We start from the raw sequence: 113,115 nt of genomic DNA on the forward strand, positions 1-113,115 counted from the left end.
CTCGGCGGCGAGGGTGACCTCTTCGCCGTGGCCGATGCCGAGCGAGAGCACACCGAGGATGCTCGCCGCGTTCACGCTCTTGCCCTTCGACGAGGTGAGCGTGACCGGCACGCCGGCCTTCGCGGCGGCCTGGGCGAACAGCGATGCGGGGCGGGCGTGCAGGCCGACGCTCGAGGCGACGGTGACGGTGCGTTCGGGCATGGGGGTTCCTCCTACGGTTCGATGGTGACTTTGATGGCCTCGCCGCGCGCGACGATGTCGAGGGCGTCGTGCAGCCGGTTCAGCGGGAGCGTGTGGGTGATGAGGTCGGCGACGGGTACCGCGCCGGTCGCGATGAGGTCGAGTGCTCGGCGGTTCTGCTCCGGTGAGGAGCCGTTGACGCCGACGATCGTCAGCTCGCGGTAGTGCACGAGGTTCGCGTCGATCGTGATCATCGGTGCGTCCTTCGCGAGGCCGCCGAACAGGCTGAGGCGTCCGCCGCGGGCGAGCATGCGCACGCCGTCCTGCTGCGCCTGCGGTGAGGCGGCCGCCGTGATGACGACGTCGGCACCGCGGCCGTCGGTTGCGTCGAGCACGGCCTGCACCGGATCGGCGGAGTCCGCGGCGACGGCGAGGTCGGGGGCGACGAGGTCGGCGGCGCGGCGCAGTCGCTCGGCGTTGACGTCGATGAGGATGATGCGCGCGGCGCCTCGGGCGCGGGCGAGCCGCACGTGCAGGCAGCCGATCGGCCCCGAACCGACGACGACGACCGTGTCGCCCACGCCGACCCGCGCGAGCTCCTGCCCGTTCAGCACGCACGCGAGCGGCTCGGTCACCGACGCCTCCGCGAACGACACGTGCTCGGGGATGCGGGTCACCCCGTCGACGCGCAGCACCTCGCGCGGCACGATGAGGTACTCCGCGAAGCCGCCGGGGAACTGGTACCCCATCGACAGCTGGTTGGGGCACACGGTCGGCCGTCCGGCGCGGCAGTCGGGGCAGGTGCCGTCGGGGATCGCGGCGATGACCTGCACGCGATCCCCGGGCGCCCATCCGTCGACACCCGCGCCGACCTCGACGACCTCGCCGGCGATCTCGTGCCCCATCACCTGGGGCGGCGACATGTTCGGGTGTCCGGATCGCGAGATCTTCACGTCGGTGCCGCAGGTGGAGCAGTTGCGCACGCGCAGCTTCAGCTCCCCCGCACCCGCACGCGGCTCGGCGACATCCTCCAGTCGGATGTCGCCGGGCGCATAGAATCTCGCGACCTTCACCGTGGGTCTACTCGTCGTCCTCGTCGGAGGCGAGCAGCTCGTACACCTGGGACGCCTCGGTGGCGGCCCGCAGCGTCTCGGCCTTCTCCGGGTCGAGCAGGATCGTCGCGAGCTGCGACAGCAGAGCGATGTGCCCGTTGCCCCGCGCGGCGATGCCGACCGTGACGGCGACGTCGTTGCCGTCCCAGTCGACGCCGTCGGGGAAGCGCAGCACGACGATCGCGTCCTTCTTCACCAGGTCCTTGCCGGAGAGGGTGCCGTGCGGAATCGCGACACCCTCCCCGACGAAGGTGGAGACGGAGTTCTCGCGCTCGAGCATCGCGTCGATGTATCCGGGCTCGATCGCGCCGGCGTCGAGCAGCGCCTGCCCGGTCTGCCGGATGGCGTCGTCGCGGTCGGTCGCGACCCGATCGAGCCGGATCGACGACTCGGCGAGCAGCTCGGTGAGCGGGATGGTCTCGTCGGTCATGCGATCAGACCTCGACCGTCTCGCCGTTCTGGATGGCCTTGACCAGCTTCGCGATCTTCGGGTCACCCAGGAACAGCTGGAACGGGATCACCGGCACGTCGGGCACGGTGCCACGGGCACGGTCGGCGAGGCCGGCCTGCGTCACGACGACGTCGGCATCGGCGGGGATGTTCGCGACGGGCGAGTGCTCGACGGTCACCCCGTTCTTGGCCAGCTGCTTCTTGAGGGTGCCGGCGAGCATGACGCTGCTGCCCATACCCGCGTCGCACGCCACGATCAGCTTCTTGACGCTCGATCCGTCGATGGTTGCCATCATCGTCTCCTTCTGGGTGGGGCTCAGGCGGTCGCCTGGGCCGGCTTGTTCTTGTTCCGCGCGCTGCGGGCCTGAGCCTCGGCGAGGTCCTCCTCCGTGGTCTCGCTCGCCTCCTTGCGGCCGAAGCCGAGGAGCGCAGATCCCACGATGGCAGCCACGGCGGCCGAGAGCACGATGCCGAGGAGGATGAACAGGATGTCCTCCGGCGGCGACACCGCGAGGTAGGCGAAGATGCTGCCGGGCGACGCCGGTGCACGCAGGCCGACGCCGGTGAGGGTGAAGACGAGGATGCCCGTGGCGCCGCCGGCGATCGCGGCGATGAGCAGCAGCGGCTTCATGAGCACGTACGGGAAGTAGATCTCGTGGATGCCGCCGAGGAACTGCACGACCATCGCGGCCGGGACGGTCGGGCGGATGGCGCGCGGGCCGAAGAGCAGCATCGCGGTGAGGATGCCGAGACCGGGACCGGGGTTCGACTCGAGCATGAACATGACCGACTTGCCGATCTCGGCGGACTGCTCCGCGCCGAGCGGCGTCAGCACGCCGTGGTTGAGCGCGTTGTTGAGGAACAGCACCTTCGCCGGCTCGATGATGATCGAGGCGAGCGGCAGCAGGCCGTTGTCGACGAGGAAGCCGACCGCACCGCCGAAGAGGTCGCTGATCCAGCGCACGACCGGGCCGAGCAGGAACACGCCCACGAGCGCCATGAAGGCGCCGATGATGCCGGAGGAGAAGTTGTCGACGAGCATCTCGAACCCCGCCTTGAGCTTGCCCTCGATGGCGCGGTCCCAGAGCTTCAGCAGCAGACCCGTGACCGGGCCGATGATGAGCGCGCCGAGGAACTGCGGCGGCAGCTCCGACCAGCTCTCCACGAAGCCGTAGGCGAGCGGCGAGAGGATGACGCCGACGGTCGCGACGGCACCGACGACCGCACCGCGCTGACCGTGGACCATCCGGCCGCCGGTGTAGCCGATGAGGATCGGCAGCAGGAAGGTGATGATCGGCCCGACGATCGACGAGGCGGCCGTGGCGAACGGCAGGCTCTCGTCTTCGGCGAGACCGCCGCCGAGCCGCGCGATCTCGTTGACCCAGCCGTCGGGGATGAAGAGGGCCGTGATGAGGCCCCAGGCGATGAAGGCGCCCAGGTTGGGCATGATCATGCCCGCCAGGAAGGCGCCGAACCTCTGGACGGAGGCACGGAAACCGGTACCGGTCACCGTGGGCGTGTAGTCAGACATTGCGGGAGTACTCCTTTGTACGTTTCGTACGGTCGGATGTGTCGGGATGCATGGCGCTGTTCGGTGCTAGGTGGCCACGATGGGCCGGTCCAGGTCTGGTTGCCACACCAGGCGGACGTTCTCGTGATCGATGTCGTCGGGTGACGGCACCGCCGTTCCGGGAAGGGACGCCGCGGCGGCGCCCCAGGCGAGGGCCTCGACGAGCGCCGCCCCCGCATCCGCCTCGTCGACCGCGAAGCGGGACAGGAAGCCGGCGAGGAAGCAGTCCCCCGCGCCGACCGCACTGCGCTGCCGGTCGATGCGCGACTCGCCGACGAGCGTGCCGCTCGGGCCGACGAGCACGGCGCCGTCGGCGCCGAGGCTCACGAGCACGAGTTCGACGCCGCGTTCGCGGACCGCCTCGGCGGCGGAGACGACGTCGGCGATCGACGCGAGCTCGCGCCCGGTGAGCTCGCTGAGTTCGGCGCGGTTCGGCTTGATCAAACGGGGTCGAGCGGCGAGCGAGGCAACGAGCGCATCGCCGCTCGAGTCGATGGCGAGGTGGGCACCTCGCGAAGTGGCGGCCGCGAGCAGCCCGTGCAGTCGCGGAGAGGTGAGGCCGGGCGGCATGCTGCCGCTCACGACGACCCAGTCGCCCGAGGCGGTGGCGGCGGCGAGCACCTCGCCGAGCACGGCGAGGTCGGCGTCGGCGAGGGACTGCCCGGGCTCGTTGAGCTTGGTGACGGACCCGTCGGCCTCGGTGACCGTGATGTTCGACCGGGTGCGGCCGGAGACGGGCACGAATCGGGCCGTCACGCCCTCGAGGTCGAGCAGCCGGCTCATCTCCGCGCCTTCGCCGCCGGCGACGGGCAGCACCGCGACGCTCGGGATGCCGTTCGCGACGAGGGCGCGGCTCACGTTGACGCCCTTGCCGCCCGGCTCCATGAGCGGTTCGCCGGTGCGCAGCACCGCGCCGCGTTCGAGTCGTCCGACGTGCAGGGTGCGGTCGAGGCTCGGGTTGACGGTGAGCGTGACGATCATGCGATCACCACCGTGGGGCCGGCGTTCTCGACCTCGGCAGCGAGCTCGTCGTCGAGCCCGTCGTCGGTGATGACGGTGTCGACGTCGGAGAGCGGGCCGACGCGGGCGAAGTTCTCGCGCCCGAACTTGTGGTGGTCCGCCAGCAGCACGACGCGGCGGGCCGCCTGGATGAGCGCGCGCTTCACGCCCGCCTCCGCGAGGTCGGGGGTGGTCATGCCTCGCTCGACGGTGACGCCGTTGGTGCCCATGAAGGCCACGTCGGCGAACACCTCGGCGATCTGGGTGCGCGTCCACTCGCCGACGGCGGCGAGGGTGCGTCCGCGCACCATGCCGCCCAGCAGGTGCAGCGTGATGTTGGGGCGTTCGATCAGCGCACCGGCCACGGGGATCGAGTGGGTGACGACCGTCAGCTCGCGGTCGTCGGGAAGCAGTTGGGCGAGACGCATGGTCGTGGTGCCGGCGTCGAGGATGAGGGATCCGCCGTCGGGCAGTTCGTCGAGGGCGGCTCGGGCGATCCGCTCCTTCTCCCCCGCCGCGACGGTCTCGCGGTCGGCGACGGCCGGCTCGATGCCGAGACGCTCGACCGGGATCGCGCCGCCGTGCACGCGTCGCACGACACCGCGGCGCTCGAGGGCGGTGAGGTCGCGGCGCACGGTCTCGGGCGTGACGGACAGTTCGCGCGCGAGGCCCGCCACATCCACCCGGCCGTGGGCACGTGCGGTCGCCAGGATGCGCTGGTGGCGTTCCGGGGCGTACATGTGACCTCGTTGTCGGGGCGAAACGGATGTGGTTCTGCGCTTATATAAGTCCGTTTGTGTGGGACTGTCAATCCGACATGCCCACAGGCCCGCGCGGAAGCGCCCGTCCCTGCCCGAACGAGCGCGAACGCGCCCGGATCGGTCCGATCAGTGAGCCGCGTCGTCCCAGTTCGCGCCGGTACCGACCTGCACGTCGAGCGGCACCCGCAGGTCCGCCGCGCCGCGCATCCGTCGGGTGACGATCTCCGTCAGCGGGTCGAGTTCGCCCCGCGCGACCTCGAACACGAGCTCGTCGTGCACCTGCAGGAGCAGACGCGACTTGAGGCCGCCGGTCACGATGTCGTCGGCGATGCCGAGCATGGCGATCTTGAGGATGTCGGCCGCGGAGCCCTGGATGGGTGCGTTGAGCGCCGCGCGCTCGGCGTTCTCACGCAACACGCGGTTGTTCGAGGTGAGATCGCCGAACGGCCGCCGGCGACCGAAGATCGTCTCCGTGTAGCCGTCGACCCGCGCCTGCTCGACGACATTGCGCAGGTAGTCGCGCACCGCGCCGAAACGCAGGAAGTAGTCCGCCATGAGCTGCTTCGCCTCGGCGGTCTCGATGCGCAGCTGCTTGGAGAGGCCGAACGCGCTCAACCCGTAGGCGAGGCCGTACGACATCGCCTTGACCTTCGTGCGCATGAGCGGCGTGACCTGCGCGGGCTCGACGCCGAACACGCGGGAGCCGACGAAGCGGTGCAGGTCCTCCCCCTCGTTGAACGCGGTGATGAGGCCCTCGTCACCGGAGAGATGCGCCATGATCCGCATCTCGATCTGCGAGTAGTCGGCCGTCAGCAGCGTCTCGAAATCGGCGGTCGGTTCGAACGCCGACCGGATCTCGCGTCCCTCAGCGGTGCGGATCGGGATGTTCTGCAGGTTCGGGTCGTTCGACGAGACCCGTCCAGTCGCCGTCCCCGTCTGGTCGTACGTCGTGTGGATCCGGCCGTCGGGGCCGATCCCGCGCTCGAGGGTCTCCACGATCTGCCGCAGCTTCGTCGCGTCCCGGTGCTGCAGCAGCAGGGTGAGGAACGGATGTGGTTCCGGCAGCTGGTCCTGCAGGTCGGCGAGCGAGGCCGCGTCGGTGGAGTAGCCGGTCTTCGTGGACCGGGTCTTCGGCATCCCGAGCTCCTCGAACAGCACCTGCTGCAACTGCTTCGGGGAACCGAGGTTCACCTCGTGGCCGATCTGCGCGTACGCCTGTTGCGCGAGGTCGTCCGCGGTCGTGCCGAGGCTCGAGTTGAGCCGGGCGAGCACGACCGGGTTCACCGAGACGCCGTCGAGTTCCATGCGCGCGAGCACCGGCACGAGCGGGAGCTCGATGTCGTCGAGCACCCGCCGCGACGTCGCGTCGAGCCGCGAGGCGAGGTACTCCGCGACGCGCCGCACGAACCACGCCTCGGTGGCGGGGCTGACCTCGTCGTCGACGGGGACGAGCTGGTTCGGGTCGCTCTGCGGCAGCGACTCCCCGAGGGTCTCGTACACCTGGGCGGAGAGATCGCCCGGCTTCGAGCCCGGGCGCAGCAGCCACGTGGCGATGTCGGTGTCGAACACGACCCCGTGCAGCTCGAGCCCCGTCCCGGTGAGCAGCTTGAGCTGCCGCTTGTAGCCCTGGAGGTACTTCGGGGCGTCGCTCGCGAGCCAGTCCTCGAGGGCCCGGTAGTCCGGCCGACCCGGCGCCCACGGCACGTACACGGAGTCGCTCTCGGCCGCGAGTCCGAAACCGGACACCGCGCCGCCGACGAACTCGACGACGACGCCGAGCGCCGTGTCGCCGCCGGAGGTCGCCGTCTCGAGCCACTTGGCGAGCTCCTCGTCGACCAGCCGGTGCACGGGCGGCAGCGCCGCCTCGACCGTGGCGTTCGACTCCTGGACGGACCCGCCGGTCTCTTCGGCGTGGATCTTCATGACCCGCTCGAGCAGGGTGCGGAACTGCAGACGGTCGAAGATCTCGCGCACCGCGGCCGGGTCGATTGGACGGCGCTCGAGGTCGCCCGGGCCGAGCGGCAACTCGACGTCCGTCACCAGCCGGTTGAGCTTGCGGTTGCGGATCGCGTTGTCCTTCTGCTCGCGCAGCTTCTCGCCGACGACGCCCTTGATCTCGTCGGCGTGGTCGAGGATGCCCTGCAGGTCACCGAACTGCTTGACCCACTTGACCGCCGTCTTCTCGCCGACCTTGTCGATGCCGATGAGGTTGTCGGAGCTCTCGCCGACGAGGGCCGCGACGTCGGGGTACTGGTAGGGCTCGATGCCGTACCGTTCGAGCACCGCGTCGCGGTCGTAGCGCTTGAGCTCGGAGACCCCGCGGGCATTCGGGTAGAGCAGAGTGATGTCGTCGTCGACGAGCTGGATCGTGTCGCGGTCGCCGGAGACGACCGACACCCGGAAGCCCTCGGCCGAGCCGCGCTTCGCAAGCGTCGCGAGCACGTCGTCGGCCTCGTAGTCCTCTTTCGTGACCGTGGGGATGTTCATCGCCTTGAGCGCTTCCTGCAGGAGCGGCACCTGGCCGACGAACTCCGGCGGGGTCTCGCCGCGGGTGCCCTTGTACTCCGCGTACTCGCGCGTCCGGAACGAGTAGCGCGAGATGTCGAAGGCGACCGCGAGGTGCGTGGGCTTCTCGTTCTGCAGCAGCAGGATGAGCATCGACAGGAAGCCGTGGATCGCATTGGTGTGCTGACCCTCGCGGTTCACGAAGCTGTCGACCGGCAGCGCGTAGAACGCGCGGAACGCGAGCGAATGGCCGTCGACGAGCAGAAGGGTAGGCTTTGCGGAGTCCGACACGGCTGCCAGCCTAGCCGCGGCCTCCGACACCGCTCGGCGCTGCCGGCCCCCGCATCCGTCGCCCTCCGCGTGCGTTCCGGCGGGGATCGGACTCCCACCGAGTACCCCGGAGGACACCGATGCCGACCCTGCCCGAGAACCTCGATCCGGAGCTCTACGAGCGCATCGTCGAGAGCGGCGGCGGCGCGCTCGCCCGCAAGATGGGCATCGAGTTCCTCGAACTCTCGGCGGAGCACTCCGTCGCCCGGATGCCCGTCGAAGGCAACACCCAGGTCGTCGGGCTGCTGCACGGCGGCGCGCACGTCGTGCTCGGCGAGTCGCTCGGCTCGGTCTCGTCGGCGATCCACGCCGGCCCCGGCCGCTACGCGGTCGGCATCGAGATCAACGCCACCCACAGCCGGTCGATCACCGAGGGCTGGGTGACGGGCGAGTGCACCGCGCTCGTGCTCGGACGCACCCTCGCCACGCACGAGATCGTGATGCGCGACGAGCAGGGCCGCCGGCTGTCGACCGTGCGCATGACGAACATGCTGCGCGACCGCTGACCCGCGGTCACACCTGCGGGACGCGCTCCTCGGGATCCTCGCCGCGCGCGGCGCGCCCGCCGTCGACGGGCACGACCGCGCCGGTCACGAAGCGGGCGGCGTCCGAGAGCAGGAACGCGACGACATCCGCGACCTCGGCACCCACGCCGACGCGCCCGAGCGGGTGGACCGCCTCGAGCGCGGGACGCAGGGACTCGTCGAAACGCTCGGTCTCGATGGATCCGAGCGCCACGGCGTTGACCCGGATGCCGTGCCGACCGTAATCCACCGCTGCCGCGCGCGTCAGCCCCTCGATGGCGGCCTTCGCGGTCGCGTAGGGCGCGGCGCCCGCGACGGCGCGCTGAGCCTGGTGGGACGACACGTTCACGATGGACCCGGGCACGCCCGTCGAGAGGAACCGTCGCACGGCCAGCGCCGATCCGACCACCGTCGGCGCGAGGTTGGCCTGCACGAGGGCGAGCACGGCCGCCGGATCGCGGTGCAGGTCCGCATCGCGGAAGACCGCTGCGTTGTTGACCCAGCCGTGCAGCGGCGCGAGCTCGGCTGCCGCGTCGATCGCGCGCTGCACGTCGACCGCCGCCGAGGCGTCACCGTCGATCACGACGCCGTGCGGGCCGAGCGGGCGCACGTCGTCCGGCCGCGCCTCGAGCACGACGACGGCGTCACCGCGGGCGATCAGCAACTCGGCGATGGCCCGGCCCACACCACGACCGCCTCCGGTCACGACGTGAGAGCGCATCCTTCGCCTCGAGATGAGCGCTACTTCTTCGGCGCGAGCTGCTCGATGATCGCCTGGGCGACATCGTGCATGGTGAGGCGCCGATCCATCGACGCCTTCTGGATCCAGCGGAACGCCTCCGGCTCGGACAGCCCCATCTTCTCGTTGAGGAGGCCCTTCGCCCGGTCCACGAGCTTGCGGGTCTCGAAGCGCTCGACCATGTCGGCGACCTCGGCCTCGAGGGTCACGATCTGCTGGTAGCGGCTGAGCGCGATCTCGATCGCGGGCAGCAGGTCGTTCGGGGTGAACGGCTTGACGACGTAGGCGAGGGCACCGGCCTCGCTCGCCCGCTCGACGAGCTCCTTCTGGCTGAAGGCGGTGAGCAGCACGACGGGGGCGATGTGCTCCTTGGAGAGCCGCTCCGCAGCGGAGATGCCGTCGAGCTGGGGCATCTTGACGTCCATGATCACGAGGTCCGGGCGGAGCTCGGTCGCGAGCTGCACGGCGGTCTCTCCGTCGCCGGCCTCACCGACCACGTCGAACCCGTTGTCGCGGAGCGTCTCCACGATGTCGAGACGGATGAGGGACTCGTCCTCCGCGACGACGACGCGACGGGGAGGGGTGCTGCTGACGTCGGAATCACTCACGGCAGAAGCCTACGGTATGGTTTCGATCGATCGTGCTGGCCGGATTGGCGGAATGGCAGACGCGGAGCACTCAAAATGCTTTGTCCGAGAGGGCGTGTGGGTTCGAGTCCCACATCCGGCACCGTGACTCTTCCCGTCACCCGCCCGCGGGTCGCCCAGGATCGCGCTCTCACGGACGCGTGATACGGTACGACCCGGATCGCGTGCCCGACCCGACCCCGATGGGCCGCGATGCTGATGGCCGCGCGGAAATGCGTGGTCGCGACACGATGGAAGGGAACAGTGTGGGCCCGAGTCCCACATCCGGCACCGCTCTGCGCGTCGCCGGTGAGGACCCGGAACCGGCCGTTTCGCACGGCCTCCACCACGTGACTCGATAGGCGAGGCCGGTGCCACCGGCCGGTCGCTCGACGTCCGGCGCCCTTCTCCCCGATGCACCCCGCCCTCCGCGTCACGCCCCGCGGTGGATTCGAGTAGCGCCCCTGACGCCCCGGGGCGACGGCGTTTCATAACAGTTCGGTGGAGTCTTTTCAATTTCCCTGGACAAATTCGTTGTCGTATGATCGCCGCTTCCCTCGTCCGGAGCCACCGCGATCCCCGCACCGGCTCAACGAATCTGGAGAGTACCTTTGACCCGCACTATCGGGAACTTACGCCCGACGCTCGTCGTCGCGGCCCTCATCACGGCTGTCGCAGCTCCGGCGGTCCCCGCCGCAGCGAGCGCGGCGACCGTTCCGACCACGAGAGCACAAGCCACCGCAGCGCCCGCCGCGGCGTCCGCGACCCTCGTCCCGTTCGGCTCGAGCTGGCGCTACTCGCGAGAGACGACCGCCCCGCGGTCGACCGCGTGGAAGCGCAACACGACCGACTGGGCGACCGGACGGGCGCCGTTCGGAGCCGGTTCGGCGACCGGCACGCTCGCGACCAAGCTGCCGGACTCGATGACGCCGAAGCCGCTGGCGACCTACTTCCAGCGTTCCTTCCGTCTCGACACGATCCCCGCCGGGGGCGTGCAGCTCACCACGTGGGCTGACGACGGCGTCGTGGTCTACGTCAACGGCACGGAGGTGCTGCGCAGCAACGTCAGCGGCGCCCCGAAGCACGAGGGCTGGTGGGCCCAGTCCGCGCCGACCTCGTCGAAGGCGCGCGCCAAGCTCGTGACCGCCACCATCCCGGCGTCGGCGCTCAACGAGGGCCACAACATCGTCGCCGCGCAGGTGCAGTCGAACTACCGCAGCACGCCGAACCTCACCTTCGATGCGCAGCTCGTCTCCACCGGAGCCGCAGCGGCCCCGCCGTCGCAGCCGGCTCCGCCGCAGCCTGCACCGCCGCGGCCCGCACCGCCGCAGCCCGCTCCGCCCGCCCCCACTCCCCCGGTCGGCGGTCCCGAGATCCTTCCGTCGCCCGGTAACGCCGCCAAGTGGGGCGAGCCCACGTGGCGCGACGAGTTCACCTACATCGACCCGAAGACCGGCAAGCCGGCCGTCGACCCGACCAAGTGGAACGTGCGCGACAGCTCCGAGATGGGTCTGTTCATGGACGCGGCCAAGGTCGACTCCGGCCAGGTGTCGGTCGACGACAAGGGCATCGCCCACCTGCGCGCCGACTGGCTCGGCTCGCCCATCTCGCGTCCGCATCCGACCTGGCCCGACGTGGTGACCCACAAGACCGGGTACATGGATCAGCGCACGCTGAACGCCGGCGACGTCTCACGCACGCAGCGCTGGGGCCGCTGGGAGATGCGCGCCCAGGTTCCGGTCGGTCCGAAGACCTACGGTGCCCTCGCGGCGTTCTGGCTGCGCAACTCCAAGAGCGGTGAGATCGACATCATGGAGGCCTGGGGCTACAACGAGAAGGCCGCTCCCGGCGGCCAGCGCATCGGAAGCTCCACCACCACCGTGCACAACGACACGATGAACATCGAGCCCGACCGGCTCATCCGTCACCACGTCGACGGCGGCGGTCCGAGCGAGGTGCACAAGGAGTTCCACGTCTGGGCCTTCGAGCTCATGCCCACGTACGCCGCGGTCTACGTCGACGACGTGCGCGTGATGTACGAGACGCCGCAGAGCTACCCCGACCTGTGGAACGAGGCCTACTTCGGCTCGCCGTTCCACATGCGCCTCAACCTGCACGTCGGACCGTCGGCTCAGTACTGGGGCCTTCCTGACCCGGCTCACAAGGACTGGACGCAGAACCTCGACTACAAGGTCGACTACGTGCGCACCTGGTCCGTCGCGGGCTGAACCACCTCGAGATGACCGTCGCCCGACGGTGCGCTCACGGCGCATCGTCGAGCAGCGGATGGCCGGCGGCCGCGCGGATTCGCGCGGCCGCCGGTCTCGTCATGGTGACCAGTCCGGTTCCGCTCGTCGAGCACGCTGCGCGCGGCGGAGAACCTGGTCGCTGAGCCTGTCGAAGCGACGCACCGAACCACCTGCACCACTCCTCCACAAGCGGGTCATGTCGCATTTTTCGACAGCGAAACGCGCCGTTGACCGGGGGAAACGTAATGTCGGTGGTTGCGTTCACACTCTTCATATGGACGAAGCAGCGGCGCTGATCGAGCAGGCGGAACACCTCCTGCGCCGTGCCGCCGCCCTCCCCATCGAGCAGCTCACCGACACGGCCCTGTGCGACCTGACCGGCCGTGTTGAACAGGCGGGACGTCTGATCGACGCGCTCCGAGTCAGCGCCGCGGGTGAAATCGCGGAACGCTCCCGCCCCGAACTTCGCACCGAGGCGCTCGCGTACCGGCACGGGTGCGCCCGCCCCGCCCACCTGATCGAACGCATCACGCGCATCTCCCAGGCCGAGGCCGCGCGGCGGATCCGCCTCGCGAGCGCGCTTCGGGCGCGGGTGGCGCTGTCCGGGGAGGTGCTGTCCGCGACCCGTCCGGTGGTGGCGGATGCCGTGCGGAGTGGGCGGATCGGTGTGGAGTCGGCCGGGCACATCGTCCGCATCCTCGACAGCGCCGACACCGCCACGCCCACTCAACTCGAGAAGGCCGAGCGGATGCTCGTGGAGGCGGCCGAGGTCGACTCCGCCGATCTGGTGAAGACCCAAGCCGTGGTGTGGAGGGAGTACTTAGACCCGGACGGTGCCCGCCCCCGCGACGAGGTCCTCCGGGCGCAACGGCGGTTCTCGATCGGACGGGAAGTGAACGGGATGACCCCGTTCACCGGCATCGCCGACCCGCTCTCCGCCGGACTCCTCCGCGCCGCGATGGCCGAAGGAACCGCCCCCGACCGGCAACCACGGTTCCTGAGCGACGAGGACCTCGACCCGAGCGACCCGAGCCTCGATCCGCGGACGCGGGATCAACGTCAGTTCGACATCCTCATCGGACTGGTGACGGCGGGCGTTCGGGCTCCGGGCGGGTCGTTGCGGCCGGCCGCGATGGTGAACATCATCGTCCGCGCCAAAGACCTTGACACCGGTCGCGGGGCGGCGTGGATCGACGACGTGTCAGAACCGATCAGCGCCTTCACCGCCCGCACCCTCATGTGCGACGCCGACACGAGCACCATCGTGCTCGGCTCGAACGGCGAAGTGCTGCACCTCGGCCGACGGGAACGGCTGTTCACCCCCGCGCAACGCCGCGCCCTGGCCGTCCGGGACGGTGGATGCGTGTGGCCGGGCTGCACCGCACCACCATCGTGGTGCCACGCCCACCACCTCCTCGAATGGGAACACGGCGGCCCCACCGACCTCGACAACGGGGTGCTGCTGTGCGCGGCGCACCACCACATGCTCCACAACACCGGCTACCGGATGGAGACGATCCGCGGGAAACCCCACCTCCTCACACCACCCCACATCGACCCCCACAACAATGGCGACCACTCGGCCGACAACGCGCCACCCAAACACCCGCCACCGCCGCACGCTCCGGCTGAGCGCGAGCCGCACCGCTCGGCCCGCCTGGGTGCGTCGGGTGCCCCGGGTGCCGGCTTCCTGCCTACCCCTGGGCGCTCTGCCCCGGCACCCCCGCTGCCGCCGGCGCTGCGGATGCTGCGGGTGCCGACGACGGGCCGCCGACTTCCCCGGTCGCAACGGCCGCCGCTTGCGCAGGCTCGCGGAATCCGATGATGGCGAGCACCACCCCGAGCACCACCACGGGGGCGGTGAAGAGGATCGCGATCGGCCGCGCCGTCAGCGTGACGGCGGCAACGGCGTAGAACAGCGCGGACGCGGCCAAGACCACCCCGATGGCGATGCAGACGCGCGCGCCGAGTGTTCGCCTGGCCGCACCGGATGAGGGAGTTCGCATGAGCGGAACTCTACTCAGACGGCGTCCCCACGCGCAGGACGTCGACGAACCGCCCGGTCGCCGCGGACCGGTACATCGCCTCGACTCCCGCGACCGCCGCGGCCGCGGGTCGGCCGGGCGCGAGGTTCGGCCCCTCACCCCGGATGAGGTCCACGAACGCGCGTGCCGGAGCCTCGGCGGGATATCCCGGTTCGTCGTTCCGCGGACCCACGTGCCGAGTCACGCCGTCCTCGCGCCAGAGCCACGCGCGACCGAACGCGAGGTCCACCTCCACCGTCCCTCGCTCCCCGAGCAGACGCACGCGGTGCCGCACCGGCGTCTCACCGGGGACGGTCCCCGTCGACGAAGCGACGCCGAGCACTCCCCCACGCAACCGGAACGTCATCGCATCCACGACATCCACGTCGAGTCCGCGGTCGTCGGTGAAGGCCGCCACCCGCTCGAACTCCGAGTCGGTGAGCCAGGTGAGCATGCCGAGCGCGTGCGTGAGCTGCACGTTGCCCTGCCCTCCCCCGTTCTCCGGCGAGTAACCGGACGGATGCTGCTCGTCCGGCGCATCCGCGTCGTCCTCACCCGCGAAGAGCCGCTCCGTGCCCGACGAGAACTCGATCACCACCTGCACGAGGTCACCGATGTCGCGCCCGACCCATTCCTTCGCCGCCTGCGCGGCACGGGTGTACTGGGCGGTGTACCCCATCGTCAGTTCGACACCGCGCTCCTCGGCGAGGCTCACGAGTCCATACGCGTCCTCCGCACGCACGGTCAGCGGTTTCTCGACGAGCACCGGCACATCCCGCTCGAGCAGGGCCCGCACGGTGTCGGCGTGGGCCGACGCCGGGGAGGCCACCACGGCACCGTCCGGTACCACGCGCTCGAGCAGCTCGCCGACATCAGCGACCGCGATCTCGATGCCGTGTCCTCGCCGCACCTTGTCGCGCCGATCCGCATCGGGCTCGACGATCGCGGTCACCACCACCCGGGGATCGGACGTCAGGCTCGGCAGGTGATAGCTCGTCGCCCACCAGCCGGCACCGATGAGGGCGATGGATGTGGTCCGTTCCATGCCCGCAGGCTAGGGGGCTCCGCACCACCTCGGCGTCGCCGCGCAGCCGTTTCGGAGGGAGCCCGTCACGCCCGCGAGGCGGCCCACTGCTGGGCGTGCGCCGCCTGCTCGCGACTCAGCGGTGTCACGCCGCCGCAGTTCGAGCATTCCACAAAGTACTTCGTGGAGACACGGAACAGGGGCACGAAGAACAGCGTGAAGCGGTTGACCCGCCGGTAGACCTGCTGAGAGGCGTGCACGCCGCAGAAGTTGCAGATGAACGACACGAGCAGCATCGCCTCGAGCCTCGCGGTGGTTCCGAAGAGCAGGATCATTCCGGCACGCTAACCGCCGCACGCCCGTCCGCCGTGGTCGGATGCCCGATGCCCCGCGGATCCTCAGCTGTGAACCGGCGCGATGGAGGGGTGATGGGGTACCGGCCCGGGGGTCCTGACCCCACCCCCGGGCCGGGAGGCCGGGCGCCGTAGACAGCGACTCCCATGCGGTCGAACCTCCCCCAAGGTCGCCCGCGTCCTCGGAATGCATTCAACCGGTTGATCCCGCGAAACACAATGGTGCTGTACCCCGCTGGGTGGAATCCGGTGGTCGAGGGTGCAGTCAGCCGCCGTAGCGCGAGGACTCGTGCCCGGCATAGAGCTCCAGCAGCTCGAGGGCGTGAACGGCCGCATCGCCTTCCCGGCGGAGAGCGTCGCGCATGCCGGCGAGTTTCGCCGCTCCGCCGGGGAACGGCGGCAACAGCGGCACTGCCGGATCCGTGTGCACGTGCAGCACGGTGGGGCGGTCGGCGTCGAGCGCCTCCCGCCACGCCTCCGCCAGTCGCACCGGATCGTCGACCTCGATGCCGTGCATCCCGAGCAGTTCGGCGTACCGGGCGTACGGGACGCTCGGCAGCGCCTGGGACTCCTCGAAGCGCGGCTCCTGCTCCATCTCCCGCTGCTCCCAGCTGACCTCGGCGAGATCGCCGTTGTCGAAGACGCACAGCACGAAGCGGGGGTCGGTCCACCGTGTCCACAGTCGGGACAGGGTGACCAGTTCGGCGAGACCGAGCATCTGGGTAGCACCGTCGCCGGCCAGCGCCACGACGGGGCGGTCGGGGGCCGCGAGCTTCGCCGCGATGCCGTAGGGCACCGCGCAGCCCATGCTCGCGAGGGTGCCCGAGATGTGGGCGGATGCGCCGGCCGGCAGGTCGAGCTGACGCGCGTACCAGTACGCGCAGCTCCCCACATCGACGGCGACCATCGCGTCGCCGGGGAGGAGCGGTCGCAGCTCCGCTGTGACGCGCTCCGGGTTGATCGGAGCCGCCGGTGTCGCGGCGCGCTCGTCGCGGATCTGCCGCCACTCGCGCACGCGCAGCTCCACCGTGTCACGCCACTCGCCGACGCGGGCGGGCGCCTCATCGAGCAGCCGCTCGAGCGCCTGCAGGGTGAGGGCGGCGTCGCCGACGAGTCCGACCTCGATCGGGTATCTGTCGCCCATGCGCCGGCCGTCGATGTCGATCTGCACCGCCCGTGCTGCGCCGGGTGGCGGGTAGAACTCCGTCCACGGGCTGTCGCACCCGACGATGAGCAGCGTGTCGCACTCGGAGAGCAGTTGTCCGCTCGCGGTCGTGCCGAGGTGCCCCATCGTGCCGGCGGCGAACGGGAGCGTCTCGTCCACGTGCGGTTTGCCGAGCAGGCTCGTGACGATCCCGGCACCCAACCGCTCCGCGATCCGCACGACCTCGTCGCGCGCCCCCGCAGCGCCCTGACCGACGAGGAGCATCGGACGGGAGCCGGCGGTGAGCACGTCGACCGCCTGGCGCACGTCGTCGTCGTGCGGCAGCACGCGCGGGGGTCGCCAGTCGACCGCCGTCGCGATGACGCCGTGTTCGTGAGGCAGATCGGCCTCGGGCTCCTGCTGGATGTCGTGCGGGATGATGACGACGGCCGGCGATCGGGTCGCGAACGCGGCGCGCACCGCGCGGTCGACCACCATCGGGACCTGCTCCGCCGAGGCGACCGTCTGCACGAACTGGGCGGCGACGTCCGCGAAGACGTGCTGCAGGTCGATCTCCTGCATGTACCCGGACCCGAGCACCGACGTCTTCTGCTGCCCGACGATCGCAACAACGGGCACGTGGTCGAGCTTCGCGTCGTACAGCCCGGTGAGCAGGTGGACGGCTCCCGGGCCCTGCGTGCTCGTGACGACGCCGAGCCGGCCGGTGAACTTCGCGTGACCCACGGCCATGAAGGCCGCGCTCTCCTCATGGCGCGCCTGCACGAACTCGACGTCGGAGGAGCGGCGGAGCGCCCCCATCACGCCGTTGATGCCGTCGCCGCTGTACCCGAAGACGCGATCGACGCCCCACTCGTGCAGGCGGGCGATGAGGGCGTCGGAGACGGTTCGCTCCCCCGCCATCGACTCAGGCGGTGGTGTCGTCGTCGTCGCCCTCTGCCTGCGAGGGCTTGCCGCCCTCCGGCTGCACGGCGTGCTCCCGGTCCTGGTCGTCGATGTCGAGGTCGGGCTGGGGCTTGTCGTTGGAATCCATGGCGTTCTCCTTCTCGGTGGTGCGGATCGTCCCCGGCGCTCGGATGCCCGGGGTCGCGGGTCAGGCCTCGCGCCAGTCGTCGCTCGTGATGTGCGATCCGCCCTGCGGACCCATCTGGAGCATGCCGCCGTCGACGGCCCACGACGCTCCGGTCACGTAGCTGGCGGCGGGTGAGGCGAGGAAGGCGATGACGGAGGCGATCTCGCGAGCGTCGCCGGGGCGGCCGAGCGGCACGCCGGGGCGGTGGGTGCCATGCGGATCCTCGTCCTCCTGGCCGGTCATCGGAGTCGCGATCTCGCCCGGCGCGACCGAGTTCGCGGTGATCCCGTGCTGTCCGAGTTCGAGCGCGATCGTCTTGATCAGTCCGCCGAGACCGTGCTTCGCGGCGTCGTACGCGCTCGATCCGACACGCGGCTGGTGCTCGTGCACGCTCGTCACCGCGATGATCCGGCCACCGCGACCTGCCGCGACCATGCGTCGCGCGGCAGCCTGGATGGCGACGAAGGCACCATCGAGGTCGGTGGCCATCGTGTGCCGCCACTGCTCGAGGGTCATCTCGAGCAGTGGCGCGTTGTCGCCGGTCCCGGCGTTGTTGACGAACACGTCCACCCCGCCGAGCTCCTCCGCGAGCCGATCGACCGCCTGGCCGACCGTCTCGAGTTGCGTCGTGTCGAGGCGGGCGACCACGGCGTTGCGGCCGTGGGAGCGCACCTCCTCGGCGGTCGCCTGCGCTCCCGCCTCGTCGTCGAGCCAGGTCACCCCCACATCCATGCCCGCAGCCGCGAGCGCGACGGCCGTGGCCTTGCCGATGCCCGAGTCGGATCCGGTGACGATGGCGGTGCGGGGTGCGAAGTCCATGTTCCGATCCTCATCGTGCCGGTCGTGCGGCGCAGCCGGTGCGGGCTACTCACAGGGAGCCCTGAGCCGATGTCCACCGTGCACGGAAGCACGGTTATGGTGGCGGCCGACGGAAGGGCACGGATGGCGCGGCGAACAGCCTCACGGGGGGACCGGATCGACGAGGCCGCTCGCGTGCGGTGGGGATGGGATCGGCTGAGGCCACCGCAGCGGGAGGCGATCGAAGCCGCCCTGGAGGGCCGGGACGTTCTCGCGGTCATGCCCACGGGGTCGGGCAAGTCCGCCATCTACCAGGTCGCCGCGACACTCGTTCCCGGCATCACCGTCGTCGTCTCCCCGCTCATCGCCCTGCAGCAGGATCAGCTCGCCGGCATCGAAGACGCCCCGGACGCTCCCCGCGCCACGGTCATCAACTCCCACGTGCCGGCCGGACGGCTCGAGGAGTCGTGGCGCGACATCGAGGCGGGCGAGATCGAGTACGTGCTGCTCGCCCCCGAGCAGCTCGTCAAAGAGGACGTGCTCGCACGCCTCAAGCGGGCAGAGGTGTCCCTGCTCGCCATCGACGAGGCGCATTGCGTGTCGGTGTGGGGGCACGACTTCCGTCCGGACTACCTCGAACTCGGCACCGCCCGGCGGGCCCTCGGCAACCCTCCGGTGATCGCGCTCACCGCGACCGGCTCGGCCCCCGTCCGCGACGACATCATCGCTCGGCTCGGCATGAACGACCCGCTCGTCATCGCGACCGGGTTCGACCGCCGCAACATCCGCCTCTCCGTCGAGCGCCACACCACCGCATCCGAGTCGCGGCAGGCCGTGCTGGACGACATCGTCGCGCTGCCGAAACCGGGACTGCTCTACGTCGCGACGCGGGCCGACACGACGCGCTACGCCGAGGCGCTCGAGGAGCTCGGCATCACGGCGCTCGGCTACCACGGCGGAATGAGCGCGCGAGACCGGAAGAGGGCGCACGAGCGCTTCCGCGACGACGAGGTGGAGGTCGTCGTCGCGACCGCCGCGTTCGGCATGGGCATCGACAAGCCGAACGTGCGCTTCGTCGTGCATGCCGCGGTGCCGGACTCCCTCGACGCGTACTACCAGGAGGTCGGCCGGTCGGGCCGCGACGGCCAGGATGCGCAGGCTCGCCTGCACTACCGGCCGGAGGACCTCGGGCTGCGCCGCTTCTTCGCCGCGAAGAACCCGTCGGCCGGCCAGCTGCGCCGGGTGATCGGCACGCTGCAGTACGCCGACGCGGTCGTGTCGGTCGCCGACCTCGCCGAACGGCTCGAGCTGACCCGGCGTCGCGTGGGCGGGCTCCTCGACCTCGTCGAACAGGCCGGCCGGTTGCGACGCAGTGCCCGCGGGGTGCGGTTGCGGGCGGGCGCCGATGTCGAAGAAGTCGTGGCCGAGGCGATCGCCGCGGCGGAGCAACGGGAGCGGATCGACGGCAGCCGCATCGAGATGATGCGCGGCTACGCCGAGACGGACCGCTGCCGCCGCGAGGTGCTGCTGGCCTACTTCGGTGAGGAGTTCACGCCGCCGTGCGACCGCTGCGACGTCTGCGAGCGGGGATCGGGACCGGAACACCACGAGGCCGACGGTCCGTTCGCCGTGCAGTCGGCGGTACGCCACGCCCTGTGGGGCGACGGCACGGTCATGAGCACCGAGGACGACCGCATCACCGTGTACTTCGAGGCCGAGGGCTACAAGGTGCTCTCCCTCGACGCGATCGAGGAGCACGACCTGCTCGAGCAGGTGTGAGACGACGAGACCCGGCCCGCGGTGCGGCGGACCGGGTCTCGATCGGCGGAGCGGATCAGTGGCTCGACTCCCACGCCGGCGCTGCGGCGTTGATCGCATCGCCGATGCGGTGCACGCGCAGGTCGTTGGTCGACCCGGCGATGCCGGGAGGGGAACCGGAGATCACGACGACCTTGTCGCCGACCTCGGCGAGCCCGGCGTTCATGAGGTGCTCGTCGACCTGGCGGTACATCGCGTCGGTGTGGGTCACCCGGTCGACGAGGAACGACTCGATGCCCCAGGTGAGGGCCATGCGGCGCTGGGTCGCGGCGTCCGGGGTGAACGCCTTCATCGGGATGCGGTAGCGCAGGCGCGACATCCGTCGTGCGGAGTCGCCGGACTCGGTGAAGACGCACACGTACTTGGCGTCGACGAAGTCGGCGACCTCCGCCGCGGCGAGCGTGATGGCACCGCCCTGGGTGCGCGGCTTCGTGCCGAGCGGCTGAATGCGCTCGAGCCCGTGCTCCTCGGTGGACTCGATGATGCGGGCCATCGTCTGCACGGTGATGACGGGGAACTCGCCGACGCTCGTCTCGCCCGAGAGCATGACCGCGTCCGCGCCGTCGAGCACCGCGTTGGCGCAGTCGGACGCCTCGGCGCGCGTCGGGCGCGGGCTCGAGATCATCGACTCCAGCACCTGGGTGGCGACGATGACGGGCTTCGCCATCCGACGGCACAGCTCGACCGCGCGCTTCTGCACGATCGGCACGGCTTCGAGCGGGAGCTCGACGCCGAGGTCGCCGCGGGCGACCATGACGCCGTCGAAGGCGTCGATGATCTGCTCGAGGTTGTCCACGGCCTGCGGCTTCTCGATCTTCGCGATGACGGGGACCTTGCGTCCCTCCTCGGCCATGATCTCGTGCACCCGGTCGACGTCGGAGGCGTCGCGCACGAACGACAGCGCGATGTAGTCGGCTCCGAGCTTGAGGCCCCAGCGCAGGTCCGCCTCGTCCTTCTCGGAGAGTGCGGGCACGTTCACGGCCACGCCGGGCAGGTTGATGCCCTTGTTGTTCGACACGGGGCCGGGCACGACGACCTCGGTCGTCACGACGGTTCCGTCGGTCTCGAGCACGCGCAGCGTGACCTTGCCGTCGTCGATGAGCAGGGGGTCGCCCGGCTTCACATCGTTCGGGAGGCCCTTGAACGTGGTGCCCGAGAGCTCCTTCGTGCCCACGACGTCCTCGATCGTGATCTTGAAGATGTCGCCCTGGGCGAGGTCGTACGGTCCGCCCTCGAACTTGCCGAGGCGGATCTTCGGACCCTGCAGGTCGACGAGCACCGCGACCGGCTTGCCGGCATCCTCGGCCGCCTTGCGCACGTTGGCGTAGACGCCCTCGTGCACGTCGTAGCTGCCGTGGCTGAGGTTCATGCGGGCGACGTTGACGCCCGAGTCGATGATGGCCCGGATGTCCTCATAGGTCGAGGTCGCGGGGCCGAGCGTGGCCACGATCTTGGCGCGTCTCATGGTGTCCTTCGTGGTGGTGGTGTGTTCGGAGGGAGGTGGAGCGGCGCTCAGACGGAGATCGCACGGTCGGTGGGACGCACCGGCGCGGGCAGTTCCGTCTCGCCTTCAAGGTAGCGGTCCACCGCGGCGGCGGCGGCGCGCCCCTCGGCGATGGCCCAGACGATGAGCGACTGGCCGCGACCGGCGTCGCCCGCGACGAACACGCCGGCCTCACTCGTCTGGTAGTCGTCGTCGCGCCCCACGTTGCCGCGACCGTCGAACGGCACCCGCAGCTGCTGCTCGATCGTGTCGCGCTCCGGGCCGGTGAAGCCGAGCGCGAGCAGCACGAGGTCGGCCGGGATCTCACGCTCGGTGCCCGCCTTCGGCACGCGGCGCCCGTCGAGGTACTCGGTCTCGGCGACACGGATCGCGCGGACTTCGCCCGCCTCGTTGCTCAGGAACTCGACCGTCGAGGCGAGGTAGACCCGCTCGCCGCCCTCCTCGTGTGCACTCTGCACCTCGAAGAGGGTGGGGTTCATCGGCCACGGCTGGTTCTCGGGACGCTCACTCGGCGGCTGCTGGCCGATGGCGAGGTTGGTCACCGACAGTGCGTGCTGACGGTGCGCGGTGCCGATGCAGTCCGCACCGGTGTCACCGCCGCCCAACACGACCACGTGCTTGCCCTCGGCCGAGATCTGCTCGGGCACGTCGTCGCCCGCGCCGGCCTTGTTCTGCTGCACGAGGTAGTCCATGGCGAAGTGCACGCCCATGAGGTCGCGACCCGGGATCGGCAGGTCGCGCGGCACCGTCGCGCCGGTCGCGACCACGACGGCGTCATAGCGCGCCTTGAGGTCGTCCCAGCTGATGTCGACGCCGATCTCGACGCCGGCCCGGAAGCGCGTGCCCTCGGCCTGCATCTGCGCGAGACGGGCCTCGAGGTGCTTCTTCTCCATCTTGAAGTCCGGGATGCCGTAGCGCAGCAGACCGCCGATGCGGTCCTCACGCTCGTACACCGCGACCGTGTGGCCGGCGCGCGTGAGCTGCTGCGCGGCGGCGAGGCCGGCGGGACCGGACCCGACGACCGCGACGGTCTTGCCGGTGAGGCGCTCCGGCGGGTGCGGCGTGACCCATCCGTTCTGGAACGCCTGGTCGATGATCGAGACCTCGACCTGCTTGATCGTCACGGGAGGCTGGTTGATGCCGAGCACGCACGCGGATTCGCACGGTGCCGGGCAGAGCCGCCCGGTGAACTCCGGGAAGTTGTTCGTCGCGTGGAGGCGCTCGATCGCGGTGCGCCCCTCGCCGCGCCACGTGAGGTCGTTCCACTCCGGGATCAGGTTGCCGAGCGGGCAGCCCTGATGACAGAACGGGATGCCGCAGTCCATGCACCGGCCGGCCTGACGGCGCAGCTCGGCGGAGTCCTGCTGTTCGTAGACCTCTTTCCAGTCCATGAGTCGCAGCGCGACGGGACGGCGACGCGGCAGCTCTCGCTGCGGCGTCTTGAGGAAGCCCTTGGGGTCAGCCACCGGTCACCTCCAGGATCCGGTTCCACACGATGTCGCCGTCGGGGTCGAGCCCTTCATCGACGGCGGTCTGACGGGTTGCGAGCACGGCCGCGTAGTCACGCGGCAGCACCTTGACGAACCGTGCGACGGTCGCCTCGAAGTCGTCCAGCATCCGCGCGGCGAGGGCGGAGTCGGTCTCCGCGACGTGCTGACGGAGCACATCGCGCAGGATCTCGACGTCGCCGCTGCCGAGCGGCGAGAGCAGCAGCTCTCCGCTCGCGAGGGCGTCGCGGTTCACGCTCTCCTCGCGCAGGTCGTACACGTACGCGGTCCCGCCCGACATGCCCGCGCCGAGGTTGCGGCCGGTGCTGCCGAGGATCACGGCGAGCCCGCCGGTCATGTACTCGAGCGCGTGGTCGCCCACGCCCTCCACGACCGCGGTGGCGCCGGAGTTGCGCACGAGGAACCGCTCCCCCACGATTCCGCGCAGGAACATGCTGCCTCGCGTCGCGCCGTAGCCGATCACGTTGCCGGCGATGACGTTGCGCTCGGCCGGGTAGACGCTGTCGCGGTGCGGACGCACCACCACGCGGCCGCCGGAGAGTCCCTTGCCGACGTAGTCGTTCGAGTCGCCCTCGAGGCGCAGCGTGATGCCGCTCGGGAGGAACGCGCCGAGCGACTGGCCCGCGGTGCCGTGCAGGGTGATGTCGATCGTGCCCTCGGGCAGACCGTTCTCACCGTGACGCACGGTCACCTCGTGACCGAGCATGGTGCCGACCGCGCGCTCCGTGTTGCGGATGCCGCGCTCGAGCTTCACCGGCGTGCCGTGCTCGATGGCGTCGGCCGCGGCCCGGATGAGGTCGCGGTCGAAGTGCTCGTCGAGCTCGTGGTCCTGCTGCACGCGGTTGGTGCGCGGCTCGTCGTCGGCGAAGTCCGGTCCGATGAGGATCGGGGTCAGATCGAGGCCGTCGGTCTTCCAGTGGTCGATCGCCCGACGGGTGTCGAGCAGTTCGTGGTGGCCGATGAGCTCGTCGAGGCTGCGGAAACCGAGCTCGGCGAGGTACTCGCGCACCTCCTGGGCGAGGAACTCGAAGAAGTTGACCACGAACTCGGGCTTGCCCGAGAAACGGGCACGCAGCTCCGGGTTCTGCGTCGCGATGCCGACGGGGCACGTGTCGAGGTGGCAGACCCGCATGAGGATGCAGCCCTCCACGACGAGCGGTGCGGTCGCGAAGCCGTACTCCTCGGCGCCGAGCAGCGCCGCCACGATCACGTCGCGACCGGTCTTCATCTGGCCGTCGACCTGCACGACGACGCGGTCCCGCATGCCGTTGAGCATGAGGGTCTGCTGCGTCTCGGCGAGACCGAGCTCCCACGGGGTGCCGGCGTGCTTGAGCGAGTTGAGCGGGCTCGCGCCGGTGCCACCGTCGTGGCCCGAGACGAGCACGACGTCGGCCTTCGCCTTCGTCACACCCGCCGCGACCGCGCCGATGCCCGACTGGCTCACGAGCTTCACGTGCACGCGAGCCTGCGGGTTCGCGCGCTTCACGTCGAAGATCAGCTGCTTGAGATCTTCGATCGAGTAGATGTCGTGGTGGGGCGGCGGCGAGATGAGCCCGACGCCCGCGGTGCCGTGGCGGGTGCGCGCGATCCAGGGGTAGACCTTGCTCGCGGGCAGCTGCCCGCCCTCGCCGGGCTTCGCCCCCTGCGCCATCTTGATCTGGATGTCCGTCGCATGCGTGAGGTACATGCTCGTGACGCCGAAGCGACCCGAGGCGACCTGCTTGATGGCGCTGCGCCGCTCCGGGTCGAGCAGACGCTCGACCTCTTCGCCGCCCTCGCCGGTGTTGCTGCGGCCGCCGAGGCGGTTCATCGCGATCGCGAGCGTCTCGTGCGCCTCCTTGCTGATCGATCCGTAGCTCATCGCGCCGGTGTTGAACCGCTTGACGATCGACTCGATCGGCTCCACCTCGTCGAGCGGGATGGGCGGACGCACGCCGGTGCGCAGCTCGAAGAGCCCGCGCAGGGTCATGAGCTCGGCCGCCTGCTCGTCGACGAGGCGCGTGTAGTCGCGGAAGATGTCGTACCGGCGCGCGCGGGTGGAGTGCTGGAGCCGGAACACCGTGTCGGGGTTGAACAGGTGCGGCGGGCCGCCGCGGCGCCACTGGTACTCGCCGCCGGTCTGCAGCCGCTCGTGGGCGACGACCGCGCCGTCCTCCGGGTACGCGGCCGAGTGACGCGCCGCGTTCTCGGCGGCGATGACCTCGATGCCGACTCCGCCGAGCAGCGTGGAGGTGCCGGTGAAGTACTGGTCGACGAACTCGCGGCTGAGTCCGACAGCCTCGAACGCCTGGGCGCCGGCGTAGGAGCTCACGACCGAGATGCCCATCTTGGACATGATCTTGAGCACGCCCTTGCCGAGCGCCTTGATGAGGTTGCGCACCGCCTTCTCGGGCGTGACGCCCTGCAGCGTGCCGTTACGCACGAGCTCTTCGGCCGTCTCCATCGCGAGGTACGGGTTGATCGCCGAGGCGCCGTAGCCGACGAGCAGCGCGACGTGGTGCACCTCGCGCACGTCTCCGGCCTCGACGATGATGCCGACCTTCATGCGCGTCTCGCGACGGATGAGGTGGTGGTGCACCGCTGCGAGCATGAGCAGCGACGGCACCGGCGCGAGGTCGGCGTTCGAGTCGCGGTCGGAGAGCACGAGGAACTGCGCGCCCCGCTCGATCGCCTCGTCGGCCTCGCGGCACATCTGGGCGATGCGCTTCTCCATCGCCTGCGGGCCGTCGTCCACGCGGTACAGGCCGCGGATGGTCGTGGTCAGGTGGCTGCCGGGCCGCGGGTCGATGTGCTGGATCTTCGCGAGCTCGTCGTTGTCGATGACCGGGAAGTCGACCGTCACCTGGCGCGCGTGCTCGGGCGTCGCGTCGAGCAGGTTGCGCTCGGGACCGATGCCGAGCCGCATCGAGGTGACGACCTCTTCGCGGATCGAGTCGAGCGGCGGGTTCGTCACCTGCGCGAACTGCTGGGTGAAGTAGTCGAAGAGCAGCCGGGGCCGCTTCGAGAGCACCGCGATCGGCGTGTCGGAGCCCATCGCGCCGAGGGGTTCGGCGGCGTTCTTGGCCATCGGCCCGATGAGGATGCGCACCTCCTCCTCGGTGTAGCCGAACGTGCGCTGACGACGGGTGACCGACGCGGGGGTGTGCACGATGTGCTCCCGCTCGGGCAGGTCCTTGAGGTCGATCTGGCCCTGCTCGAGCCACTCGCCCCATGGGCGCGCTGCGGCGAGCTCGGACTTGATCTCGTCGTCCTCGATGAGCCGGCCCTCGACCGTGTCGACGAGGAACATCTTGCCGGGACGCAGGCGGCCCTTGCGCACGACGCGGCTCGGATCGACGTCGAGCACGCCGATCTCGCTCGCGAGCACGACCAGGCCGTCGTCGGTGACGAGGAACCGTCCGGGACGCAGACCGTTGCGGTCGAGCGTCGCGCCGACGAGCGAGCCGTCGGTGAAGACGAGGGCGGCGGGGCCGTCCCACGGCTCCATGAGCATCGAGTGGTACTCGTAGAACGCGCGGCGGGCCGGGTCGAGATCGGTCTGGTTCTCGTACGCCTCGGGGACCGTCATCATCATCGCGTGCGGCAGCGAGCGACCGCCGAGGTTGAGCAGTTCGATGACCTCGTCGAGCGAGGCGGAGTCGCTCGCGCCCGGGGTGACGATGGGCAGCACCGGCGAGAGGTCGCCGAGCAGCTCCGACTCGAGCTGGCTCTGCCGCGCGCGCATCCAGTTGCGGTTGCCCTGCACGGTGTTGATTTCGCCGTTGTGGGCGATCATGCGGAACGGCTGGGCGAGCGGCCACGACGGGAAGGTGTTCGTGGAGTACCGGGAGTGCACGAGCGCGAGCTTCGAGGCGAACCGCTCGTCGCTCAGGTCCGGATAGAACGGCTCGAGCTGCAGGGTCGTGACCATGCCCTTGTAGACGAGCGTGCGGCTCGACAGGGAGGGGAAGAACACCTCGACCTCGCGCTCGGCGCGCTTGCGCAGCCGGAACGTCTGACGGTCGAGCACGATGCCCGCGTGCGGGGCCCCGGTCGCGTCGCGGCGCTCCGAGGCGAGGAAGAGCTGCTCGAACGCCGGCATGGCCCCGCGGGCGAGGTTGCCGAGGTGTTCGGGCGCGACGGGCACCTCACGCCAGGTGAGCACCCGCAGGCCCTCCTCGACGGCGAGTTCGCCGATGCGCGCCTTGACGGCCGCGCGGGCGTCCTCGTCGACCGGCAGGAACGCCATGCCGACGGCGTACTGGCCGACCGGCGGCAGTTCGACGCCGGCGACGGCGCGCAGGAACGCGTCGGGGATCTGCGTGATGATGCCCGCACCGTCACCGGTGCCGGCATCGGAGCCGACCGCGCCGCGGTGCTCGAGGTGGCGCAGCGCGTCGAGCGCGGCGTCGATGATGTCGTGCCCCGCCGTGCCGCGCAGGGTCGCGACCATGGCGAGCCCGCATGCGTCGCGCTCGTTGCGCGGGTCGAACATGCCGGTCGCCTGCGGAACCAGGCCGAAGCGCTGGAAAGTGGGCGTGAGAGCCATGACTACCGTCCTCACGTAGGTACTGCCGGGGGGACGACGCTGGCCCGCGGGTGGGACGCCATCCGGGACGGATGGCAGGGGGTGACGGCGCTCGGGTGGAACGTGCCTAGGACTTGGTGCCTGCGCCGCTTGTGGCGGGCGTCTCGGTGGACTCCTCGGCGACGTCGCCGATCTCGTCTTCTTCCGAGTAGGTGTCGTCCGAGTCTACCTCAGCCGAACGCTCCGGCTCGCGACCGGGCATGTACGGCCCCGGTTCGCGTCCCGGGTGGCGTCGCGACTGCACGAACAGGATGACCACGCCGATGAAGATGGCGAGGAATGCGCCCCAGACGTTCGACCGGATGCCGAGGAACAGCTCGCTCGGATCCACCCGGATCGACTCGAACCACGAGCGACCCAGCCCGTACCAGATGAGGTAGAGGCCGAAGACCTTGCCCCACTGCAAGCGGTACTCGCGTTCGATGAGCAGGATGAGGACCACGCCGAACAGGTTCCAGAGCATCTCGTACAGGAACGTCGGGTGGAACAGGGTTCCGTCCTCGAGCCCGGCCGGGAAGGCCGGGTTGCTCGACTCGATCTCGAGACCCCACGGCAGGTCGGTCGGCGTGCCGAAGAGCTCGTGGTTGAAGTAGTTGCCGAGGCGACCGAGCGCCTGCGCGACGAGCAGCCCGGGCGCGAGGGCGTCCGCGAAGGTCCAGAAGCGCAGGCCCGAGAGGCGGCAGCCGATCCAGGCGCCGACCGCTCCGCCGACGAGCGATCCGAAGATCGCGATGCCGCCGTTCTGGATGGCGAGGATCTCGAGCGGGTTCTTGTCCGCGCCGAAGTAGTCGTCGGGGTGCGTGAGCACGTGCCACGCCCGCGCGCCGATGATGCCGAAGATGATGGCCCACAGCGCCACGTCGAGCACGGCGCCACGATCGGTGCCGCGCCGGTGCAGTCGGGCATCCGTGATGAGGGCCGCGGCGACCATGCCCAGCAGCAGGCAGATCGCGTAGGTGTGGATGCGGATGTCGAACGGCAGATCCCAGCCGAAGGCGTCACGGAGCCACTCGGACACGTTGAACAGCACCTGCCACTGCGGGTCGGGGCTCGGAATGCTCGAGTGGAGGAGCGAAAGCGGCGAGAACACCTACGCGGTCACCTTTCTGGGAACGACGGCCATCAGCCTAGTGTGCGTGCGGAGCGCGGGCGCCCGCGGCGAGGGCGGCGGCGACGCGCGCCACCTCGGGCACCCCACCGTCGGCGAGGGCGGAGACGAGCGCGGAACCGACTATCGCTCCGTCACCGTACTCGAGCACCTCGGTCACCTGCGCGGCCGTGGAGATGCCGATGCCGACGCACGCGTTCTCGGCTCCCGCCTCGCGCAGTCGCGCGACGAGCCGCCGGGCGGCCGCGTCGACGTCCTGCCGGGCGCCCGTGATGCCCATGGTGGAGACGGCGTAGACGAAGCCGCGGCTCGCGGCGACGGTGGCGCGCAGGCGTTCGTCGCTCGAGCTCGGTGCGGCGAGGAACACCCGCTCGAGCCCGGTGGTGTCGCTCGTCGCGATCCACTCGTCGGCGGAGTCCGGGGTGATGTCGGGGGTGATGAGACCGGCGCCGCCCGCGTCGCGGAGGGTCACGGCGAAACGCTCGACCCCGTACTGCACGACGGGGTTCCAGTAGGTCATCACGAGCACCGGCGCGTCGACCCGCGCGCGGATGCGCTCGACCGCGGTGAAGACGTCGCGCAGGCGGAAGCCGGCGCTCAGCGCCGCCTGGGTGGCGCGCTGGATCGCGAGGCCGTCCATGACCGGGTCGGAGTAGGGCACGCCGAGCTCGAGGGCGTCGACGCCGTTCTCGACGAGGGCGACGGCGGCTTCGACGCTCGTGTCGAGGTCGGGGAATCCGACCGGGAGGTAACCGATGAGCGCTCCCCCGCCCGCCTCGCGGCGGGCGGCGATGGTGTCGGCGACGTGGATCACTCCTGCACCGCCCCGTCGTCGAAGAGCCCGAAGTAGCGCCCGGCGGTCGCGACGTCCTTGTCGCCGCGTCCGCTGAGGTTCACGAGGATCACGGCGTCGGGGCCGAGTTCGCGTCCGAGCCGCAGCGCCCCGGCGAGGGCGTGGGCGGATTCGATCGCGGGGATGATGCCCTCGGTGCGGCTGAGCAGACGCAGCGCCTCCATGGCCTCGGCGTCGGTCGCGGGCAGGTACTGCGCGCGGCCGATGTCGGCGAGGTGCGCGTGCTCCGGGCCCACGCCCGGGTAGTCGAGCCCGGCCGAGATCGAGTGCGACTCGAGGGTCTGCCCGTCGTCGTCCTGCAGCAGGTAGCTCCGGGCGCCGTGCAGCACGCCGGGACGCCCGCGCTCGATCGACGCGGCGTGGCGTTCGGTGTCGACCCCGTCGCCGGCGGCCTCGAAGCCGTACAGGGCGACGTCGGCGTCATCGAGGAAGGCGTGGAAGATGCCGATCGCGTTCGATCCGCCGCCCACGCACGCGACGACCGCATCCGGAAGCCCGCCGGTCAGCTCGAGCACCTGCGCGCGGGCCTCCTCGCCGATGATCTTCTGGAAGTCGCGCACCATGGCCGGGAAGGGGTGGGGGCCCGCGGCGGTGCCGAAGACGTAGTTGGTGGTCTCGACGCTCGTGACCCACTCGCGGTAGGCCTCGTTGATCGCGTCCTTCAGGGTGCGCGAGCCGGTCGTGACCGGCACGACCTCGGCGCCGAGAAGCCGCATGCGGGCCACGTTGAGCGCCTGGCGCTTCGTGTCGACCTCGCCCATGTATATGCGGCACTCGAGCCCGAACAGGGCCGCGGCCGTCGCGGTGGCGACCCCGTGCTGTCCGGCGCCGGTCTCGGCGATCACCCGTGTCTTGCCGATGCGGCGGGTGAGCAGCGCCTGGCCGAGCACGTTGTTGATCTTGTGGGAGCCGGTGTGGTTGAGGTCTTCGCGCTTGAGGATGACGCGCGCTCCCCCGGCGTGCTGCGCGAAGCGCGGCACCTCGGTGATGATCGAGGGCCGGCCGCTGTAGCTGCGGTGCAGCTCGGCGAGCTCCGCCTGGAACTCCGGGTCGTTCCGCGCCGCCTCGTACGCGGCGGCGAGTTCATCGATCGCGGCGATGAGCGACTCGGGCATGAAGCGCCCGCCGTACTCGCCGAAGAACGGACCGGACTGATCGCGCAGGCTCATGATGCCGCCAGGAAGGATTCGAGGGTGGAGACGGGGTCGCCCGTCACGAGGGCTTCGCCGACGAGCACGACGTCCGCTCCCGCCGCGCGGTAGTGCGCGACGTCGGCCGGTGAGGTGACGGCCGACTCGGCGATCTTGACGACTCCGGCGGGGATGGCCGGGGCGAGCTCGCCGAACAGGTCGCGGTCGAGGTCGAAGGTGCGCAGGTCGCGCGCATTGACGCCGATGACCTCGGCTCCGAGGTCGATGGCCCGGCTCACCTCGTCGGCGCTGTGCGTCTCGACGAGCGCGGTCATGCCGAGCTGACGGATGAGGTCGTGCAGTTCGGCGAGCAGCGGCTGCTCGAGCGCCGCCACGATGAGCAGCACGAGGTCGGCGCCCGCGGCGCGCGCCTCGAACACCTGGTACGGGTCGGCGATGAAGTCCTTGCGCAGCACCGGGAGCGACACCGCGGCACGCACGCGTTCGAGGTCGTCGAGCGATCCGCGGAAGCGCCGCTGCTCGGTCAGCACGCTGATCGCGCTCGCGCCGCCGCGCTCGTAGCGCGCCGCCAGGTCGGCGGGGTCGGGGATCTCCGCGAGGTCGCCGCGGGACGGGCTCGCGCGCTTGACCTCGGCGATGATCTTCACCCGCTCGGAACGGGCGAGGGCGGCGCGCGCGTCGAGGGCGGCGGGGCGCGCGAGGGCGGCCGCCTCCACGCGGTCGAGCGGCGTCAGCTCGCGCCGCGCCGCCGCGTCTTCGAGCGAACCCTCGACGAGTGAGTCCAGCACCTAGGAGTGCGCCTTCGCGGAACGCTCGCCGCCGACGCCGTAACCGAGCTTCTTGAGCACGGCGCCGACGATGAGGCCGACGAGCACGAGCCCGGCCGACGCCCACACGAGCCAATAGACCTCGAAGAAGAAGGCGCTCGTGCCGATCGCGAACGCGACGAGCATGATGATGACAGCCGTCCAGGCGGCGGGCGAGTTGCCGTGGCCGCCTTCGTCTTCTACCGACACGGGGCTCCTTCGGGAGTCGAGGGGGTGGGGTCGATCGAGTCTACCGGGCGGGGCGGGGGTCCTCGGGCGGCGTGGCGTCGCCCGTGGGGTCATCTCCCCCGGTCAGGGCGTCCCAGTCGTCCACCGCGCCGCGGGGGGCGTCGGCCGACTCCATGCGGCTGAAGCGCCGGGTCTGACCCGGCCAGCGCCGCGCCGTCGCCGCGACGGCGAGTCCCGCGAGCACGCCGAGGATGCCGACCGCGATCGTCACGGCGGGCCAGGCGGTCGGCTGCACGGAGGCGATGAGCGAGAGGACCGCATCCGTCCCGGCGACGCCGGTCTGCTCGGTGACGGCGCCGGCGACCGTGCGCACCGGGGCGCCCAGCGCGAGACCCGCCGAGAGGAGCACGCACCCGGCGAGCACCGCCTGCAGCGCTCCGAGCACGAAGCGGAAGAACGGTCCGGCGAGGGCGAGCGCGGCGACGAGGGCGAGCCCGGCGAGGCCGAACGCCGCGAGGGCCGGCGCCGCCTGGTCGCCCGCCACCGTGACCGCGCCGTCGTCGAGCGCGACCTCGAACCACGTCTGCGTCCACGAGAGCAGGGCGAGCCCGTCGACCACGGCGATCGCGGCGAGCAGCGAACCCTTGAGCCGGGCGGGGGTCACCGCACCCGCCGCAGCGCGTTGGCGATCGCCACGGCCCGCAGCGGAGCGGCGGCCTTGTTCTGCGCCTCCTGGTGCTCGGTGAGCGGGTCGGAGTCCGCCACGAGCCCCGCTCCGGCCTGCACGCGGGCCACGTCGCCCTGCAGCAGCGCCGTGCGGATGGCGATCGCGAGATCGGCGTCGCCCGCGAAGTCGAAGTAGCCGACGACCCCGCCGTAGACGCCCCGCTGCGCGGGTTCGAGGTCGTCGATGATCTCGAGGGCGCGCGGCTTCGGCGCGCCGGAGAGCGTCCCGGCCGGGAACGTCGCCCGGAAGGCGTCGACGGCGTCCGCGTCGTCGCGCAGTTCCCCCTCGACCGACGAGACGATGTGCATGATGTGGCTGAACCGCTCCACCTGCATGAACTCGGTCACCTCGACGGTGCCGGGACGGCAGACGCGCTGCAGGTCGTTGCGGGCGAGGTCGACGAGCATGAGGTGCTCCGCGCGCTCCTTCGGGTCGCGCAACAGCTCGTCGGCGAGTTCGGTGTCGCGCTCCGGCGTCTCGCCGCGCGGGCGGGAGCCGGCGATCGGGTGGGAGAACACCCGTCCCCGCTGCACCTTGACGAGGGCCTCCGGCGAGGAGCCGACGATCGCGTACCGCTCGCCTGTGGGATCGACGAGGCTCAGCAGGTACATGTACGGGCTCGGGTTGAGCGTGCGCAGCACCCGGTACACGTCGATCGGCTCGGCGGTCAGCTCGTGGTCGAACCGCTGCGAGATGACGACCTGGAACACGTCGCCGTCACGGATGTGCTGCTTCGAGCGTTCGACCGCGGCCTGATAGTCGGCCGGCTCTACGCGGGGCCGCGGGGTCGGGACGGTGCCGGGGTCCACCTCGTGCAGCCACGCCTCCGTCGGCTGAGCGAGGGCGCTCTGCATCGCGTCCAACCGTTCCTGCGCGGCGGCCCACAGCGTGTCGGCCTCGTCGGTGCCGTCGTTGAGCGCCGTCGCCACGAGCGAGAGCGTCGCCGTGCGGTGGTCGACCACGACGAGTTCCGACGCGAAGGCGAGCGCCTGGGCGGGAACGGCGAAGTCGGCGACGGGCGGATGCGGCAGGCGCTCGAGCTGACGCACCGCCTCCCAGCCGATGAAACCGACGAGACCGCCGGTGAGCGGCGGGAGCCCGTCGCGGCGCGGGGTGTTCCAGCGTTCGTGGAGGGCCGCGAGGGCCTCGAGCGGCGCCGACGGTGCGTCCGCACCGAGCGCGCGGTCGGCGTCGATCCCGGTGGCCAGCCACTCGGCGAGACCGTCGCGTTCGGTCAGCACGCCGAACGACGAGACGCCGACGAACGAGTACCGCGACCAGATGCCGCCCTGCTCCGCCGACTCGAGCAGGAAGCTGCCCGGTCGTCCGTCGGCGAGCTTGCGGTAGATGCCTACCGGGGTCTCCCCGTCGGCGAACAGGTCGCGCAGCACGGGCACGACCCGGTCGCCGGCGGCGATCCGCTCGTCGAACTCCGCTCGTGTGGTGCTCATGCGACCTCCCCGATGACCGGCTGCAGCGGGTGGGTGTCGAAGCACGCGTGCGCCCCGGTGTGGCAGGCTGCGCCGACCTGGTGCACGGTGACGAGCAGTGTGTCGGTGTCGCAGTCGAAGGCGGCCGCCCGCACGTACTGCGCGTGGCCGGAGGTGTCGCCCTTGCGCCAGTACTCCTGACGCGAGCGGCTCCAGAACGTGACGCGGCCCTCCGTGAGGGTGCGGCGCAACGCCTCCGGATCCATGTACCCGAGCATGAGCACCTCGCGGGTGCCCTCCTCCTGGATGATCGCGGGCAGCAGCCCGTCGGAGCCGAAGGTGGCCACGGCGAGGGCCTCCTCCGCGGTCATCGGGGTCGTCGCATCCGTCATCGCACCAGTACTCCCGCCTCGGCGAGGCCGCGCTTGACCTCGCCGATCGTCATCTCGCCATTGTGGAACACACTCGCGGCGAGCACCGCGTCGGCTCCCGCCGCCACGGCGGGCGGGAAGTGCTCGACCGCTCCGGCACCGCCGGAGGCGATGACGGGCACCGAGCTGACGGCGCGCATCGCCGTGACGAGTTCGAGGTCGAAGCCGTTCTTGGTGCCGTCGGCGTCGATCGAGTTGACGAGCAGTTCGCCAGCGCCCCGCTCGATCGCCTCCCGCGCCCAGGCGAGGGCGTCGAGGTCGGTGAGGGTGCGTCCGCCGTGCGTGGTGACGACGAAGCCGGAGGGCGCCGCCTCCGATCGGGTGATGTCGAGCGAGAGCACGAGCACTTGCGCGCCGAAGCGGTCGGCGATCTCGTCGACGAGTCGCGGGCGGGCGATCGCGGCGCTGTTCACGCCGACCTTGTCTGCGCCGCTCGCGAGCAGCCGGGCGACGTCGTCGGTCGTGCGGACCCCGCCGCCGACGGTGAGCGGGATGAACACCTGCTCGGCCGTCGCCTGCACGGTCTCGTACATCGTGGCGCGGTCGTCGACCGTCGCGGTGACGTCGAGGAAGGTGATCTCGTCGGCGCCCTGCTCGAAGTACCGGCGCGCGAGTTCGACCGGATCGCCCGCATCACGCAGGTTCTGGAAGTTCACGCCCTTGACGACCCGGCCGGCCGCCACGTCGAGGCAGGGGATGACCCGGACGGCGATGGACATCAGATCCTCGCCGCGTGGATCTGACTGACGAGGATGGCCCGGGCGCCGAGCTCGTAGAGCTCGTCCATCACCTGGTTGGTGTTCTCGCGCGGCACCATCACGCGGACGGCGACCCATTCGCGGTCGCGCAACGGCGACACGGTGGGCGATTCGAGGCCCGGGGTGATCGCGACGGCCTGTTCGATGAGCGTCGCCGGGAGGTCGTAGTCCATGAGCACGTACCGGCGGGCCACGAGCACGCCTTGCAGGCGGCGTTCGAGCGTCGAGAGTCCGGGCACCTCGCGCGGGGCGCCGATGAGCACCGCCGTCGACTCGAGGATGACCGGGCCGAAGATCTCGAGGCCCTGCTTGCGCAGGGTGGACCCGGTCGAGACGACGTCGGCCACGGCGTCCGCGACGCCGAGGGCGACGGCGGACTCGACCGCCCCGTCGAGCTTGACGAGCTGCGCGGAGACGCCCTCCCGCTCGAGGAACGCCCCGACGAGGCCGGTGTAGCTCGTCGCGACGCGCACGCCCTCCAGGTCGGCGAGACCCGAGAAGCGACCGGCGGGGCCGGCGAAGCGGAACGTCGAGCCGCCGAAGTCGAGGGCCGCGATCTCGGTCGCGGCGGAACCGGAGTCGAGCAGCAGGTCGCGGCCGGTGATGCCGACGTCGAGGGCGCCCGACCCGACGTAGGTGGCGATGTCGCGGGGACGCAGGTAGAAGAACTCGACCCCGTTGCGGTGGTCGGGCACGATCAGTTCGCGGGTGTCACGCCGGGTGGCGTATCCGGCCTCGTCGAGCATCTCGACGGCGGTCTCGGAGAGGGAGCCCTTGTTGGGCACAGCGATGCGCAGCATGGTGGAGTCGTTTCTCGGGGGGACGGACGGGACGGGAGCGGACATCACAGATGTCGGTACACGTCCGCGGGCGTCAGGCCCTTGGCGACCATGAGCACCTGCAGGTGGTAGATCAGCTGACTGATCTCCTCGGCGGTCTCGTCGTCGCTCTGGTACTCGGCCGCCATCCACACCTCGGCGGCCTCTTCCACGATCTTCTTGCCGATCGCGTGCACGCCCGCGTCGAGCTCCGCGACGGTGCCGCTGCCCGCGGGGCGGGAGACGGCCTTCTCGCTGAGCTCGCCGAAGAGGGCGTCGAAGGTCTTCACGGTTCCAGGCTATCGGTCGGCGGACATGCCGCGGGCCGCCCTTCCGGGCGGCCCGCGGTCGATCCGGGTGTTACTTGACGTCGAGCAGGTCGATCACGAACACGAGGGTCCGTCCCGAGAGGCGGTGTCCGCCGCCGGCGGGCCCGTAGGCGAGGTGCGGCGGGCAGACGAGCTGGCGGCGGCCGCCGACCTTCATGCCGGGGATGCCCTCCTGCCAGCCCTTGATGAGGCCGGCGAGCGGGAAGGTGATCGACTCGCCGCGGTTCCAGCTCGAGTCGAACTCCTCACCGGTCTCGAAGTCGACGCCGAGGTAGTGCACCTCGACGTTGGCGCCCGGCTGCGCCTCGGCGCCGTCGCCGACGGTGATGTCGGTGATGACGAGTTCGGTCGGGGCCGGGCCCTCGATGAAGTCGATCTCGGGCTTGGTGGCTTCAGTCATGAGCCCATCCAACCAGACCTGCGGGCCGTCGCGGCGCCCTCGCACCCCATCTTCAGTGCGCGTGGGTGTGCGCCTGCGCGGCCGCGCGCAGCGTCGCGATCGCCGCCACCGGGTCGTCGGTGCCGAAGACGCTCGATCCGGCCACGAACGTGTCGGCTCCCGCCTCCGCCGCGATGCCGATCGTCTTCTCCGAGATCCCCCCGTCGACCTGCAGCCACACGTCGAGGCCGGCCGCCTCGCGGGCGGCGCGCAGTCGTTCGAGCTTCGGCATCACGGAGTCCATGAACGACTGGCCGCCGAATCCGGGCTCGACGGTCATCACGAGCACCTGGTCGAACTCGGGCAGCAGGTCGAGGTAGGGGTCGACGGCGGTGCCCGGCTTGAGCGCGATGCCCGCGCGCGCGCCGATCTCGCGCAGTCGACGGGCCACGGCGACGGGGTCGGCGGCGGCCTCGGCGTGGAAGGTGACCGAGTACGCCCCGGTCTCGGCGTACCCGGGCGCCCAGCGGTCGGCATCCTCGAGCATGAGGTGCACGTCGAGCGGCAGCTCCGACACCTGCTGCAGGCGTTCCACCATCGGCAGCCCGAAGGTCAGGTTGGGCACGAAGTGGTTGTCCATCACGTCGACGTGCACGAGGTCCGCAGTGGGGATGCGCGTCAGCTCGTTCGCGAAGTCGACGAAATCGGCGGCCAGGATGCTCGGATTGATGCGCACGGTCACCGGTTCACCCTAGCGAGCAGCTGGATGAACATCCCGTCGGTGCCGTGGCGGTGCGGCCACAACTGCAGGTGGGCGCCGTCGACCGTCGGCAGCGGTTCCCGGGTGACGCCGCGGAGGGCGGAGGCGGTGTCGACGGCGACGAGCCCGTGCCGCTCGACCGCCTCCTGTACCGCGGGCCGGGTCTCGGCGAGGTGCGGTGAGCAGGTCACGTAGGCGAGCAGTCCGCCCGGCTTGAGCGCCTTCGCCGCCGAGGCGACGAGTTCGAGCTGGAGCGCCGTGAGGGCCGCCACGTCCGCGGGGCTCTTGCGCCAGCGCGCCTCCGGTCGCCGCCGCAGGGCTCCGAGCCCGGTGCAGGGCGCGTCGAGCAGGATGCGGTCGAACGCGGCGGGCTGCTCGTCTCCGATCGTGCGTCCGTCACCCACCCGCACCTCCGGTCGCGGATCCAGGGCGGCGACGGCCCGTTCGACGAGTCCGGCGCGTGCGGGGACGACCTCGTTCGCGACGAGCGTCGCACCGCCGAGCGCGGCGTCGGCGCCGAGCAGGGCCGACTTGCCGCCAGGGCCGGCGCACAGGTCGAGCCAGCGCTCGCCCGGCTCGATGGCCCGGGCGCGGCTCAGGGCGAGCGCCGCGAGCTGAGACCCCTCGTCCTGCACGCGCACTCTGCCCGCCGCGACAGCGGGCACGCGGGACGGGTCGCCCGAGGCGAGCGCGACGCCGACCGGCGACCAGCGGGTCGGCTCCCCCGCCTCCTCGACACCCGCGAGTCCGGGGAGGGCGGCGAGGGCGACGCGCGGTGACGCGTTGTCGGCCGCCAGCAGCTCGGCGAGCTCGTCCGCGCGGTCCTCCGCGGCGAGGGCGCGTCGCAGCGCACGGATGATCCACACCGGGTGGGCGTGCTCGAGGGCGAGACGCTCGTCGTCGCTGCGTGCGGTCGCGAGCACCCGCCCGGTCCACTCCTCCGGCGTGGAACGGTCGATCGCGCGCAGCACCGCGTTGACGAAGCCGGTCGCCGAGCGGCCGGCGACGGATGCGGTGAGCGACACGGACTCGTCGACGGCGGCGTGCGAAGGGGTGCGCATGGCGAGCAGCTGGTGCGCGCCGATCCGGAGCACGTCGAGCACGGGCGGGTCGATCCGGTCGACCGGCCGCCCGGCGGCCAATTCGACGACCCGGTCGTAGTAGTTCAGCCGGCGCAGGGTGCCGTAGGTGAGCTCGGTCGTGAGCGCCGCATCCGCCGTCGACAGGCGCGCGCGCTCGATCTTCGTCGGCAGCAGCAGGTTGGCGTAGGCGTCGCTCGAGCGCACCGCGTCGAGCACCTCGAACGCGATGCGACGGGCGGGTTGCACGCTCATGCGGCCACGTGCTCCGCGTCGGCGTCGAGGCCGCGCCACCAGTCCGCCGCCGCCATCGCGGTGCGCCCCGCGGGCTGCACGCGCACGAGTTCGACGGCGCCGTCGGGCGTGCCGACCAGCACGCGCTTCGCCGCGAGGGCGAGTCGGCCGGCGGGGAGCGGGGGTGCGTCGTGCGCGACGGCGGCGTCGAGGATCTTGAGACGTTGACCGTCGACCTCGGTGTGGGCGCCCGGTTCGGGCGTCACGCCGCGGAAGCGGTCGATCACCCGGCGGGCGGGCTCGCCGAAGTCGAGTCGGCCGTCGGCGATCGTGAGCTTCGGGGCGAGCGTCACCTCCCCCGATTGCGGCTCCGCGACGGCCGTGCCGTCCGCGAGCGCGTCCACGGTGCGTGCCAGCAGCTCGGCGCCGTCGACAGCGAGCGAGTCGAGAAGACGACCCGCGGTCTCGTGGCGGCCGACCGGTCGCGACATCCGCGCGAACACGTCCCCGGCATCCAGTTCGGGCACGAGCTGGAAGACGCACGCGCCCGTCACGTCGTCGCCCGCGATGAGGGCGTGCTGCACGGGCGCGGCACCGCGCCAGCGCGGCAGCAGCGAGAAGTGCAGGTTGATCCAGCCGAGCCGGGGCGCGGAGAGCAGCGGCTCCCGCACGAGGCCGCCGTACGCGACGATGACGCCGAGGTCGGGCTCGAGGGCGATGAGCTCGTCGGTGACCGGAGCGAGGCGGTTCGCCTTCACCACCCGGACTCCGCGCTCGGCGGCGACGTCGGCGACCGGCGTCGGGGTGAGGATGCGCTTGCGCCCCTGCGGGGAGTCCTCGCGCGTGAGCACCGCCGCGACCTCGTGCCGCGAGGCGAGCAGCGCGTGCAGCGACGGCACGGCCGCGGCGGGACTTCCGGCGAAGACGAGGCGCAGTGCGGGCATCCTCCGATTCTCCCAGACCCGGTGCGGGTCGACCGGCGGGACGGTCGTCAGTCGAAAGGCTCGGGGTCGTCGAAGCGCACGCGGAGGGCGGGAGCGGCTCCCGCCGCGCGGCGGGCGAGCGCGGCGCGCCGGGCGGTCGCGGCGCGGATGACCTCGGCACGCAGGGCGGATGCGACGGCGGGGCCGTGCGCGTAGTCGAAGCGCACGATCGCCCGGACGCCGCCCTCCACGTCGACCGGGCCGAGCACGTCGATCACCGAGTCGCGCACCGGTTCGAGCGCCTTCGACACGGCGTCGACCTGCCCGGTGACCGTCGCGGTGCGGATCGCGGGCGGGAAGCGCAGCCGTCGACGGTCGGCGAGCTCCTGCCGCGCGTAGTCCGCCTGCCGCCAGGTGGCGAGCGCGCTCGCGAGGGCGCCGGCGACGCCGACGAGTACGACGGGCGCACCGGGAGCGGCGAGGGCGGCGGCATCCGACCACCAGCGCAGGCAGTCCTCCCCTACCCGCAGGCTCTCGCGGGCGACCATGCGCTCGCCGTCGAGCAGCAGCACCGCCCGGTAGCCGCCGTCGGCGATCGGCTCGGCACCCCGCGTGGCGATCACGAGCGCCGGCTTGTCCGGCACCGTCAGCCGCTGGTGCTCGCCGTCGGCGACGAGCACCTTCGCGCCGGGGAACGCGCGCCCGAGGTCCTCCGCGGTCCGCACGCTGCCGGCGCCGACCCGGCGGAACTTCGCGCCCTCGCAGTGCGGGCAGCGCCATGCCGCCGCGAGGGCGCCGCACCACGCGCACGACGGGGTCGCGGTGGCGCTCTTCGTCGTGAGCGGACCGTCGCAGCGACGGCAGCGCGCCTGTTCCCCGCAATCGGCGCACACGAGATGGGTGGCGTAGCCGGGACGGGCGACCTGCACGAGCACCGGACCGCTGTCGAGGCCTTCGCGGGCGGACCGCCAGGCCGAGGAGGGGATGCGCGCTTGCGCGGCGAGGCGGTCGTCCGGGGCCTGCAGTGCGGTGAGCACAACGCGCGGACTCTCGATGCGCTCCGGCGAGACGCTCGTCAGCCAGCCGAGCTGCACGAGGCGTTCGGCCTCGGAGCTGCGCGTGTGACCGGCGAGCACGAGCGCGGCACCCTGCTGCTCCTGGCGCAGCAGCGCGGCATCGCGGGCGTGCACGTAGGGGGCGAGCTGCTCGGCGAACAGCGGGTCGCCGTCGTCCCACAGGGCGATGAGCCCGAGCCGGCGGGCCGGGGCGTAGACGACGGACCGGTTGCCGACGATCACGAGCGGCTCGTCGCCGAGGCAGCGCAGGAACTTGCCGTAGCGCTCGGCGTCGGGCTGTCGCGCGTCGAGATGCACGATGCGCTCGGGGGGCAGCACCTCCGCGAGCGCGCCGAGCACCTGGTTCTGGTCACGGTGGTCGGGCACGGCGAGGATCGCGCTCGTGCCGCGGGCGAGCGCGTGGGTCGCGAGGGCGGCGAACGTGGTCGCCCAGCGCCCCACCCACCCCGTGGAGACGCGGGCGAGGCGCGGCACGGCGTCGAGGGCGACCCGCCCGCCCGACTCGATCGCCTCGACGAGCTCGGCGCGATACCCGGCCGGATCGACCGGGCTGACGGGGGGCGCCGGGGCGGGCGGGGCGGCGAGCCACGCCTTCTCGACGCGCACGTACCGCCGCGGGACGGCGAGACGCACGACGTCGCTCGCCGAGCCCGCCGCACGATCGGCGACCTTGCGTGCGAGCGTCCACACCTCGGGGGTGAGCACCGGCACGGGCGACACCACGGACTCGAGGAGACTCAGCTCACCCGTGTAGTCGACGCTGTCGGTGAGCTCGACGATCCAACCGTCGGCGACGCGTCCCGCCGATCGCAGCGGCACCCGCACCCGCACGCCGGGCTGCGCGTCGGCGGCGAGCTCCGGCGGGATGCGGTAGTCGAAGAGGCGGTCGAGCTGAGGCAGCGGCGAGTCGATCAGCACCCGGGCGATGGATGCCGACGCCACGGTCACAGCCCGGCGGCGGAGCGCAGCGCGTCGACGCGGTCGAGCCGCTCCCAGGTGAAGTCGGGCAGCTCGCGGCCGAAGTGGCCGTACGCGGCCGTCGCGGAGTAGATGGGTCGCAGCAGGTCGAGGTCGCGGATGATCGCGGCCGGCCGCAGGTCGAAGACCTCGCGGATCGCGTCGACCAGCCGGCTCTCGTCGACGTGGGCGGTGCCGAAGGTCTCGACGTAGAGACCGACCGGCGAGGCGGCCCCGATCGCGTAGGCGACCTGCACCTCGAGCTTGTCGGCGAGGCCCGCCGCGACCGCGTTCTTCGCCACCCAGCGCATCGCGTAGGCGGCGGAGCGGTCGACCTTCGACGGGTCCTTGCCGCTGAACGCGCCGCCGCCGTGGCGCGCGGCACCGCCGTAGGTGTCGACGATGATCTTGCGTCCGGTGAGACCCGCGTCGCCCTGCGGGCCGCCGATCTCGAACCGACCGGTGGGGTTGATGAGCACCTTCGGCGCGCTCGCGTCGAGGTCGACCCGCTCGAGCGTCGGCCGGATGACGAGATCCATGACCTCGGCCCGCAACTGCTCGGTGGACACGTGCGGGGCGTGCTGCGTCGAGAGCACGACCGTCTCGACCGTGCGGGGCACGTCGCCCTCGTAGCCGATGGTGACCTGGGTCTTGCCGTCGGGGCGCAGGTAGTCGAGCATCCCGGTCTTGCGCACCTCGGTGAGGCGTTCGGCGAGCCGGTGGGCGAGCCACGGGGCGAGCGGCATGAGCTGCGGCGTCTCGCGCGTCGCGAAACCGAACATGATGCCCTGGTCGCCGGCGCCCTGCCGGTCGATCGCGTCGTCGCTCGAGAGCTCCCGCGCCTCGTAGGCCGCGTCGACGCCCTGGGCGATGTCGGGCGACTGGCCGCCGATCGAGACCGAGACGCCGCAGGACCGACCGTCGAACCCGGCGTCGGAGGACAGGTACCCGATGTGGGCGATGCGGTCGCGGACGATCGACGGGATCTCGACGTATCCGGAGGTCGTCACCTCACCCGCGACGTGCACGAGACCGGTCGTGACGAGGGTCTCGACGGCGACGCGGGCGTGCGGGTCGACCGTCAGGAGCGCGTCGAGGATGCTGTCGGAGATCTGGTCGCAGATCTTGTCGGGATGCCCCTCGGTGACCGATTCGGAGGTGAACAGGCGCAGCGGAGAGGAGGACATGCAGGACCGTTTCGCAGGATGGAGCGGAGGACTTCAGCGGAGGATGTCGAGGATACGGGTGGCCACCGACGCCTTGGAGCCGTCGGCCTCGGCCACTATATCCCCGGCCCGATCGAGCACCACGACGGTGTTGCGCTCGGTGCCGAAACCCTGATTCCAGCCCACGGTGTTGAGGACGAGGAAGTCGCTGCCCTTGCGCGCGAGCTTCGCGCGACCGAGTTCGAGCAGCCGTTCCCGGTCGCCTTCGGTCTCGGCGGCGAACCCGATCACGACCTGGCCGTCGCGACGCGCGACGACGAGCGAGCGCAGGATGTCGGGGTTGCGCACGAGGCGCAGCACGAGCTCGTCGCCCTGCTCGTCCTTCTTGATCTTGCGTTCGGCGACGGCGTCGGGCCGGTAGTCGGCGACCGCCGCGGCCATGACGATGACGTCGGCGTCCGCCGCCTCGGCGAGCATGGTGCGCTGCAGCTCGTCGGCCGAGCTGACGTGAACGACGCGACCGCCGTTCGGCGCGGCGACCTCGAGGTTCGCGGCGACGAGCACGACGTCGGCGCCGCGTGCGGCGGCGGCGCGGGCGATCTCGACGCCCTGGCGACCGCTCGAGCGGTTGCCGATGTAGCGCACCGGGTCGAGCGGCTCGCGGGTGCCGCCGGCGCTCACGAGCACTCGGCGCCCGACGAGGTCGCGCGGACCGACCGCGGCGTGCACGGCGGCGACGATCTCCTCGGGTTCGGCCATCCGGCCCGGTCCCGCGTCGGCGCCGGTGAGCTGCCCGCTGTTCGGTCCGACGATGACGACGCCGCGTTCGCGCAGCAGACGGACGTTCTCGACCGTGGCCGGGTTCTGCCACATCTCGGTGTGCATCGCCGGCGCGACGACGAGCGGTGCCCTGCTCGCGAGCACGGTCGTGCCGAGCAGGTCGTCGGAGAGCCCGTGCGCGAGACGCGCGAGCGTCGATGCGGTCGCCGGGGCGATCACGATGACGTCGGCGCGCTGGCCGAGCGCGACATGCCGCACCTCGGCGACCCCGTCGAAGAGGTCGGTCGTGACCGGGTTGCGGCTGATCGCCTCGAGCGTCGGCTTGCCGATGAAGCGCAGGGCCGACTCGGTGGGCACGACGTGCACGTCATGCCCCTCGAGCACGAGCGAACGTGCGACACCGACGGCCTTGTAGGCGGCGATGCCGCCGCTCATGCCGACGACGACGTTCAGCGGTTGCGGAGCGCTCATGTCGGCGGGGGCCGCGGACTACTCGGCGGCCGGCTTGAGCTCGAGCTTGTTCTCGTTGATCTCGTGCAGCGCGACCGAGAGCGGCTTGTCGTCGATCGTCGAGTCGACGAGGGGTCCGACGTTGTCGAAGAGCGAGCCCTCGTGCAGGTCGGCGTAGTAGTCGTTGATCTGGCGGGCGCGCTTCGACGCGAAGATGACGAGCGCGTACTTCGACTCGACCTTCGCGAGCAGCTCGTCGATGGGCGGGTCGATGATGCCGGACTGCTTCTCGGCCATGGGGGGCTCCCTCGTGTGAATTCGGCGTGCGGATTTCAGCGCTTGGCGCTGGGCACTGCCAACAATTCTACGACCTCGGCCGCCGCATCCCCTACATCGGTGTTGACGACGCGCACATCGAACTCGTTCTGGGCCGCCAGCTCGACCTTCGCGGTCTCGAGTCGACGGGCCTGTTCGGCCGGCGATTCGGTGCCGCGGCCGATGAGCCGACGCACCAGCTCCTCCCACGTCGGGGGCAGCAGGAACACCAGGAGCGCCTCGGGCATCGCCCGGCGCACGGAACGCGCGCCCTGCAGGTCGATCTCGAGCAGCACGCTGCGTCCTTCGGCGAGGGCCGCGTCGATCGGGGCGCGCAGGGTGCCGTAGCGGTGCGAGTTGTGCACGACCGCCCACTCGAGGAACTCCCCCGCCTCGATGCGGCGGTCGAACTCGTCGTCGCTGAGGAAGTAGTAGTGCACCCCGTCGATCTCGCCCGGACGCGGGGCCCGGGTCGTCGCCGACACGCTCAGCAGCACGTCGGGGTAGTTCTCGCGGATGTACTGCGAGACGGTGCCCTTGCCGACCGCCGTGGGGCCGGCGAGCACGACGAGGCGCGATGCGGGACGGCCCCGGTTCTCCCGCTCGACGAGGAACGCCCGCAGCCGGGAGCGCTGGCGCTGTCCGAGACCGCCGACCCGCTTGCTCTGCGCGATGCCGAGCCGCTCCATGACGCGATCGGTGCGGGTGGGGCCGAGGGTCGGCACGCTCGTGAGCAGTTCACGTACCCGGAGGGTGGCCGCCGCGGGCGACTCCCCCGACCACGCGGACTCGGCGATCGCGAGCGCGGTGGTCTCGCGCTGCGCGATCCGGCGCTTGAGTTCGGCGCGCGCGCGACGGGCGGCGACGGCCGCTCGCGACGCGGCGACACGATCCACCTCGGGCGGGGTCAGGCCAGACACGACAGCACCTCCTCGCGCGCCGCGTCGATCGCCGGCGCGACACCATCCGGTCCATCGTCGAGCAGACCGCGCGATGACGCCACCAGCACATTCCGCGCGGCGCTGCCGAACAGGTCGGGCAGGTCCCGGATGCGCGCACCCTGAGCGCCGAATCCGGGGGCGAGCACCGGCAGGCGGGCGAGGTCGTCGGTGTCGATGCCGTAGTCGGCGAGTCGCACGGTCGCGCCGATGACGACCCCCTCGGAGCCGAGTTCCGCATCCGTCGCGAGCCCGGCCACGATCGCAGCCGCGACGGTCTCGCCGTCGGCGGCCCGCACGGAGGTCTGCGTGTCGAAGGCCTCGGGGTTCGAGGTGGCGGCGAGCACGAAGAGACCCTTCCCGTGCTGGGCCGCGAGCCGCCGCATCGGGTCGAGCGACCCGAGCCCGAGGTACGGATTCACCGTGAGCGCGTCGGACTCGAGCGGGGAACCCGGGGTGAGCCAGGCCTGCCCGTACGCCTCGCCGGTCGTGCCGATGTCGCCGCGCTTGGCGTCGGCGATCACGAGCAGCCCGGCGGTCCGCGCCCGATCGAGCACGTGCTCCAGCGCCGCGTAGCCCGCTGATCCGTGCCGTTCGAAGAACGCCACCTGGGGTTTCACGACGCCGGCGCGACCGGCGGCCGCCTCGACGACGCGCACACCGAATTCGCGCAACCCGACCGCGTCGTCCGGAAGGCCCCAGGACTCGAGAAGGTACGGATGCGGGTCGATGCCGACGCAGACCGGGCCGGCCGCATCCACGGCCGCCCTCAGTCGGGATCCGAAGGGTGCCGTCACGCGCGCGCCTGGCGATCCGCCGCGTAGTCCTGCAGGCTCCGCACGTCGAAGCCTTCGCGCACCGCGTCGAACGAGGCGACGGCGGCGCTCAGCTGGGCGATCGTCGTGAACAGCGGCTTGTCGGCGGCGACCGTGGCGGTGCGGATCTCGAACCCGTCGGCGCGCGCGCTGCGCCCGCTGGGGGTGTTGATCACGACGTCGACCCGCCCGTCGTTGATGAGCTCGACGATCGAGGGGTCCTCGGCGTCGACCTGCTGGCCCTGGAAGTACTTGCGCACGACGCCCGCCTCGATGCCGTTACGGGCGAGCACCTCGGCGGTGCCCTCGGTCGCGAGGATCTCGAACCCGAGCTGCTGCAGGCGCAGCACGGGCAGCACGATCGCCCGCTTGTCGCGGTCGGCGACGGAGACGAACACCGTGCCGCTCTGCGGGAGCCCGCCGTACGCGGCCTCCTGGCTCTTCGCGAACGCGCGCGGGAAGTTCCGGTCGATGCCCATGACCTCGCCGGTCGAGCGCATCTCGGGGCCGAGCACCGAGTCGACGACCTGGCCCTCCTTGGTGCGGAACCGCTTGAACGGCAGCACGGCCTCCTTGACCGCGACGGGCGCGTCGGCCGGGACGCGGGAGCCGTCCTGGGCGGGCAGGAGCCCGTCCTCGACGAGCCCGCGGATGTCGCGGCCGACCATGAGCAGCGACGCCGCCTTCGCGAGCGGGATGCCGAGCGCCTTGGACACGAACGGCACCGTGCGGGATGCGCGCGGGTTCGCCTCGAGCACGTAGAGCACGCCGGCGCCGATCGCGAACTGCACGTTGATGAGTCCGCGCACGCCGATGCCGCGGGCGATCGCCTCGGTGGCGTCGCGCACCTGGTCGATGACGTCGCGGCCGAGCGTGACCGGCGGGAGCGTGCAGGCGGAGTCACCCGAGTGCACGCCCGCCTCCTCGATGTGCTCCATGACGCCGCCGACGTAGAGCTCGGTGCCGTCGTAGAGCGCGTCGACGTCGATCTCGATCGCGTCGTCGAGGAAGCGGTCGACCAGCAGCGGCTGGTCCGGGCCGATGATCGCCTGGTCCTTGACGCGGTCGAAGTAGTCCAGCAGCGAGTCTCCGTCGTAGACGATCTCCATGCCGCGGCCGCCGAGCACGAAGCTCGGCCGCACGAGCACCGGGTATCCGATCGCATCCGCGACCTTCACGGCCGACGGCGCACCCGTCGCCGTGCCGTTGCGCGGCGCGACGAGACCGGCCTCCATGAGGATGCTCGAGAAGAGCCCGCGCTCCTCGGCGAGGTCGATGGCGCTCGGCGAGGTTCCGAGCACCGGGACGCCCGCCGCCTCGAGTCCGGACGCGAGGCCCAGGGCGGTCTGCCCGCCGAGCTGCACGATGACGCCGACGAGCTCGCCGGACTGGGACTCGGCGTGGAGGACCTCGAGCACGTCCTCGAGGGTGAGCGGCTCGAAGTAGAGCCGGTCGCTCGTGTCGTAGTCGGTGGACACCGTCTCCGGGTTGCAGTTGATCATGATCGTCTCGAACCCGGCGTCGCGCAGGGCGAACGAGGCGTGCACGCAGCTGTAGTCGAACTCGATGCCCTGGCCGATGCGGTTCGGACCCGATCCGAGGATGACGACCTTGCGACGATCGCTCGGCGCCACCTCGGTCTCGACGTCGTAGCTGGAGTAGTGGTACGGGGTCAGGGCGGGGAACTCCCCGGCGCAGGTGTCGACCGTCTTGAACACCGGCCGCACGCCCATCTCGTAGCGGATCATGCGCACCGCCGACTCCGGCAGCCCGAGGATCTCGCCGATCTGCGCGTCGCTGAACCCGTGGTCCTTCGCGAGCTCGAGGGTCTCCTGGTCGAGCGCGGGCGACTCGCCGATGCGGGCGGCCACCTCGTTGATGAGCACGATCTGGTCGAGGAACCACGGGTCGATGCCGGTCGCCTCGTGGGCCTCCTGCACGGTGGCCCCGGCGCGCAGCGCCTGCTGCACGGTGACGATGCGGCCGTCGGTGGGCACGGCGGCGAGAGCGAGCAGTTCGTCCTTGTCGCCGACGCGACCCCGCCAGTGGAACGAGGATCCGCGCTTCTCGAGCGACCGCAGCGCCTTCTGCAGGGCGGTCGTGTAGTTGCGGCCGATCGCCATGGCCTCGCCGACCGACTTCATGGTCGTCGTGAGCGTGGTGTCCGCGGCGGGGAACTTCTCGAACGCGAAGCGCGGCACCTTCACCACGACGTAGTCGAGGGTCGGCTCGAACGACGCAGGGGTCACCTTGGTGATGTCGTTCGGGATCTCGTCGAGCCGGTAGCCGATCGCGAGCTTCGCGGCGATCTTCGCGATCGGGAAGCCGGTCGCCTTCGACGCGAGGGCGCTCGAGCGCGACACCCGCGGGTTCATCTCGATGACGATGATGCGCCCGTTCGTCGGGTCGACGGCGAATTGGATGTTGCAGCCACCGGTGTCGACGCCCACCCGGCGGATGATGTCGATGCCGATGTCGCGGAGCTTCTGGTACTCGCGGTCGGTGAGGGTGAGCGCCGGCGCGACGGTGATCGAGTCGCCTGTGTGCACGCCGACCGGGTCGACGTTCTCGATCGAGCAGACCACGACCGTGTTGTCGGCCGTGTCGCGCATGAGCTCGAGCTCGTACTCCTTCCAGCCGAGGATCGACTCCTCGAGCAGCACTTCGGAGGTCGGGCTCTGCTGGATGCCGTCGCCGGCGATGCGGCGCAGGTCCTCGGGCGTGTACGCGAAACCGGAGCCGAGGCCGCCCATCGTGAAGCTCGGCCGCACGACGAGCGGGTAGCCGAGGTCCTCGGCGAACTCGAGCGCCTCCTCGACGGTGTGCGCGATGTGGCTGCGCGCGACATCCGCGCCCGCCTCGAGCACGAGCTCCTTGAACTGCTGACGGTCTTCGCCGCGCTGGATCGCCTCGAACTTCGCGCCGATCAGCTCGACGCCGTGACGCTCGAGGATGCCGCGCTCGTGCAGCTGCATGGCCGCGTTGAGCGCCGTCTGACCACCGAGGGTGGGCAGCACCGCATCCGGGCGCTCCTTCTCGATGATCTTCTCGATGACCTCGGGGGTGATCGGCTCGATGTACGTCGCGTCGGCGAAGTCGGGGTCGGTCATGATCGTCGCCGGGTTGGAGTTGACGAGGATGACCCGCACGCCCTCCGCCCGCAGCACGCGGCACGCCTGGGTGCCGGAGTAGTCGAACTCGGCCGCCTGGCCGATGACGATCGGTCCGGAACCGATGACCAGGACGCTCTGGATGTCGTCGCGCTTGGGCATCAGGCGTTCTCCTCGGGGTTCTCGGCGGGGGTGGTGGGCTGCTCGTCGCGCTGCCGTCGGCGCTCGAGGACGAGGTCGCGGAAGCGGTCGAACAGGTAGTTGCTGTCGTGCGGCCCCGAGGCGGCCTCGGGGTGGTACTGCACGCTGAAGGCGGGGATGTCGAGGGCACGCAGTCCCTCGACGACCTGGTCGTTGAGGCTGAAGTGGCTCACCTCGACCCGGCCGAAGCCGGCGGGCGACTCGATGACGTCGTCGATCGGCGCCTCGACGGCGAAGCCGTGGTTCTGGCTCGTGATCTCGACGCGACCGGTGGCCTTGTCGAGCACCGGCTGGTTGATGCCGCGATGCCCGAAGGGCAGCTTGTAGGTGCCGAAGCCGAGGGCGCGCCCGAAGAGCTGGTTGCCGAAGCAGATGCCGAAGAACGGCAGCTCGTCGCGCAGGATGCCCTGCAGCAGTTCGACGTGGGCGTCGGAGGCGCCGGGGTCGCCGGGACCGTTCGAGTAGAACGCGGCGACCGGATCGATGGCCCGCACGTCGTCGATCGTGGCGCTCTGCGGCAGCACGTGCACCTCGAAGCCGCGCTCGGCGAGGTAGCGCAGGGTGGAGCTCTTGACGCCGAGGTCGAGCACGGCGAGGTTGCCGATCTTCTCCCCGACGGCCGGCACGACGTATCCCTCGAGGGTCGACACCTCCGCCGAGAGGTTGAGGCCGCGCATGTCGGCCGCGGAGCGCACGATCTCGAGCTGCTCGTCGGCGTCGAGAGCCGCCTCCTCGCCCGAGAAGATGCCCGCCCGCATGGCACCGGCGTCGCGGATGCGGCGGGTGAGGGCGCGCGTGTCGATGCCGCTGATGCCGACGATGCCGTTGGCGACGAGGTCGTCGTCGAGGCTGCGCTGGGCGCGGAAGTTCGACACGACGCGGGAGGGGTCGCGCACGACATAGCCGGCGACCCACAGGCGGCGGGACTCGAGGTCCTCGTCGTTCATCCCCGTGTTGCCGATGTGCGGCGCGGTCATCACGACGATCTGCCCGGCGTAGCTCGGGTCGGAGAGGGTCTCCTGGTAGCCGCTCATGCCCGTTGCGAAGACGGCCTCGCCGAGGGTGCGGCCGCGGGCGCCGTAGGCGCGTCCGGTGTAGCGGGTGCCGTCCTCGAGGACGAGGACGGCGGATTCGGTCGTCATGGTGTCTCACTTCCTGATCCGTCGGCCGTGATGCGGTGCACCGCGGCCAGGAGGGCGTCCGGATCATCGACGCGGAGGTAGGTGTCGACGGCGGTGCCGCCGAGGGTCCAGGTGATCACGACGAGGCCGTCGGTCTCGACGGCCCGGTCGATCGTCCAGGTGTCGCGGCGGGCGCCGCGGATGGTGTCGACCGGCACGAACGCATCCCGTTCGCCCGCGATCGCGAGCATCACGCCGCGTTCGGCGACGAGCACTCCGGCACGCGCCCGGTAGCCGACACCCGAGACCGCGATGCGGTCGAGCTTGTCGCCGGCGGTCGTGGTGGCCACGTGCATGCCGTCGCCGGCGTAGAACTCGCTTCCGAGGTCGCGCGGCACCGCGTCGGGGTGCGGGAGTCCCGCCTGTCGCCGTCGTCGCGCGCGCCAGCCGAGGTACATGAGCCCGAGCGCCACGACGAGGATGCCGAGCACGATGAGGGCCGCGGTCGTCTTATCCACGCGCGACCTCCTCGGGCTCGACGAGGGCGCCGTCGCGCACGGTGACGACACCGCCGTGCACCGTCGTCACGACGCGGCCGGGCAGCGATCGCCCGAGGTAGGGGGAGTTGCGGCTCAGGCCGTGCAGATCGTCCGTGTCGATCGCGCGGCGCACGGCCGGGTCGAGGAGCGTGAGGTGCGCGGGAGAGCCGATCTCGAACGGCGCGTCGTAGCCCGCGAGGCGGCCGATCTCGGCCGGCGTGCGCGAGAGCACGCGCGCGACGTCCGCCCAGCCGAGCTGTCCCGTCTCGACGACGGCCTCCTGCACGACCGAGAGCGCGGTCTCGAGGCCGACCATGCCGTTGGCGGCCTCGTCCCACGCGCACTCCTTCGCCTCGGCGGGGTGCGGGGCGTGGTCCGTCGCGACGATGTCGATCGTGCCGTCGGCGAGGGCGGCGCGGAGGGCGTGCACGTCCTCGTCGCGGCGAAGCGGCGGGTTGACCTTGAAGCGCGCGTCGTAGGAGCGCACGAGCTGTTCGGTGAGCAGCAGGTGGTGCGGCGTGACCTCGGCGGTGACCGCGATGCCCCGCGCCTTTGCCCAGCGGACGACGTCCACGGAGCCGGCGGTGGAGACGTGGCAGATGTGCAGTCGCGCGCCGACGTGCTGGGCGAGCAGCACGTCGCGGGCGATGATCGCCTCCTCGGCGACGGCGGGCCACCCGGCCAGGCCGAGTTCGCCGGAGAGCTCGCTCTCGTTCATCTGCGCGCCGATCGTCAACCGCGGCTCCTGCGCGTGCTGCGCGACGACGCCGTCGAAGGTCGACACGTACTCGAGCGCGCGGCGCATGAGCAGCGGGTCGTGCACGCACATGCCGTCGTCGCTGAACACGCGCACGCCGGCGCGGGAGTGCGCCATCGCCCCGATCTCGGCGAGCCGCTCCCCCGCGAGCCCCTCGGTGACCGCACCGATCGGGCGCACGGTGACGTAGCCGTGACGGTCGCCGAGCGACTGCACCTGCTCGACGACGCCGGCGGTGTCGGCGACGGGGCTCGTGTTCGCCATGGCGAACACGGCGGTGAACCCGCCGGCCGCTGCGGCCCGCGAGCCGGTCAGCACCGTCTCGCTCTGCTCGAACCCCGGTTCCCGCAGATGGGTATGCAGATCGACGAGTCCCGGCAGGGCACGCAGGCCGGCGGCGTCGACGACCTCGGCGTCGTGCGCGGAGAGTCCCGACCCGCGTTCGGCGATCACACCGCCGTCGATCAGCAGGTCGGTGGTGGTTCCGTCGGGCAGGGTCGCCTCGCGGATGAGGATGCTCATGCCGTCTCCGTTCCCGCGAGCACGAGGTAGAGCACAGCCATCCGTATCGACACCCCGTTCGCGACCTGTTCCCGGACCGTCGACCTCGGCGAATCGGCCGCGGCGGCACTGATCTCCAGTCCCCTGTTCATCGGACCGGGATGCAGCACCATCGTATCGGCGCCGAGGCGGGCCAGGCGCGCATCGTCGAGACCCCAGAGGCGCGAGTACTCGCGCGCGTTCGGGAAGTAGGCGGCGCGCATCCGCTCGGCCTGGATGCGCAGCATCATGATCGCGTCCGGCACCTCGGCGATCGCGGCGTCGAGGTCGTGCTGCACCCGCACCGGCCAGCCGCGCACGCCGTAGGGCAGGAGCGTCGGCGGGGCGACGAAGGTCACCTCGGCGCCGAGGGTGGTCAGCAGCCATGCGTTGGAGCGGGCGACGCGGGAGTGCAGGATGTCGCCCACGATGACGACGCGCACGCCGTCGAGGTCGCGGCCGCGTGACGCGGCGCCGTGCAGGCGCTTGCGGATCGTGAAGGCGTCGAGCAGCGCCTGGGTCGGGTGCTCGTGCGTGCCGTCGCCCGCGTTGACGACGGCGGCGTCGATCCAGCCGGCGTCGGCGAGCACGCGGGGAGCGCCGGATGCGGAGTGGCGGATGACGACGGCGTCGGCGCCCATCGCCTCGAGGGTCTGCGCCGTGTCTTTCAGGGACTCGCCCTTCGAGACGCTCGAGCCCTTGGCGCTGAAGTTGATGACGTCGGCCGAGAGCCGCTTCGCCGCCGCCTCGAACGAGATGCGGGTGCGGGTGGAGTCCTCGAAGAACAGGTTGACGACCGTGCGGCCACGCAGGGTCGGCAGCTTCTTCACCTCGCGGGTCGCCACCTCGGCCATGTCCTCAGCGACGTCGAGCACACGGACCGCCGTGTCGAGGTCGAGATCCCGGCTGCTGAGCAGGTGCCTCATCCTTCGATCGTCACCTCCTCGGCGCCGTCGACCTCGGTCAGGCGCACGTTGATGCGTTCGGTGACCGCCGACGGCAGGTTCTTGCCCACGAAGTCGGGGCGGATGGGCAGTTCCCGGTGGCCGCGATCGATGAGCGCGGCGAGGCGCACGATCCGCGGGCGTCCGTGGTCCGCGAGGGCGTCGAGGGCGGCGCGGATGGTCCGGCCCGAGTAGAGCACGTCGTCGACGAGAACGACCGTGCGCCCGTCGATGCCGCCGTCGGGGATGCGGGTCGGCGACGGGGCGCGCGTGGGGTTGCGGCCGAGATCGTCGCGGTACATCGTCACATCGAGGGCACCGGACGGCACGGCCGTCCCGGTGAAGCGTTCGACGAGGGCGGCGAGCCGATCGGCGAGGATGACGCCGCGGGTCGGGATGCCCAGCAGGACGAGCGACTCCGGTCCCCGATTGGATTCGAGGATCTCGTGCGCGATCCGGGTCAGAGCCCGGGTGATGTCAGAGTGCTGCAGCACGACGCGTGGCGGCATCCTGACCTCCTTCCCCGCCTCACGGGACGGCCTTAAAGGATGTCGGTCGCTTCACGATACACCCGCTGCCCGCCCCGCTCGGTAGGGTGGCGCGAGTGAGCGATGCACACCTCCACCTGCCCGCCGATCCGACCTCCCGGGAGCGCCTGGCCGCCTTCGGCCTGCGCTACGAGGTGGTCGCGTCGTCCGATCGCGACGCGTACACCGGGTGGTTCCGGGCGGACGCCCGTGGCTTCCACGACGCCGAACCGGCCGCGGAGGTGCTCGCGCAGGAACTCGAGGGACTCGCCTTCCGCCGCACGGTCGGCATCTTCGACGACACGATCGTCGACCGCGGTGCTCCGGTCGCGACGGTGTCGTCGTGGCCGATGCAGCTCACCGTGCCCGGCCGTCGCGACGTGACGGCGTGGGCGATCTCGTCGGTCACCGTCTCGGCGACCCACCGCCGGCGCGGTATCGCCCGCAACATGCTCGAGGGCGAGCTGCGCACCGCCCGAGAACTCGGCATCCCCCTCGCCATGCTCACCGTGAGCGAGGCGACGATCTACGGCCGGTACGGGTTCGGCCCGGCGAACCGGCAGTCCCCGTACGAGGTCGACACGAAGCGTGTCCGCTGGACCGGACCGGTACCCGAGGGCCGCGTGCATTACGTGAACCGTGACGACTTCGTCGAGAACGGACCCGCCGTCGCCGAGCGTCAACGTCTCGACGTGCCCGGCGAGGTCGAACGCTGGCCCATGTGGTGGCGCCGCCGGGCCGGACTCATCGAGCCCGACTCGGAGCAGTCCCGCCGCATCCGCGTCGCCCGCTACGACGACGCGTCGGGCACACCGCAGGGGTTCGCGGTGTTCCACCTCGCCGACATGGACGGGTTCCGCGGCACCGTCGTGGTCGACCACCTGCTCTCAGCGACACGGGACGCCGAAGCCGCCTTGTGGCGGTTCCTGCTCGAGCAGGACCTCGTCGTCAAGGCGACCGCCGACCTCCGCTCCCCCGCCGATCCGCTGCCCTGGTACGTCGACGACGTGCGCGGCGTGCGCAAGACCGACGAGCGCGACCACCTGTGGTTGCGTGTGCTCGATCCGGTGGCGTCTCTCGAGGCGCGCACCTACGCGGCCGCTGGCCGGGTGGCGCTGCGCGTCGCCGACGCGCTCGGCTTCGCCGACGGCACGGTGCTGCTCGAGACGGACGATCGAGGTGCCGCCTCGGCGTCGCGCGTCGCGGAGCCGCCCACGGGCGTGCCGACGCTCGACGTGCCGATCGCCTCGCTCGGATCGCTGCTGCTCGGCGGCGTGACCGCGGAGACGCTCCTCCGCGTGGGCCGCGTGCAGGAGGCGACCCCCGGCGCCGCAGTCGCGACGGACGCGGTGTTCCGCTCTCCGGTGGTGCCGTTCACGAGCATCTGGTTCTAGGCCCGCGCCGCGCGCGCCGCGGCCATCCGTTCACCTCGTGGACACCCGGCGGACACGGGCCGGCCCTAGCGTCCGGGCATCCGTCACCCGAGTCGAGGAATTCCCGTGCGCCGTCGCCCCGTCCTGCCCGCTCTCGCCCTCGTGGCGGCCGCGCCCCTCGCGCTGCTCGCCGCGCAGCCCGCATCCGCCGCCCTCGTCCCCTCGCCGCCCACGGTGTCGGCTGACGACGCGGCGCTCACGCTCGCCCCGATCGGCACCTACGAGAGCGGGGTGTTCGAGGAGGGCGCGGCCGAGATCGTCGCGTACTACGCCGCCGGGCAGCGTCTGCTCGTCGTGAACGCCGTCGCGGGAAGCGTCGAGGTGCTCGACGTCTCCGACCCCACGGCGCCGGTGTCGCTGTTCTCTTACGACATCGCATCCGAGTTCGTCGGCGTCGCCAACTCCGTCGCGGTCCGCGCGGACGGGCTCGCCGCCGTCGCGGTGGAGGCCGCCGTGAAGACGGATCCGGGTCGTGTGGTGTTCTTCGACGCGGCGGGCAACGGCGCTCCGCTCGGGTCGGTCGAGGTCGGAGCGCTGCCCGACATGCTCACGTTCACCCCCGACGGCACGCGCGTGGTCGTCGCCAACGAAGCTGAGCCTGACAAGCTCACCAACACGATCGACCCGCAAGGCACGGTGAGCATCGTCTCCGTGCCGTCCACGGTCTCCGCGCCGGCGCAGGAGGCGGTGCAGACGGTCGACTTCCTGCGCTTCGACCCGCCGACGAGCGCGCCGCTTCCGGAGGGCGTGCGCGTCTACGGCGGTGTGCCCGGCTCGGCCACGCCGATCGCCGACTCGCTCGAGCCGGAGTACATCACCGTCGACTCCTCGAGCAGCCGTGCCTACGTGACGCTGCAGGAGGCGAACGCGATCGCCGAGATCGACCTCGACGCGGCCGAACTGCTCGAGGTGCGTCCGCTCGGATTCAAGGACTGGTCCGCCGACGTCTTCGACGGCAGCGACGAGGACGGCCCGCTCGATGAGAAGGGTGACCCCACCGGACTCATCAACCTCGCCTCCTGGCCGGTGCTCGGCATCTACAGCCCCGACGCCATCGCCTCGTACTCGGCGGGCGGGTCCACCTACCTGGTCACGGCGAACGAGGGCGACGCCCGCGAGTGGGGCGAGAACGCGCCGAACGAATACCTCGAGGAGGAGCGCGTCGAGGACCTCACACTGTGCTCGAACCTCGACCCGGCCCTGCAGACGGACGCCGCGATCGGCCGCCTCAACGTGTCGATCGCGAACGGTTACGACGCCGACCAGGACTGCTACTCGGAGCTGTACACGCTCGGCGGGCGCTCGTTCAGCATCTGGAGCGCCGACGGCACCCAGGTGTTCGACAGCGGCAGCGACTTCGAGCGGATCACCGCCGAGCTGCTGCCGGAGTTCTTCAACTCCGACCACGCCGAGACCGAGTTCGACAGCCGCAGCGACAGCAAGGGTCCCGAGCCGGAGGGGATCACGCTCGGCGAGGTCGGCGGACGCACCTACGCGTTCATCGGACTCGAGCGCATCGGCGGCGTCATGGTCTACGACATCACCTCGCCGACCGAGGCGTCGTTCGTGACCTACGTGAACAACCGCGACTTCGAGGCCGACCTCGAGTCTCCGGAGGCGGGCGACCTCGGACCGGAGGGCCTCACCTTCATCACGGCGGCGGACTCCCCCACCGGGGCGCCCATGCTGGCCGTCGGCAACGAGGTGTCGGGCACGACGACGCTCTACTCGATCACGGCGGCCGCCACCGATCCGGGCACCGTGCCCCCGATCGACCCGAACACGGGCGGTCCCGCCGGCGAACTCGCCGCCACGGGCGCCGAGACCGCGGGCGCCGTCCTCCTCGGAGCCCTCGCCCTCGTGGGCGGACTGGCGCTCCTGCTCGTACGCCGTCGCCGCACCGCCTGACCGCGCCACACCGCGTACTGCATGCACGACGGGGCGGGACCAAACGGTCCCGCCCCGTCGTCGTTGTCGCTGTGCCCGGTCACGTCGGAAACTCAGGAGTATTGACGCACGGCTCTCCAGGGCACTCGCGCCGAGCCCGTCGGAAACTCAGGAACGCAGCCGCAGCCGACGCACCCGCTGCACCCATCCGGAGTGTCGGAAACTCAGGACTTGTCAGCGCCCGCCCGGTGTCGTCCCTTGATCTTCCGCGGGACCACCGCGCGCCGCCGAGCACGACTCCTGAATTTCCGACCGTCAGCGAGCCGGATGCGCGACGACGCCGGCCCCGAAGGCTCCTGAGTTTCCGACATCACGCGAACGGACGGCCGCAGCAGAACTCCTGAGTTTCCGACGGTCAGCGGTCGTCGAGGGTGTCGAGGGTGCCGAGCCACTCGAAGATCTCGAGGTGGCCCGCGGCGTCGCGCAGCAGCAGGAAGCCGACGATGGCGAGGATCCACGCGGTCGTCTCCGCCCCCGTGCGCTCGAGCCACGCGGCGAGGCGCTGCAGCAGGGGCTCGACGACGCGACGGGCGACCAGCCGCAGCACGAGCAGCACGAGGGCCGGCAGCACCATCACGACGCAGTAGGCCGCGAGCAGCAGCAGTCGCGAACCGGTGTCGAGCGGGGCGGACGAGAGCTGGCCGACCGCGGCCAGATACGGCACCATCGTGGCGAGCTCCATGAGGCCCGCCGCGATGGCGATCGAGATGACCGCCGTCGGCCGCCTCCCAGTCATCGCGTGATCGCGCCAGCGGGCGAGGCGTCCGTTGCGGGGTGAGCCGTCGTCGGGCCGGTCCTTCTTCTTCGTCGGCATCGCGATTCCGGTGATGAGCAGAGCGGCGCCGAGCGCGAACTGGATGCCGTAGGCGGTCGGGGTGTCGAGCCAGTCGCCGAAGGTCGTCAGCACCGTCGTCGCTCCGAGCGTGAGCGCGATGCCGACGACGAAGTAGAACCCGGAGATCGCGGCGAGGTAGACGAGCATCCGGCCGGACCGGAGGCGCGGGGCGATGAGGAAGAACACCGGGATGAGCAGGGTGCCGATGCTCAGGCTGTCGACGAGCGCCAGAGCGCCGAGGGTCGCGAGGAGTTCGAGAGTCACTGCTCCAGCATTCGCGGCGCCGCAGCCGAGCGCGTCCGCCGAAGGAGCACACCCGCGATACTTCCTTCGGACGACCCACGCCTCGCCCCGACGTGCTGGGATGGTGGCATGGGCCCCTCCGTTCTCCCGCGCGCACGCGCGTTCGCACGGCGACATCCGGGCCCGGTCTCCGCAGCCGCGGTGCTCGCGATCTCGGTCGTGCTGCTCGCCCTCGACGTCACCGGGCTGTACGGCGCCGCGTGGCGGCCGCTCGGCGACAACCCGTGGTGGGGGCTGCTCACGGTCGTCCCCGGCTGCGCACTGCTCGCGGCCAAGAACCGCATCCCGCTGCTCGCGCTCACCCTCGGCGGCGCCGTGTTCGTCGTCGACTTCATCGCGTTCGGCACGGTCGGCATGCTGCTCGTGTTGAACGACCTCATCTACGCCGCGACGGCGAGCCTCGACCGGGCCGGGCGGATGCGGCTGCTCCTCGCCCTCGTGCTGCTCGGTCTCACCGTGCTCGCCGTCGTCGGCGCGACGACCCACGACGCGCGCACGACCCTGTTCGCCGCGCTGCTCGTGTTCGCGTTGCTCGGCACCCCGTTCTGGTGGGCGACGGCCGTGCGGCAGGCCCACGAGCTCGCCGAGCTCCACGCGGCACGCGCCGACGACGCGGCGCGGATGGCCGAGCTGCGCGAGCAGGATGCGGTGCGCGCCGAGCGGGAGCGGATGGCCCGCGATCTGCACGACGTCATCGCCGGTCACCTGTCGGCGGCGGCCCTGCGGTCGGAGGCGGCGCTCGCCCGGGAACCGGACGAGGCGCGGGATCGTGATGCGCTCGCCGCGGTGCGCGAGTCGAGCGTGAGCAGCCTCGAGGAGATGCGCTCGATGATCCTGCTGCTGCGCGCCGGTGCCGAGCCGGCCGTCGCCCCGAGCCGGCTCGACCGGCTCCACGAGATCGTCGGCGAGGCGTCCACCTCGGGACTGCGCGTCGAGGTCGAGGCGACGGAACTCCCCGAGTTGCCGGCAGCGGTCGATCAGGCGGCGACGCGCATCCTGCGGGAGGCGCTCGTGAACGTCGCGAAGCACGCCGCGGGTGCGCGCGTGCGACTCATCGTCGCGCACCGGGACGGGCACCTCGAACTCGCGATCGAATCGGGTCCGGGTCGGGCGACCGACGCGGGCGGCGCCGGGCTGGGACTCGTGACGATGCGGGAGCGCGCGGAGGCCCTGGGCGGACGCTTCACCGCCGGTCCCGAGGGTTCCGGTTGGGCCGTGCGCGCGGAGCTGCCGGTGGCGGTGCGGGCATGACGCGCGTGCTGCTCGCCGACGATCACGCGGCGGTACGCACGGGCATCCGGCTCATCCTCGAAGACGGCGGGTTCGAGGTCGTCGGAGAGGCGGTCGACGGGGCGGACGCGGTGCGACTGGCCCGGCGGCTGCGCCCGGACGTCGTGCTCATGGACATCCGGATGCCGGGCACCGACGGCATCGAGGCGACGCGCACGATCACCGACGAGGGGCTGGGCGACGTGCTCGTGCTGACGAGCTTCGACATCGACGAGTACGTGTTCGGCGCGGTCCGTGCCGGAGCGGTCGGGTTCGTGCTCAAGTCCACGAGCGCGGTCGCCCTGCGGGATGCGGTGTCGCGCGTCGCCGCCGGTGACGGGGTGCTCGCGCCGGAGGTCACCCGCCGGATGCTCGAAGCCTTCGTCGGATCGACACCGCAGCCGGTGCGGTCGCATCCGCTTCTGAACACCCTCACCGCACGCGAGCGGGAGGTGCTGGGGTTGCTCGGTCAGGGGTACTCGAACGCGGAGATCGCCGCCGAACTGGTCGTGTCGACGACGACCGCGAAGACGCACGTGTCGCGCACGCTCGGCAAGCTCGGCGTCGCGAGCCGGATGCAGGCGGCGGTCGTCGCCCGCGAGGCCGGTCTCGCCTGAGCGCGCCTAGCCGAACCGGCGCAGCAGCACCCGTTCGAGCAGGCCGATGAGCGCATCCGTCGTCTTGCCGAGCACCGCGAGCAGCACGATCGTGAGGAACAGGCGGTCGATCCGGCCGTTGTTCTGCGAGTCGACGAGCAGGAAGCCCAGACCCGTCGAGGAGGCGATGAGTTCCGCGGCGACGAGGAACAGCCACGACTGGGCGAGGGCGAGCCGCAGCCCCGACACGATGCTCGGCACCACGGCGGGCAGTTGCACCCGGGTGAGCAGGCTCAGACGTCCGAGGCCGTACGCGCGTCCGACCTCGACGAGGTGCGGGTCGACGTGGCGCAGCGCCCCGGCGACGGTCGTGTACACGGGGAACAGTGCGCCGATCGCGATGAGGGTGACCTTCGAATCCTCGTTGATGCCGAGGTAGAGGATGAGCAGCGGCACCCAGGCGAGCGACGGAACCGCCCGGAATCCGCCGATCGTCGGGGCCAGCAGCGCGCCGCCCCATTTCGAGAGTCCCACGAGGGCGCCGAGGAGGAGTCCGATGACGGAGCCGACCGCGAAGCCGATGAGCACGCGTTGCGTCGAGATGGCGATGTAACCGCCGAGCAGCGGGCGCTCGCCGAACGCGAGCTCGATGCCCGCGTTCCAGACGCCGAGCGGCGAGGGCAACCGGTGCGACGGCACGGCGCCGCTCGTGCTCAACCACGTCCAGAGGGCGAGCAGCAGCACCGGCACGACGAAGCCGAGCAGCGCCCACGCGCCACGCCCCTCCCCCCTGCGGCGCACCGGGGTGGCCGTGCCCGCGGCCGAGTAGCCGTAGGTCGACACGTACTGGTGGAGGGAGGCGGGGCGCTCGGCGACCTCGACGGGCGCCGAGCCCTCGCCGGCCGACTCAGCCAAGGGAGTCCGGATCCGCCTCGGTCGCGAAGCTGTCGTCGAAGAGGCTGTCGAGCGCGGTGTCGATCGACTTCTGGTCGGCGACGTCGCCGGACTCGACGAAGATCGGGCCGACGACCTCGAGCACGTCGCGCTGGGCGTCACCCGGCACGTTGTCGATGTCGATCACGGTGCGCTCGATCGTCGCCTCCGCGATCGCCGGGTCGATGCCCGCGACCTCGGCGAGGATCGCCGCGGTCTCCTCTGGGTTCTCGAGCGCCCACGCGCGGGCCTTCTCGTAGGCGTCGACGACGAGCTGGGCGAGGTCGGGCGAGGCCTCGAGGAAGTCCTCGGTGGCGTTGAGGAACCCGTAGGTGTTGAAGTCGACGTTGTCGTAGATGATCTTCGACCCGGCGGTCGCGACGCTCGTCGACAGCAGCGGGTCGAGGCCCGACCACGCGTCCACGGCACCGGACTCGAGGGCCGCCTTGCCGTCGGCGTGCTGCAGGTTCTGCACGTTCACGTCGGCGAGGGTGAGGCCCGCCTCCTCGAGGGTCTGCAGGAGGAAGAAGTAGGGGTCGGTGCCCTTCGTCGCGGCGATGCTCTTGCCGCGAAGCTCCTCGACCGAGGTGATCGGCGACCCGGCGGGCACGAGGATCGCCGACCAGTTCGGCTGGGTGTAGATGTCGATCGTCTTGATCGGCGAGCCGTTGGAGCGCGCAAGGAGGGCGGCGGAGCCGGCCGTCGAGCCGACGTCGATCGCGCCGGCGCGCAGCGCCTCGTTCGCTTTGTTCGACCCGGCGGACTGCAGCCAGTTGACCGTGACCTCGCCGTCGGTCGCCTCTTCGAGCCAACCCTGGTCCTTGATGATCAGGCTCAGCGGGTTGTAGGTCGCGAAGTCGATGTCGAGCGTGTCCGCGCTCCAGCCCTCCTGGGCCGCGGGCTCGGGATCGGCGGCGATCGACGACCCCTCGCCGGCGACGCACCCGGTGAGGGCGATCGCGCCGGTGACGGCGAGGGCGGCGAAGGCGAGAAGCGGGCGTCTGCGGGGCATGGGGTCCTCGGGATCGGGTCGGTGCGGATGCGCTGGTCAGCGCGTGCTGTGGTGGGAGGGCACGCCGAGTCCCTCGAGGAGCTCGGCGCGGAGGTGGGCGAGGGCGGCGTCGCCGCGGTCACGGGGACGCCTGCCCGGCACGGGCAGGATGCGGCGGATGGTCGACCCGGAGCCGGGCCCGAGATCCGGGTCCTCACCGAGCAGCACGATGCGGTCGGCGAGGTACAGCGCCTCGTCCACGTCGTGGGTGACGAGCAGGATGGTGGCCGGTTCGGCCGCGTGGATGTCGAGCAGGAGGTCCTGCATGCGCAACCGCGTGAGGGCGTCGAGCGCTCCGAACGGCTCATCGAGCACGAGCACACCCGGTCCGCGCGCGAGGGCGCGCGCCAGCGACGCCCGCTGGGCCATGCCCCCCGACACCTGGCGGGGACGCAGTTCGCGCGACCCGTCCAACTGCACGAGGCGCAGCAGCTCGGCCACGCGCTCGCGACCCTCCTCGCCCGGAGTGTCACGGGGAAGACCGAGGCGCACGTTGCGCTCGATGGTGCGCCACGGCAGCAGCCGCGGTTCCTGGAAGGCGACGGCGCACCGCTGGTCGATGCCGACCACCGCATCGCCGTCGATCGCGATCGAACCGGAGTCGGGGCGGTCGAGCCCGCTCACCTGGCGCAGGAGCGTCGACTTGCCGCACCCCGAGGGGCCGAGCAGGGCGACGATCTCCCCCGCGCCGATCTCCAGGTCGACGTCGCGGAGCACGACCCGGGGCGCGACGCTGCGGCCCGACCCCGGGAAGCTGCGGCCGACGCCGCGCAGGGTCACCGGCAGCGCGGGCGCGCTGGCACGGCTGGGAGCGGCGAGGGACATGCCTGCGACGCTACGAGAGCGCGGGGAGAGGCGACAAACCGAGTCGTAACCGAACGAAACATCCGCCGTTCCGCCGCGATCTGCGGCAGAATCCGCACCCGCGGGTCAGCCGCGGGACTGCGAGATGCGCGCGAGCAGCCCGTTGACGAAGCCGGCGGAGTCCTCGGTGCTCAGCACCGTCGCCGACTCGACCGCCTCGGCGATCGCGACGCTGTCGGGCACCTCGTCGTTGAAGAGGATCTCCCACACGCCGATGCGCACGATCGCACGATCGACCGCGGGCATACGTGCGATCGTCCACCCCTGCGCGTACGTCTCGATGAGCTCGTCGATCTCCGACGAGTGCTCCTCGACGCCCATCACGATGTCGCGGGCGTACTCCCACGAGGAACGTCGCTGGGGCTGCTCCTGCGCCCGCTTGGCCTCGTCGGCCAGCGCATCCGCGATCGACTGGCGGCGCACATCCGCCGAATACAGCACGTCGAGGGCGCGCTTACGCGCCTTGGTGCGTGCGCTCACTAGTCGTTGACGCGGCCGAGGTAGTCGCCCGTGCGGGTGTCGACCTTGACCTTGGTGCCGGTCTCGAGGAACAGCGGCACCTGGATCTCGTAGCCGGTCTCGACGGTCGCGGGCTTGGTGCCGCCGGTCGAGCGGTCGCCCTGCAGGCCCGGCTCGGTGTAGGTGACCTCGAGCACGACCGAGGCGGGGAGCTCGACGTAGAGCGGCTCGCCGTCGTGGGTCGCGATCGTCGCGTTCTGGTTCTCGAGCAGGAAGTTGGCGGCGTCGCCGACGACCGAGCCGGGGATGGTGATCTGGTCGTAGTCGGTCGTGTCCATGAACACGAAGTCCGCGCCGTCGCGGTAGAGGTACTGGAAGTCGCGGCGGTCGACGTTGGCGAAGTCGATCTTCGTGCCGGCGTTGAACGTGCGGTCGACGACCTTGCCGCTCATCACGTTCTTGATCTTGGTGCGCACGAACGCGCCGCCCTTACCGGGCTTGACGTGCTGGAACTCGACCACGTTCCAGAGCTGTCCGTCGATGCTGAGAACGCTGCCGTTCTTGATGTCGTTGGTCGTGGCCATGTCGTGAAGTCGTCCGTTCCGGGGTGGGGTGGTGGCGCGACGGCGCCGCGTCGAGTGTAGTCGGGGGTCAGTGCATCCGCCGAATGGCGGTGAGGGCGAGCAGGTACGACTCGAACCCGAAGCCGGCGATGACGCCCGTGGCGACGCCGGAGATGACGCTCGTGTGGCGGAACTGCTCGCGGGCGTGCGGGTTCGAGATGTGCACCTCGATGACGGTGCCCTCGGCCTTGGTGACGAGCGACACCGCGTCGCGCAGCGCGTAGCTGTAGTGCGTGAAGGCGGCGGGGTTGAGGATGACCGGGCTGCCGGTGTCGGCGGCCTCGTGGATCCAGTGGATGAGCTCGGACTCGTCATCGGTCTGACGCAGGTCGATCGTCGTACCCTCGGGCGCCGCGGCCTCGAGCAGCGCGCGCAGAGCGTCGAGATCCTGCGCCCCGTAGACGTCGGGTTCACGGCTGCCGAGCCGCCCGAGATTGGGACCGTTGAGCACCAGCACCGTCGTCACGCCCCCACCCTACCTGCGCCCCCGCGGGCGCGCCTCGTCGGCCCACCAGGCCCGCCGCCCGGCAGAACGAGCGCAACACCCACCCGCCGGTCGAGTAGGCGCGGCGAAGCCCGCCGTATCGAGACCCCCACGATGAACGCCGCACGGCGGAGACTACGACCCCGGGAACCGCTTCTTCGCCCCCGCCCGCAACGCCTCCGTGTCGCCGTCGATCAGCGCCTGCCGCTTGCGGCGGCTCCACCCCTGCACCTGCTTCTCACGGGCGTAGGCCTCATCGACGCGCTCGTACTCCTCGGCATAGGCGAGCGTGACGGGGCGCCGCAGTCGCGTGTACCCGACGCCACCCTCGCCGTGCTCCCCGAGCCGTCGTTCGAGGTCGCGGGTCGAGCCCACGTAGAACGTGCCGTCGGCGCAGCGCAGGATGTACATGTGCGGCATGGCTCGAGTGCAGCACGTCGGCGTCGGCGGGGTGGTTGCTGTCCACAGCGCGTGTCCGTGGAGGTCTCGATACGGCGGCTTCGCGCGCCTACTCGACCAGCGGAAACCGCGTCAGGGTCTCGATACGGCAGCTTCGCGCGCCTACTCGACCAGCGGAAACCACGTCAGGGTCTCGATACGGCGGGCTCCGCCGCGCCTACTCGACCGGCGGGAACCGGGTCAGGCGGCGATCTCCTGGTAGGCCGCGAAGAGCAGAGGCTCCTCGGCGCCGTTGAGCACGGCCGGGCGACCGATGTCGTCGAGCACGATGAAGCGCATCATGCCGGCGCGCGCCTTCTTGTCGCGCTGCATGGTCGCGAGCAGCGTCTTCCACCGGCCGAGCGGGTAGGTCGTCGGCAGTCCGAGCGACTCGAGGATGCTGCGGTGGCGGTCCACGGCGGAATCCGACAGGTTGCGGGTGAGCCGCGACAGCTCGGCCGCGAACACCATGCCGATCGAGATCGCGGCGCCGTGGCGCCACTGATACCGCTCGGCGTGCTCGATCGCATGGCCGAGGGTGTGCCCGTAGTTGAGGATCTCGCGCAGCCCCTGCTCCGTGAAGTCCTCCCCGACGACGCGCGCCTTCATGGCTATCGCGAGTTCGACGGTGCGGCGGAACTCGTCCGTCGCCGGATCGGTCGCGACGAGCGGGTCGGCCTCCACGATCTCGAGGATCTCCGGTTCGGCGATGAACCCCGCCTTCACGACTTCCGCGTAGCCGGCGACGAGCTCGTTGCGCGGCAGCGCGTCGAGCAACGACAGGTCGGCGAGCACCGCGGCCGGCGCGTGGAAGGCGCCCACGAGGTTCTTGCCCTCGGCGGTGTTGATGCCCGTCTTGCCGCCGACCGCGGCGTCGACCATGCCGAGCACCGTCGTGGGGATCTGCACGACGCGCACTCCGCGCAGCCACGTGGCGGCCACGAATCCGGCGAGATCGGTCGTCGCGCCACCACCGAGCCCGACGACGACGTCGGTGCGGGTGAAGTCGGTCTGCCCCATGACCTGCCAGCAGAATGCGGCGACCTCGATGCGCTTGGCAGCTTCCGCATCCGGCACCTCGGCGAGCAGCACCTGGTAGCGCGGTTCGAGCTGCGCGCGCAACGCCTCGGCGTGGCGGCTGAGCGGCGGCGCGTGCACGATGAGCACCTTCGTCGCCGCCGTGCCGATCACCGCGGCGAGATCGGCGAGGATGTCGCGGCCGACGCGCACCTCGTAGGGGTTCAGGCCCGTGACCGGGATGCTCGTCGTGCTCATCGGTTCTCCTCGGTCTCGGTCGGTCGGGCGCCATCCGCGTCGCGGACCCACGCGGCGATCTCGTCGGCGATGTGCTGGATCGGACGACTCGACGTGTCCCACGTGCGCGTCGCGAGTCGCTCGTAGATCGGCCGGCGCGCCTCGACGAGGCGCACCCAGGCGTCGACCCCGTCTTTCAGCAGCGGGCGCTTCTCGTTGTCGAGCCGCGCGGCGACGGCGTCGGGCGACGTGGTCAGCAGCACGACGCGCACGGATGCGAGGTCTCGCTGGGTCTGTTCGTCGAGCACCGCTCCCCCGCCCAGGGACACGACGGCGTGCTCGGTGAGCGCCCGCGCCACCTCGGCGCGCTCGAGCTCGCGGAACCGCGGCTCGCCGTGCTGTTCGAAGATCGCCGGGATGGGGCCGTGCGCGGCGACGACGCGCGCGTCGGTGTCGACGAAGGGCAGCTCGAGCGACTTCGCGACGCGTTTGCCGATGCGGGTCTTGCCGGATGCGGGGGCGCCGATGAAGACGACCGCGGGGCTCTGCTCGCTCACGGGGTGGCGGTGCGCAGCACCTCGGGGATCGACTCGAGGTAGGCGGCGACGTTGCGGCGGGTCTCGGGCACGGAGTCGCCGCCGAACTTCTCGAGCATGGCGTCGGCGAGCACGAGGGCGACCATCGCCTCGGCGACGACGCCCGCGGCGGGCACGGCGCAGACGTCCGAGCGCTGGTGGTGGGCGGGGGCGGCGTCGCCCGTGGCGACGTCGACGGTGCGCAGCGCGTGCGGGACCGTGGCGATCGGCTTCATGCCGGCCCGCACGCGCATCACGGTGCCCGTGCTCATGCCGCCCTCGGTGCCGCCGGCCCGGTCGCTGAGCCGCTCGATGAGTCCGTCGTCGACGACGAGTTCGTCGTGGGCCTGCGAGCCCCGACGGGTCGTGGTGAGGAAGCCGTCACCGACCTCGACTCCCTTGATGGCCTGGATGCCCATGAGCGCGGCCGCGAGTCGCGCGTCGAGTCGGCGGTCCCAGTGCACGTAGCTGCCGAGCCCCGGCGGGAGCCCGTAGGCGAGCACCTCGACGATGCCACCGAGGGTGTCGCCGTCTTTGCGTGCGGCGTCGACCTCAGCGACCATCCGCTCCGATGTTGTCGCGTCGAAGCAGCGCAGCGGATCGGCGTCAAGCGCGTCGACATCGTCCGGTCCGGGCAGCGGGGAGCCCTCCGGCACTCGGACGGGGCCGATCGAGAGCGTGTGGCTCACGAGCCGCACGCCGAGTTCGGCGAGGAACGATCGCGCGACCGCACCGAGCGCGACACGGGCGGCGGTCTCGCGAGCACTCGCCCGCTCGAGCACGGGACGTGCCTCGTCGAAGCCGTACTTCTGCATCCCGACGAGGTCGGCGTGTCCGGGACGCGGGCGGGTCAGCGGCGCACCGCGACCCCCGGTGAGCTTCTCGGGATCCACCGGCTCGGGGTTCATCACGTCGACCCACTTGGGCCACTCGGTGTTGCCGACGCGCAGCGCGACGGGGCTGCCGAGGCTGAGCCCGTGGCGCACTCCGCCGCTGATCGCGAGTTCGTCGGCCTCGAACTTCATGCGCGCGCCGCGGCCGTAACCGAGCTTGCGGCGGGCCAGGTCGGCTCGGATGTCGTCGAGCGAGACGGGCACTCCGGCGGGCAGTCCTTCGAGGACGGCGATCAGCTCGGGGCCGTGGGATTCCCCGGCGGTCAACCAACGCAGCATGACCGCCATCCTCCCATAGCTAGGGCAGGCCGACCGCCGTGCGCATCGCCGCCACGACCTCCGACTCGCGGGGCAGGGGTTCGTCCGCCGAGCCGGTGAGGAAGAGCCGGATCTGCCCGACCGCCTGATGCAGCAGCATCTCGAGCCCGCTGATCACGGGGCCCCTCCAGCGGGAGCCGAGCGGGCTCGGCCAGGGGTCGTAGGCCACGTCGAAGAGCGGGATGCCGTCGCCCGCGGCCACCTGCAGTCCGGCGGCGGCGGGTCCGGGCAGCGTGCTCACGACGAGGTCGACGGGGCCGGGCGCCGCGTCGAGGGCGACCACCTCGGTGGGGAGCCCGATGCGCCCGGCGAGATCGAGCGCCTCCCGGGCGCGGTCGGCGCTCCGCACGGCGAGCGTCGCGCGGTCGGCGCCCAGTCGTCGCACGGCGACGAGGGCGGAGGCGGCGGTTGCTCCCCCGCCGAGCAGGTGCACGGACTCCACACCCTTCACGCCGCCCTCGGCGAGGGCGCGCATGATGCCGTAGACGTCGGTGTTCGCGCCGCGGCGACGTCCGTCGGTGAGCACGAGCGTGTTCGCCGCCCCCGTCAGCGTGACGAGCTCGTCGGCGTCGTCGAGCAGGGGCAGCACGTCGCGTTTGAGCGGCATCGTGAGCGACAGCCCGCGCCACTCGTCCCCGAGGCCGGCTATGAAGCCGGGCAGCCCTGCGGTGTCGACCTCGGCCCGGCCGTACTCCCAGTCGAGCTCGAGCACCCGGTAGGCCGCCGCGTGCAGGGCGGGCGAGCGCGAGTGCTCGATCGGCGACCCCAGCACGGCGAGTCGCCGGCGTTCACTCACAGTACGACGCGTTCTCGGGCTCGCGGCACCACTGGTCGAGCTTCTCGACGGCGGCTTCGTGCTCGGCCTGCGTGCGGGTGAACTCGCTCTCGCCGGTGGCGAGGTTGACCGCCACGAAGTAGAGCCAGTCCCCCGGTTCCGGATTCAGAGCCGCGTTGATGGCGGCCTCACCGGGCGCCGCGATCGGACCGACGGGCAGACCGTCGATGACGTAGGTGTTGTACGGGTTGACCGCCGCACGCTCCTCGTTCGTGGTGAACACCGACCCGGTCGACTGCGCGCCGTAGTGCGACGTCGAGTCGAACTGCAGTTTCATGCCCTCATCGAGGCGGTTGTAGATGACCCGGGCGACCTTGTACAGGTCCTCCTGGTTGCCGGCCTCGCGCTGGGCGAGCGACGCGATCGTCATGATGCGGTTGCGGTCGGGCGGAGCCACCCCCGCGGCGTCGAGGCGCTGGATGGTGAGGTTCACCATCTGCTGCATCATGTCGCGCGGCGCGGTGCCGGGTTCGAACTCGTAGGTCGCCGGAGCGAGGTAGCCCTCGAGGCTCGGCGCCTCGGCGGGAACCCCGAGCGAGCGGAAGTCCGCGGCGACCGCCTCGAACTCGGCGAGCGGCGTGCCGGTCGCGTCGCTGAGTTCCTGCAGGATCGTCGTGACGGTGATGCCCTCGCGGATGACGGCTTGCGATACGCGCCGGTTCGCCGGGTCGAGCAGGGCGTCGAGCGCCGACTTCGCGCTCATCTCCTGCTGGAGCGCGTAGGTTCCCGGCACGAAGTTCGGCTGCTCGCTCATGCCGAGCAGCAGGTCGTAGAACGCGTCGAAGGTCTTGGTGACGCCCTCCTCGTGCAGCGTGGTCGCGACGTCCTCCCCGATGTCGCCGGAGACGATCGTCACGAGCACCTCGGTGCCGTTGCCGGAGCCCTCGTAGTCGTTGGGTTCGGAGGCTCCGATGGCGTCGCGGATGCGGTCGCCGAAGGTCGCATAGACGGCTGCGGCCGTGCCGCCCAGCAGCACGATGAGCGCGAGCAGCACCCACAGGCATCCGAGGCGCTTGCGCAGCGGCACGCGGTCCTCGTCGTCCTCGCGCTGACGGCGGCGCTCGCGCGCCGTCGGCGCCGGCGGGGTGTCGAGGGTCGCCGTCCCGGAACGGCGGGAACGCCGGGTCTCCGGCTCCGGCTCCGCGGCCTGCTGCTCACGCAGGGCACGCCGGCTGAGCGGGACGGACTCCGTCGGAGCCGCCGGTGCCGCGTCCGGGGTCTGCGGGCGCGGAGCCTGCCCGTCGGCCGCATCGGGTCGCTGTGCTCGCCGCGCGGCGTCGTCGTCGCGGGAAGGCGAGGGCTGGGAGGCGAAGATGTCGTCCCAGCTGGGTTCGTCGGCCACTAGTTCTGAGATCCTCCGGGGGGATCGACGACGACGCCCGGCGCAGTGCCGCTCGCGCGCTCGAAGTCGAGGGCGTGTTGCAGAATGATAACAGCGGCCACCTGGTCGATCACGGGCCGCGACTTGCGGGTCGAACGGCCCACCGAGGTCAGCGAACGCTGCGCCGAGACGGTCGACATCCGCTCGTCGACGAGTCGCACCGGAACCGGGATCGCCGCCGCGAGCTCGGCCGCCACGGCACGCGCGTCCGCGGTCGAGGCGGTGTCGCCGCCCGACAGGGACAAGGGCAGCCCCACCACGACCTCGAATGCCTCGTGCTCCGCCGCGAGGGCGACGAGGCGCGCGACGGTCCCGTCGTCACGACGCACCGTCTCGATGGGCGTGGCGATCATGCCGTGCGGGTCGCACCGCGCGACGCCGACTCGGGCGCGACCGACGTCGACGCCGAGCCGCACGCCCGATCGCATCCGTCAGCCTCGCAGCTGGCTTGCGACGCTCTCGAGCGCGGCGCCGATCGCCGACGCGTCGGACCCGCCGCCCTGCGCGAGGTCGTCGCGACCGCCGCCACCGCCGCCGAGCACGGCCGCGGCACCCTTGGCGAGAGGACCCGCCTTGACCCCGGTCGACCGTGCCGCGTCGTTCGTGGCGACGATCACCGCGGGCTTGTCGTTGACGGTCGCGGCGAGGGCGACGACGGCCGCCTCGGCGCCCAGACGCTCCCGCACGCTCGTCACGAGCCCGCGGAGGTCGTCGGCGGAGTTGAGGCGCCCGAGATCCTCGATGACGGCGCGCACCGACCCGAGGGTGTGGGCGGACTGCACGAGGGCGGGCACGCGCGTCGCGAGGGCGCTCGCCTCGTACTGCGCGATCCGCCGCTCGGCGGCCTTGAGGTTCGCGACGAGCTCCGCGATCCGGTCGGGGAGCTGCTCGCGCGGCGTCTTGAGGGTCGAGGTGAGCTGCGACACGATCGCGCGCTCGGCCGCGAGGTCCGCGAACGCGTCGAGACCGACGAGCGACTCGATGCGGCGGTTCGTCGATCCGACCGACGACTCGCCGATCACGTTGATGAGCCCGATCTCCGAGGAGCGCCCGACGTGGGTGCCGGCGCACAGCTCGCGCGACCAGGGGCCGCCGATGTCGACCATGCGCACGCGGTCGCCGTACTTCTCGCCGAAGAGCGCCATGGCACCCTGCGCCTTCGCCTCGTCGAGCGAGAGGATGCGCGTGGTCACCTCGAGGTTGTCGCGCACGGCGCGGTTCGCGATGTCCTCGATCTCGGTGCGGGTGGCCGGCGAGAGCGCCTGGTTCCAGCCGAAGTCGAGGCGCATGTAGCCGGCCTTGTTGTACGAACCGGACTGGTGCGCCTGCGGCCCGAGCACCTGCCGCAGCGCGGCGTGGATGACGTGGGTCGCCGAGTGCGCCTGCGCCGCCGAGTGACGGTAGAGCGGGTCGACGACGGTCGTGGCGGAGTCGCCGACGGCGACCTCCCCCGTCGTCACCTGCACGGTGTGGCTGACGAGCCCCTTCACCGGGCGCTGCACGTCGAGCACTTCGAGGTCGAAGCCGTTGCCGACGATGCGGCCCTGGTCGGCATCCTGTCCGCCGGACTCCGGGTAGAGCGCGGTTTCGGCCACGATGACCTCGGCGATCTGGCCGGGGCCGGCGCTCTGCACCGGGTGGCCGTCGACGATGAGGCCGAGCACCGTGGTCTCGGTCTCGAGCAGCTCGTAGCCGGTGAACACCGTCTCGCCCTTGGCGCGGAAGTCGCCGTAGACCGAGAGGCCGGCGCGGGCCGACTTCTTCGACTTCGCGTCGGCCTTGGCGCGGGCGCGCTGCTCCGACATGAGTCGGCCGAACGCGTCGCGGTCGACCGAGAGCCCGGCCTCCTCGGCCATCTCGAGGGTCAGCTCGATCGGGAATCCGAAGGTGTCGTGCAGCTGGAAGGCGACGTCACCCGGGATCTGCGCCGATCCGGTCGACTTGGTCTTCTCCACCGCGGTGTCGAGGATCGTCGTGCCGCTCGCGAGGGTGCGCAGGAAGGTCTCCTCCTCGCCGAGGGCGAGGCGGGAGATGCGGTCGTAGTCGTGGCCGACCTCGGGGTACTGCGCCTTCATCGCGTCGCGGGAGGCGGCGAAGAGTGCGTCGAAGGTCGGCGCGTCCACACCGAGCAGCCGCATCGCGCGGATGCTGCGGCGCAGCAGGCGACGAAGGATGTAGCCGCGGCCCTCGTTGCTGGGGGCGACGCCGTCGGACATGAGCATGAGCGACGAGCGGATGTGATCCGCGATGACGCGCATCCGCACGTCGTCGTCGTGGTCGGCGCCGTAGCGGCGGCCGGAGAGTTCGCTCGCCATGTCGAGAACCGGGCGCACCTGGTCGATCTCGTACATGTTCTCGACGCCCTGCTTGAGGAACGCGACGCGCTCCATGCCCATGCCGGTGTCGATGTTCTTCTTCGGCAGCTCGCTCACGATGCGGAAGTCGGTCTTCGACCGCACGTCGTCGATGAGGTACTGCATGAAGACGAGGTTCCAGATCTCGACGTACCGGTCGTCGTCCGTCGCCGGTCCGCCGTCGGCGCCGTACTGCGGGCCGCGGTCGAAGAAGATCTCCGAGCACGGGCCGGCGGGGCCGGGCTGGCCGGTCGACCAGTAGTTCGAGTCCTCACCGAGGCGCTGGATGCGCTCGTCCGGGAGCCCGGCGGTCTGCTTCCAGAACCGCACGGCCTCGTCGTCGTCCTTGTAGACGGTGACCCAGAGGTCCTTCTCCTGGAAGCCGAGGCCGCCGTCGGCCTCGGAGGAGGTGAGCAGCTCCCACGCGTACGCGATCGCCTGCTCCTTGAAGTAGTCGCCGAACGAGAAGTTGCCGTTCATCTGGAAGAACGTGCCGTGGCGCGGGGTCTTGCCGACCTCTTCGATGTCGTTCGTGCGGATGCACTTCTGCACGCTCGTCGCGCGCGGGTACGGCGCCGGCACGAGATCGGTGAGGTAGGGGATGAAGGGCACCATGCCGGCGACGGTGAACAGCAGGGTGGGGTCGTCGCTCACGAGCGACGCGGACGGCACCACGGTGTGGCCGCGGTCGCCGAAGAAGCTCAGCCAGCGGCGCTGGATCTCTGCGGTCTGCACGGCGTCAGTTGCCCGCGTCGCGCGCGGCGGACGTCGCCTCATCGGCGGCGGCGCGCAGCTCGGCCGATCGCGACGTGTAGCCGTCGACGACGGCGTGCGCGAACTCGGTCAGGCGGCTGTCGAGGTCTTCGAAGAAGGCCTTGCCCGCCGGCGTCTTGTTGACCTGGTGGGCCACGACGAATCCGGCGGCCGCACCGATGGCGAGCAACAGCAGCTTCTTCATTTTCGAAGGTCTCCCTCGGGGGTGTCGACGGGATCTTTCCCGACGATCCAGCTTACTTAAACGCCGGAGGCCGGAACCGCATCCGCGGGCCCGGCCTCCGTGTGCACTCGATCAGCGAGCGGCGTAGTACTCGACCACGAGCTGGACCTCGGCCGTGACCGGCACCTCGGCGCGCTTGGGGCGGCGCACGAGACGGGCCTGGAGCTTGTCGAGCTCGACCTCGAGGTAGCCCGGGACCTTCGGCAGCACCTCGGCGTGACCACCGGCGGCGGCGACCTGGAACGGCTCGAGCGACTCGCTGCGCTCCTTGACGTGGATGAGCTGACCCGGCTTCACGCGGAACGACGGGCGGTCGACGATCTTGCCGTCGACGAGGATGTGGCGGTGCACGACGAGCTGGCGGGCCTGCGCGGTGGTGCGGGCGAAGCCGGCACGCAGCACGAGGGCGTCCAGACGCATCTCCAGGAGCTCGACGAGGTTCTCACCCGTCAGACCCTGGGTGCGGCGCGCCTCGTTGAAGACGATGCGCAGCTGCTTCTCGCGGATGCCGTACTGCTCGCGCAGACGCTGCTTCTCGCGCAGACGCACCGCGTAGTCGGAGTCGGCCTTGCGCTTGGTGCGGCCGTGCTCACCGGGAGCGTAGGGACGCTTCTCGAGGTAACGGGCGGCCTTGGGGGTGAGCGCGATGCCGAGGGCGCGCGACAGACGGACCTTGCGGCGGTCCTGGGACTTGGTGGGCACGGATGTCCTTACTGGGAGGTTCTGACTGACATGGGACACAGGCTGTCGCGATCACGCGTGAGCGCGCACCAGGTGGTCCTGTGTGAGTGAGAGGGTGTCTGCCGCGGCGTCGGTCGGCTACAGACCGTTCACCTTCTCCGGGATGCGACGCAGCCGCACGCGCACCACGGGAATATGGCAGCCGTCAGGATACCACGACATCCGAATCGGCGGCAGGGGCGACAGACGACGGCGCGGCGGGCGGTGCGGCCGGGGTTGCGGGAGCTTGCGGTGCCGGAGGCGTCCCGTCGATGATCGCACGCAGCTTCTCGAGCCGTGCCGACACGTCGCGCTCGTTGCCGTGGTTCGTCGGTGTGTAGTAGCGGGTGCCGGTCAGCACGTCGGGCAGGTACTGCTGACGCACGACCCCGATGTCGGAGTCGTGGGAGTACTTGTAGCCCTTGCCGTGACCGAGTCGCTTCGCCCCCGGGTAGTGGGCGTCGCGCAGGTGCTTCGGCACGCGTCCGATCTTCCCCGCGCGCACATCGGCGATCGCCGCGTCGAGCGCGGTGTACGCGGCGTTCGACTTCGGCGCGGTGGCGAGGTAGACGACCGCCTCGGCGAGCGGGATGCGTCCCTCCGGCATGCCGATGAACTGCACGGCGTCGGCCGCGGCGACCGCCATCGGCAGCGCGTGGGGGTCGGCCATGCCGATGTCTTCCGCGGCGGAGATGATGACGCGGCGGGCGATGAAGCGCGGGTCCTCCCCCGCCTCGATCATGCGCGCGAGATAGTGCAGTGCGGCATCCACGTCGGATCCGCGCACCGACTTGATGAAGGCGCTGATGACGTCGTAGTGCTCGTCACCGTTGCGGTCGTAGCGCAGCAGCGCCCGGTCGACCGCTTGCGCGACGGCCTCGGCGGTCACCGTCGGCAGCTCCTCGCCCTCGTTCGTCGAGGCCACCGACACCGCGGCCGCCTCGAGCGAGGTGAGGGCGCGGCGGGCGTCGCCGGAGGCGAGCCGGATGAGCGCCGCCCGGGCGCCGTCATCGAGGCGGACCGCTCCGTTGAGCCCGCGGGGGTCGGTCACCGCGCGGTCGATGAGGAGGCCGAGGTCGTCGTCGGACAGCGGCTCGAGGGTCAGCAGCAACGATCGCGAGAGGAGCGGGGCGATCACGGAGAACGACGGGTTCTCCGTCGTCGCGGCGACCAGGATGACCCATCCGTTCTCCACGCCGGGCAGCAGCGCGTCCTGCTGGGCCTTCGTGAACCGGTGGATCTCATCGAGGAACAGAACGGTCGACGTGCCGTACAGGTCGCGGTCCGACATGGCCTGTTCCATGACCTGCCGGACGTCGCGCACGCCCGCCGTCACGGCGGAGAGCTCGACGAAGCGGCGACCCGAGCTGTGGGCGATCGCCTGGGCGAGTGTGGTCTTGCCCGTTCCGGGAGGACCCCACAGGATCACGGAGGTGGATCCGCGTTGCGCCTCGGTGCCGGACGCGAGGGCGACGAGCGGTGAGCCCGGGCGCAGCAGGTGCCGCTGACCGGCCACCTCGTCGAGCGAGGTGGGGCGCATCCGCACCGCGAGCGGCGACGAACCGGTGCGCAGACCGGGCTGGGGACTCATGCGACCAGGGTATCCGCGGCGTCCGACCCCCTTGAGCACGCCCACTAGAGTTCTTCGGGGTATCACCGAGGATGGGGAGGACGCGTGGCCTCGAGAAGCAGGGATCGCGACGCACGGATCACTCGCGAACGCACGCGCGCCTATCTGGCGCGTCAGACGGTGCACGAGCACCGCGTGCGCCGCCGCCGACGCGACAACTTCGTCGCCGTCGGCGCGCTCGTGGTGGTCGCCGCGCTCGCGACGGTCGCGCAGGTGTTCTACTTCAGCGGCGGACCGGGCACGCCCTCTCCCGAGCCGAGTGCGAGCGCGAGCGCCACTCCCGAGCCCGAAGCGGGCGAGAACGTCGGCGACGTGCCCGACCCCGCCGTGGCGGAGGGCCGCGCCTGGACCGGTGAGCTCGTGCTCAACGACGTGCCGCTCGGCATCTCGCTCGACGGAGCGGCGGCACCGCAGGGTGTCGCCTCGTTCATCACCGACGCGCAGAACGGCTACTTCACCGGCAAGAGCTGCCACCGTCTGGTCAAGGGCGAGGGCGCCGGCCTCATCCAGTGCGGTTCGGAGGACGGCACGGGCGCGAGCTCGCCCGACTACGCGTTCGGTCCGGTCGAGAACGCGCCCGCCGACGGCGTCTACCCGGCCGGCACCATCGCCCTCGCGCGTGCCGACACCCAGTACACGAACGGACACCAGTTCTTCGTCGTGTTCGACGACACCGCGCTGCCGACCGACGGGGGCGGGTACACGGTGCTCGGCACGGTGACGAGCGGTCTCGACGAGCTCAAGGCACGCATCACCGATGCCGGCCTCACCCCTGGCTCGTCGGACACCGACGGCTCCCCCGTGGTGCCGACGACGATCACCTCGGTCAGCGTGCAGTGATCCGGTCCGGCCCCGCGCCGGACCGTGGAATAGAGTGATCCAGCCGACCGACGCGGGTCGGCGAGCGATATTCGGAGCGAGTGGTGGCGGAGAACGCAGAGAACCCCTGGGGTCGAGTCGACGAGACCGGCACGGTGTACGTACGCGATGGCGACAGCGAACGGGTCGTCGGCCAGTTCCCAGATGCCACGCCTGAGGAGGCGCTCGCCTACTACGCCCGCAAGTTCGCCGACCTCGAGGGCCAGGTCGGGCTGCTCGAGCAGCGTGCCCGCGGCGGCGCGCCGGCGGCGGACGTCTCGAAGGCGGTGGCGAAGCTCTCGCAGTCCATCGCGACCGCCAATGCTGTCGGCGACCTCGCCTCGCTGCGCACGCGCCTCGAGGCACTCGGCGGCACCGTGACGCAGCTCAATGAGCAGCAGGCCGCGGAGTCGAAGGCCGCGGTCGAGGCGGCCCTCGCCGAGCGCGAGGCCCTCGTCATCGAGGCCGAGACCCTCGCCGCGCAGGACCCGGCGAAGGCGCAGTGGAAGAACGTCACCGCCGCGCTCGACGACATCTTCGCCCGCTGGCAGAAGCACCAGCAGGAGGGCCCGCGCCTGCCGAAGAACGAGAGCAACGAGCTGTGGAAGCGGTTCCGGGCCGCGCGTTCGACGATCGAGCAGCACCGTCGGGCGTTCTTCGCCGAGCTCGACAGCGTGCACAAGGAGGCCCGCGGCCGTAAGGAGCGCCTCGTGGAGCAGGCGGAGGCACTCGTGCCCCGCGGCCACGACGGCATCCCGACCTACCGCGCCCTGCTCGACGACTGGAAGCGCGCCGGGCGCGCTGGCAAGAAGGTCGACGACGCCCTGTGGGCCCGCTTCAAGGCGGCCGGCGACGCGCTCTACGCGTCGAAGGCGCAGATCGACGCGCAGGAGAACGAGGAGTTCCAGGGCAATCTCGAACGCAAACTCGCCCTTCTGGAAGAGGCGGAGCCGCTGCTCAAGGCCACCGACCGCGCGTCGGCCCGCGACAAGCTCACGAGCATCCAGCGCCGCTGGGACGAGATCGGCAAGGTGCCCCGTGATCAGGTGCGCCCGATCGAGGACCGCCTGCGCAAGGTCGAGGCGGCCGTGCGCCGGCTCGAAGAGGACCACTGGCAGCGCACCGACCCCGAGAAGCAGGCTCGCGCTCAGGGCATGACGAGCCAGCTGACCGAGCTCATCGCGAAGCTCGAGTCGGACCTCGACTCGGCTCGCAAGTCCGGGGACGCGCGCAAGATCGCCGCGGCCGAAGAGGCTCTCGAGACGCGCCGGGCCTGGCTGAAGGCGCTCGGCGGCTGATCGCCTTCCGCGGGCGCCGGACGGCGCGCGCATCCACAGGCGCGCCGATCCGCTCCGCCATCCCCAGATCGCGACGCTCGTCCCCCGCGTGATCCGGTGAGGCGCAGGCTGTCGTCATGACGGTCAGGATGTCGGTGCTGGACACGGAGGATCTCCCGGTGGCGGAGCTGTCCGCTCTGCGCCTCGACGGTGAGCTGTTCGGACTCGGCTCGTCGTATTGCGCGATCGATGAGATCGACACCCCCGCCTTGCGCGCCGCGTCACTCGCGCGGCTCGCGGCACCGCGGTTGATCGCCGAGCGGTTCACCGCCGCGTGGGTGTGGTGCGCCGTGGATCGCTGTCCCGAGCGCCCCGAGTTCTGCAGCAGCCTCGATGCGCGGTCGCGTCCGTGGAAGCCTCTGCCGATCGAGCACCGGGAGGTGTCGATCGTGCGCGACGACGTGCAGCTCGTCGCGGGTCTCGCCGTCACCACGCCCACGCGGACCCTCCTCGACCTCGCTCGCATGCCGGTGGAGGCCGACCACCTCGTCGGCACGATGCGTCGCCTCGTGGCCGACGGACTCGCCGACGGCCGGTCGGTGCTGTCCGATCTCACCTCCCGGCCGAACCTGCCGCACTCGCGTCGCGCGGTGGCGCGGTTGCAGGAGGCACTCGACCGCTAATCCCACAAGAATCATTGTGCAATGTTCCTTGTGGAAGTAGCCTCGGGGCATGACCGAGCAACCCGACGCGCCGCACTCCTCCGTCGATGTGCGGGATCCGAAGGCGTTACGCGCCCTCGCGCACCCCCTCCGGCTCGCACTGCTGGGCGTCCTTCGGCGCGACGGTGCCCATTCCGTCGGCGAGCTGAGCGAGCTCGTCGATGCCGCCCCGGGATCCGTCAGCTATCACCTCGGCACGCTCGAGCGGTTCGGATTCGTGGTCGAAGCCCCCGAACTGGCCCGCGACGGCCGGGAGCGCTGGTGGCGTGCCGCTCACCTCGAGACGCACTTCGATCCGGGCTCGCTGGGCGAGGATCCCGGCACCGCCGCGGCGGCACGCGCGATGCGTGCGACCATCTACCAGTCCTACCTCGGCGAGCAGCTCGCCTATCTCGATGCCGAACCGGCCCTCGAGCGGGCGTGGGTCGACGCGGCGACGAGCGGCGACACGATCGCCTACCTCACCGCCGACGAGACGCGGAAACTGAGCGACGAGCTGGAGGCGCTCGCACGCCGGTGGGGAGCACGGCGCGATGCCGGACGCGCGGGCGTCGCGCCCGTCCGCCTGATGTACTCGACCTTCCGGCAGCCGTGACCGCGCCACGTCGGGTCGTTCCGCTCGTCGCCCTCCTCAGCGCGGACACCCTGTCGACGACCGCGAACGCCGTCACGGCGATCGCCGTGCCGCTCTACGCCTGGCAGGTCACCGGGTCCCCGCTCGCGGTCGGACTCGCCGGCGCGGTGACGACCGTGCCGCTCATCCTCGGCGGCGCCTTCGGCGGCACCCTCGTCGACCGGATCGGGCGCCGCACGGTCGGCGTCGTGAGCGACGCCGCGAGCGGACTCACCGTGCTCGCCATCCCCGTGCTCGCCGCGCTCGACCAGCTCCCGTTCGCCGTGTTCCTCGCGCTCGTCTTCGGCGGGGCGATCCTCGACCTCCCGGGGAGCACGGCACGGAGCACTCAACTGCCCGAACTCGCGGCCGACGCCGGCCTCGCGCTCCCCCGGGCGCTCGGGCTGCACGCCGCGCTCCACCGCACCTCCTCCCTGGTCGGCGCGGCCCTCGCTGGTCTCCTGCTGGCCCTCGGCGGACCGACGACCCCCCTCTTCGCGAGCGCGGCCTGCTTCGCGGTCTCCGTGCTGATCGTGCTGCTCCTCGTGCCGCGCACCCGGGCGGTGCATCCGACCGACCCGGCCGACGGCGAAGAAACGGGTCCCGCGACGGGTGCCGGCTACTGGCGCAGTCTCGCCGACGGCCTGCGGTTCGCCGCACGGCATCCGCTCATCCGCGCCCTCATCGTGCTCATCGTCGTGACCAACGCCATCGACGCGGCCGGCATGACGGTGCTGAAGCCGCTCTACGCCGCCGGCCAGAACGACGACGGTGCGTTGCTCGGTCTGCTCGTCGCCTTCTTCGCCGGCGGCGCCCTCACGGGAGCGGCGCTCTACGGCGCGGTCGGGCACCGCCTTCCCCGCCGGGCGACCTTCGTCGTGTGCTTCGTGCTCGCCGGCGCGCCCCCCTACGCGGCGATGGCGCTGGACCTGCCGGTGCCGGTCGTGCTCACGGTCGTGCTGCTGTCGGGGCTCGCCGCGGGCCCGCTCAACCCGCTCATCGACACGGTGCTGTTCGCACTCGTACCCGAGCGGATGCGCGGCCGCGTGTTCGGTGCCACCGGAGCCGCGGTCAGCGCGGCGATGCCCGTCGGGGCGCTCGTCGCGGGAGTCGCGACCGACGCGGTCGGCCTCACGATGTGCCTCGCCGTGGCGGCGGCGGTGTACGCGCTCGTGACCATCGGCAGCGCGGTCGGCGGGCGCTGGCGCGCCCTCGACGAGGAGCCTCAGCCCGCGCTGACCCGGTAGACGTCGTAGACGGCGTCGATCCGCCGCACCGCGTTGAGCACCCGGTCGAGGTGCGTCGTGTCGCCCATCTCGAACACGAAGCGGCTGAGCGCCAGCCGGTCGTTGTTCGTCGACACGGTCGCCGAGAGGATGTTGACGTGGTGCTCGCTCAGCACCCGCGTCACGTCGGAGAGCAGCCCGGAACGGTCCAGCGCCTCGACCTGGATCTGCACGAGGAAGACGCTCGACGAGGTCGGCGCCCACTCCACCTCGATGATGCGCTCCGGCTCGGTGAGCAGCGACTTCACGTTGTTGCAGTCGGTGCGGTGCACGGACACTCCGGCACCGCGGGTGACGAACCCGACGATGTCGTCGCCCGGCACGGGGGTGCAGCACTTGGCGAGCTTGACGAGGATGTCCGGGGCGCCGCGGACGAGAACGCCGGAATCCGAGGGGCGCAGCGACCGCGCCCGCGTCTTCGGCGTGAACTCCGCGTCGATGTCGTCGTTGTCCTGCTCGGTCTGCAGGCTCGCGACGACCTTCTCGATCACGGATTGCGTCGAGACGTGCCCCTCGCCGACGGCGGCGTAGAGCGCCTCGACGTTCGAATAGCGCAGCTGGGCCGCGACCTCGGCGAACGAGTCCTGGCTCATCAGCTTCTGCAGCGGCAGGTTCTGCTTGCGCATGGCGCGCGCGATCGCATCCTTGCCCTGCTCGATCGCCTCGTCGCGGCGTTCCTTCGTGAACCACTGGCGGATCTTGTTGCGCGCCCGCGGGCTCTTGACGAAGTTCAGCCAGTCCTGGCTCGGCCCCGCGTCGGGGTTCTTCGACGTGAAGACCTCGACGACGTCCCCGCTGTTGAGCGCGCTCTCGAGCGGCACCAGCCGACCGTTGACCTTCGCACCCATCGTGCGATGGCCGACCTCGGTGTGCACCGCGTAGGCGAAATCGACCGGCGTCGCGCCGGCGGGCAGGCCGATGACCTTGCCCTGCGGCGTGAAGACGTAGACCTCCTTCGCACCGATCTCGAAGCGCAGCGAGTCGAGGAACTCGGTGGGGTCGGCCGTCTCGGCCTGCCAGTCCGAGATGCGCGACAGCCACGCCATGTCGGTCTCGGAGCTCGGTCCGGCCGCGGCACCCTTGCCGCCGTTGACGCGCTCCTTGTACTTCCAGTGCGCGGCGACACCGAACTCCGCCCGCTGATGCATGTCATGGGTGCGGATCTGAATCTCGACCGCGCGCCCCTTCGGCCCGATGACCGTGGTGTGCAGCGACTGGTAGAGGTTGAACTTCGGGGTCGCGATGTAGTCCTTGAAGCGACCGGGGATCGGGTTCCACCGCGCGTGGATCGAGCCGAGCACGGCGTAGCAGTCGCGCACCGAGTTGACGAGCACGCGGATGCCGACGAGGTCGTAGATCTCGTCGAACTCGCGGCCGCGCACGATCATCTTCTGGTAGATCGAGTAGTACTGCTTCGGCCGTCCGACGACCTGGCCCTTGATGCGGGCCTCCTTGAGGTCTTCGCTCACCGCGTCGATGACGTGCTGCACGAACTCCTCGCGCTGCGGCGTGCGGTTGCGCACGAGGCTCTCGATCTCGACGTAGAGCTTGGGGTGCAGCACCGCGAACGACAGGTCCTCGAGCTCCCACTTGATGGCCTGGATGCCGAGCCGGTGCGCGAGGGGCGCGTAGATCTCGAGCGTCTCCTGCGCCTTGCGCCGCGCGGAGTCCTCGGCGACGAAGCCCCACGTGCGGGCGTTGTGCAGGCGGTCGGCGAGCTTGATCAGCAGCACCCGGATGTCCTTCGACATCGCGACGACCATCTTGCGGACGGTCTCGGCCTGGGCGCTGTCGCCGTACTTGAGCTTGTCGAGCTTGGTGACGCCGTCGACGAGCATCGCGACCTCGTCGCCGAAGTCGGCGCGCAACTGGTCGAGGTGGTAGTCGGTGTCTTCCACCGTGTCGTGCAGCAGGGCCGCGGCGATCGTCTTTGCCCCGATGCCGAGGTCGGCGAGGATCTGGGCGACGGCGATCGGATGGGTGATGTAGGGCTCGCCGCTGCGTCGCTTCTGGCCGTCGTGGGCGCGTTCGGCCACCTGATAGGCGCGCTCGATGAGGGCGATGTCCGCCTTCGGGTGGTGCATCCGCACCGTGCGCAGCAGGCGGTCGACCGCGCCGGCGGGCTGGGCGCGCGAGAACAGCCGCGGCAGGCGGGCGCGCAAGGAGGCGGTCGTCGTGGGCGCCTGTGTCTCGGTCATCCGCTCGCCTCCTGTCCCCTTGATTCTAGATCCGGGGAGAAGCGTCGCCCTCCGCGACGAGTACGCCCTCCGCGGACTGCCACGCGAGCATCCCGCCGTCGACGTTCACGGCGTCGTAGCCGGCGTCGCGGAGTGCCTCCGTGACGGTCGCCGATCGGGCGCCGCTGCGGCAGATGACGAGGATGCGCTCCCCCGCCGGCAGCTCGTCGACGCGCTCGCCGAACCGCGACATCGGGATCCAGTGGGCGTCGGGCGCGTGGCCCGCGTTCCACTCGTGCTCCTCGCGCACATCCAGCAGCCAGCCCTCGCCCGCGATCGCCGTCTGGACGGGGACCGCAGGTACGCCCGCGTCGTCGCCCATGATCAGCGGACCGCGCCGGTGGTGCCGGCGGTGGTGCGCGCCGGGGCGGGGCGCGAGCCCTGCTTCTTCACCTCGGGCTCGTTCTCGCGGAGGTGCGCGTAGAGCGGCGCGGCCACGAAGATCGTGCTGTAGGTGCCGACGATGACGCCGATGAAGAGCGCGAGCGCGATGTCGCGCAGGGTGCCGGCGCCGAGCAGGAACGCCCCGATGAAGAGGATCGACGCGATCGGCAGGGCCGCGACGATCGAGGTGTTGATCGAGCGCACGAGCGTCTGGTTGACCGCGAGGTTCACCGACTGGGCGAAGGTGCGTCGGGATTTCTCGCCGTCCTCCGAGGTGTTCTCGCGGATCTTGTCGAACACCACGACGGTGTCGTAGAGCGAGTAGCCGAGGATCGTGAGCAGACCGATGACCGCCGCCGGCGTCACCTCGAAGCCCGCGAGCCCGTAGATGCCGGCGGTGATCACGAGGTCGTGCAGCAGGGCGACGATCGCCGCGACCGACATCTTCCAGGTGCGGAAGTACAGGGCCATCACGACCGAGACGATCACGAGGAAGACGACGAGGGCGCGGATGGCCTGCGTCGTGATGTCGGCGCCCCACGTCGCGCCGATGAGGCTCGCGGACACCTCGTCGAGCGTCACGTCGTAGCTCTCCGCGAGACCCTCGCGCACCGCGCGGGTCTCCTCCTGCGAGAGCGCGTCGGTCTGCACGCGCACGGTGTCGGTGCCGACGGTGGTGATGCGCGGTTCGGCCTCCGGGGCGACCGATGCGACGACCTCTTCGGCGGTTCCGGTGTCCTGGTCGGCCACTCCGGCGACCTGGAACTCCGATCCGCCGGTGAACTCGATGCCGAAAGTGAACCCGCCGCGTGCGACCGGTCCGAGGATCGAGATGAGGATGAGCACGCCCGAGACGAGGTACCAGAGCTTGCGGCGTCCGACGATGTTGAACGAGCGCTTGCCCGTGTAGAGGTCGTTGCCGAACTGCGTGAAGTTCGCCATCAGGACTCCTTGCCCGTGCGGGTGGTCTCGGGGGTGCGTTCGGCCGCGGCCTTGCGTTCGGCGATCGTCTGACGACGCTCCGCCTCACGCGCGGCGCGGGCGTTGCGGGCACTCGCCTCCGCCGGGGTGCGGAACTGCGCACGGCCGCGGTAGACGGCGCCGAGCGCCCGCGGGTCGAGTCCGCTGAGTCGGTGCCCTTCGGTGAAGAAGCGCGTGCGACCGAGCAGCTGCAGCATCGGGTGGGTGAACAGGGCGACGACGATGAGGTCGACGATCGTCGTGACCCCGAGCGTGAACGCGAACCCGCGCACGTTGCCGACCGCGAGCAGGTAGAGCACGAGCGCGGCGAGGAAGTTGACCGCGTCCGACGCGACGATGGTGCGGATCGCGCGCTTCCAGCCCGCTTCCACCGCCCCTTCGAGGGCACGGCCGTCGCGCAGCTCGTCGCGCACGCGTTCGAAGTAGACGATGAACGAGTCGGCGGTGATGCCGATCGCGACGATGAGGCCCGCGACGCCGGCGAGCGACAGGCGGAAGCCCTGGGCGTTGGAAAGGTAGGTCACTACGAAGTAGGTGACCACCGCCGCGACGACGAGCGAGGCGACCGTGACGGTGCCGAGCGTGCGGTACTGGATGAGCGAGTAGACGACCACGAGCAGCAGACCGATGAGGCCGGCGAGCAGGCCGCTCGCGAGCTGGCTCGTTCCGAGGGTGGCCGAGATCGCCTCCTGGCTCTGCACCTCGAAGCCGATCGGGAGCGCACCGAATTTCAGCTGGTCGGCGAGGGTCTTGGCGCTGTCCTGGGTGAACGAGCCGCTGATCTGCGGCTTGCCGTCGGGGATGACCGAGTTGGTCGTGGGCGCGGAGATCACGTAGCGGTCGAGCACGATGGCGAACTGGTTCTGGGCGCCCTGCAGGTTCACGAGGCGCTCCGTGACCTCGCGGAACTCCTTCGTGCCCTTGTCGTTGAACGTGATGAACACGCCCCACTCGCCGGTCGGAGCGCCCTGCGAGTTGGTGACCTGCCCGCTCGTGGCGTTGCTGATCGTCTCACCCGAGACCTCGACCGGGCCGAGCAGGTACTTGAGGCTGCCCTGCGGGGTCACCTCGCATGTGACGAGCGGCTCATCCGCCGGAGCGACGCCCGCGGAGGCGTCTTCGAGGCTCGCGCAGTCGAAGTTGTCGTAGCGGCTCTGCAGCTCCGGCGTGATCCACGCGAGGTCGCTCGCGTTGGTCGGCTCCGCGGTGGGCGTGCTCTCGAGCGAGGGCGACGGGGTGGGCTCGGGGCTCGCGGTCGCGCCGTCCTCCTCGCCGACGGAGCTCGTGGGGGCCACGTCGGTGAGCAGCACTGGGCGGAACTCGAGCTTGGCCGACGACTGGATGCGCTGGAGGGTCGCCTCATCCGGCTCGCCCGGGATCGCGACGACGACGTTGCGATCGCCCTGCGTGGTGACCTCGGCCTCCGCGACACCGCTCGCGTCGACGCGCTGCCGGATGATCGACACGGCCTGGTCGAGCTGCTCCTGCGTGAGCGTCTGCTCGTCGCCGAGCTGCGCCGCCATGATGATCTGCGTGCCGCCCTCGAGGTCGAGCGCGAGCTTCGGTGTCCAAGAGCCGCCGTTCCAGAGCACCTGGGCGCCGTTGCCGAGCACGAGCGCGACGAGGATCACCCCCAACCAGACGAGGGATCGGGTGGCCTTCCGGGCCGGGGTGGATCGTGCCAACGTGAGCTCAGCTTTCTCGGGGCGCAACGGAACCGGGGCGCTGGGCACCCCGATCGCGGTCGACGTCGACCGCGCGGGAGGATCGGATCAGTCGGTCGACTTGCGACCGTCGGTCGGCTCGTCGGGGTCGACGACGGGCTTGGCTCCAGCGCCCGGCTCGGTCGGGCGCGTGCGCTCCCCGAACTCCGGCTCGGTGCCGTCGAGGTCGGAGACCTCGGTGGACTCGTCGGTCAGCGCCTCGACCTCGACCGGGTCCACGACGCGGGCGATCGTCTGACGGTGCACGCGCACCTGGCTGCCCGGGCTCGTCTCGAGCACCGCGACGTTGCTCTCCTCGTCGATCGACACGAGCGTGCCGAAGAGCCCGAAGTTCGTCATGACCTCCGCACCGGGCACGATCTTGGACTGCAGTGCCTCCATCTCCGCCTTGCGCTTGCGCGAGTTGCGGAACATGAAGAAGACCAGCACCACAAGGAGCAGGATGAGCACGATCGAGGTGGGATCAAACACCATGGGGGAAGGCCCTTCGGGGGTCGTGGGTGGCGGGATCGTACGGACGCGACGACCGCTCAGCCTCGAAAATTATAGGTCATCGCCGAAAAGCGTCTGCCCGGCGCGCTGTACCCCGAAGTGCCGCCATGCCGCCGGAGTGGCGACACGACCCCGCGGGGTGCGCGTGAGCAGGCCGATGCGCACGAGGAACGGCTCGACGACACTCTCGATCGTCTCCGCCTCCTCGCCCACCGAGACGGCGAGGGTGTTGAGTCCGACCGGTCCCCCGTCGAAGCGCTCGAGCAGGATCTTCATGACGGCGCGATCGAGGCGATCGAGGCCCAGTTCGTCCACGTCGTACAGCTCGAGCGCAGCATGCACGGCGTCGAGACCGACGGCGCCGCGGCGGTCGCCGCTCCCCGAGGTGTGCACGAGCGCGTAGTCGCGCACGCGTCGCAGCAGGCGGTTCGCGATGCGCGGTGTCCCTCGGCAGCGGCCCGCGATCTCCGCGAGGGCGCCGCGGTCCACGTCGAGTTCGAGCAGCCGTGCGGCGCGTTCGAGCACCCGCTCGAGTTCCGCGTCGTCGTAGAACTCGAGGTGGGCGGTGAACCCGAAGCGGTCGCGCAGCGGGTTCGGCAGCAGGCCGGCGCGGGTGGTGGCCCCGACGAGGGTGAACGGAGCCAGGTCGAGCGGAATCGACGTCGCGCCGGCGCCCTTGCCGACCATGATGTCGATGCGGAAGTCCTCCATGGCGAGGTACAGCATCTCCTCCGCCGAACGCGCCATGCGGTGGATCTCGTCGATGAAGAGCACCTCGCCGGGCACGAGGGAGGACAGCAGCGCGGCGAGGTCCCCGGCGTGCTGGATGGCCGGACCGCTCGACATCCGCAGGGAGCGGCCGCTCTCGTGGGCGACGATCATTGCGAGGGTCGTCTTGCCGAGGCCGGGCGGACCGGCGAGCAGGATGTGGTCGGGCGTGCGGTTCTGCAGCGACGCCGCCTGCAGCAACAGCTGAAGCTGACCGCGCACGCGCGTCTGCCCGACGAATTCGGCGAGCGACCGGGGACGCAGGGCGCCCTCGAACGCGAGCTCCGCCTCGGACTCCGGCGCCGGGGAGACGATGTCGTGATCGCTCATCGCAGGGCCGACGGCTGGTTCGGGCCGAGCAGCGCGAGCGCGGAACGCAGCAGCACCGGCACGTTGACCCGATCGCCCGGCGCGGCGCTCGCGACGGCATCCGACGCGGCCTGCGCGGCGATGCGCTCGGGCCAGCCGAGCCCGGTGAGGGCGGCGGTCACCTGCTCGGCGATCGCGGTGTCGGGCACACTCGCGACGGCGCGGGGCGCGACCGCGGCGAGCTTGCCCGCGAGTGACACGACGATGAGCTTCGCGGTCTTCGGCCCGATCCCCGACACCTTGCGGAAGGCGGCGTCGTTCTCGGTCGCCACCGCATCCGCGACCTCATCGGGCGCGAGGGTCGCGAGCACACCGAGCGCCGACTTGGGGCCGACCCCCGTCACGCCGCGCAACAGGTCGAAGATCGCCAGTTCCTCGGTGTTCTGGAAGCCGTACAGGCTCAGCTCGTCTTCGCGCACGATGAGCGCGGTGTGGACCAGCGCCTCGGCGCCGACACGCAGCGCGAGCGCGTGCTGGGGGGTGACCTGCACGGAGAGGCCGACCCCGCCGACCTCGATGACGACGGTCGTGCCGGCCGAATGCAGCACGGTACCGCGCAGGGAGGAGATCACCTCGTCACCCTACGTGCGCCCGACGACTTCTCGGCCGCGCGCCACGCCTGTTGCGCGGGCGTCAGCGCTCCCCCGGTCGGCGCGGCGCTCGGCGCACCACGCCAGCCGTGGCAGATCGCGAGCGCGAGAGCGTCGCTCGCGTCCGCCGGTCGCGGGATCTCGGCGAGGCCGAGCACCCGCGCGACCATCGTGCCGACCTGCCGCTTGTCGGCGGATCCGTACCCCGTGATCGCCGCCTTCACCTCGCTCGGGGTGTGCAGACCGACCGTGAGCCCGCGCGCGGCAGCCGCGTGCAGGGCGATGCCGCTCACTTGCGCCGTGCCCATGACGGTGCGCACGTTGTGCTGGGCGAACACCCGCTCGACGGCGACCGCGTGCGGGGAGAACTCCGACAGCACCGCGGCGATGCCCTCCGCCACGGCGAGCAGCCGCAGCTCGAGCGCGAGCTCGGGGGGCGTGCGGATGACGTCGACGTGCACGAGGCTCGCCCGGCGGTCCGGTTCGAGATCGACGATGCCGATCCCGCAGCGGGTCAGACCGGGGTCGATCCCGAGAACCCGCAGCGTCATCCGTCAGTCTTCGTCGTCGAGCTGCGCCTGCACGTCGGCGGGGATGTCGAAGTTGGCGTAGACGTTCTGCACGTCGTCGCTGTCTTCAAGGGCGTCGATGAGCCGGAACACCTTGCGCGCGGTGTCCGCGTCGACCTCGATGCTGAGGTTCGGCACGAACTCCGCGTCGGCCGAGTCGTAGTCGATGCCAGCCTCCTGCAGCGCGGTGCGCGCGGCGACCAGCTGCGAGGGCTCCGTGATGACCTCGAACCCGGCGCCGCGGTCGGTGACCTCCTCAGCGCCCGCGTCGAGCACGGCGGCGAGGATGTCGTCTTCGTCGACCCCGTCCGTCTTGGTGATCGAGATGACGCCCTTGCGGCTGAAGTTGTAGGCGACGCTGCCGGGGTCGGCCATCGTGCCGCCGTTGCGGGTCATCGCCGTGCGCACGTCGGCGGCGGCGCGGTTCTTGTTGTCGGTGAGGCACTCGATCAGCAGCGCGACGCCGTTCGGGCCGTAGCCCTCGTACATGATCGTCTGGTAGTCGATCGACTCACCGGTGAGCCCCGCACCGCGCTTGATCGCGCGGTCGATGTTGTCGTTGGGCACCGACGTCTTCTTCGCCTTCTGCACGGCGTCGACGAGGGTGGGGTTGCCCGAGAGGTCGGCACCGCCGATCTTGGCGGCGACCTCGATGTTCTTGATGAGCTTGGCGAACGACTTGGCCCGGCGCGCGTCGATGACGGCCTTCTTGTGCTTGGTCGTTGCCCACTTGGAATGGCCGCTCACGGTGCTCCTTGTCCTACGAAGATCCTCGCCATTCTACCCGTGGGCGCCGCCCTCCCTCGTGCGCCGCACCCGGCGCTCACCCCACCAGACCGCGTTCCCACGCGAAGCGCTCTTCCTCCCGGAGGAGGAGAGCCCGTCGTCTTCCCGTCGCATCTCGCGGGTGCGACGCCGCCGCACCCGCGATTCGCGACAGGAACGCCGCCGGAAGCGAAGACGGAGCGGTTTCCCGTCAGTAGATGCCCTTTCGCAGCGGCAGTAAGGGCATCTACTGACGGAAAACGGACGCCCGCCCCGCGGTGGCGAGACGGCGCCCGACCGTCAGCGGGCGGCGCGCACCTTGTCGAGGAAGTACTCGTGGAAGCGCGTCTCCCCGGTGATCTCGGGGTGGAACGCCGTGCCGAGCAGGTTGCCCTGCTCGACGGCGACCACGCGACCGTCACCGAGCGCCGCGAAGGGGGTCGAGCGCTCCCCCACGGCCTCGACGATGGGCCCGCGGATGAACACCGCGTGCACCGGCGGGTCGCCGAGCGCGGGCACGTCGAGGTCGGTCTCGAACGAGTCGAGCTGACTGCCGAACGCGTTGCGGCGCACCGTCACATCGAGGCCACCGAGCGTCTGCTGACCCTCGATCGCATCCAGCACTCGATCGGCGAGCATGATGAGCCCCGCGCACGTGCCGTACACCGGCATTCCGGCGGCGATGCGCTCCGTGAGCGGTTCCGCGAGCCCGAAGGTGCGGCTGAGCTTGTCCATCACGGTCGACTCGCCGCCCGGGATGACGAGTCCCTCGACGTCGTCGAGTTCGGATGCACGCCGCACCGGCACCGCGTCGGCGCCGAGCCCGCGGAGCACCGCGAGGTGCTCCCGGAAGTCTCCCTGCAGCGCGAGCACGCCCACGCGGGGCGAGGACGCGTCCAGCGTTACCAGCCGCGCTCGGCGAGACGGTGCGGCGCAGGCAGGTCGGAGACGTTGATCCCGACCATCGCCTCACCCAGACCGCGCGACGCCTCGGCGATCACGGCCGGGTCGTCGTAGAACGTCGTCGCCTTGACGATCGCCGCGGCGCGCTTGGCCGGGTCGCCGGACTTGAAGATGCCCGAACCGACGAAGACTCCGTCGGCGCCGAGCTGCATCATGAGCGCGGCGTCCGCCGGGGTGGCGACCCCACCAGCGGTGAAGAGCACGACGGGCAGCTTGCCCGTCTCGGCGATCTCGACGACGAGGTCGTACGGCGCCTGCAGCTCCTTCGCCGCGACGTAGAGCTCGTCGCGCGACTTGGCGGCGAGCGCACGGATCTCGCTCGAGATGGTGCGGATGTGCTTGGTCGCCTCCGAGACGTCACCGGTGCCGGCTTCGCCCTTCGAACGGATCATCGCGGCGCCCTCGGTGATGCGCCGCAGCGCCTCGCCGAGGTTGGTGGCGCCGCAGACGAACGGCACGGTGAAGGGCCACTTGTCGATGTGGTTGACGTAGTCGGCGGGCGACAGCACCTCGGACTCGTCGATGTAGTCCACGCCGAGAGCCTGCAGCACCTGGGCCTCGACGAAATGGCCGATGCGGGCCTTCGCCATGACCGGGATCGAGACGGAGGAGATGATCTGGTCGATGAGGTCGGGGTCGCTCATGCGGGCCACGCCACCCTGCGAGCGGATGTCGGCGGGAACACGCTCGAGCGCCATGACGGCGACGGCGCCGGCGTCTTCGGCGATGCGGGCCTGCTCGGCGGTGACGACGTCCATGATCACCCCGCCCTTGAGCATCTCGGCGAGACCGCGCTTGACGCGGCTCGTGCCGAGGGCGGAGGTGGACTGCTCGGGTGCAGTGGTGCTGTCTGTCATGATGCGCGACTCTACCCCTCCGCGAGGGCACGCTACGCCCCGTGAAGCAGCCGACCGAATCCGGGCCACCGGCCGCCGATCGGCCCGCGGTGTCGGCGTCGCGCGGTGGCAGAATCGTCAGGTGAAGATCCTCTCCATCCAGTCGGCGGTCGCCTACGGCCACGTCGGCAACTCGGCCGCCGTCTTCCCGCTGCAGCGCATCGGCGTCGAGGTGCTGCCGGTCTACACCGTCAACTTCTCGAACCACACCGGATACGGCGCCTGGCGCGGTCCCCTCATCTCGCCCGACGACGTGCGCGACGTGATCACCGGCATCGAGGAGCGCGGCGTGCTCGGGCAGATCGACGTGGTGCTCTCCGGCTATCAGGGCGGTGAAGGCATCGGCGACGTCATCATCGACGCCGTCGCGCGCGTCAAGGCCGCGAACCCGGATGCCGTGTACGCGTGCGACCCGGTCATGGGCAACGCGAAGTCCGGATGCTTCGTCGCCCCGGCCATCCCCGTTCTGCTGCGCGAGCGCGTCGTTCCGGTCGCGGACATCATCACGCCGAACCAGTTCGAACTGGGCTTCCTCACCGGCACCGAGCCGGACACCATCGAGTCGACGCTCGCCTCCGCCGACGCCGCCCGGGCGATGGGCCCGCGGACAGTACTCATCACGAGCGTCGAGCGTCCCGACCGCGAGCCCGACACGATCGAGATGATGGTCGTCGACGACAGCGGCGCGTGGATCGTGCAGACCCCGCTGCTGCCGTTCAAGGCCAACGGGTCCGGCGACGTCGCGGCGGCGCTCTTCACGGCGCACTACCGCGGCACCGGCGATGCGGCCGAGGCCCTCGCACGCACGACGTCGAGCGTGTACGACCTGCTGCGCACCACCCACGAGTCGGGGCAGCGCGAGCTGCAGCTCGTGGAGTCGCAGGAGTTCTACGCCCACCCGCGCATGCAGTTCGAGGTGACGCGGGTCCGCTGAGCCGCTGAGCCGCTAAGCCGGCCAGGCGGCGGCGATCTCGGCGCGCACCTCGCCGAGCAGCCGCGGGATCGCCTTCGTGCCGGCGATGATCGGGAAGAAGTTCGCGTCGAGCGCCCAACGCGGAACGATGTGCTGGTGCAGGTGCTCGGCGATGCCGGCACCGGCGATCTTGCCCTGGTTCATGCCGATGTTGAACCCGTGGTTGTGCGACACCTCGGTGATCACGCGCATCGCGGTCTGCGTCATCGAACCGATCTCGGCGACCTCCTCCGGCGTCGCGAGGTCGTACGTCGCGATGTGCCGGTACGGGCAAATGAGCAGGTGCCCGCTGTTGTACGGGAAGAGGTTGAGCAGCGCGAACACGTGCGTGCCGCGCGCGACGATGAGGGCCTTCTCGTCGTCGAGGCTCGGCGCGACGCAGAACGGGCATTCGTCCTTCGCCGGCTGCTGCCCGTTCTCGATGTAGGCGATGCGGTGCGGAGTCCACAACCGCTGGAACGCATCCGGAACCGCGGCGAACCCGTTGGATCCCTCGGTGTCGTACTCCGAGCCGTCGTAGTCGCGCTCCATCAGCGTGCCGCCTCCGTCATCACACCTGGGCCTTCGTGGCGATCGCGTCGACGATCCGCTCGATGGCGTCGTCCACGGGAACGCCGTTCTCCTGGCTGCCGTCGCGGAACCGGAAGCTCACCGTGCCCCCTGCACGGTCCTGCTCGCCCGCGATGAGCTGGAACGGCACCTTCTGCAGGGTGTGGTTGCGGATCTTCTTCTGCATGCGGTCGTCGCTCGCGTCGAGCTCGGCGCGCACCCCGCGCTCCTTGAGCCGCCCGATGATGTCGCCGAGGTACTGCTGGTACTCGGCGGCGATCGGGATGCCCACGACCTGCACGGGCGAGAGCCACACCGGGAAGGCGCCGGCGTAGTGCTCGAGCAGGATGGCGAAGAACCGCTCGATCGAGCCGAGCAGCGCCCGGTGGATCATCACGGGCTGCTGACGCGTGCCGTCGGTTGCGGTGTACTCGAGCTCGAAGAGCTCGGGCTGATTGAAGTCGAGCTGCACCGTGGACAGCTGCCAGGTGCGGCCGATCGCGTCGCGCGCCTGCACGGAGATCTTGGGGCCGTAGAACGCGGCGCCGCCCGGGTCGGGCACGAGCTCGAGACCGGAGGCCTCGGCGACCTCGCGCAGGGTCTCCGTCGCGACCTCCCACTGCTCGTCGGAGCCGACCGACTTCTCGGGGTCGCGCGTCGACAGCTCGAGGTAGAAGTCGTCGAGACCGTAGCCGCGGAGGGTCTCGAGCACGAACTCGAGTTCCGCGGCGAGCTCCTCCTTCACCTGCTCGCCGGTCACGTAGATGTGGGCGTCGTCCTGGGTGAAGCCGCGCACGCGGGTGAGTCCCGAGAGCACGCCGCTCTTCTCGTAGCGGTACACCGCGCCGAACTCCGACAGGCGCAACGGCAGCTCGCGATAGCTGCGTCCGCGGGCACGGAAGATCAGGTTGTGCATCGGGCAGTTCATCGGCTTGAGGTAGTAGTCCTGCCCCTGCCGGGTGATGTTGCCGTCCGCATCCGTCTCCTCGTCGAGGTGCATCGGCGGGAACATGCCGTCGGCGTACCAGTCGAGGTGCTGGCTGATCTCGTAGAGCCGCGCCTTGGTGATGTGCGGGGTGTTGACGAACTCGTAGTCGCGGGCGATGAGCCGCTCGCGCATGAAGTCCTCGATCTCCTTGCGCACGATGCCGCCCTTGGGGTGGAACACCGCGAGGCCGGAGCCGATCTCGTCCGGGAAGGAGAACAGGTCGAGTTCCACGCCGAGCTTGCGGTGGTCGCGCTTGGCGGCCTCCTCGAGGCGCGTCAGGTATTCGCGCAGCTCGTCCTTGGTGGGCCACGCGGTGCCGTAGATGCGCTGGAGCTGCGGGTTCTTCTCCGACCCGCGCCAGTACGCCGCGGCGGTGCGCATGAGCTTCGCGCCGTTGCCGATCATGCGGGTGTTCGGCAGGTGCGGACCGCGGCAGAGGTCCTTCCAGACGGTCTCGCCCGTCTTCGGGTCGACGTTGTCGTAGATGGTGAGTTCGCCACCGCCGACCTCGACGGATTCGCCGCTGTCGCCCTCGCCCGCGGCGCCCTTGAGTCCGATGAGCTCGAGCTTGTACGGCTCGTCCGCGAGTTCGGCCCGCGCCTGCTCATCCGTCACCACGCGGCGCATGAAGCGCTGGCCGGCGCGGATGATCCGGTCCATCTCTTTCTCGATGGCCTTGACGTCCTCCGGGGTGAAGGGCGTGGCGACGTCGAAGTCGTAGTAGAAGCCGTCGGTGATGGGCGGACCGATGCCGAGCTTGGCCTCCGGGTTGATGCGCTGCACGGCTTGCGCCGCGACGTGCGCGGCGGAGTGCCGGAGGATCGACAGTCCGTCCGGGGAGTCGATCGTCACCGGTTCGACGGTGTCGTCATCGGTGAGAGTCGTCGCCAGGTCGCGCAGTTCCCCGTTGACCCGGAGGGCCACGACGGAGCGATCGGTGAACAGGTCGAAACCGGTGCGCGGGGCGTTCATTCACCCCACTGTAGCGGCGCGACGGTGCCCCTCCTGCCGCGCGATCCGGCGGTCTCCGGCGTCCGCTACTCGGGATTCGTCGCGACGACCGTCTCGGCACGGAAGAAACGGATCTCCCCCGTCTCGAGCGTCTCGACCGCGACGATGTCCGGCGCGCCCTCGCCCCACGGCGAGGCGACGACCGCGCCGATCACATCGGCCTTGAGCGCGGTGACGAGCTCGCCCGCCGCGAACGTCATCGGGTGTGCACCTGACCGCGCTCGTCCACGAAGAGCACGAGTCGCTTCTGCTTGCGGTTGAGCGCCCGGTACACGACGTAGATCAGCCACAGTCCGGCGGTGATGAGCACGAGGATGAGGTTCCAGAACCAGCCGATGCGCTTGGTCTTCACGAGCACGGCCTGCGTGCCGCTGATCGCCTCGGCGGCCCACCCCTTGCGCACGTAGCCGGCGACCGCGGTGTTCAGGATCTCGGCGCGTTGCGCCTCCGAGAGGGTGCCCGGGATGCGGTGGGCCGGCGATGTCGGGTGCGACATGGATCCTCCTTCGTCGCTTCGACGCTAGCGCGCACGGCCCCGCTGGAACCGGTTGTCGGGGATCTTCCGGGGTGACAGAGGCTCACGAGATAATCGGATGCCGTCCCGGTTCCCGCCCCGAGACGCCCACCCGCCCCGATCGGACGCCCCATGCCCGCAGTGCCCACCAGTGCGCAGACGCTCGGCGACCAGCTCGCCGGGATGATCGCCGACGCGGGCCCGGTGCTGTTCTACCTCGTCGTCTGGGGACTCGTGTTCTGCGGCACGGCACTCTTCGTCGGGGTCGTCGTGCCCTTCCTCACCGGCGATTCGCTGCTGTTCGCCGCGGGCATCGTGGCGGCGACGAACGACGACGTGTCGATCTGGGTGCTCTGCATCGGGGTCGCGATCGCCGCGATCGCCGGCGACCAGGTCGGCTTCGTGCTCGGCCGGCGGTACGGACGCCCGTACCTGCTGCGTCGCCGCAGCCGCTTCGTGCGGGCCGCGGTCGAGCGCACGGAGCGGCTGTACGAGCTGTTCGGATGGTGGTCGGTCGTGGTCGGCAGGTACGTGCCGTGGGTGCGGGTCTTCGTCGCCCCCGTCGCGGGCATCGGCGGCATGGCGTACTGGCGCTTCGTCACGGCGAACGTCGTGGGCGCGGTGACCTGGGGTGTGCTCATCACCGCGGTCGGCTACTGGGCCGCGACCGTGCCCGCCACGCGCCCCATCGCCTACGCCGTCGCCGGCGTCGTGATCGCCGCATCCGTCATCGCCGGCGTGCGCGCGTGGCGCGCCGACCGCCGCGCTCGAGCAACCGAACCCGATCCCGTCGCGGATTGATCCCGGAACGCGGAACACCCGGCTGACCTGGGTTGTTGTACTCATCGAGGAACGAATCGAGTACTGCCTAGGGAGGCACATGAAGGGAGATCGGGTCGAGATCGTCGTCGACGCCGGCGGCACCACCCGCACGTACGAATTGGAGGCGACCCGCGCGGGTCGTCGATTAGATGTGACCCACGGCCGCGGGCTGGTCGAGGTCACCGAGGTGACGCGCGGAGGGACTCCGACGCGCACCGCGCGGTTCATGGCCAACCGCGTCATCGCCCTGGTCGAGCACCCGGCGGAGCAGCGCCCGGCCGCGGGCGAGGTCGTGACGCTGCGCAGGAGCGCGTGAGCGGCGCGGCCCGTCCGGAGACGGTGATCGTGCTCGTCGGCGCGCCCGCCGCTGGCAAGACGACGCTGCGCGAGCAGCTCGTCGCGTCGGGTGCGGTGCGCGACGTCGTGAGCCCGGACGATGAGCGCGCGGCGCTCCGCGAGGCGGACGTCGCCGCGGGCCGCGCACCGAAGCCGCTGCAGGAGTACTCACTGCTCGCGATGCGCGCGAACGCCGCCGCTGCGGAACGCCTGCTCTCCGCCGGGCGGGGCTACCTCGCGGACGCCACCCATCTGCGGCGTCGCGACCGCGTGGCACACGTGCGCGCGGCGCGGGAGGCGGGACTGCCCGCCATTGCGGTGCTCATGCCCGACGTACCGATCGAGGCGCTCCGCGCCCGCAACGCCGCGCGTCCCGAGCTGCGCCGCGTGCCCGAGGACACGCTCGCCCGTCACGCGCATCGTCGCGGGCTCCTCTCGGCGGCATTGCTCCGCGAGGAGGGCTTCGACGACGTCATCGAGGTGGCGCCGCTGCTCGAGTCGCTCAGCGCCTGAGTCCCGCGGCCGGGATCACTCGGCCGAGTCGACCCATTCCGCCTCGAAGAGGAACCCGTCCTTACCGCGCCAGCGCAGTTCGGTGATGCGGAAGGTGCTGCCGTCCCACACGAACTCGTCGCCGACCTCGAGCGGATCCGTCGTCTTGAAGGCGCCGGACACCGAGCCGTCGGGGTTGCCGGTCATCTCGAGCCAGTGGTCGTCGCTCTGGGCATCGAAGTCGACGGGCTGCTTGTCCATGCTCCATGGTCGCACCCTCCGCCGATGACGCCGACCGGACGTGCTCAGTCCGCGAGCAGCGCGGGCAGGAGCACGGAATCCACGAGCTGCGTCACCGTGTCGGGGTCCAGCCCGCGCTGACGCAGCGAGACGGAGCCGAACGCGACGGACGGCACGATGCCCGCGATCAGTCCGACGGGCCTCGACGCCGCGATGACACCTCGCTCCTGCCATCGCTCGATGACCGCGACCAGGGCCGCCACCGGCGGTCCGCCGATGACCGCGTGCGCCGCCTCGTACAGCTCCCGGTCGCGGCCCAGTTCGCTCAGCAGGCTCGCCAGCACCCGGGAGGCACGCTCGTCGGCGCGCGCGTAGTGCATCGCGCACGCGAGGAGGTCGTCGCGCAGCGATCCGGTGTTCGGCAGCGGCTGTTCGCTCTGCAGCGCCCGCACCGCCGCGACGACGAGCTGCACCTTGCTCGGCCAGCGCCGGTAGATGGCCGACTTGCCGCTCCCCGCCGTCCGCGCGACATCCGCGACCGTCATGCCCGCGTAGCCCTCGGTGATGAGCAGGTCCTGGGTGGCGCGGAGGATGCCCTCCTCCACCCGCCGGTCGCGAGGGCGCCCGGGGGCGCGGACTTCGGCGTCGGCGGTCGTCATCGCGCCATTGTACATTCCGGTACTCCGGAGTACCGTAACGGATTGCGGGACCGGTCGGTCCCGTATCCGTCGGCGGTCACCGCCGCATCCGAGCGAGGAGCTCCTCATGTCGTCCCCTTCCGCCACCGACCGCCCGGCTCGCGGCGGCGCCGTCCGCACCACGGTCGTCCTTCTCATCGCGGCGGCAGTGGCTGTCGCCGTGAACGCCCTCGTGGCGGCACTCGCCGTCTCGGCAGGTGCGCCGTCGACCTACGGGCCGCTCACCTTCCCCGCCTTCACCACGTTCACCGTCGCCGGTCTCGCCGCGGGTTGGGCGGGGTGGATCGTCGTGCGACGCCGCGCCCGTAAGCCGCGGCGCGCACTCGCGGTGCTCGTCCCGCTCGTGGTCGCCGTGTCGTTCGTGCCCGACGTGGCGCTGCTCATCCTGCGGTTCATCCCCGGCACGACGACGGCGGCCGTGGTCGCCCTCATGGCGATGCACCTCGTCGTCGCGGCGGTCGCGATCCCCGCGTACGCGCTCGCGGCCCCGGTGCGGGCGAGCGACGCGGCACGCACTGGCGCCTCCGGCGGCAGGGTCAGCGCCGCACGGGCTTGACGGCGGGGACAGTCCCTTGCGCGGGGAGGATGTCTGAGGGCGTGCCCGTCGCATCGGGCGCTGCGGGATCCCACTCCGGAACGAAGAAACCCCCGACGAATCGGGGGTTCAGATGGTGGGCGATACTGGGATCGAACCAGCGCGACGGCGAAGCATGCCGTCGCGGGTCACCGCAGAGGAAACTCGAGCCGAACGGCCGGATTCAGATGGTGGGCGATACTGGGATCGAACCAGTGACCTCTTCCGTGTCAGGGAAGCGCGCTACCGCTGCGCCAATCGCCCAGGTCTTGCGAGGTGGAGACGGGATTTGAACCCGCGTGTACGGCTTTGCAGGCCGCTGCCTCGCCTCTCGGCCACTCCACCGTGCGCGGTTCAGCACGGCGAACCGACGCTGCCCCACTCGAGCGGATGACGAGATTCGAACTCGCGACCCTCACCTTGGCAAGGTGATGCGCTACCACTGCGCCACATCCGCGTTACCCGCATTTCTGCGTGCGGACATGACTCTAGCCGAAACGCTGACGGGTTCCAAACCGGGTTACGTGACGCGTGTCGCCGGTTCGAATCCGCCCCCGCTCCGCGCGTCGCGGGTGCGGAACCGGGCCGCGATCTATGGCAGGATGTTCTCCGCGGGCGATTGGCGCAGTTGGTAGCGCGCTTCCTTCACACGGAAGAGGTCATCAGTTCGAGTCTGGTATCGCCCACCGCAGCCCCCGATTCTTCGGGGGCTTTTCTCATTCCCGTCCGCCCCGTCACGTCCGGCTCGGTACCGTGTCGACTGTGACGATCGCTCCGGACCGACGCGCTGCGCTCCTCGTCGGCATCGCTCGGATCGTCGTAGCCCTCGCGGTGATCGCCGTTCTGCTGTACACCTACGCGCTCGGTGTGGCCGCCGGTCGATCGAGTCTGTTCGACTACTTCGGCTACTTCACGAACCTCACGAGCCTGCTCACGAGCTCGGTGCTACTCGTCGCCGGATTCATCGCGGTCACCGGTCACCGGGCTCCGCGCTGGCTCACTGCCGCTCGTGCACTCGGCACGACCTACATGCTGCTGGTCGGGCTGGTCTACAACGTCCTGGTGCCAGGCACCGGCACGGCGCCGCCGTGGGTGAGCGTGGTGCTCCACGTGATCTTCCCGATCCTCGTCGTGGCCGACTGGCTCGCGGGACCGGATCGGCACGCTATCCCGTGGGCTCTCCTCGTGATTGTGTTGCCCTACCCGATCGTGCGGGTGACCGTGGTGCTGGTGCGCGGTGCCACGGACGGGTGGGTGCCCTACGGCTTCCTGCTCCCCTCCCACGGCGCGGCGACGTTGGCGGCACACGTCGCCGCTCTCCTCGCCGTGCTCCTGGTGCTGGGGGCCGCAGTGTGGTCCGTCGGCCGACGTCGATCCTGAACGGCGGCCTCCGGACCGCGGCCACTCGCCGCGACACGTCGCATGGTCGTCGGGCCGTCGAACGTGCCTTCATCGGACGTTTCGGGGCCCCGAGTGCGCCGGAAACGTCCGATAGAGGCACGTTCGGCGAAACGACACCCGGCCGGAGCGCCTCGAGGAGGCGGACGCGCGGCAGGCGTCAGGCGGAGGCGCGGGCGGCGCGGCTGCGCCGCACCTGCTGGGCGATGAGCAGCGGCAGAGCGACGATGAGCGCCGCGACACCCGACCAGAGCACCACGCCGAGCACTGCACCGAACTGGGCGATCACCGGATCGAGCGAACCGGAGTAGACGAAGCCCCGCTCGAGCCCGAACAGGCCGAGGAACGCCACGCCGATCGCCGCCGGGACCGGCAGCAGCGCGAGCACGTTGCGCAGCGAGCCCGGCCTCCACGCCGCGCGGTGGGCGGAGTACGCGACGATCGCCGAGCTCGTGCCGGTGACGCCGCCGAGCACGGCTCCCCACAGCAGGTCCACCGACGGGGCCGCGGCGAGGGTCGCCATCACGCCGGCGGTCGCACCGGAGCAGACGCCCACCGTGTCGATGCGATGGCGACGGATGAGCTGCACCACGGCCCAGCCGACAGCGGAGACACCCGGCACCACGACCGCGGCGAGCAGCACGACCGGCGTCACCTCGTCGATCCGCAGCTCGACCCCGATCATCCACACGACTGCGGCGATCCACATCGACGACGTCGCGAGCAGCGGACGCCGTGCGTGCGGGGAGTCCTCGGGCGGCTCGAGGGCGAGTACGGCGCGCACCACGTAGAGGGCGCTCAGCGGAACCGCGAAGAGCAGCGCTCCCCCGTAGTCGGCGACACGCGCGTCGAGCACGAGCCAGGCCGCCGGTCCGCCGAACAAGCCGACGCCGAGCGGGACGAGCAGCAACGTGGGCCACAGCAGCGTGGAGAGCACGAGGGCCCCGGAGGAGACGGTGGCCGGTCCGAGCACGTAGGCGGCGGCGACGGACAGCAGCACGGCACCCGCGAGGTAGAGCAGCACCGCGGGCACCGCCCGCACCGCCCCGACCGCGAGTCCGACGCCGAGCACGACCGCCCAGAGCAGCGTCGGCAGCGCGACCGCGAGCACCGCTCCGCGCACGCCGCGCAGCAGCGCCGGGATGGCGCCGGCCAGCACGGCAGCGAGAACGAGTGCGCTCGTCGTCACGACCCATCCGTCCGTCACGGCGCCTCCTCCGCGCACGACGTTAGCGCGCCGCGGCGGTGCGGTGAAGGCAGCTCACGACGAAGGAGGGCGCCGCCCGCAGGCGACGCCCTCCCGATGTGCATGCGAACTCAGTCGGCGAGCACGTATCCGGTCTCGCCGTGCACGACCGTGTCGATTCCGGCGACCTCGTCTTCGTTCCTTACGCGGAAGCCCATCGTCTTGTTGATGACCCAGCCGATGGCGAAGGAGAGAACGAACGAGTAGATCAGCACCGCGAAGGCGGCGAGCGCCTGCTTGCCGAGCTGGCTCGCGTCACCACCGGTGAACAGGCCCAGATCGGTCGCGAAGAGACCGATGTAGAGCGTGCCCACGAGGCCGCCGACGAGGTGGATGCCCACCACGTCGAGCGAGTCGTCGAAGCCGAGCTTGAATTTCAGGTCGATCGCGAGAGCGCACACCACACCGGCGATCGCACCGAGCAGCAGCGACCAGCCGGGCGTGAGCACGGCGCACGCGGGGGTGATGGCGACGAGACCCGCGACGGCGCCCGACGCGGCACCGATCGAGGTGGGCTTGCCGTCCTTGATCTTCTCGACGACGAGCCAACCGAGGATGGCGGCCGCGGGAGCGGCGATCGTGTTGAGGAAGGCGATCGCCGCGATGCCGTCCGCGGCGAGCTCCGAGCCGGCGTTGAAGCCGAACCAGCCGAACCACAGCAGACCGGCGCCGAGCAGCACGAACGGCGGGTTGTGCGGCACGTGTGCGCCCTTGGCGAAGTTGACGCGCTTGCCGAGCACGAGCGCCAGGGCGAGCGCGGCGGCACCGGCGTTGATGTGCACCGCGGTTCCACCGGCGAAGTCGATCGCGCCGACCGTGTAGGCGATCCAGCCGCCGTCGACGACCGAGCCGTCTTCGCCGAGCGTGAAGTTGAACACCCAGCTCGCGACGGGGAAGTAGACGACCGTGGCCCACACACCGGCGAAGACCATCCACGCGCCGAACTTGGCGCGGTCGGCGATCGCACCCGAGATGAGGGCGACGGTGAGGATGGCGAAGGTGGCCTGGAAGGCGACGAAGGCGAGGTTCGGGAAGTCCGCCTCGGTGACCGACGCCTCGGCGTACGAGTCGCCGAGTCCGATCTCGCCGAGGTTGATGCCGAGCACACCGTCGATGCCGATGAAGTTCGCGTCCGCCGCCGCGCCGTCCGGACCGTCCGCGAAGGAGATCGCGTAGCCGTACAGCACCCACAGCACGCCGATCAGCCCGAGCGCGCCGAAGCTCATCATCATCATGCTGATGACGCTCTTCGCCTTGACGAGCCCGCCGTAGAAGAACGCCAGACCGGGGGTCATGAGCAGAACGAGGGCCGCGGCGATGAGCAGGAAGGCCGTGTTGCCTTGATCCATGTCATACCTCTCTGAGAGTTGCAAAGGACGCACCCTCGGATCGGTTCGGGTCGGTGAGCCTCATCGCCTCGGGTACGCGACCCAGTGTGCTGTCGGCACGTTTCGGCGGAACTGTGCCGGTGTTTCACGAGTGTTACGGGCGCGGGCTGAAGGTAAACATCGTGTTTCGGGCAGCCTCCGGATGCCCGCACAGGCGCCGCACATCCGCCCGGAGCACCCGGATCCGGGACCGGTAGGCTGGATGCCGGTGTGCCGGGAAGTCTGGTCGGCGTCGTGTTCCCGACCCCGAAGGGCGTCATGCGTTTCCTCCGTTCCGAGCGTTACTCGGCCGTGCTGCTGCTCGCCGCCGCGGCCGCCGGCCTCCTGCTGGCGAACACCGCCGCGGGCCCCGGACTGACCGCCCTCCGCGACACCTACCTCGACATCCCGCCGCTCGGCATCCACCTGACGGTCGGGCACTGGGTCACCGATGGGCTGCTCGCGATCTTCTTCTTCCTCGCGGCGATCGAACTGCGCCACGAACTGACCCGCGGCGAACTCGACAGCGCCCGGAAGGCGCTCGTGCCGACGATCGCGGCCGTCGGCGGTGTCGTAGTGCCCGCGATCGTGTTCCTGCTGGTCGTGCACGATGCGGAACTCCAGAACGGCTGGCCCATCCCCACCGCCACTGATATCGCCTTCGCTCTCGGCGTGCTCGCGGTCGTCGGGCGCGGCCTCCCGAGCCGCATCCGCGCCCTGCTGCTCGCGCTCGCCGTGATCGACGACCTCATCGCGATCCTCATCATCGCCATGTTCTTCACCGAAGAGCTGCTGCCGCTCCCCCTGCTGCTCGCCGTGCCGGTCGTGCTGCTGTTCGGGTGGATCTCGCGGCGCACCCCCCGCGGGTCGCGCATCGCCCTGCTCGTCGCGCTCGGCGTGCTCGCCTGGTACCTCGTTCTGCAGTCGGGGGTGCACGCCACCATCGCCGGTGTCGCGCTCGGCCTGATCATGGCGCCGCGCACGGCCGCCCCCGCCCGGCATGCGATGGAGCCCTGGTCGAACCTCATCGTGCTGCCGGTGTTCGCGTTCGTCGCGGCGCTCGTCGCCCTGCCTGCCGTGTCGATCGATCGGCTGAGCCCCGTCTTCTGGGGCATCGTGCTCGCCCTGCCGCTGGGCAAGCTCGTCGGGATCACCGGCGCGGCGTTCATCGCGACCCGCCTGTCGCGATCCGGCCGGCGCCCGTCGCCGCTGCCGCTCGGCGACATCCTCGTCGTCGCGTCCCTCGGCGGCATCGGCTTCACGGTGTCGCTGCTCATGAACGAGCTCGCGTTCGAGAGCTCACGCGAGGTCGCCGCGGAGGGGACGATCGCGGTGATCCTGGGGTCGCTCATCTCGGCCGTCGTCGCCATCGTGCTCACCTCGCTGCGCGCTCGGCGCTACCGGCGGAGGGCGCGGGTGCTCTGAGGCGCCGGGCGGGTCAGTCGCTACCGGTGGTGAGCGCGATGAGCCGCGAGATGGCGCGCAGGTACTTCTTGCGGTAGCCGCCGGCGAGCATGTCGGCGGCGAACACCGAGTCGAGTGGCTCTCCGCTCGCCACGAGGCGCACCTGCGCGTCGTAGAGACGGTCGACGAACGCGACGAAACGCAGCGCCTCGGTCTGGTCCGCGAGCACGCGCACCCCGCGCAGGCCGACGCTTCCGAGCCCGTCGACGAGGGCGACATAGCGCGACGGATGCACCGTGGCGAGGTGCGCGATGACGTCGTCGAAGCGGTCCGACGTGTGTTCGGCCGGCCCCTCCTGCACGAGCCGCTCGACCTCGGAATCGTCGACCGTGCGCGCGTGACCCTCGATGTCGCGCCGTCGGTAGTCGAGGCCGTCGATCCGGATGGTGTCGAACCGTTCGGCGAGCGCGTGGATCTCGCGCAGGAAGTCGGCGGCGGCGAACCGCCCCTCCCCGAGGGCGTTCGGCGGCGTGTTGGAGGTCGCCGCGATGCGGGTGCCCGACGCCACGAGTTCGCCGAGCAGCCGGCTCATCACCATCGTGTCGCCGGGATCGTCGAGCTCGAACTCGTCGATCGCCACGAGCGACGCCCCACGCAGCAGAGCGACCGCTTCCGCGAAGCCGAGGGCGCCGACGAGAGCGGTGTACTCGATGAAGGTGCCGAAGTACTTCCGCCCGTTCGCCGCATGCCAGAGGGCGGCGAGGAGGTGGGTCTTGCCGACGCCGAACCCGCCGTCGAGGTACACGCCGGGGCGGGAGGCCGGAGCCTTGCGACGGAACAGGCCGCCTGTGGGCTTGGGCCCCTCGGCGAACCGCTGCACCGCGGCGAGCGCCTCCGCTTGGGACGGGTAGTCCGCATCCGGTCGGTAGCTCGAGAACGAGGCGTCCGCGAACTGGCGCGGCGGTACGAGCTGGGCGGCGAGCTCCCGTCCGCCGACCGCGGGCGCGCGATCCGTGAGAGAGCCGACCGTGGTCATCGTTCCCCTTCCGGTGGTGGCCGATCGAGCACGTGACACGGCCCGGCACCGGGAATCCAGCCTACCTGCGGGCGGTTGCGTCATATTGCAGTAGCGCGTCGCGCGCATCCGGACGAGTGCATAGGGTCGTACGGGGCGCGCGCCACCCCACGCGCGCCGGAAACGCAGGAGAGAACAGTGACCGTCGAGTTCGACACCGATCCCCGATTCGCCGACTACGCGCACCCCGAGCGCCTCGTGAGCGGTGAATGGCTGGAGCAACACCTCGGCGCCGAGGGGCTCGTGGTCGTCGAATCCGACGAGGACGTGCTGCTCTACGAGACCGGACACATCCCGGGCGCGGTGAAGATCGACTGGCACACCGACCTCAACGACCCGGTGCAGCGCGACTACGTCACGGGTGAGCAGTTCGCCGCCCTCCTCGCTTCCCGCGGCATCGCCCGCGACACGACCGTCGTGATCTACGGCGACAAGAGCAACTGGTGGGCCGCGTACGCGTTGTGGGTGTTCACCCTCTTCGGCCACGAGGATGTGCGCCTGCTCGACGGTGGACGGGACAAGTGGATCGCCGAAGGCCGGCCGATCACGACTGACGCCCCCGAGATCAGCCCCGCGGAGTACCCGGTCGTCGAGCGTCGCGACGACGCGATCCGCGCCTTCAAGGACGACGTGCTCGCGCACCTCGGCAACCCCCTCATCGACGTCCGCTCGCCGGAGGAGTTCAGCGGCGAGCGCACCACCGCGCCCGCCTATCCGGAGGAAGGCGCCCTGCGCGCCGGACACATCCCCACCGCGCTCAACGTGCCGTGGGGGAAGGCGGCGGCCGAGGACGGTTCGTTCAAGCCCGTGTCCGAGCTGGACGAGATCTACCGGGCCCAGGCCGGCCTACGCGACGGTGATAGCGTGATCGCCTACTGCCGGATCGGTGAGCGCTCGAGCCACACCTGGTTCGTGCTCACCCACCTGCTCGGGTTCGAAGGAGTGCGCAACTATGACGGCTCCTGGACGGAGTGGGGCAGCGCGGTGCGCGTCCCGATCGCGCGCGGGAGCGAGCCCGGCGAGCTCCCCGCGCGCTGAGGCTCACCATGGCTGAGGTGACCGGCGCGCTCGCCGAGATCCGCGAGGAGTTCCTCGCCGTCGAACAACGTGAGCGGCTGCAACTGCTGCTCGAGTTCGCGAACGAACTGCCGGCCCTGCCGGAACGGTACGCGGACCACCCCGACCTGCTCGAACGCGTCGAGGAGTGCCAGTCGCCGGTGTTCATCTTCGTGGAGGTCGACGAGGCCGACCGCGTGCACATGCACGCGACCGCGCCGCGGGAGGCCCCCACGACGCGCGGCTTCGCGTCGATCCTCGCGCAGGGCCTCGACGGGATGACCGTCGACGAGGTGCTCGCGGTGCCCGACGACTACCCGCAGACGATCGGTCTGAACGATGCCGTCAGTCCGCTGCGCATCCGCGGGATGACCGCGATGCTCGGCCGGGCGAAGCGGCAGTTGCGGTTGCGGACCGGCGCGTGATCCTGCGGCGGCTGCTGCCGGATGCGGGCGAGCTCGACATCGCAGACACCGCGGGCCGCGACGCGTTGCTGCGGGAATACGCTCCCCCGCCCGGCGCCCACCTGCGGTTGAACATGATCGCGAGCCTCGACGGCAGCGCCGTGGGAGACGACGGCACGTCCGAGTCGCTCAGCAACCGGGTGGACCGCCGCATCCTCGGCGTCATCCGCGAGCTCGCGGATGCGGTGATCGTCGGGGCGGCGAGCGTGCGGGCCGAGGGCTACCAGATCCCCCGCGCGTCGCGACTCGCGGTCGTGACGGCGACCGGCGATCTCGGTGGGCACCGGTTCGAGCGGGCCGCGGAGCCGGTGCTCGTCCTCGGACCCGCGCACGCCGTGGCTCGTGCCGCCGACGAACTCGGCGACCTCATCGAAGCCGTTCCACTCCCGGACGGATCGGGACCGTCCGCGATTCTCGACGCCCTCCACGGACGGGGATTGCGCTCCCTCGTGAGCGAGGGCGGTCCGACGCTCGCCCGCCGTCTGCTCGAGCACGGGCTCGTCGACGAGTTCTGCCTCAGTTGGTCGCCGCGCCTCGTCGGAGCGCGCCTCCCCCTCGTCGGCGCCGGTGCGCTCGACCCGGTGACGCTGCGACCGATCGCGCTGTTCAGCGACGACGAGGGCTCGTTGTACGGCCGCTGGATTCCCGCAGGCGCGTGAGCCACGATCCGATGGCGGCGTTCCAGCGGTCGGCGTCGTAGTTCCACAGCTTGGTGTGACGCGCCACCGTGAACGCCTCGAAGGTGACCGTGTCGGGGCGGGCGAGCGCGAGGGCGCGTGACGCCGTGACGGGCACGAACCCGTCGTCGTCACTGTGCAGGATGAGGGTGGGCACGTGGAGCTCGTCGGCGTTGGCGACGAGGTCGAGCCGGGCGAAGTCGATCGGCTCGGCGAGCCCGGCGAGCCGGTGCCCCCGCCGCCCGCCGAGCAGGGCGATGACGCCGCGGCGGATCGCGGGAGGCAAGCCGAGCTCCTCGCTCTGGTAGGTGAGCGTCGTGACCCAGTCGACGACCGGGGACTCGAGGATCACCCCGACCACCGCATCCGCGACCGTCGAGCGGGTGACCGCCTGCAGCACGGTGGCTCCGCCCATCGACCAGCCCATGAGCACGATCCGGGTCGCCCCGTGCTCGAGCGCGAACCGCATGGCCGCCTCGACGTCCCGCCATTCACGATCGCCGAGCGCGTACCGCCCGTCGCCGCTCTCCGGCGCGTCGCCGTCGTTGCGGTACGAGATGAGCAGTGACGTGTATCCGGCGTCGTGGAAGACGGGGATCGCGCGCAGCGCCTCCGAGCGGCGCACCGCGCGCCCGTGCACCTGGATGACCCAGTCCGAGCCGTCGCCCCCGGGGACCAGCCATGCCGGCGCGGGGCCGACCTCGGTCGCGATCTCGACCTGGCGGTGCTCGTACGGCAGGTCGCGCGGGCTCAGCCAGAACCAGCCGGCGAAGCGGCCGCGGCGGGCGCGGGCGATGTCGCCGAAGTCGACTCCGAGCAGCTCGCGGGTGACCGAGCGGTCGTCGTGCGCGACGATGTCGCCGAGTTTGGCGTGACCGCGGCCGTGGTCGAACCAGAAGCTGTACCGCCCGGGCACCGTCGCATCGGCCGAGCGCGACAGCACGACGCGGTCGCCCTCGACCGCGAGAACGCGGGTGTCCTCGATGCGCCGCCGCGGGGGCGTGATGACGGTCCGCGCGACGAGCACGGTGGTCACGGCCGCGGTCGCGCCGACGAGGGCGGATGCGGCGACGGCGCCGAGAGCGGCGAGGCCGGCGACGCGGCGCGGGCGCCAGCGACGCGATGCGGGCATGGATCCTCCGGGTGACGGGCGGCGTGCCTTCCACGGATCGGCACCACGCACACCCTAATCTGCTCCCGTGGCCCCCAGTTCCGCACCACCCCCGGCGTTCGTCGCTGCCGTCGACGCCGTGCGTTCCGCGTCCCTCCGGTCGGAGCTCGTGGTGACGGAGATCCCGGCGCCCGGTTCGCTCGCGCCGCACGCGATCGCGCTCGCCGCCGATGTGACCCCGGCGCGTCACGACGACGACTCGGAGCTCGGCACCGGCCGGTTCGTGCTGCTGCACGATCCGGAGGCGCCGGATGCGTGGGGCGGCATCTTCCGCGTCGTGTGCTTCGCTCAGGCCCCGCTCGAGACGGAGATCGGGATCGATCCGTTCGTCGCCGACGTCACCTGGTCGTGGCTCGAAGACGCGCTCGAGGCCCGCGGGGCCCACTACATCGCCGCGTCCGGCACCGCCACCAAGATCATCTCGACCGGGTACGGCGAACTCGCCAGCCAGGGCGACGGCGCCCAACTCGAGCTGCGCGCCTCGTGGACCCCGACCGACGCCGACCTCGGAGCACATGTGGAAGGCTGGGCGGAGTTGTTGTGTGTGCTGGCGGGGCTCCCGCCGGCCGGAGATGGGGTGCCCTTGCTCTCTTCGCGTCGGATGGGACGTGCCTAGCGTCACGGACGCACCGCTCGAGCAGGCGCCGCACGAGCCCGTGATCGTCATCGACACGCGCGAGGGGTACCTCGACGCGGTGCGGCGCATCGCCGAGGGCGAAGGACCCGTCGCGGTCGACGCCGAGCGGGCCTCCGGCTTCCGGTATTCGCAGCGCGCCTATCTCATCCAGATCTACCGCCGCGGCGCCGGCGTGTTCCTCTTCGATCCGCCCGCGATCGGACGGTTCGACGAACTCGCGGAGGTCATCCGCGACGAGGAGTGGGTGCTGCACGCCGCGAGCCAGGACCTCGCGTGTCTGCGCGAGGTGGGGCTCGAACCCACCCGCCTCTTCGACACCGAACTCGGTGCCCGGCTCGCCGGACTGCCGCGGGTGGGTCTCGGCACCGTCGTCGAGGACCTGCTCGGCATCCATCTCGCGAAGGAGCACTCCGCGGCGGACTGGTCGACGCGCCCGCTCCCGCAATCGTGGCTCGTGTACGCGGCGCTCGACGTCGAGCTGCTCGTGGATCTGCGCGATCGGATGGCGGAGCTGCTCGCCTCGTCCGACAAGACCGACATCGCCGAGCAGGAGTTCCACGCGGTGCTCACGCGGGAGACGAAGCCCGCCCGCACCGACCCGTGGCGCCGGCTCTCCGGACTGCACGCGGTGCGCGGCTCCCGCGGTCTCGCCGTCGCCCGCGAGCTCTGGAACGCCCGCGACGAGTACGCCCGCGAGGTCGACACGGCACCCGGCCGGCTGCTCCCCGACGCCTCGATCACCGCGGTCGCGCGCACGCTCCCCCGCACCAAGCGCGACCTCGCGAGCCTCAAGGAGTTCACCGGACGCGCGAGCCGCAGCCAGCTCGATCGCTGGTGGGAGGCCGTCGAACGCGGACTCACCACCGAGGACCTGCCGAAGCAACGGGTCCCCGGCGACACCCTCCCGCCGCCGCGCGCGTGGGCCGACCGCAACCCGGAGGCCGACCGCCGGCTCAAGGCAGCCCGGTCGCTCGTCGCCGGACTGGCGGAGCAACGGGAGCTGCCCGTCGAGAACCTGCTCACCCCCGAGGCGCTCCGCCGCGTCGCCTGGACTCCCCCGATGCCGCTCGAGCTCGAGAGCCTCCGGGCGGCCCTCGCCGAGCACGGCGCGCGCCCGTGGCAGATTGACGCAACCGCACAGACGATCCTCGATGCCTTTGTAGAGGCAGACCAAACGCCGTCGAGCGACGACGAGCCGGCTTCGTAGGAACAAGCAAACGATTCGAGGGGCTCGGGCAGCCTTCCTAGGATCGTGCCGACTACTCGATAGGAGGCATCGTGGCCGCGAATACCGAGGTCGTCTTCGTAGACGGCGTCCGGACCCCGTTCGGCAGAGCGGGTGAGAAGGGCATGTACTGGAACACCCGCGCCGACGATCTCATCGTCAAGGCGATGATCGGACTGCTGGAACGCAATCCGAACGTTCCCAAGGACCGCATCGACGACGTCGCGATCGCCGCCACCACCCAGCAGGGCGACCAGGGGCTGACCCTCGGCCGCACGGCCGCGATCCTCGCCGGTCTGCCGAAGACCGTGCCCGGCTACGCGATCGACCGGATGTGCGCCGGCGCCATGACGAGCGTCACGACGGTCGCCGGCGCGATCGCCTTCGGCGCCTACGACCTCGCGATCGCCGGCGGCGTCGAGCACATGGGACGCCACCCGATGGGGTTCGGTGCCGACCCGAACCCGCGGTTCCTCTCGGAGCGCCTCGTGAGCGAGGACGCCCTCAACATGGGCAAGACCGCCGAGCGCATCCACGACCGTTTCCCTCACCTCACCAAGGAACGCTCCGACCGCTTCGCCATGAACAGCCAGCGCAAGGTCGCGGCGGCCTACGAGGCCAACCGCATCCAGCCGGACCTCGTGCCCGTCGCGATCCGCAGCGACGAGGGGTGGGGTCTTGCGACGCGCGACGAACTCATGCGACCCGAGACCACGATGGAGGGCCTCGCCGGGCTGCGTACGCCGTTCCGGCCGCACGGCCGCGTCACGGCGGGCAACTCGTCCGGACTCACCGACGGGGCGACCGTCTCGCTCATCGCGAGCGCCGACGCCGCGAAGGAGCTCGGCCTCACCGTCAAGATGAAGATGGTGAGCTTCGCGTTCTCCGGCGTCGACCCGGAGATCATGGGCATCGGCCCGGTGCCCTCGACCGAGAAGGCGCTGCGCAAGGCGGGGCTCACGATCGACGACATCGGATTGTTCGACCTCAATGAGGCGTTCGCCGTGCAAGTGCTCGCTCTTCTCGACCACTTCGGCATCGACGACGACGATCCTCGCGTGAACCCGTGGGGCGGCGCGATCGCCCTCGGTCATCCGCTCGCCTCGTCGGGTGTCCGGCTCATGATCCAGCTGGCGCGTCAGTTCGAGGAACACCCCGAGGTGCGCTACGGACTCACCGCGATGTGCGTCGGCCTCGGCCAGGGCGGATCGGTCATCTGGGAGAACCCGCACTACACCGGGAAGAGGAAGAAGTGACCGACACCACGACGCGGTTCGACCGTCTGGCGGAGCTCTCGACCGACGAGGTCGTCACCCACTCCTTCGTGCGCGACGTGCCCCTGCGGAGCGGTCGCACCCTCGCCCTCGTGACCCTCGACAACGGGCGCGACCACACCCGTCCGAACACCCTCGGCCCGGCATCGCTGCTCGAGTTCGCGAGCGTGATGGACGCCCTCACCGAGCGGGCACGCGCGGGCGAGATCCACGGGGTCGCGGTGACGGGCAAACCGTTCATCCTCGCCGCCGGTGCCGATCTGTCGAAGGTCAGCGAGATCCCGGATCGCGAGACCGGCAAGCAGATGGCGCAACTCGGACACTGGGCACTCGGCAAGCTGAGCGAGCTCGGCGTGCCGTCGTTCGTGTTCATCAACGGGCTCGCGCTCGGCGGCGGCGTCGAGATCGGGTTGAACGCGGACTACCGCACGATCGACCGCAGCATCCCCGCCCTCGCGCTGCCCGAGGTCTTCCTCGGCATCATCCCCGGCTGGGGCGGAGCGTGGCTGCTGCCGAACCTCATCGGCATCGAGAACGCGCTCAAGGTCATCATCGAGAACCCGCTCAAGCAGAACCGCACCCTCAAGGGGCAGGAGGCGTTCGAGCTCGGCATCGCCGACGCGATCTTCGAACCGGCGAACTTCCTCGAGGACTCGCTCAAGTGGGCGGACGGCGTCATCGGCGGACAGATCACCGTGAAGCGCCCCCACCAGCCCGGCAAGCTCGAGCGGGCGATCAAGTGGGACGCGGCGATCGGCATCGCCCGCAAGACGCTGCAGAGCCGCATCGGCGAGGTCGCCGAGTCGCCCTACCGGGCGCTCGAGCTCATCAAGGCGGCCAAGAACACCGACAAGGCGACCGGGTTCGCGGCCGAGGACGACGCCCTCGCCGACCTCATCTCCGGCGACCAGTTCCGCGCGAGCATCTACGCGTTCAACCTCGTGCAGAAGCGCGCGAAGAAACCGGCGGGAGCCCCCGACAAGGCGCTCGCCCGACCGGTGACCAAGGTCGGCGTGCTCGGCGCCGGTCTCATGGCGAGCCAGTTCGCGCTGCTCTTCGTGCGCCGCCTGCAGGTGCCGGTCGTCATCACCGACCTCGACCAGGCGCGGGTCGACAAGGGCCTCGAGTACATCCGCGGCGAGATCGACGCGC

111 protein-coding genes and 5 tRNA genes (2 of these 116 cut by a window edge) are annotated in these 113,115 nt (G+C 71.0%); 29 read left to right on the forward strand and 87 right to left on the reverse strand.

The genetic code is table 11. From position 1 onward, the window contains the following. The 8 genes from CLV46_RS08980 to polA all read right to left on the reverse strand — a co-directional run. Positions 1–201: the 5' portion of an HPr family phosphocarrier protein gene (locus tag CLV46_RS08980; protein ID WP_100364456.1), read on the reverse strand. Its footprint begins 69 nt before the window's first position; the window shows 201 of its 270 coding nt (coding positions 1–201); the start codon lies at positions 199–201; its stop codon lies off the left edge, out of view. Between the two features lie 11 nt (positions 202–212). After that, entirely contained in the window at positions 213–1,253 is a 1,041-nt protein-coding gene (locus CLV46_RS08985) for a zinc-dependent dehydrogenase (RefSeq protein WP_100364457.1), read from the reverse strand. A gap of 7 nt (positions 1,254–1,260) precedes the next feature. Further along, positions 1,261–1,722 (reverse strand): PTS mannitol transporter subunit IIA, encoded by a 462-nt coding sequence (locus CLV46_RS08990; protein WP_100364458.1) that lies wholly within the window; start codon positions 1,720–1,722, stop codon positions 1,261–1,263. Between the two features lie 4 nt (positions 1,723–1,726). Further along, on the reverse strand, positions 1,727–2,035 hold the full coding sequence (locus tag CLV46_RS16965) for a PTS sugar transporter subunit IIBC family protein (RefSeq protein WP_100364459.1): 309 nt from the start codon (positions 2,033–2,035) through the stop codon (positions 1,727–1,729). Positions 2,036–2,058: 23 nt separating this feature from the next. After that, positions 2,059–3,273: a PTS transporter subunit EIIC gene (locus tag CLV46_RS09000; protein ID WP_100364460.1), complete on the reverse strand. Its 1,215-nt coding sequence runs from the start codon at positions 3,271–3,273 to the stop codon at positions 2,059–2,061. A gap of 66 nt (positions 3,274–3,339) precedes the next feature. After that, positions 3,340–4,293: a 1-phosphofructokinase family hexose kinase gene (locus CLV46_RS09005; protein WP_100364461.1), complete on the reverse strand. Its 954-nt coding sequence runs from the start codon at positions 4,291–4,293 to the stop codon at positions 3,340–3,342. Beyond that, positions 4,290–5,051 (reverse strand): DeoR/GlpR family DNA-binding transcription regulator, encoded by a 762-nt coding sequence (locus tag CLV46_RS09010; protein WP_100364462.1) that lies wholly within the window; start codon positions 5,049–5,051, stop codon positions 4,290–4,292. Before CLV46_RS09010 ends, CLV46_RS09005 begins: the two co-directional genes overlap by 4 nt. 147 nt (positions 5,052–5,198) lie before the next feature. Further along, positions 5,199–7,868 carry a DNA polymerase I gene (gene polA / locus CLV46_RS09015; protein WP_100364463.1) on the reverse strand — a complete coding sequence of 890 codons (2,670 nt, stop codon included), beginning with the start codon at positions 7,866–7,868 and terminating at the stop codon, positions 5,199–5,201. Positions 7,869–7,987: 119 nt separating this feature from the next. Between polA and CLV46_RS09020 the strand changes: the two genes are divergently transcribed. Then, on the forward strand, positions 7,988–8,413 hold the full coding sequence (locus CLV46_RS09020; RefSeq protein ID WP_100364464.1) for a PaaI family thioesterase: 426 nt from the start codon (positions 7,988–7,990) through the stop codon (positions 8,411–8,413). A 7-nt stretch (positions 8,414–8,420) separates the two neighbouring features. Here the strand turns inward: CLV46_RS09020 and CLV46_RS09025 are convergent, their stop codons facing one another. Then, on the reverse strand, positions 8,421–9,152 hold the full coding sequence (locus CLV46_RS09025; RefSeq protein WP_100364465.1) for an SDR family NAD(P)-dependent oxidoreductase: 732 nt from the start codon (positions 9,150–9,152) through the stop codon (positions 8,421–8,423). A gap of 20 nt (positions 9,153–9,172) precedes the next feature. Then, on the reverse strand, positions 9,173–9,778 hold the full coding sequence (locus tag CLV46_RS09030; RefSeq protein WP_100364466.1) for an ANTAR domain-containing response regulator: 606 nt from the start codon (positions 9,776–9,778) through the stop codon (positions 9,173–9,175). Between the two features lie 38 nt (positions 9,779–9,816). Between CLV46_RS09030 and CLV46_RS09035 the strand changes: the two genes are divergently transcribed. From CLV46_RS09035 to CLV46_RS09050, 3 genes are all read left to right on the forward strand, one after another. Then, positions 9,817–9,899: transfer RNA gene (locus tag CLV46_RS09035), tRNA-Leu, on the forward strand. Between the two features lie 508 nt (positions 9,900–10,407). Continuing rightward, positions 10,408–12,024, forward strand: a complete 1,617-nt coding sequence (locus CLV46_RS16670; RefSeq protein WP_157802278.1) for a glycoside hydrolase family 16 protein — start codon at positions 10,408–10,410, stop codon at positions 12,022–12,024. Positions 12,025–12,319: 295 nt separating this feature from the next. Continuing rightward, the gene (locus tag CLV46_RS09050) at positions 12,320–13,870 is read left to right on the forward strand and encodes an HNH endonuclease signature motif containing protein (RefSeq protein WP_157802279.1); all 1,551 of its coding nucleotides are present in this window, start codon (positions 12,320–12,322) and stop codon (positions 13,868–13,870) included. A 191-nt stretch (positions 13,871–14,061) separates the two neighbouring features. Here CLV46_RS09050 and CLV46_RS09055 read toward each other — a convergent pair whose 3' ends face one another. The 5 genes from CLV46_RS09055 to CLV46_RS09070 form a co-directional block, all read right to left on the reverse strand. Beyond that, on the reverse strand, positions 14,062–15,114 hold the full coding sequence (locus CLV46_RS09055; protein WP_100364470.1) for a Gfo/Idh/MocA family protein: 1,053 nt from the start codon (positions 15,112–15,114) through the stop codon (positions 14,062–14,064). Between the two features lie 65 nt (positions 15,115–15,179). After that, positions 15,180–15,428 (reverse strand): zinc-ribbon domain-containing protein, encoded by a 249-nt coding sequence (locus tag CLV46_RS09060; RefSeq protein WP_100364471.1) that lies wholly within the window; start codon positions 15,426–15,428, stop codon positions 15,180–15,182. A gap of 283 nt (positions 15,429–15,711) precedes the next feature. Then, positions 15,712–17,511, reverse strand: a complete 1,800-nt coding sequence (locus CLV46_RS09065; RefSeq protein ID WP_100364472.1) for a thiamine pyrophosphate-requiring protein — start codon at positions 17,509–17,511, stop codon at positions 15,712–15,714. A gap of 4 nt (positions 17,512–17,515) precedes the next feature. Next, a complete protein-coding gene (locus tag CLV46_RS17055) occupies positions 17,516–17,641 on the reverse strand; it encodes a hypothetical protein (protein ID WP_281253566.1) in 126 nt (41 codons plus the stop codon). Between the two features lie 60 nt (positions 17,642–17,701). Continuing rightward, positions 17,702–18,499, reverse strand: coding sequence for an SDR family oxidoreductase (locus CLV46_RS09070; RefSeq protein WP_100364473.1), 798 nt, complete (start codon positions 18,497–18,499; stop codon positions 17,702–17,704). Positions 18,500–18,622: 123 nt separating this feature from the next. Here CLV46_RS09070 and CLV46_RS09075 point away from each other — a divergent pair, with 123 nt between their 5' ends. Continuing rightward, the gene (locus CLV46_RS09075; protein WP_100364474.1) at positions 18,623–20,257 is read left to right on the forward strand and encodes a RecQ family ATP-dependent DNA helicase; all 1,635 of its coding nucleotides are present in this window, start codon (positions 18,623–18,625) and stop codon (positions 20,255–20,257) included. A gap of 55 nt (positions 20,258–20,312) precedes the next feature. Here the strand turns inward: CLV46_RS09075 and pyk are convergent, their stop codons facing one another. The 30 genes from pyk to pyrR form a co-directional block, all read right to left on the reverse strand. Next, positions 20,313–21,761 carry a pyruvate kinase gene (gene pyk / locus CLV46_RS09080; protein ID WP_100364475.1) on the reverse strand — a complete coding sequence of 483 codons (1,449 nt, stop codon included), beginning with the start codon at positions 21,759–21,761 and terminating at the stop codon, positions 20,313–20,315. Between the two features lie 47 nt (positions 21,762–21,808). Further along, positions 21,809–23,266, reverse strand: a complete 1,458-nt coding sequence (locus tag CLV46_RS09085; RefSeq protein WP_100364476.1) for a glutamate synthase subunit beta — start codon at positions 23,264–23,266, stop codon at positions 21,809–21,811. Beyond that, positions 23,259–27,836 carry a glutamate synthase large subunit gene (gene gltB / locus CLV46_RS09090; protein WP_100364477.1) on the reverse strand — a complete coding sequence of 1,526 codons (4,578 nt, stop codon included), beginning with the start codon at positions 27,834–27,836 and terminating at the stop codon, positions 23,259–23,261. Before gltB ends, CLV46_RS09085 begins: the two co-directional genes overlap by 8 nt. A 106-nt stretch (positions 27,837–27,942) precedes the next feature. Then, a complete protein-coding gene (lgt, locus tag CLV46_RS09095; protein WP_100364478.1) occupies positions 27,943–28,965 on the reverse strand; it encodes a prolipoprotein diacylglyceryl transferase in 1,023 nt (340 codons plus the stop codon). 37 nt (positions 28,966–29,002) lie between these two features. After that, on the reverse strand, positions 29,003–29,797 hold the full coding sequence (trpA, locus tag CLV46_RS09100; RefSeq protein ID WP_100364479.1) for a tryptophan synthase subunit alpha: 795 nt from the start codon (positions 29,795–29,797) through the stop codon (positions 29,003–29,005). After that, the gene (trpB, locus tag CLV46_RS09105) at positions 29,794–31,005 is read right to left on the reverse strand and encodes a tryptophan synthase subunit beta (protein WP_100364480.1); all 1,212 of its coding nucleotides are present in this window, start codon (positions 31,003–31,005) and stop codon (positions 29,794–29,796) included. Before trpB ends, trpA begins: the two co-directional genes overlap by 4 nt. Next, the gene (gene trpC / locus CLV46_RS09110) at positions 31,002–31,775 is read right to left on the reverse strand and encodes an indole-3-glycerol phosphate synthase TrpC (RefSeq protein WP_100364481.1); all 774 of its coding nucleotides are present in this window, start codon (positions 31,773–31,775) and stop codon (positions 31,002–31,004) included. Before trpC ends, trpB begins: the two co-directional genes overlap by 4 nt. Further along, positions 31,776–32,003: a DUF6704 family protein gene (locus tag CLV46_RS09115; protein ID WP_100364482.1), complete on the reverse strand. Its 228-nt coding sequence runs from the start codon at positions 32,001–32,003 to the stop codon at positions 31,776–31,778. A gap of 40 nt (positions 32,004–32,043) precedes the next feature. Beyond that, positions 32,044–32,646: a Trp biosynthesis-associated membrane protein gene (locus CLV46_RS09120; protein WP_100364483.1), complete on the reverse strand. Its 603-nt coding sequence runs from the start codon at positions 32,644–32,646 to the stop codon at positions 32,044–32,046. Continuing rightward, positions 32,643–34,160 (reverse strand): anthranilate synthase component I, encoded by a 1,518-nt coding sequence (locus tag CLV46_RS09125; protein WP_100364484.1) that lies wholly within the window; start codon positions 34,158–34,160, stop codon positions 32,643–32,645. Before CLV46_RS09125 ends, CLV46_RS09120 begins: the two co-directional genes overlap by 4 nt. Beyond that, the gene (hisI, locus tag CLV46_RS09130) at positions 34,157–34,531 is read right to left on the reverse strand and encodes a phosphoribosyl-AMP cyclohydrolase (protein ID WP_211282171.1); all 375 of its coding nucleotides are present in this window, start codon (positions 34,529–34,531) and stop codon (positions 34,157–34,159) included. The genes CLV46_RS09125 and hisI overlap by 4 nt, the downstream gene beginning before the upstream one ends. Beyond that, positions 34,528–35,289: an imidazole glycerol phosphate synthase subunit HisF gene (gene hisF / locus CLV46_RS09135; protein WP_100364485.1), complete on the reverse strand. Its 762-nt coding sequence runs from the start codon at positions 35,287–35,289 to the stop codon at positions 34,528–34,530. The genes hisI and hisF overlap by 4 nt, the downstream gene beginning before the upstream one ends. After that, positions 35,289–36,128 (reverse strand): ATP phosphoribosyltransferase, encoded by an 840-nt coding sequence (hisG, locus tag CLV46_RS09140; RefSeq protein ID WP_100364486.1) that lies wholly within the window; start codon positions 36,126–36,128, stop codon positions 35,289–35,291. The genes hisF and hisG overlap by 1 nt, the downstream gene beginning before the upstream one ends. A 44-nt stretch (positions 36,129–36,172) precedes the next feature. Then, complete coding sequence (locus CLV46_RS09145) at positions 36,173–36,436, reverse strand: phosphoribosyl-ATP diphosphatase (RefSeq protein ID WP_100364487.1); 264 nt, start codon at positions 36,434–36,436, stop codon at positions 36,173–36,175. Positions 36,437–36,506: 70 nt separating this feature from the next. Continuing rightward, positions 36,507–36,875 (reverse strand): FKBP-type peptidyl-prolyl cis-trans isomerase, encoded by a 369-nt coding sequence (locus tag CLV46_RS09150; protein WP_100364488.1) that lies wholly within the window; start codon positions 36,873–36,875, stop codon positions 36,507–36,509. A gap of 52 nt (positions 36,876–36,927) precedes the next feature. Then, on the reverse strand, positions 36,928–37,596 hold the full coding sequence (gene rpe / locus CLV46_RS09155) for a ribulose-phosphate 3-epimerase (protein ID WP_100364489.1): 669 nt from the start codon (positions 37,594–37,596) through the stop codon (positions 36,928–36,930). Beyond that, positions 37,593–38,948: an RsmB/NOP family class I SAM-dependent RNA methyltransferase gene (locus CLV46_RS09160; protein WP_100364490.1), complete on the reverse strand. Its 1,356-nt coding sequence runs from the start codon at positions 38,946–38,948 to the stop codon at positions 37,593–37,595. Before CLV46_RS09160 ends, rpe begins: the two co-directional genes overlap by 4 nt. After that, complete coding sequence (gene fmt / locus CLV46_RS09165; RefSeq protein WP_100365980.1) at positions 38,945–39,862, reverse strand: methionyl-tRNA formyltransferase; 918 nt, start codon at positions 39,860–39,862, stop codon at positions 38,945–38,947. Before fmt ends, CLV46_RS09160 begins: the two co-directional genes overlap by 4 nt. Positions 39,863–39,918: 56 nt before the next feature. Next, entirely contained in the window at positions 39,919–41,868 is a 1,950-nt protein-coding gene (locus CLV46_RS09170; protein WP_100365981.1) for a primosomal protein N' family DNA-binding protein, read from the reverse strand. Between the two features lie 2 nt (positions 41,869–41,870). Continuing rightward, entirely contained in the window at positions 41,871–43,070 is a 1,200-nt protein-coding gene (gene metK, locus CLV46_RS09175; protein WP_100364491.1) for a methionine adenosyltransferase, read from the reverse strand. Positions 43,071–43,103: 33 nt separating this feature from the next. Next, positions 43,104–44,300, reverse strand: coding sequence for a bifunctional phosphopantothenoylcysteine decarboxylase/phosphopantothenate--cysteine ligase CoaBC (gene coaBC, locus CLV46_RS09180; protein WP_245866675.1), 1,197 nt, complete (start codon positions 44,298–44,300; stop codon positions 43,104–43,106). Between the two features lie 18 nt (positions 44,301–44,318). Further along, positions 44,319–44,576, reverse strand: coding sequence for a DNA-directed RNA polymerase subunit omega (gene rpoZ, locus CLV46_RS09185; RefSeq protein ID WP_100364492.1), 258 nt, complete (start codon positions 44,574–44,576; stop codon positions 44,319–44,321). A gap of 35 nt (positions 44,577–44,611) precedes the next feature. Further along, a complete protein-coding gene (gmk, locus tag CLV46_RS09190) occupies positions 44,612–45,514 on the reverse strand; it encodes a guanylate kinase (RefSeq protein ID WP_100364493.1) in 903 nt (300 codons plus the stop codon). After that, positions 45,502–46,329, reverse strand: coding sequence for an orotidine-5'-phosphate decarboxylase (gene pyrF, locus CLV46_RS09195; RefSeq protein ID WP_100364494.1), 828 nt, complete (start codon positions 46,327–46,329; stop codon positions 45,502–45,504). The genes gmk and pyrF overlap by 13 nt, the downstream gene beginning before the upstream one ends. Next, positions 46,326–49,619 (reverse strand): carbamoyl-phosphate synthase large subunit, encoded by a 3,294-nt coding sequence (gene carB, locus CLV46_RS09200; RefSeq protein ID WP_100364495.1) that lies wholly within the window; start codon positions 49,617–49,619, stop codon positions 46,326–46,328. Before carB ends, pyrF begins: the two co-directional genes overlap by 4 nt. Beyond that, positions 49,619–50,800: a glutamine-hydrolyzing carbamoyl-phosphate synthase small subunit gene (gene carA, locus CLV46_RS09205; RefSeq protein ID WP_100364496.1), complete on the reverse strand. Its 1,182-nt coding sequence runs from the start codon at positions 50,798–50,800 to the stop codon at positions 49,619–49,621. Before carA ends, carB begins: the two co-directional genes overlap by 1 nt. Then, positions 50,797–51,297 (reverse strand): PH-like domain-containing protein, encoded by a 501-nt coding sequence (locus CLV46_RS09210; RefSeq protein WP_100364497.1) that lies wholly within the window; start codon positions 51,295–51,297, stop codon positions 50,797–50,799. Before CLV46_RS09210 ends, carA begins: the two co-directional genes overlap by 4 nt. Then, the gene (locus CLV46_RS09215; RefSeq protein WP_100364498.1) at positions 51,290–52,597 is read right to left on the reverse strand and encodes a dihydroorotase; all 1,308 of its coding nucleotides are present in this window, start codon (positions 52,595–52,597) and stop codon (positions 51,290–51,292) included. Before CLV46_RS09215 ends, CLV46_RS09210 begins: the two co-directional genes overlap by 8 nt. After that, positions 52,594–53,541 carry an aspartate carbamoyltransferase catalytic subunit gene (locus CLV46_RS09220; RefSeq protein WP_100364499.1) on the reverse strand — a complete coding sequence of 316 codons (948 nt, stop codon included), beginning with the start codon at positions 53,539–53,541 and terminating at the stop codon, positions 52,594–52,596. The genes CLV46_RS09215 and CLV46_RS09220 overlap by 4 nt, the downstream gene beginning before the upstream one ends. Further along, entirely contained in the window at positions 53,538–54,068 is a 531-nt protein-coding gene (gene pyrR / locus CLV46_RS09225; RefSeq protein ID WP_100364500.1) for a bifunctional pyr operon transcriptional regulator/uracil phosphoribosyltransferase PyrR, read from the reverse strand. The genes CLV46_RS09220 and pyrR overlap by 4 nt, the downstream gene beginning before the upstream one ends. Before the next feature lie 95 nt (positions 54,069–54,163). Here pyrR and CLV46_RS09230 point away from each other — a divergent pair, with 95 nt between their 5' ends. Then, positions 54,164–55,480 carry a GNAT family N-acetyltransferase gene (locus CLV46_RS09230; RefSeq protein WP_157802280.1) on the forward strand — a complete coding sequence of 439 codons (1,317 nt, stop codon included), beginning with the start codon at positions 54,164–54,166 and terminating at the stop codon, positions 55,478–55,480. Positions 55,481–55,585: 105 nt separating this feature from the next. Beyond that, positions 55,586–57,427, forward strand: coding sequence for a choice-of-anchor I family protein (locus CLV46_RS09235; protein ID WP_245866678.1), 1,842 nt, complete (start codon positions 55,586–55,588; stop codon positions 57,425–57,427). A gap of 394 nt (positions 57,428–57,821) precedes the next feature. Here the strand turns inward: CLV46_RS09235 and CLV46_RS09240 are convergent, their stop codons facing one another. Beyond that, complete coding sequence (locus tag CLV46_RS09240; RefSeq protein ID WP_245866681.1) at positions 57,822–58,565, reverse strand: GAP family protein; 744 nt, start codon at positions 58,563–58,565, stop codon at positions 57,822–57,824. Between the two features lie 108 nt (positions 58,566–58,673). On the opposite strand from CLV46_RS09240, the gene CLV46_RS09245 reads away from it, so the two are divergent. Next, positions 58,674–59,855 (forward strand): sensor histidine kinase, encoded by a 1,182-nt coding sequence (locus CLV46_RS09245; protein ID WP_100364502.1) that lies wholly within the window; start codon positions 58,674–58,676, stop codon positions 59,853–59,855. Next, positions 59,852–60,490, forward strand: a complete 639-nt coding sequence (locus CLV46_RS09250; protein WP_100364503.1) for a response regulator — start codon at positions 59,852–59,854, stop codon at positions 60,488–60,490. The genes CLV46_RS09245 and CLV46_RS09250 overlap by 4 nt, the downstream gene beginning before the upstream one ends. 6 nt (positions 60,491–60,496) lie before the next feature. On the opposite strand, the gene CLV46_RS09255 is transcribed toward CLV46_RS09250, so the two are convergent. The 17 genes from CLV46_RS09255 to CLV46_RS09335 form a co-directional block, all read right to left on the reverse strand. Continuing rightward, a complete protein-coding gene (locus CLV46_RS09255) occupies positions 60,497–61,270 on the reverse strand; it encodes an ABC transporter permease (protein ID WP_245867048.1) in 774 nt (257 codons plus the stop codon). Positions 61,271–61,376: 106 nt separating this feature from the next. Beyond that, positions 61,377–62,414 carry an aliphatic sulfonate ABC transporter substrate-binding protein gene (locus CLV46_RS09260; protein WP_100364504.1) on the reverse strand — a complete coding sequence of 346 codons (1,038 nt, stop codon included), beginning with the start codon at positions 62,412–62,414 and terminating at the stop codon, positions 61,377–61,379. Between the two features lie 36 nt (positions 62,415–62,450). Next, positions 62,451–63,278 carry an ABC transporter ATP-binding protein gene (locus CLV46_RS09265; RefSeq protein WP_100364505.1) on the reverse strand — a complete coding sequence of 276 codons (828 nt, stop codon included), beginning with the start codon at positions 63,276–63,278 and terminating at the stop codon, positions 62,451–62,453. A 105-nt stretch (positions 63,279–63,383) separates the two neighbouring features. Then, complete coding sequence (gene nusB / locus CLV46_RS09270; RefSeq protein ID WP_100364506.1) at positions 63,384–63,797, reverse strand: transcription antitermination factor NusB; 414 nt, start codon at positions 63,795–63,797, stop codon at positions 63,384–63,386. Then, a complete protein-coding gene (gene efp, locus CLV46_RS09275) occupies positions 63,797–64,360 on the reverse strand; it encodes an elongation factor P (protein WP_100364507.1) in 564 nt (187 codons plus the stop codon). The genes nusB and efp overlap by 1 nt, the downstream gene beginning before the upstream one ends. A gap of 67 nt (positions 64,361–64,427) precedes the next feature. Further along, positions 64,428–64,865: a type II 3-dehydroquinate dehydratase gene (locus CLV46_RS09280; protein WP_100364508.1), complete on the reverse strand. Its 438-nt coding sequence runs from the start codon at positions 64,863–64,865 to the stop codon at positions 64,428–64,430. A gap of 153 nt (positions 64,866–65,018) precedes the next feature. After that, positions 65,019–65,303 (reverse strand): GIY-YIG nuclease family protein, encoded by a 285-nt coding sequence (locus tag CLV46_RS09285; RefSeq protein ID WP_100364509.1) that lies wholly within the window; start codon positions 65,301–65,303, stop codon positions 65,019–65,021. Between the two features lie 219 nt (positions 65,304–65,522). After that, positions 65,523–66,596 (reverse strand): 3-dehydroquinate synthase, encoded by a 1,074-nt coding sequence (aroB, locus tag CLV46_RS09290; RefSeq protein ID WP_100364510.1) that lies wholly within the window; start codon positions 66,594–66,596, stop codon positions 65,523–65,525. Continuing rightward, positions 66,593–67,132: a shikimate kinase gene (locus tag CLV46_RS09295; protein WP_100364511.1), complete on the reverse strand. Its 540-nt coding sequence runs from the start codon at positions 67,130–67,132 to the stop codon at positions 66,593–66,595. Before CLV46_RS09295 ends, aroB begins: the two co-directional genes overlap by 4 nt. After that, positions 67,129–68,322, reverse strand: a complete 1,194-nt coding sequence (aroC, locus tag CLV46_RS09300; RefSeq protein ID WP_100364512.1) for a chorismate synthase — start codon at positions 68,320–68,322, stop codon at positions 67,129–67,131. The genes CLV46_RS09295 and aroC overlap by 4 nt, the downstream gene beginning before the upstream one ends. Positions 68,323–68,341: 19 nt before the next feature. Next, the gene (locus CLV46_RS09305) at positions 68,342–69,157 is read right to left on the reverse strand and encodes a shikimate dehydrogenase (RefSeq protein ID WP_100364513.1); all 816 of its coding nucleotides are present in this window, start codon (positions 69,155–69,157) and stop codon (positions 68,342–68,344) included. Further along, positions 69,150–70,538 carry an endolytic transglycosylase MltG gene (gene mltG / locus CLV46_RS09310; RefSeq protein ID WP_100364514.1) on the reverse strand — a complete coding sequence of 463 codons (1,389 nt, stop codon included), beginning with the start codon at positions 70,536–70,538 and terminating at the stop codon, positions 69,150–69,152. The genes CLV46_RS09305 and mltG overlap by 8 nt, the downstream gene beginning before the upstream one ends. Next, positions 70,538–71,005 (reverse strand): Holliday junction resolvase RuvX, encoded by a 468-nt coding sequence (gene ruvX, locus CLV46_RS09315; protein WP_100364515.1) that lies wholly within the window; start codon positions 71,003–71,005, stop codon positions 70,538–70,540. The genes mltG and ruvX overlap by 1 nt, the downstream gene beginning before the upstream one ends. 3 nt (positions 71,006–71,008) lie before the next feature. Beyond that, positions 71,009–73,666, reverse strand: coding sequence for an alanine--tRNA ligase (gene alaS, locus CLV46_RS09320; RefSeq protein WP_100364516.1), 2,658 nt, complete (start codon positions 73,664–73,666; stop codon positions 71,009–71,011). 4 nt (positions 73,667–73,670) lie between these two features. After that, positions 73,671–73,889 carry a hypothetical protein gene (locus tag CLV46_RS09325; RefSeq protein ID WP_100364517.1) on the reverse strand — a complete coding sequence of 73 codons (219 nt, stop codon included), beginning with the start codon at positions 73,887–73,889 and terminating at the stop codon, positions 73,671–73,673. A gap of 111 nt (positions 73,890–74,000) precedes the next feature. After that, complete coding sequence (rpsD, locus tag CLV46_RS09330) at positions 74,001–74,630, reverse strand: 30S ribosomal protein S4 (protein WP_100364518.1); 630 nt, start codon at positions 74,628–74,630, stop codon at positions 74,001–74,003. A gap of 184 nt (positions 74,631–74,814) precedes the next feature. Continuing rightward, positions 74,815–76,239: a replication-associated recombination protein A gene (locus tag CLV46_RS09335; RefSeq protein WP_100364519.1), complete on the reverse strand. Its 1,425-nt coding sequence runs from the start codon at positions 76,237–76,239 to the stop codon at positions 74,815–74,817. A gap of 84 nt (positions 76,240–76,323) precedes the next feature. Here CLV46_RS09335 and CLV46_RS09340 point away from each other — a divergent pair, with 84 nt between their 5' ends. The 5 genes from CLV46_RS09340 to CLV46_RS09360 all read left to right on the forward strand — a co-directional run bounded on the left by CLV46_RS09340 (position 76,324) and on the right by CLV46_RS09360 (position 80,995). Then, positions 76,324–77,118 (forward strand): peptidylprolyl isomerase, encoded by a 795-nt coding sequence (locus CLV46_RS09340; RefSeq protein WP_100364520.1) that lies wholly within the window; start codon positions 76,324–76,326, stop codon positions 77,116–77,118. An 83-nt stretch (positions 77,119–77,201) separates the two neighbouring features. Beyond that, positions 77,202–78,434 (forward strand): DUF349 domain-containing protein, encoded by a 1,233-nt coding sequence (locus CLV46_RS09345; protein ID WP_211282172.1) that lies wholly within the window; start codon positions 77,202–77,204, stop codon positions 78,432–78,434. Positions 78,435–78,550: 116 nt separating this feature from the next. Beyond that, complete coding sequence (locus tag CLV46_RS09350) at positions 78,551–79,096, forward strand: hypothetical protein (RefSeq protein ID WP_157802282.1); 546 nt, start codon at positions 78,551–78,553, stop codon at positions 79,094–79,096. Between the two features lie 49 nt (positions 79,097–79,145). Then, complete coding sequence (locus CLV46_RS09355; protein ID WP_100364522.1) at positions 79,146–79,730, forward strand: ArsR/SmtB family transcription factor; 585 nt, start codon at positions 79,146–79,148, stop codon at positions 79,728–79,730. Then, positions 79,727–80,995, forward strand: coding sequence for an MFS transporter (locus CLV46_RS09360; RefSeq protein WP_157802283.1), 1,269 nt, complete (start codon positions 79,727–79,729; stop codon positions 80,993–80,995). The genes CLV46_RS09355 and CLV46_RS09360 overlap by 4 nt, the downstream gene beginning before the upstream one ends. Here CLV46_RS09360 and CLV46_RS09365 read toward each other — a convergent pair. From CLV46_RS09365 to pdxS, 11 genes are all read right to left on the reverse strand, one after another. Then, positions 80,974–83,232 carry a RelA/SpoT family protein gene (locus tag CLV46_RS09365; protein ID WP_100364523.1) on the reverse strand — a complete coding sequence of 753 codons (2,259 nt, stop codon included), beginning with the start codon at positions 83,230–83,232 and terminating at the stop codon, positions 80,974–80,976. The two genes, CLV46_RS09360 and CLV46_RS09365, sit on opposite strands and share 22 nt — an antisense overlap. A gap of 25 nt (positions 83,233–83,257) precedes the next feature. Further along, positions 83,258–83,593 carry a rhodanese-like domain-containing protein gene (locus CLV46_RS09370; protein ID WP_100364524.1) on the reverse strand — a complete coding sequence of 112 codons (336 nt, stop codon included), beginning with the start codon at positions 83,591–83,593 and terminating at the stop codon, positions 83,258–83,260. A gap of 2 nt (positions 83,594–83,595) precedes the next feature. Beyond that, positions 83,596–84,597, reverse strand: coding sequence for a protein translocase subunit SecF (gene secF, locus CLV46_RS09375; protein ID WP_100364525.1), 1,002 nt, complete (start codon positions 84,595–84,597; stop codon positions 83,596–83,598). Further along, positions 84,597–86,321 carry a protein translocase subunit SecD gene (gene secD, locus CLV46_RS09380; protein WP_100364526.1) on the reverse strand — a complete coding sequence of 575 codons (1,725 nt, stop codon included), beginning with the start codon at positions 86,319–86,321 and terminating at the stop codon, positions 84,597–84,599. Before secD ends, secF begins: the two co-directional genes overlap by 1 nt. A gap of 87 nt (positions 86,322–86,408) precedes the next feature. Further along, a complete protein-coding gene (yajC, locus tag CLV46_RS09385) occupies positions 86,409–86,834 on the reverse strand; it encodes a preprotein translocase subunit YajC (RefSeq protein ID WP_100364527.1) in 426 nt (141 codons plus the stop codon). A 69-nt stretch (positions 86,835–86,903) separates the two neighbouring features. Beyond that, positions 86,904–87,950, reverse strand: coding sequence for a Holliday junction branch migration DNA helicase RuvB (ruvB, locus tag CLV46_RS09390; protein ID WP_100364528.1), 1,047 nt, complete (start codon positions 87,948–87,950; stop codon positions 86,904–86,906). Further along, complete coding sequence (ruvA, locus tag CLV46_RS09395) at positions 87,947–88,561, reverse strand: Holliday junction branch migration protein RuvA (protein ID WP_100364529.1); 615 nt, start codon at positions 88,559–88,561, stop codon at positions 87,947–87,949. The genes ruvB and ruvA overlap by 4 nt, the downstream gene beginning before the upstream one ends. Further along, positions 88,558–89,130, reverse strand: a complete 573-nt coding sequence (ruvC, locus tag CLV46_RS09400) for a crossover junction endodeoxyribonuclease RuvC (protein ID WP_100364530.1) — start codon at positions 89,128–89,130, stop codon at positions 88,558–88,560. Before ruvC ends, ruvA begins: the two co-directional genes overlap by 4 nt. Before the next feature lie 3 nt (positions 89,131–89,133). After that, positions 89,134–89,895: a YebC/PmpR family DNA-binding transcriptional regulator gene (locus tag CLV46_RS09405; protein WP_100364531.1), complete on the reverse strand. Its 762-nt coding sequence runs from the start codon at positions 89,893–89,895 to the stop codon at positions 89,134–89,136. 318 nt (positions 89,896–90,213) lie between these two features. Beyond that, positions 90,214–90,786 carry a pyridoxal 5'-phosphate synthase glutaminase subunit PdxT gene (gene pdxT / locus CLV46_RS09410; RefSeq protein WP_425430422.1) on the reverse strand — a complete coding sequence of 191 codons (573 nt, stop codon included), beginning with the start codon at positions 90,784–90,786 and terminating at the stop codon, positions 90,214–90,216. A 29-nt stretch (positions 90,787–90,815) separates the two neighbouring features. Continuing rightward, positions 90,816–91,733: a pyridoxal 5'-phosphate synthase lyase subunit PdxS gene (gene pdxS, locus CLV46_RS09415; RefSeq protein ID WP_100364533.1), complete on the reverse strand. Its 918-nt coding sequence runs from the start codon at positions 91,731–91,733 to the stop codon at positions 90,816–90,818. A gap of 121 nt (positions 91,734–91,854) precedes the next feature. On the opposite strand from pdxS, the gene pdxY reads away from it, so the two are divergent. Then, the gene (pdxY, locus tag CLV46_RS09420) at positions 91,855–92,706 is read left to right on the forward strand and encodes a pyridoxal kinase PdxY (RefSeq protein WP_100364534.1); all 852 of its coding nucleotides are present in this window, start codon (positions 91,855–91,857) and stop codon (positions 92,704–92,706) included. A gap of 12 nt (positions 92,707–92,718) precedes the next feature. Here the strand turns inward: pdxY and CLV46_RS09425 are convergent, their stop codons facing one another. The 4 genes from CLV46_RS09425 to CLV46_RS09435 all read right to left on the reverse strand — a co-directional run bounded on the left by CLV46_RS09425 (position 92,719) and on the right by CLV46_RS09435 (position 95,789). After that, positions 92,719–93,276 (reverse strand): HIT family protein, encoded by a 558-nt coding sequence (locus CLV46_RS09425; protein ID WP_100364535.1) that lies wholly within the window; start codon positions 93,274–93,276, stop codon positions 92,719–92,721. A 19-nt stretch (positions 93,277–93,295) separates the two neighbouring features. Then, positions 93,296–95,254, reverse strand: a complete 1,959-nt coding sequence (gene thrS / locus CLV46_RS09430) for a threonine--tRNA ligase (protein WP_100364536.1) — start codon at positions 95,252–95,254, stop codon at positions 93,296–93,298. 65 nt (positions 95,255–95,319) lie between these two features. Then, positions 95,320–95,493, reverse strand: a complete 174-nt coding sequence (locus tag CLV46_RS16675; protein ID WP_157802284.1) for a hypothetical protein — start codon at positions 95,491–95,493, stop codon at positions 95,320–95,322. Next, a complete protein-coding gene (locus tag CLV46_RS09435) occupies positions 95,490–95,789 on the reverse strand; it encodes a hypothetical protein (protein WP_100364537.1) in 300 nt (99 codons plus the stop codon). Before CLV46_RS09435 ends, CLV46_RS16675 begins: the two co-directional genes overlap by 4 nt. Positions 95,790–95,939: 150 nt before the next feature. Here CLV46_RS09435 and CLV46_RS09440 point away from each other — a divergent pair, with 150 nt between their 5' ends. The 3 genes from CLV46_RS09440 (at position 95,940) to CLV46_RS16685 (ending at position 97,478) form a co-directional block, all read left to right on the forward strand. Then, positions 95,940–96,608: a DedA family protein gene (locus tag CLV46_RS09440; protein WP_100364538.1), complete on the forward strand. Its 669-nt coding sequence runs from the start codon at positions 95,940–95,942 to the stop codon at positions 96,606–96,608. 79 nt (positions 96,609–96,687) lie between these two features. Beyond that, positions 96,688–96,945, forward strand: coding sequence for a hypothetical protein (locus tag CLV46_RS16680; protein ID WP_157802285.1), 258 nt, complete (start codon positions 96,688–96,690; stop codon positions 96,943–96,945). Next, entirely contained in the window at positions 96,942–97,478 is a 537-nt protein-coding gene (locus CLV46_RS16685; protein ID WP_157802286.1) for an ATP-binding protein, read from the forward strand. Before CLV46_RS16680 ends, CLV46_RS16685 begins: the two co-directional genes overlap by 4 nt. A gap of 15 nt (positions 97,479–97,493) precedes the next feature. On the opposite strand, the gene CLV46_RS09450 is transcribed toward CLV46_RS16685, so the two are convergent. Both CLV46_RS09450 and CLV46_RS09455 read right to left on the reverse strand, forming a co-directional pair. Then, a complete protein-coding gene (locus CLV46_RS09450) occupies positions 97,494–97,718 on the reverse strand; it encodes a hypothetical protein (protein ID WP_100364540.1) in 225 nt (74 codons plus the stop codon). Positions 97,719–97,762: 44 nt separating this feature from the next. Next, positions 97,763–98,356, reverse strand: coding sequence for a TetR/AcrR family transcriptional regulator (locus CLV46_RS09455; RefSeq protein WP_100365988.1), 594 nt, complete (start codon positions 98,354–98,356; stop codon positions 97,763–97,765). A gap of 106 nt (positions 98,357–98,462) precedes the next feature. On the opposite strand from CLV46_RS09455, the gene CLV46_RS09460 reads away from it, so the two are divergent. Further along, positions 98,463–98,951, forward strand: a complete 489-nt coding sequence (locus tag CLV46_RS09460; RefSeq protein WP_211282173.1) for a DUF6069 family protein — start codon at positions 98,463–98,465, stop codon at positions 98,949–98,951. 207 nt (positions 98,952–99,158) lie between these two features. On the opposite strand, the gene CLV46_RS09465 is transcribed toward CLV46_RS09460, so the two are convergent. The 3 genes from CLV46_RS09465 to CLV46_RS09475 form a co-directional block, all read right to left on the reverse strand. Beyond that, positions 99,159–99,233, reverse strand: a tRNA-Val gene (locus CLV46_RS09465). Positions 99,234–99,243: 10 nt separating this feature from the next. Further along, a tRNA-Cys gene (locus CLV46_RS09470) sits at positions 99,244–99,314 on the reverse strand. A gap of 40 nt (positions 99,315–99,354) precedes the next feature. Then, a tRNA-Gly gene (locus tag CLV46_RS09475) sits at positions 99,355–99,426 on the reverse strand. Positions 99,427–99,582: 156 nt separating this feature from the next. Here CLV46_RS09475 and CLV46_RS09480 point away from each other — a divergent pair. Together CLV46_RS09480 and CLV46_RS09485 are read left to right on the forward strand one after the other, a co-directional pair. Beyond that, a tRNA-Val gene (locus CLV46_RS09480) sits at positions 99,583–99,655 on the forward strand. 76 nt (positions 99,656–99,731) lie between these two features. Beyond that, a complete protein-coding gene (locus CLV46_RS09485) occupies positions 99,732–100,349 on the forward strand; it encodes a Pr6Pr family membrane protein (RefSeq protein WP_245866684.1) in 618 nt (205 codons plus the stop codon). A gap of 178 nt (positions 100,350–100,527) precedes the next feature. Here the strand turns inward: CLV46_RS09485 and CLV46_RS09490 are convergent, their stop codons facing one another. Both CLV46_RS09490 and CLV46_RS09495 read right to left on the reverse strand, forming a co-directional pair. Continuing rightward, the gene (locus CLV46_RS09490; protein ID WP_100364542.1) at positions 100,528–101,574 is read right to left on the reverse strand and encodes an ammonium transporter family protein; all 1,047 of its coding nucleotides are present in this window, start codon (positions 101,572–101,574) and stop codon (positions 100,528–100,530) included. Between the two features lie 110 nt (positions 101,575–101,684). After that, positions 101,685–102,962, reverse strand: a complete 1,278-nt coding sequence (locus tag CLV46_RS09495) for an ammonium transporter (RefSeq protein WP_100364543.1) — start codon at positions 102,960–102,962, stop codon at positions 101,685–101,687. 249 nt (positions 102,963–103,211) lie between these two features. Here CLV46_RS09495 and nhaA point away from each other — a divergent pair, with 249 nt between their 5' ends. Next, the gene (gene nhaA / locus CLV46_RS09500) at positions 103,212–104,405 is read left to right on the forward strand and encodes a Na+/H+ antiporter NhaA (protein ID WP_342746111.1); all 1,194 of its coding nucleotides are present in this window, start codon (positions 103,212–103,214) and stop codon (positions 104,403–104,405) included. 13 nt (positions 104,406–104,418) lie between these two features. Here nhaA and zapE read toward each other — a convergent pair whose 3' ends face one another. Then, positions 104,419–105,420: a cell division protein ZapE gene (zapE, locus tag CLV46_RS09505; protein WP_100364544.1), complete on the reverse strand. Its 1,002-nt coding sequence runs from the start codon at positions 105,418–105,420 to the stop codon at positions 104,419–104,421. 177 nt (positions 105,421–105,597) lie between these two features. Here zapE and CLV46_RS09510 point away from each other — a divergent pair, with 177 nt between their 5' ends. The 3 genes from CLV46_RS09510 to CLV46_RS09520 are packed head-to-tail and all read left to right on the forward strand — an operon-like array spanning position 105,598 to position 107,638. Continuing rightward, entirely contained in the window at positions 105,598–106,497 is a 900-nt protein-coding gene (locus CLV46_RS09510) for a sulfurtransferase (protein WP_100364545.1), read from the forward strand. Between the two features lie 8 nt (positions 106,498–106,505). Next, a complete protein-coding gene (locus CLV46_RS09515) occupies positions 106,506–106,940 on the forward strand; it encodes a SufE family protein (protein ID WP_100365990.1) in 435 nt (144 codons plus the stop codon). Continuing rightward, complete coding sequence (locus CLV46_RS09520) at positions 106,937–107,638, forward strand: dihydrofolate reductase family protein (protein ID WP_100364546.1); 702 nt, start codon at positions 106,937–106,939, stop codon at positions 107,636–107,638. Before CLV46_RS09515 ends, CLV46_RS09520 begins: the two co-directional genes overlap by 4 nt. Here CLV46_RS09520 and CLV46_RS09525 read toward each other — a convergent pair. Next, complete coding sequence (locus tag CLV46_RS09525) at positions 107,586–108,788, reverse strand: alpha/beta hydrolase family protein (RefSeq protein ID WP_100364547.1); 1,203 nt, start codon at positions 108,786–108,788, stop codon at positions 107,586–107,588. The two genes, CLV46_RS09520 and CLV46_RS09525, sit on opposite strands and share 53 nt — an antisense overlap. Positions 108,789–108,855: 67 nt before the next feature. Between CLV46_RS09525 and CLV46_RS09530 the strand changes: the two genes are divergently transcribed. The 4 genes from CLV46_RS09530 to CLV46_RS09545 form a co-directional block, all read left to right on the forward strand. Then, positions 108,856–109,443 carry a DUF3000 domain-containing protein gene (locus CLV46_RS09530; protein WP_100364548.1) on the forward strand — a complete coding sequence of 196 codons (588 nt, stop codon included), beginning with the start codon at positions 108,856–108,858 and terminating at the stop codon, positions 109,441–109,443. Beyond that, complete coding sequence (locus tag CLV46_RS09535) at positions 109,436–110,671, forward strand: HRDC domain-containing protein (RefSeq protein WP_245866686.1); 1,236 nt, start codon at positions 109,436–109,438, stop codon at positions 110,669–110,671. Before CLV46_RS09530 ends, CLV46_RS09535 begins: the two co-directional genes overlap by 8 nt. 71 nt (positions 110,672–110,742) lie before the next feature. After that, positions 110,743–111,945, forward strand: coding sequence for a thiolase family protein (locus CLV46_RS09540; RefSeq protein WP_100364550.1), 1,203 nt, complete (start codon positions 110,743–110,745; stop codon positions 111,943–111,945). Continuing rightward, positions 111,942–113,115 carry the 5' portion of a 3-hydroxyacyl-CoA dehydrogenase NAD-binding domain-containing protein gene (locus CLV46_RS09545; RefSeq protein WP_100364551.1) on the forward strand. 959 nt of this gene lie beyond the right edge of the window, so the window shows 1,174 of its 2,133 coding nt (coding positions 1–1,174); it begins with the start codon at positions 111,942–111,944; the stop codon falls past the right edge of the window. The genes CLV46_RS09540 and CLV46_RS09545 overlap by 4 nt, the downstream gene beginning before the upstream one ends.

The organism is Diaminobutyricimonas aerilata (assembly GCF_002797715.1).
GTDB lineage: Bacteria > Actinomycetota > Actinomycetes > Actinomycetales > Microbacteriaceae > Diaminobutyricimonas > Diaminobutyricimonas aerilata.

What these genes read in the sequence shown, in the direction of transcription:
- CLV46_RS08990 (WP_100364458.1), bottom strand. Translation starts at nt 1,722, where the DNA reads ATGACCGACGAGACCATCCCGCTCACCGAGCTGCTCGCCGAGTCGTCG.
- CLV46_RS16965 (WP_100364459.1), bottom strand. Translation starts at nt 2,035, where the DNA reads ATGGCAACCATCGACGGATCGAGCGTCAAGAAGCTGATCGTGGCGTGC.
- CLV46_RS09000 (WP_100364460.1), bottom strand. Translation starts at nt 3,273, where the DNA reads ATGTCTGACTACACGCCCACGGTGACCGGTACCGGTTTCCGTGCCTCC.
- CLV46_RS09005 (WP_100364461.1), bottom strand. Translation starts at nt 4,293, where the DNA reads ATGATCGTCACGCTCACCGTCAACCCGAGCCTCGACCGCACCCTGCAC.
- CLV46_RS09010 (WP_100364462.1), bottom strand. Translation starts at nt 5,051, where the DNA reads ATGTACGCCCCGGAACGCCACCAGCGCATCCTGGCGACCGCACGTGCC.
- CLV46_RS09020 (WP_100364464.1), top strand. Translation starts at nt 7,988, where the DNA reads ATGCCGACCCTGCCCGAGAACCTCGATCCGGAGCTCTACGAGCGCATC.
- CLV46_RS09025 (WP_100364465.1), bottom strand. Translation starts at nt 9,152, where the DNA reads ATGCGCTCTCACGTCGTGACCGGAGGCGGTCGTGGTGTGGGCCGGGCC.
- CLV46_RS09050 (WP_157802279.1), top strand. Translation starts at nt 12,320, where the DNA reads ATGGACGAAGCAGCGGCGCTGATCGAGCAGGCGGAACACCTCCTGCGC.
- CLV46_RS09055 (WP_100364470.1), bottom strand. Translation starts at nt 15,114, where the DNA reads ATGGAACGGACCACATCCATCGCCCTCATCGGTGCCGGCTGGTGGGCG.
- CLV46_RS09060 (WP_100364471.1), bottom strand. Translation starts at nt 15,428, where the DNA reads ATGATCCTGCTCTTCGGAACCACCGCGAGGCTCGAGGCGATGCTGCTC.
- CLV46_RS09065 (WP_100364472.1), bottom strand. Translation starts at nt 17,511, where the DNA reads ATGGCGGGGGAGCGAACCGTCTCCGACGCCCTCATCGCCCGCCTGCAC.
- CLV46_RS17055 (WP_281253566.1), bottom strand. Translation starts at nt 17,641, where the DNA reads ATGGATTCCAACGACAAGCCCCAGCCCGACCTCGACATCGACGACCAG.
- CLV46_RS09070 (WP_100364473.1), bottom strand. Translation starts at nt 18,499, where the DNA reads ATGGACTTCGCACCCCGCACCGCCATCGTCACCGGATCCGACTCGGGC.
- CLV46_RS09075 (WP_100364474.1), top strand. Translation starts at nt 18,623, where the DNA reads ATGGCGCGGCGAACAGCCTCACGGGGGGACCGGATCGACGAGGCCGCT.
- pyk (WP_100364475.1), bottom strand. Translation starts at nt 21,761, where the DNA reads ATGAGACGCGCCAAGATCGTGGCCACGCTCGGCCCCGCGACCTCGACC.
- gltB (WP_100364477.1), bottom strand. Translation starts at nt 27,836, where the DNA reads ATGGCTCTCACGCCCACTTTCCAGCGCTTCGGCCTGGTTCCGCAGGCG.
- trpB (WP_100364480.1), bottom strand. Translation starts at nt 31,005, where the DNA reads ATGAGCCTGCGCGATCAGTCCGGTCCGTTCTTCGGCGAGTACGGCGGG.
- CLV46_RS09125 (WP_100364484.1), bottom strand. Translation starts at nt 34,160, where the DNA reads ATGAGCACCACACGAGCGGAGTTCGACGAGCGGATCGCCGCCGGCGAC.
- hisI (WP_211282171.1), bottom strand. Translation starts at nt 34,531, where the DNA reads ATGACGGATGCGACGACCCCGATGACCGCGGAGGAGGCCCTCGCCGTG.
- hisF (WP_100364485.1), bottom strand. Translation starts at nt 35,289, where the DNA reads ATGTCCATCGCCGTCCGGGTCATCCCCTGCCTCGACGTGGCGGCCGGC.
- hisG (WP_100364486.1), bottom strand. Translation starts at nt 36,128, where the DNA reads ATGCTGCGCATCGCTGTGCCCAACAAGGGCTCCCTCTCCGAGACCGCC.
- CLV46_RS09150 (WP_100364488.1), bottom strand. Translation starts at nt 36,875, where the DNA reads ATGACTGAAGCCACCAAGCCCGAGATCGACTTCATCGAGGGCCCGGCC.
- CLV46_RS09160 (WP_100364490.1), bottom strand. Translation starts at nt 38,948, where the DNA reads ATGAGCGTGCAACCCGCCCGTCGCATCGCGTTCGAGGTGCTCGACGCG.
- metK (WP_100364491.1), bottom strand. Translation starts at nt 43,070, where the DNA reads ATGTCCTCCTCTCCGCTGCGCCTGTTCACCTCCGAATCGGTCACCGAG.
- coaBC (WP_245866675.1), bottom strand. Translation starts at nt 44,300, where the DNA reads ATGAGCGCTCCGCAACCGCTGAACGTCGTCGTCGGCATGAGCGGCGGC.
- rpoZ (WP_100364492.1), bottom strand. Translation starts at nt 44,576, where the DNA reads ATGGCCGAGAAGCAGTCCGGCATCATCGACCCGCCCATCGACGAGCTG.
- carB (WP_100364495.1), bottom strand. Translation starts at nt 49,619, where the DNA reads ATGCCCAAGCGCGACGACATCCAGAGCGTCCTGGTCATCGGTTCCGGA.
- carA (WP_100364496.1), bottom strand. Translation starts at nt 50,800, where the DNA reads ATGACGACCGAATCCGCCGTCCTCGTCCTCGAGGACGGCACCCGCTAC.
- CLV46_RS09215 (WP_100364498.1), bottom strand. Translation starts at nt 52,597, where the DNA reads ATGAGCATCCTCATCCGCGAGGCGACCCTGCCCGACGGAACCACCACC.
- CLV46_RS09220 (WP_100364499.1), bottom strand. Translation starts at nt 53,541, where the DNA reads ATGAGGCACCTGCTCAGCAGCCGGGATCTCGACCTCGACACGGCGGTC.
- pyrR (WP_100364500.1), bottom strand. Translation starts at nt 54,068, where the DNA reads ATGCCGCCACGCGTCGTGCTGCAGCACTCTGACATCACCCGGGCTCTG.
- CLV46_RS09245 (WP_100364502.1), top strand. Translation starts at nt 58,674, where the DNA reads ATGGGCCCCTCCGTTCTCCCGCGCGCACGCGCGTTCGCACGGCGACAT.
- CLV46_RS09250 (WP_100364503.1), top strand. Translation starts at nt 59,852, where the DNA reads ATGACGCGCGTGCTGCTCGCCGACGATCACGCGGCGGTACGCACGGGC.
- CLV46_RS09260 (WP_100364504.1), bottom strand. Translation starts at nt 62,414, where the DNA reads ATGCCCCGCAGACGCCCGCTTCTCGCCTTCGCCGCCCTCGCCGTCACC.
- CLV46_RS09265 (WP_100364505.1), bottom strand. Translation starts at nt 63,278, where the DNA reads ATGTCCCTCGCCGCTCCCAGCCGTGCCAGCGCGCCCGCGCTGCCGGTG.
- efp (WP_100364507.1), bottom strand. Translation starts at nt 64,360, where the DNA reads ATGGCCACGACCAACGACATCAAGAACGGCAGCGTTCTCAGCATCGAC.
- CLV46_RS09285 (WP_100364509.1), bottom strand. Translation starts at nt 65,303, where the DNA reads ATGCCGCACATGTACATCCTGCGCTGCGCCGACGGCACGTTCTACGTG.
- aroB (WP_100364510.1), bottom strand. Translation starts at nt 66,596, where the DNA reads ATGAGCACGACGAGCATCCCGGTCACGGGCCTGAACCCCTACGAGGTG.
- aroC (WP_100364512.1), bottom strand. Translation starts at nt 68,322, where the DNA reads ATGCTGCGTTGGTTGACCGCCGGGGAATCCCACGGCCCCGAGCTGATC.
- ruvX (WP_100364515.1), bottom strand. Translation starts at nt 71,005, where the DNA reads ATGCGATCGGGCGTGCGGCTCGGCGTCGACGTCGGTCGCGCCCGAGTC.
- CLV46_RS09325 (WP_100364517.1), bottom strand. Translation starts at nt 73,889, where the DNA reads ATGAAGAAGCTGCTGTTGCTCGCCATCGGTGCGGCCGCCGGATTCGTC.
- CLV46_RS09335 (WP_100364519.1), bottom strand. Translation starts at nt 76,239, where the DNA reads ATGAGTCCCCAGCCCGGTCTGCGCACCGGTTCGTCGCCGCTCGCGGTG.
- CLV46_RS09350 (WP_157802282.1), top strand. Translation starts at nt 78,551, where the DNA reads ATGACGGTCAGGATGTCGGTGCTGGACACGGAGGATCTCCCGGTGGCG.
- CLV46_RS09355 (WP_100364522.1), top strand. Translation starts at nt 79,146, where the DNA reads ATGACCGAGCAACCCGACGCGCCGCACTCCTCCGTCGATGTGCGGGAT.
- CLV46_RS09365 (WP_100364523.1), bottom strand. Translation starts at nt 83,232, where the DNA reads ATGACCGAGACACAGGCGCCCACGACGACCGCCTCCTTGCGCGCCCGC.
- CLV46_RS09370 (WP_100364524.1), bottom strand. Translation starts at nt 83,593, where the DNA reads ATGGGCGACGACGCGGGCGTACCTGCGGTCCCCGTCCAGACGGCGATC.
- secF (WP_100364525.1), bottom strand. Translation starts at nt 84,597, where the DNA reads ATGGCGAACTTCACGCAGTTCGGCAACGACCTCTACACGGGCAAGCGC.
- yajC (WP_100364527.1), bottom strand. Translation starts at nt 86,834, where the DNA reads ATGGTGTTTGATCCCACCTCGATCGTGCTCATCCTGCTCCTTGTGGTG.
- ruvB (WP_100364528.1), bottom strand. Translation starts at nt 87,950, where the DNA reads ATGAGCGATCACGACATCGTCTCCCCGGCGCCGGAGTCCGAGGCGGAG.
- ruvC (WP_100364530.1), bottom strand. Translation starts at nt 89,130, where the DNA reads ATGACGCTGCGGGTTCTCGGGATCGACCCCGGTCTGACCCGCTGCGGG.
- pdxS (WP_100364533.1), bottom strand. Translation starts at nt 91,733, where the DNA reads ATGACAGACAGCACCACTGCACCCGAGCAGTCCACCTCCGCCCTCGGC.
- CLV46_RS09425 (WP_100364535.1), bottom strand. Translation starts at nt 93,276, where the DNA reads ATGGAGCGCGACTACGACGGCTCGGAGTACGACACCGAGGGATCCAAC.
- thrS (WP_100364536.1), bottom strand. Translation starts at nt 95,254, where the DNA reads ATGAACGCCCCGCGCACCGGTTTCGACCTGTTCACCGATCGCTCCGTC.
- CLV46_RS16675 (WP_157802284.1), bottom strand. Translation starts at nt 95,493, where the DNA reads ATGACGTTCGCGGCGGGCGAGCTCGTCACCGCGCTCAAGGCCGATGTG.
- CLV46_RS09435 (WP_100364537.1), bottom strand. Translation starts at nt 95,789, where the DNA reads ATGTCGCACCCGACATCGCCGGCCCACCGCATCCCGGGCACCCTCTCG.
- CLV46_RS09440 (WP_100364538.1), top strand. Translation starts at nt 95,940, where the DNA reads ATGCCCGCAGTGCCCACCAGTGCGCAGACGCTCGGCGACCAGCTCGCC.
- CLV46_RS16680 (WP_157802285.1), top strand. Translation starts at nt 96,688, where the DNA reads ATGAAGGGAGATCGGGTCGAGATCGTCGTCGACGCCGGCGGCACCACC.
- CLV46_RS09450 (WP_100364540.1), bottom strand. Translation starts at nt 97,718, where the DNA reads ATGGACAAGCAGCCCGTCGACTTCGATGCCCAGAGCGACGACCACTGG.
- CLV46_RS09455 (WP_100365988.1), bottom strand. Translation starts at nt 98,356, where the DNA reads ATGACGACCGCCGACGCCGAAGTCCGCGCCCCCGGGCGCCCTCGCGAC.
- CLV46_RS09460 (WP_211282173.1), top strand. Translation starts at nt 98,463, where the DNA reads ATGTCGTCCCCTTCCGCCACCGACCGCCCGGCTCGCGGCGGCGCCGTC.
- CLV46_RS09495 (WP_100364543.1), bottom strand. Translation starts at nt 102,962, where the DNA reads ATGGATCAAGGCAACACGGCCTTCCTGCTCATCGCCGCGGCCCTCGTT.
- zapE (WP_100364544.1), bottom strand. Translation starts at nt 105,420, where the DNA reads ATGACCACGGTCGGCTCTCTCACGGATCGCGCGCCCGCGGTCGGCGGA.
- CLV46_RS09515 (WP_100365990.1), top strand. Translation starts at nt 106,506, where the DNA reads ATGGCTGAGGTGACCGGCGCGCTCGCCGAGATCCGCGAGGAGTTCCTC.
- CLV46_RS09525 (WP_100364547.1), bottom strand. Translation starts at nt 108,788, where the DNA reads ATGCCCGCATCGCGTCGCTGGCGCCCGCGCCGCGTCGCCGGCCTCGCC.